This window comes from Pseudoalteromonas sp. M58, from assembly GCF_042604605.1.
GTDB classification, from domain to species: Bacteria; Pseudomonadota; Gammaproteobacteria; order Enterobacterales; family Alteromonadaceae; genus Pseudoalteromonas; species Pseudoalteromonas tetraodonis.
The window spans coordinates 288357-403699 of record NZ_CP152390.1 but is presented as its reverse complement, the minus strand read 5'-3'; the positions used below and the strand labels follow the sequence as shown (position 1 = coordinate 403699).

Annotated in this window: 101 protein-coding genes and 1 riboswitch (2 of these 102 cut by a window edge); of the genes, 39 read left to right on the top strand and 62 right to left on the bottom strand. The window is 40.3% G+C overall.

Annotation, left to right across the window (positions count from 1 at the left end; genetic code table 11):
- From thiC to AAGD16_RS01810, 3 genes are all read right to left on the bottom strand, one after another.
- A protein-coding gene (thiC, locus tag AAGD16_RS01820) for a phosphomethylpyrimidine synthase ThiC (RefSeq protein ID WP_013463957.1) crosses the window boundary here: on the bottom strand, positions 1 to 216 show its 5' portion. 1737 nt of this gene lie to the left of the window's left edge; only the first 216 of its 1953 coding nucleotides appear in the window; it begins with the start codon at positions 214 to 216; its stop codon lies beyond the left edge, outside the window.
- Between the two features lie 142 nt (positions 217 to 358).
- Positions 359 to 465: riboswitch (TPP riboswitch) on the bottom strand.
- 100 nt (positions 466 to 565) lie between these two features.
- Entirely contained in the window at positions 566 to 964 is a 399-nt protein-coding gene (locus AAGD16_RS01815; RefSeq protein WP_013463956.1) for an META domain-containing protein, read from the bottom strand.
- 126 nt (positions 965 to 1090) lie between these two features.
- Positions 1091 to 1489, bottom strand: coding sequence for a thioesterase family protein (locus tag AAGD16_RS01810; protein WP_008465083.1), 399 nt, complete (start codon positions 1487 to 1489; stop codon positions 1091 to 1093).
- Positions 1490 to 1591: 102 nt separating this feature from the next.
- Between AAGD16_RS01810 and AAGD16_RS01805 the strand changes: the two genes are divergently transcribed.
- The gene (locus AAGD16_RS01805; RefSeq protein ID WP_290191421.1) at positions 1592 to 3691 is read left to right on the top strand and encodes a TonB-dependent receptor; all 2100 of its coding nucleotides are present in this window, start codon (positions 1592 to 1594) and stop codon (positions 3689 to 3691) included.
- Positions 3692 to 3792: 101 nt separating this feature from the next.
- On the opposite strand, the gene epmA is transcribed toward AAGD16_RS01805, so the two are convergent.
- Both epmA and efp read right to left on the bottom strand, forming a co-directional pair.
- Positions 3793 to 4767 (bottom strand): elongation factor P--(R)-beta-lysine ligase, encoded by a 975-nt coding sequence (gene epmA, locus AAGD16_RS01800; protein ID WP_215521910.1) that lies wholly within the window; start codon positions 4765 to 4767, stop codon positions 3793 to 3795.
- A gap of 61 nt (positions 4768 to 4828) precedes the next feature.
- On the bottom strand, positions 4829 to 5395 hold the full coding sequence (efp, locus tag AAGD16_RS01795) for an elongation factor P (protein ID WP_010390517.1): 567 nt from the start codon (positions 5393 to 5395) through the stop codon (positions 4829 to 4831).
- A 40-nt stretch (positions 5396 to 5435) separates the two neighbouring features.
- Between efp and epmB the strand changes: the two genes are divergently transcribed.
- A complete protein-coding gene (gene epmB / locus AAGD16_RS01790; RefSeq protein ID WP_058155451.1) occupies positions 5436 to 6449 on the top strand; it encodes an EF-P beta-lysylation protein EpmB in 1014 nt (337 codons plus the stop codon).
- Here epmB and AAGD16_RS01785 read toward each other — a convergent pair.
- Complete coding sequence (locus tag AAGD16_RS01785) at positions 6446 to 6655, bottom strand: hypothetical protein (RefSeq protein WP_024601670.1); 210 nt, start codon at positions 6653 to 6655, stop codon at positions 6446 to 6448. The genes epmB and AAGD16_RS01785 overlap by 4 nt on opposite strands.
- A 116-nt stretch (positions 6656 to 6771) precedes the next feature.
- On the opposite strand from AAGD16_RS01785, the gene AAGD16_RS01780 reads away from it, so the two are divergent.
- Positions 6772 to 7062: a hypothetical protein gene (locus AAGD16_RS01780; protein WP_010390514.1), complete on the top strand. Its 291-nt coding sequence runs from the start codon at positions 6772 to 6774 to the stop codon at positions 7060 to 7062.
- Positions 7063 to 7117: 55 nt separating this feature from the next.
- Here AAGD16_RS01780 and AAGD16_RS01775 read toward each other — a convergent pair whose 3' ends face one another.
- Positions 7118 to 7603, bottom strand: a complete 486-nt coding sequence (locus AAGD16_RS01775) for a DUF3016 domain-containing protein (RefSeq protein ID WP_290191422.1) — start codon at positions 7601 to 7603, stop codon at positions 7118 to 7120.
- Positions 7604 to 7854: 251 nt separating this feature from the next.
- On the opposite strand from AAGD16_RS01775, the gene galE reads away from it, so the two are divergent.
- On the top strand, positions 7855 to 8871 hold the full coding sequence (gene galE, locus AAGD16_RS01770) for a UDP-glucose 4-epimerase GalE (RefSeq protein WP_013463948.1): 1017 nt from the start codon (positions 7855 to 7857) through the stop codon (positions 8869 to 8871).
- Between the two features lie 72 nt (positions 8872 to 8943).
- Here galE and zapE read toward each other — a convergent pair whose 3' ends face one another.
- Positions 8944 to 10053 carry a cell division protein ZapE gene (zapE, locus tag AAGD16_RS01765; protein WP_290191423.1) on the bottom strand — a complete coding sequence of 370 codons (1110 nt, stop codon included), beginning with the start codon at positions 10051 to 10053 and terminating at the stop codon, positions 8944 to 8946.
- A gap of 58 nt (positions 10054 to 10111) precedes the next feature.
- On the opposite strand from zapE, the gene rsuA reads away from it, so the two are divergent.
- A complete protein-coding gene (rsuA, locus tag AAGD16_RS01760; RefSeq protein ID WP_377113263.1) occupies positions 10112 to 10810 on the top strand; it encodes a 16S rRNA pseudouridine(516) synthase RsuA in 699 nt (232 codons plus the stop codon).
- A gap of 75 nt (positions 10811 to 10885) precedes the next feature.
- Here rsuA and AAGD16_RS01755 read toward each other — a convergent pair whose 3' ends face one another.
- Entirely contained in the window at positions 10886 to 11659 is a 774-nt protein-coding gene (locus AAGD16_RS01755; RefSeq protein ID WP_008115461.1) for a YggN family protein, read from the bottom strand.
- 139 nt (positions 11660 to 11798) lie between these two features.
- Positions 11799 to 14228: a zinc-dependent metalloprotease gene (locus tag AAGD16_RS01750; protein ID WP_377113260.1), complete on the bottom strand. Its 2430-nt coding sequence runs from the start codon at positions 14226 to 14228 to the stop codon at positions 11799 to 11801.
- A gap of 154 nt (positions 14229 to 14382) precedes the next feature.
- Here AAGD16_RS01750 and AAGD16_RS01745 point away from each other — a divergent pair, with 154 nt between their 5' ends.
- On the top strand, positions 14383 to 15351 hold the full coding sequence (locus AAGD16_RS01745) for a class 1 fructose-bisphosphatase (RefSeq protein ID WP_008115459.1): 969 nt from the start codon (positions 14383 to 14385) through the stop codon (positions 15349 to 15351).
- Positions 15352 to 15486: 135 nt separating this feature from the next.
- On the opposite strand, the gene AAGD16_RS01740 is transcribed toward AAGD16_RS01745, so the two are convergent.
- Positions 15487 to 15813: a hypothetical protein gene (locus AAGD16_RS01740; protein WP_036955823.1), complete on the bottom strand. Its 327-nt coding sequence runs from the start codon at positions 15811 to 15813 to the stop codon at positions 15487 to 15489.
- Between the two features lie 43 nt (positions 15814 to 15856).
- Between AAGD16_RS01740 and AAGD16_RS01735 the strand changes: the two genes are divergently transcribed.
- The gene (locus tag AAGD16_RS01735; protein ID WP_036955954.1) at positions 15857 to 16207 is read left to right on the top strand and encodes a DUF5522 domain-containing protein; all 351 of its coding nucleotides are present in this window, start codon (positions 15857 to 15859) and stop codon (positions 16205 to 16207) included.
- A 1-nt stretch (position 16208) separates the two neighbouring features.
- On the opposite strand, the gene AAGD16_RS01730 is transcribed toward AAGD16_RS01735, so the two are convergent.
- A complete protein-coding gene (locus tag AAGD16_RS01730; RefSeq protein WP_306287537.1) occupies positions 16209 to 17039 on the bottom strand; it encodes a sulfurtransferase in 831 nt (276 codons plus the stop codon).
- Positions 17040 to 17170: 131 nt separating this feature from the next.
- On the opposite strand from AAGD16_RS01730, the gene AAGD16_RS01725 reads away from it, so the two are divergent.
- A complete protein-coding gene (locus AAGD16_RS01725; RefSeq protein WP_368485279.1) occupies positions 17171 to 17914 on the top strand; it encodes a glycosyltransferase family 25 protein in 744 nt (247 codons plus the stop codon).
- A 40-nt stretch (positions 17915 to 17954) separates the two neighbouring features.
- Here AAGD16_RS01725 and AAGD16_RS01720 read toward each other — a convergent pair whose 3' ends face one another.
- From AAGD16_RS01720 to AAGD16_RS01700, 5 genes are all read right to left on the bottom strand, one after another.
- Complete coding sequence (locus AAGD16_RS01720; protein WP_008468306.1) at positions 17955 to 18374, bottom strand: group 1 truncated hemoglobin; 420 nt, start codon at positions 18372 to 18374, stop codon at positions 17955 to 17957.
- Entirely contained in the window at positions 18374 to 19204 is an 831-nt protein-coding gene (locus AAGD16_RS01715; protein ID WP_377113253.1) for a DUF3034 family protein, read from the bottom strand. The genes AAGD16_RS01720 and AAGD16_RS01715 overlap by 1 nt, the downstream gene beginning before the upstream one ends.
- Positions 19194 to 21509, bottom strand: coding sequence for an EAL domain-containing protein (locus AAGD16_RS01710; protein WP_377113250.1), 2316 nt, complete (start codon positions 21507 to 21509; stop codon positions 19194 to 19196). Before AAGD16_RS01710 ends, AAGD16_RS01715 begins: the two co-directional genes overlap by 11 nt.
- On the bottom strand, positions 21499 to 22164 hold the full coding sequence (locus AAGD16_RS01705; RefSeq protein ID WP_058154101.1) for a methylamine utilization protein: 666 nt from the start codon (positions 22162 to 22164) through the stop codon (positions 21499 to 21501). Before AAGD16_RS01705 ends, AAGD16_RS01710 begins: the two co-directional genes overlap by 11 nt.
- Before the next feature lie 137 nt (positions 22165 to 22301).
- Positions 22302 to 23405, bottom strand: coding sequence for a phosphoribosylaminoimidazolesuccinocarboxamide synthase (locus AAGD16_RS01700; RefSeq protein WP_058155449.1), 1104 nt, complete (start codon positions 23403 to 23405; stop codon positions 22302 to 22304).
- Between the two features lie 217 nt (positions 23406 to 23622).
- Between AAGD16_RS01700 and AAGD16_RS01695 the strand changes: the two genes are divergently transcribed.
- Genes AAGD16_RS01695 through AAGD16_RS01680 form a run of 4 tightly spaced genes read left to right on the top strand, consistent with a single transcriptional unit; the run spans position 23623 to position 27109 of the window.
- The gene (locus tag AAGD16_RS01695; protein WP_013463934.1) at positions 23623 to 24657 is read left to right on the top strand and encodes a CDP-glycerol--glycerophosphate glycerophosphotransferase; all 1035 of its coding nucleotides are present in this window, start codon (positions 23623 to 23625) and stop codon (positions 24655 to 24657) included.
- Between the two features lie 6 nt (positions 24658 to 24663).
- A complete protein-coding gene (locus AAGD16_RS01690) occupies positions 24664 to 25350 on the top strand; it encodes an ABC transporter ATP-binding protein (protein WP_028834508.1) in 687 nt (228 codons plus the stop codon).
- Positions 25347 to 26594 carry an ABC transporter permease gene (locus AAGD16_RS01685; protein ID WP_096038105.1) on the top strand — a complete coding sequence of 416 codons (1248 nt, stop codon included), beginning with the start codon at positions 25347 to 25349 and terminating at the stop codon, positions 26592 to 26594. The genes AAGD16_RS01690 and AAGD16_RS01685 overlap by 4 nt, the downstream gene beginning before the upstream one ends.
- Positions 26595 to 26608: 14 nt before the next feature.
- A complete protein-coding gene (locus tag AAGD16_RS01680) occupies positions 26609 to 27109 on the top strand; it encodes a DUF3299 domain-containing protein (protein WP_377113244.1) in 501 nt (166 codons plus the stop codon).
- 48 nt (positions 27110 to 27157) lie between these two features.
- Here AAGD16_RS01680 and AAGD16_RS01675 read toward each other — a convergent pair whose 3' ends face one another.
- The 11 genes from AAGD16_RS01675 to AAGD16_RS01625 form a co-directional block, all read right to left on the bottom strand.
- Positions 27158 to 27403 (bottom strand): hypothetical protein, encoded by a 246-nt coding sequence (locus tag AAGD16_RS01675; protein WP_232311332.1) that lies wholly within the window; start codon positions 27401 to 27403, stop codon positions 27158 to 27160.
- 30 nt (positions 27404 to 27433) lie between these two features.
- On the bottom strand, positions 27434 to 28003 hold the full coding sequence (locus AAGD16_RS01670; RefSeq protein WP_081844594.1) for a DUF2799 domain-containing protein: 570 nt from the start codon (positions 28001 to 28003) through the stop codon (positions 27434 to 27436).
- 172 nt (positions 28004 to 28175) lie between these two features.
- Entirely contained in the window at positions 28176 to 29615 is a 1440-nt protein-coding gene (gene tldD / locus AAGD16_RS01665) for a metalloprotease TldD (protein ID WP_013463928.1), read from the bottom strand.
- Positions 29612 to 30451 carry a carbon-nitrogen hydrolase family protein gene (locus AAGD16_RS01660; protein WP_058154097.1) on the bottom strand — a complete coding sequence of 280 codons (840 nt, stop codon included), beginning with the start codon at positions 30449 to 30451 and terminating at the stop codon, positions 29612 to 29614. Before AAGD16_RS01660 ends, tldD begins: the two co-directional genes overlap by 4 nt.
- The gene (locus AAGD16_RS01655) at positions 30448 to 34296 is read right to left on the bottom strand and encodes a YhdP family protein (protein ID WP_377113238.1); all 3849 of its coding nucleotides are present in this window, start codon (positions 34294 to 34296) and stop codon (positions 30448 to 30450) included. The genes AAGD16_RS01660 and AAGD16_RS01655 overlap by 4 nt, the downstream gene beginning before the upstream one ends.
- The gene (gene rng / locus AAGD16_RS01650) at positions 34296 to 35768 is read right to left on the bottom strand and encodes a ribonuclease G (protein WP_013463925.1); all 1473 of its coding nucleotides are present in this window, start codon (positions 35766 to 35768) and stop codon (positions 34296 to 34298) included. The genes AAGD16_RS01655 and rng overlap by 1 nt, the downstream gene beginning before the upstream one ends.
- 1 nt (position 35769) lies before the next feature.
- Positions 35770 to 36339 (bottom strand): nucleoside triphosphate pyrophosphatase, encoded by a 570-nt coding sequence (locus AAGD16_RS01645; protein WP_290191433.1) that lies wholly within the window; start codon positions 36337 to 36339, stop codon positions 35770 to 35772.
- Entirely contained in the window at positions 36339 to 36818 is a 480-nt protein-coding gene (mreD, locus tag AAGD16_RS01640; RefSeq protein ID WP_016900308.1) for a rod shape-determining protein MreD, read from the bottom strand. The genes AAGD16_RS01645 and mreD overlap by 1 nt, the downstream gene beginning before the upstream one ends.
- Positions 36811 to 37653, bottom strand: a complete 843-nt coding sequence (gene mreC / locus AAGD16_RS01635) for a rod shape-determining protein MreC (protein WP_016900309.1) — start codon at positions 37651 to 37653, stop codon at positions 36811 to 36813. Before mreC ends, mreD begins: the two co-directional genes overlap by 8 nt.
- Positions 37653 to 38696: a rod shape-determining protein gene (locus AAGD16_RS01630; protein WP_013463921.1), complete on the bottom strand. Its 1044-nt coding sequence runs from the start codon at positions 38694 to 38696 to the stop codon at positions 37653 to 37655. The genes mreC and AAGD16_RS01630 overlap by 1 nt, the downstream gene beginning before the upstream one ends.
- Before the next feature lie 134 nt (positions 38697 to 38830).
- Positions 38831 to 40837: a formylglycine-generating enzyme family protein gene (locus AAGD16_RS01625; RefSeq protein ID WP_013463920.1), complete on the bottom strand. Its 2007-nt coding sequence runs from the start codon at positions 40835 to 40837 to the stop codon at positions 38831 to 38833.
- 335 nt (positions 40838 to 41172) lie between these two features.
- Here AAGD16_RS01625 and AAGD16_RS01620 point away from each other — a divergent pair, with 335 nt between their 5' ends.
- The gene (locus tag AAGD16_RS01620) at positions 41173 to 42081 is read left to right on the top strand and encodes a 1-aminocyclopropane-1-carboxylate deaminase/D-cysteine desulfhydrase (RefSeq protein WP_013463919.1); all 909 of its coding nucleotides are present in this window, start codon (positions 41173 to 41175) and stop codon (positions 42079 to 42081) included.
- 29 nt (positions 42082 to 42110) lie between these two features.
- Here the strand turns inward: AAGD16_RS01620 and AAGD16_RS01615 are convergent, their stop codons facing one another.
- The 3 genes from AAGD16_RS01615 to AAGD16_RS01605 form a co-directional block, all read right to left on the bottom strand.
- Positions 42111 to 43757 carry an EAL domain-containing protein gene (locus AAGD16_RS01615; protein WP_377113229.1) on the bottom strand — a complete coding sequence of 549 codons (1647 nt, stop codon included), beginning with the start codon at positions 43755 to 43757 and terminating at the stop codon, positions 42111 to 42113.
- A gap of 368 nt (positions 43758 to 44125) precedes the next feature.
- Positions 44126 to 44827, bottom strand: coding sequence for a single-stranded DNA-binding protein (ssb, locus tag AAGD16_RS01610; protein WP_024602151.1), 702 nt, complete (start codon positions 44825 to 44827; stop codon positions 44126 to 44128).
- 20 nt (positions 44828 to 44847) lie between these two features.
- On the bottom strand, positions 44848 to 46215 hold the full coding sequence (locus AAGD16_RS01605; protein ID WP_024602150.1) for an MFS transporter: 1368 nt from the start codon (positions 46213 to 46215) through the stop codon (positions 44848 to 44850).
- Positions 46216 to 46378: 163 nt separating this feature from the next.
- On the opposite strand from AAGD16_RS01605, the gene uvrA reads away from it, so the two are divergent.
- Together uvrA and AAGD16_RS01595 are read left to right on the top strand one after the other, a co-directional pair.
- Positions 46379 to 49204, top strand: coding sequence for an excinuclease ABC subunit UvrA (gene uvrA, locus AAGD16_RS01600; protein ID WP_377113225.1), 2826 nt, complete (start codon positions 46379 to 46381; stop codon positions 49202 to 49204).
- A 29-nt stretch (positions 49205 to 49233) separates the two neighbouring features.
- Positions 49234 to 50295: a hypothetical protein gene (locus tag AAGD16_RS01595; RefSeq protein ID WP_377113222.1), complete on the top strand. Its 1062-nt coding sequence runs from the start codon at positions 49234 to 49236 to the stop codon at positions 50293 to 50295.
- Positions 50296 to 50441: 146 nt separating this feature from the next.
- Here AAGD16_RS01595 and AAGD16_RS01590 read toward each other — a convergent pair whose 3' ends face one another.
- Positions 50442 to 52586: a winged helix-turn-helix domain-containing protein gene (locus AAGD16_RS01590; protein WP_377113219.1), complete on the bottom strand. Its 2145-nt coding sequence runs from the start codon at positions 52584 to 52586 to the stop codon at positions 50442 to 50444.
- A 284-nt stretch (positions 52587 to 52870) separates the two neighbouring features.
- On the opposite strand from AAGD16_RS01590, the gene AAGD16_RS01585 reads away from it, so the two are divergent.
- Together AAGD16_RS01585 and AAGD16_RS01580 are read left to right on the top strand one after the other, a co-directional pair.
- Positions 52871 to 53221, top strand: a complete 351-nt coding sequence (locus tag AAGD16_RS01585; protein ID WP_013463912.1) for a hypothetical protein — start codon at positions 52871 to 52873, stop codon at positions 53219 to 53221.
- A 27-nt stretch (positions 53222 to 53248) separates the two neighbouring features.
- The gene (locus AAGD16_RS01580; protein ID WP_013463911.1) at positions 53249 to 54169 is read left to right on the top strand and encodes a TraB/GumN family protein; all 921 of its coding nucleotides are present in this window, start codon (positions 53249 to 53251) and stop codon (positions 54167 to 54169) included.
- Between the two features lie 122 nt (positions 54170 to 54291).
- Here the strand turns inward: AAGD16_RS01580 and trpS are convergent, their stop codons facing one another.
- From trpS to rpe, 3 genes are read right to left on the bottom strand one after another with little or no spacing between them, the layout of a single operon-like run.
- Positions 54292 to 55296, bottom strand: coding sequence for a tryptophan--tRNA ligase (gene trpS, locus AAGD16_RS01575; protein ID WP_008115060.1), 1005 nt, complete (start codon positions 55294 to 55296; stop codon positions 54292 to 54294).
- Between the two features lie 33 nt (positions 55297 to 55329).
- A complete protein-coding gene (locus AAGD16_RS01570) occupies positions 55330 to 55995 on the bottom strand; it encodes a phosphoglycolate phosphatase (protein WP_008115059.1) in 666 nt (221 codons plus the stop codon).
- Positions 55995 to 56678: a ribulose-phosphate 3-epimerase gene (gene rpe / locus AAGD16_RS01565; RefSeq protein ID WP_096038101.1), complete on the bottom strand. Its 684-nt coding sequence runs from the start codon at positions 56676 to 56678 to the stop codon at positions 55995 to 55997. Before rpe ends, AAGD16_RS01570 begins: the two co-directional genes overlap by 1 nt.
- Positions 56679 to 56975: 297 nt before the next feature.
- Between rpe and AAGD16_RS01560 the strand changes: the two genes are divergently transcribed.
- Together AAGD16_RS01560 and AAGD16_RS01555 are read left to right on the top strand one after the other, a co-directional pair.
- Positions 56976 to 57275, top strand: a complete 300-nt coding sequence (locus AAGD16_RS01560; protein WP_008115055.1) for a hypothetical protein — start codon at positions 56976 to 56978, stop codon at positions 57273 to 57275.
- A gap of 4 nt (positions 57276 to 57279) precedes the next feature.
- Positions 57280 to 57465 (top strand): DUF2970 domain-containing protein, encoded by a 186-nt coding sequence (locus tag AAGD16_RS01555; protein WP_096038100.1) that lies wholly within the window; start codon positions 57280 to 57282, stop codon positions 57463 to 57465.
- Here AAGD16_RS01555 and AAGD16_RS01550 read toward each other — a convergent pair.
- From AAGD16_RS01550 to AAGD16_RS01510, 9 genes are all read right to left on the bottom strand, one after another.
- A complete protein-coding gene (locus AAGD16_RS01550; RefSeq protein ID WP_008115051.1) occupies positions 57428 to 58279 on the bottom strand; it encodes a Dam family site-specific DNA-(adenine-N6)-methyltransferase in 852 nt (283 codons plus the stop codon). The genes AAGD16_RS01555 and AAGD16_RS01550 overlap by 38 nt on opposite strands.
- A gap of 53 nt (positions 58280 to 58332) precedes the next feature.
- Positions 58333 to 59649: an SPOR domain-containing protein gene (locus AAGD16_RS01545; RefSeq protein ID WP_096038099.1), complete on the bottom strand. Its 1317-nt coding sequence runs from the start codon at positions 59647 to 59649 to the stop codon at positions 58333 to 58335.
- Positions 59650 to 60720, bottom strand: coding sequence for a 3-dehydroquinate synthase (gene aroB, locus AAGD16_RS01540; protein WP_008115047.1), 1071 nt, complete (start codon positions 60718 to 60720; stop codon positions 59650 to 59652). It abuts the gene before it with no gap.
- Between the two features lie 29 nt (positions 60721 to 60749).
- Positions 60750 to 61268, bottom strand: a complete 519-nt coding sequence (gene aroK / locus AAGD16_RS01535) for a shikimate kinase AroK (RefSeq protein ID WP_008466255.1) — start codon at positions 61266 to 61268, stop codon at positions 60750 to 60752.
- A 447-nt stretch (positions 61269 to 61715) separates the two neighbouring features.
- Positions 61716 to 63806 (bottom strand): type IV pilus secretin PilQ, encoded by a 2091-nt coding sequence (locus tag AAGD16_RS01530; protein WP_036955760.1) that lies wholly within the window; start codon positions 63804 to 63806, stop codon positions 61716 to 61718.
- Positions 63793 to 64329, bottom strand: coding sequence for a pilus assembly protein PilP (locus AAGD16_RS01525; protein ID WP_008115036.1), 537 nt, complete (start codon positions 64327 to 64329; stop codon positions 63793 to 63795). Before AAGD16_RS01525 ends, AAGD16_RS01530 begins: the two co-directional genes overlap by 14 nt.
- Positions 64329 to 64931, bottom strand: coding sequence for a type 4a pilus biogenesis protein PilO (locus AAGD16_RS01520; RefSeq protein ID WP_008115035.1), 603 nt, complete (start codon positions 64929 to 64931; stop codon positions 64329 to 64331). The genes AAGD16_RS01525 and AAGD16_RS01520 overlap by 1 nt, the downstream gene beginning before the upstream one ends.
- Positions 64921 to 65493, bottom strand: coding sequence for a PilN domain-containing protein (locus AAGD16_RS01515; protein WP_008115031.1), 573 nt, complete (start codon positions 65491 to 65493; stop codon positions 64921 to 64923). The genes AAGD16_RS01520 and AAGD16_RS01515 overlap by 11 nt, the downstream gene beginning before the upstream one ends.
- Positions 65481 to 66560, bottom strand: a complete 1080-nt coding sequence (locus AAGD16_RS01510; protein ID WP_013463905.1) for a pilus assembly protein PilM — start codon at positions 66558 to 66560, stop codon at positions 65481 to 65483. Before AAGD16_RS01510 ends, AAGD16_RS01515 begins: the two co-directional genes overlap by 13 nt.
- A gap of 131 nt (positions 66561 to 66691) precedes the next feature.
- Between AAGD16_RS01510 and AAGD16_RS01505 the strand changes: the two genes are divergently transcribed.
- Positions 66692 to 69166: a penicillin-binding protein 1A gene (locus AAGD16_RS01505; protein WP_013463904.1), complete on the top strand. Its 2475-nt coding sequence runs from the start codon at positions 66692 to 66694 to the stop codon at positions 69164 to 69166.
- Positions 69167 to 69214: 48 nt separating this feature from the next.
- Here AAGD16_RS01505 and metL read toward each other — a convergent pair whose 3' ends face one another.
- Together metL and metB are read right to left on the bottom strand one after the other, a co-directional pair.
- On the bottom strand, positions 69215 to 71560 hold the full coding sequence (metL, locus tag AAGD16_RS01500) for a bifunctional aspartate kinase/homoserine dehydrogenase II (RefSeq protein ID WP_377113206.1): 2346 nt from the start codon (positions 71558 to 71560) through the stop codon (positions 69215 to 69217).
- 49 nt (positions 71561 to 71609) lie between these two features.
- On the bottom strand, positions 71610 to 72857 hold the full coding sequence (gene metB / locus AAGD16_RS01495) for a cystathionine gamma-synthase (protein ID WP_033104302.1): 1248 nt from the start codon (positions 72855 to 72857) through the stop codon (positions 71610 to 71612).
- A 198-nt stretch (positions 72858 to 73055) separates the two neighbouring features.
- Here metB and metJ point away from each other — a divergent pair, with 198 nt between their 5' ends.
- Positions 73056 to 73376 carry a met regulon transcriptional regulator MetJ gene (metJ, locus tag AAGD16_RS01490; protein WP_008115021.1) on the top strand — a complete coding sequence of 107 codons (321 nt, stop codon included), beginning with the start codon at positions 73056 to 73058 and terminating at the stop codon, positions 73374 to 73376.
- Between the two features lie 68 nt (positions 73377 to 73444).
- On the opposite strand, the gene AAGD16_RS01485 is transcribed toward metJ, so the two are convergent.
- A complete protein-coding gene (locus AAGD16_RS01485; protein ID WP_013463901.1) occupies positions 73445 to 74686 on the bottom strand; it encodes a malic enzyme-like NAD(P)-binding protein in 1242 nt (413 codons plus the stop codon).
- Between the two features lie 525 nt (positions 74687 to 75211).
- A complete protein-coding gene (gene rpmE / locus AAGD16_RS01480; RefSeq protein WP_008115018.1) occupies positions 75212 to 75427 on the bottom strand; it encodes a 50S ribosomal protein L31 in 216 nt (71 codons plus the stop codon).
- Positions 75428 to 75657: 230 nt separating this feature from the next.
- Here rpmE and priA point away from each other — a divergent pair, with 230 nt between their 5' ends.
- From priA to AAGD16_RS01455, 5 genes are all read left to right on the top strand, one after another.
- Complete coding sequence (priA, locus tag AAGD16_RS01475; RefSeq protein ID WP_377113199.1) at positions 75658 to 77841, top strand: primosomal protein N'; 2184 nt, start codon at positions 75658 to 75660, stop codon at positions 77839 to 77841.
- A gap of 20 nt (positions 77842 to 77861) precedes the next feature.
- Positions 77862 to 78389: an SPOR domain-containing protein gene (locus AAGD16_RS01470; RefSeq protein ID WP_008115014.1), complete on the top strand. Its 528-nt coding sequence runs from the start codon at positions 77862 to 77864 to the stop codon at positions 78387 to 78389.
- Between the two features lie 80 nt (positions 78390 to 78469).
- Positions 78470 to 78988 (top strand): ATP-dependent protease subunit HslV, encoded by a 519-nt coding sequence (gene hslV, locus AAGD16_RS01465; protein ID WP_008115012.1) that lies wholly within the window; start codon positions 78470 to 78472, stop codon positions 78986 to 78988.
- 12 nt (positions 78989 to 79000) lie between these two features.
- Complete coding sequence (hslU, locus tag AAGD16_RS01460) at positions 79001 to 80329, top strand: HslU--HslV peptidase ATPase subunit (protein WP_013463899.1); 1329 nt, start codon at positions 79001 to 79003, stop codon at positions 80327 to 80329.
- Between the two features lie 65 nt (positions 80330 to 80394).
- Positions 80395 to 80769 (top strand): gamma-butyrobetaine hydroxylase-like domain-containing protein, encoded by a 375-nt coding sequence (locus tag AAGD16_RS01455; protein ID WP_008115008.1) that lies wholly within the window; start codon positions 80395 to 80397, stop codon positions 80767 to 80769.
- Between the two features lie 70 nt (positions 80770 to 80839).
- Here the strand turns inward: AAGD16_RS01455 and AAGD16_RS01450 are convergent, their stop codons facing one another.
- A complete protein-coding gene (locus AAGD16_RS01450; RefSeq protein WP_377113193.1) occupies positions 80840 to 82720 on the bottom strand; it encodes a methyl-accepting chemotaxis protein in 1881 nt (626 codons plus the stop codon).
- A 427-nt stretch (positions 82721 to 83147) separates the two neighbouring features.
- Between AAGD16_RS01450 and rraA the strand changes: the two genes are divergently transcribed.
- Together rraA and AAGD16_RS01440 are read left to right on the top strand one after the other, a co-directional pair.
- Positions 83148 to 83645 carry a ribonuclease E activity regulator RraA gene (rraA, locus tag AAGD16_RS01445; RefSeq protein ID WP_008115004.1) on the top strand — a complete coding sequence of 166 codons (498 nt, stop codon included), beginning with the start codon at positions 83148 to 83150 and terminating at the stop codon, positions 83643 to 83645.
- A 1-nt stretch (position 83646) separates the two neighbouring features.
- Positions 83647 to 84696, top strand: coding sequence for a formimidoylglutamase (locus tag AAGD16_RS01440; protein ID WP_013463896.1), 1050 nt, complete (start codon positions 83647 to 83649; stop codon positions 84694 to 84696).
- Positions 84697 to 84702: 6 nt separating this feature from the next.
- Here AAGD16_RS01440 and AAGD16_RS01435 read toward each other — a convergent pair whose 3' ends face one another.
- Together AAGD16_RS01435 and hutI are read right to left on the bottom strand one after the other, a co-directional pair.
- A complete protein-coding gene (locus tag AAGD16_RS01435) occupies positions 84703 to 86427 on the bottom strand; it encodes an EAL domain-containing protein (protein ID WP_377114749.1) in 1725 nt (574 codons plus the stop codon).
- 59 nt (positions 86428 to 86486) lie between these two features.
- Positions 86487 to 87734 carry an imidazolonepropionase gene (hutI, locus tag AAGD16_RS01430; protein WP_377113188.1) on the bottom strand — a complete coding sequence of 416 codons (1248 nt, stop codon included), beginning with the start codon at positions 87732 to 87734 and terminating at the stop codon, positions 86487 to 86489.
- A gap of 110 nt (positions 87735 to 87844) precedes the next feature.
- Here hutI and hutC point away from each other — a divergent pair, with 110 nt between their 5' ends.
- The 3 genes from hutC to hutH are packed head-to-tail and all read left to right on the top strand — an operon-like array spanning position 87845 to position 91804.
- Positions 87845 to 88573 (top strand): histidine utilization repressor, encoded by a 729-nt coding sequence (hutC, locus tag AAGD16_RS01425; protein WP_016899307.1) that lies wholly within the window; start codon positions 87845 to 87847, stop codon positions 88571 to 88573.
- 22 nt (positions 88574 to 88595) lie between these two features.
- A complete protein-coding gene (hutU, locus tag AAGD16_RS01420) occupies positions 88596 to 90275 on the top strand; it encodes a urocanate hydratase (protein ID WP_377113184.1) in 1680 nt (559 codons plus the stop codon).
- Positions 90272 to 91804 (top strand): histidine ammonia-lyase, encoded by a 1533-nt coding sequence (gene hutH / locus AAGD16_RS01415; protein WP_016899309.1) that lies wholly within the window; start codon positions 90272 to 90274, stop codon positions 91802 to 91804. Before hutU ends, hutH begins: the two co-directional genes overlap by 4 nt.
- Here the strand turns inward: hutH and AAGD16_RS01410 are convergent.
- Complete coding sequence (locus tag AAGD16_RS01410) at positions 91801 to 92571, bottom strand: NADP-binding protein (protein WP_016899310.1); 771 nt, start codon at positions 92569 to 92571, stop codon at positions 91801 to 91803. The two genes, hutH and AAGD16_RS01410, sit on opposite strands and share 4 nt — an antisense overlap.
- Before the next feature lie 621 nt (positions 92572 to 93192).
- Here AAGD16_RS01410 and secA point away from each other — a divergent pair.
- The gene (gene secA / locus AAGD16_RS01405; RefSeq protein WP_377113180.1) at positions 93193 to 95901 is read left to right on the top strand and encodes a preprotein translocase subunit SecA; all 2709 of its coding nucleotides are present in this window, start codon (positions 93193 to 93195) and stop codon (positions 95899 to 95901) included.
- A gap of 70 nt (positions 95902 to 95971) precedes the next feature.
- The gene (gene mutT, locus AAGD16_RS01400; protein WP_016899312.1) at positions 95972 to 96370 is read left to right on the top strand and encodes an 8-oxo-dGTP diphosphatase MutT; all 399 of its coding nucleotides are present in this window, start codon (positions 95972 to 95974) and stop codon (positions 96368 to 96370) included.
- Positions 96371 to 96478: 108 nt separating this feature from the next.
- Here mutT and AAGD16_RS01395 read toward each other — a convergent pair whose 3' ends face one another.
- The 3 genes from AAGD16_RS01395 to pmbA form a co-directional block, all read right to left on the bottom strand.
- Complete coding sequence (locus tag AAGD16_RS01395) at positions 96479 to 98551, bottom strand: M13 family metallopeptidase (RefSeq protein WP_016899313.1); 2073 nt, start codon at positions 98549 to 98551, stop codon at positions 96479 to 96481.
- Positions 98552 to 98790: 239 nt separating this feature from the next.
- Positions 98791 to 99270 (bottom strand): DUF721 domain-containing protein, encoded by a 480-nt coding sequence (locus AAGD16_RS01390; protein WP_013463884.1) that lies wholly within the window; start codon positions 99268 to 99270, stop codon positions 98791 to 98793.
- Positions 99271 to 99390: 120 nt separating this feature from the next.
- Positions 99391 to 100740, bottom strand: coding sequence for a metalloprotease PmbA (gene pmbA, locus AAGD16_RS01385; RefSeq protein WP_013463883.1), 1350 nt, complete (start codon positions 100738 to 100740; stop codon positions 99391 to 99393).
- Positions 100741 to 100885: 145 nt separating this feature from the next.
- On the opposite strand from pmbA, the gene yjgA reads away from it, so the two are divergent.
- Both yjgA and hemN read left to right on the top strand, forming a co-directional pair.
- Positions 100886 to 101410 (top strand): ribosome biogenesis factor YjgA, encoded by a 525-nt coding sequence (yjgA, locus tag AAGD16_RS01380; protein ID WP_013463882.1) that lies wholly within the window; start codon positions 100886 to 100888, stop codon positions 101408 to 101410.
- Between the two features lie 116 nt (positions 101411 to 101526).
- Positions 101527 to 102900, top strand: a complete 1374-nt coding sequence (gene hemN, locus AAGD16_RS01375; RefSeq protein ID WP_013463881.1) for an oxygen-independent coproporphyrinogen III oxidase — start codon at positions 101527 to 101529, stop codon at positions 102898 to 102900.
- Positions 102901 to 102972: 72 nt separating this feature from the next.
- On the opposite strand, the gene AAGD16_RS01370 is transcribed toward hemN, so the two are convergent.
- The 3 genes from AAGD16_RS01370 to AAGD16_RS01360 form a co-directional block, all read right to left on the bottom strand.
- Complete coding sequence (locus AAGD16_RS01370; protein ID WP_013463880.1) at positions 102973 to 103488, bottom strand: DUF2489 domain-containing protein; 516 nt, start codon at positions 103486 to 103488, stop codon at positions 102973 to 102975.
- A 12-nt stretch (positions 103489 to 103500) separates the two neighbouring features.
- On the bottom strand, positions 103501 to 104085 hold the full coding sequence (gene yihI / locus AAGD16_RS01365) for a Der GTPase-activating protein YihI (RefSeq protein ID WP_013463879.1): 585 nt from the start codon (positions 104083 to 104085) through the stop codon (positions 103501 to 103503).
- A gap of 732 nt (positions 104086 to 104817) precedes the next feature.
- Entirely contained in the window at positions 104818 to 105450 is a 633-nt protein-coding gene (locus AAGD16_RS01360; RefSeq protein ID WP_013463877.1) for a cytochrome c, read from the bottom strand.
- Between the two features lie 281 nt (positions 105451 to 105731).
- Between AAGD16_RS01360 and yihA the strand changes: the two genes are divergently transcribed.
- Positions 105732 to 106388 carry a ribosome biogenesis GTP-binding protein YihA/YsxC gene (gene yihA, locus AAGD16_RS01355; protein WP_013463876.1) on the top strand — a complete coding sequence of 219 codons (657 nt, stop codon included), beginning with the start codon at positions 105732 to 105734 and terminating at the stop codon, positions 106386 to 106388.
- On the opposite strand, the gene AAGD16_RS01350 is transcribed toward yihA, so the two are convergent.
- From AAGD16_RS01350 to polA, 3 genes are all read right to left on the bottom strand, one after another.
- Positions 106389 to 106907, bottom strand: a complete 519-nt coding sequence (locus tag AAGD16_RS01350; protein WP_013463875.1) for a DUF1285 domain-containing protein — start codon at positions 106905 to 106907, stop codon at positions 106389 to 106391. It abuts the gene before it with no gap.
- Positions 106904 to 107491, bottom strand: coding sequence for a YceI family protein (locus AAGD16_RS01345; RefSeq protein WP_013463874.1), 588 nt, complete (start codon positions 107489 to 107491; stop codon positions 106904 to 106906). The genes AAGD16_RS01350 and AAGD16_RS01345 overlap by 4 nt, the downstream gene beginning before the upstream one ends.
- 500 nt (positions 107492 to 107991) lie before the next feature.
- A complete protein-coding gene (gene polA / locus AAGD16_RS01340; protein ID WP_377113169.1) occupies positions 107992 to 110727 on the bottom strand; it encodes a DNA polymerase I in 2736 nt (911 codons plus the stop codon).
- 509 nt (positions 110728 to 111236) lie between these two features.
- On the opposite strand from polA, the gene elbB reads away from it, so the two are divergent.
- The 3 genes from elbB to AAGD16_RS01325 all read left to right on the top strand — a co-directional run bounded on the left by elbB (position 111237) and on the right by AAGD16_RS01325 (position 115239).
- Complete coding sequence (elbB, locus tag AAGD16_RS01335; protein WP_171040101.1) at positions 111237 to 111884, top strand: isoprenoid biosynthesis glyoxalase ElbB; 648 nt, start codon at positions 111237 to 111239, stop codon at positions 111882 to 111884.
- Positions 111885 to 112107: 223 nt separating this feature from the next.
- On the top strand, positions 112108 to 112500 hold the full coding sequence (locus AAGD16_RS01330) for a cytochrome c5 family protein (RefSeq protein ID WP_024602126.1): 393 nt from the start codon (positions 112108 to 112110) through the stop codon (positions 112498 to 112500).
- A 174-nt stretch (positions 112501 to 112674) separates the two neighbouring features.
- The gene (locus AAGD16_RS01325) at positions 112675 to 115239 is read left to right on the top strand and encodes a diguanylate cyclase domain-containing protein (RefSeq protein WP_013463870.1); all 2565 of its coding nucleotides are present in this window, start codon (positions 112675 to 112677) and stop codon (positions 115237 to 115239) included.
- A gap of 13 nt (positions 115240 to 115252) precedes the next feature.
- On the opposite strand, the gene rep is transcribed toward AAGD16_RS01325, so the two are convergent.
- On the bottom strand, positions 115253 to 115343 hold the 3' end of the coding sequence (gene rep / locus AAGD16_RS01320; protein WP_377113164.1) for a DNA helicase Rep. 1928 nt of this gene lie beyond the right edge of the window; the window shows 91 of its 2019 coding nt (coding positions 1929-2019); the start codon falls outside the window, past its right edge — the gene reads right to left on this strand; the stop codon is at positions 115253 to 115255.

The following is a 115343-nucleotide window of genomic DNA, read 5'->3' as shown; positions in this document are numbered from 1 at the left end:
CGGCTCATTTGACTCATACACAGGGTTTTCATCTGTGCCACCTATGAATGTATCGCTTAATGTTATTTCGCGCATACCCACACGCACGCCTTGCTGGGTTCCTTCAACATACACTTTATGAGAGCTTGGAAATGGTTGACCCGTTAGGTTATAAATATAGTCAGATGCAGCAGCACGAGTTTCTCGGCGCGACGATTTGTTTGTAGTGTTTGACATGACTTACCTCATTGCTTAAGGGTTGTCTTGCCAGATATTCCAATGGAATAGAGAAAGATCGTAAAGTAGCTTTATGCCACTTTGCAGCCTAAATTGACGGGTTTGATTTTGTTGTACGCATAAAAAAAGACGCACAAGCGTCCCGTTTAGGCAGCTTGTTCCCTACGCAGGTATTAACCTGATCAGGTTCACGGATCCCGCTTTCGCGATCTCAGCCTAAATAAAACTTAGGCACTCCGACAAGTAGTTAAATTGTTCGTTGATTTGATAATGTTTTAATCAAATCTGCTATGAGTGTACGCCAGTTGAAAATTCCCTGCAAGGGGCTGTTTTTCAAAATGTGTAAAATTTACTTAGGGATAAACACAAATTTTTGCTCGCCTTGCATCACCAATTTTTGGTCTTGCAGGTTAAGCTCGGCACCTTGCTTAAGCGCTTGTAAAAACTGCTGTTCAAACTCATCCAGTTCAGGGCCGCATGATTTGCGTGTCATACCTAATTTACTTACGCTCAAGCTGCTATCTTCAAGCGAACCTTCACCAAAAAACTTATTGCATCCGGCAAAGCCATTTATTTGTAGCGCTTCTATAAAGCTCATTGATGCTTTAAAAGATGCGGGAATAGCCAAACCATCAACCTTTGATAATTGCCATTGTGTATATTTTAGCTGCTCAGTGGTAACTGTCCCTGTTGATGCGCAACCAACACATAAACCGATTACAAGCATCGGTATTGCTGCTAATTTCATGTTACTACTAACTTATTGTCTAATTAATGTAATAGTATCAATATTTGTCAGGTTTATCCGTTAAAAATGCATGTTTTAAATGTAAATTTTTGTTCTAAGCTAGTTTAAAAGCAGTGCTATTTGGAATTAAGCAATTGCTTGGAATAAGTTATCTATCTGTGGTGGTAAAAATGGACGACCTTTCTCGTTAACCGACGTACCTATTACTAAGGCATTGAGCATCACTTTTTCGTCTAATTTGCGAACTACCGTTTGTTTAAACGCAAATTTAAGGCGACTAATGCGTACTGGCTCTACTGCTACATAAAATTCATCCGCGGGCTTTAAAGACTGCTTGTAATCCATTTCACTGCGAAGTACCACTAAGTTAATTTTATCTTTGGCAAGTTGTGCAAAATCAACACCCTGTGCGTATAAAAACTCATGACGAGCGTGCTCCAGATAATTAAAATAAACACTATTATTTACAATACCTTGTAGGTCACACTCGTAGTCACGCACTTTAAAGTCTACTTTAAAGGTCATATTAGTAATCCAAATTATTTAACGTATAATTGCCGCGTTTATAGCACAAGTGTTGAAATAATTGCTACCATACAAGTCCCTAAAATGGAGTTAAGTAACCTAATGAATTTACGTTTGTCTTTAATTACAGCCACGTTATTACCACTATTCGGTGCCCCAATCTACGCCAATGCAGATGACACCGACCTAGAGAAAATCATTGTTACTGGTGACTTTCAAAAAGAAAGCATTCAAACGTTAAGTGCCAGCGCAAGTTTATTTTCTGAAGATGAAGTAAATCTCAGAGGGGCTACTTATTTAGATGAAATGCTAGCAAGCGCTGCAAATGTGAATTTTGCTTCAGGCGCCTCGCGCGGACGTTATATTCAAATTAGAGGGGTGGGACTTCGTTCACAATTCGTCGACCCAATTAACCCATCTGTCGGTTTAGTGATTGACGGTATAAATTATTCTGGCCTTGGTGGCAGCTCATTATTATTTGATATTGACCAAGTAGAAATTTACCGTGGTCCACAAGGTACACGTTTTGGCGCCGATGGCATGGCGGGTATGATTCAAATGCAATCAGCTAATGCAACCAGCGATCCTAGTTTAAAATTACATTTAGGTGCTGGCACTTATAACAGCCATGAAGCAGGCGTTGCTGCTAGCACAGGTTTAACCGATGATACCAGTGCACGCGTTAGCTACTTTCGCAGAAAATCTGACGGTTACGTAAACAACCTCTATTTAAATGATGAAACGCAAAACCAAGATGAACAAGTTGCCCGCTTTAAATTAAATAGCCAACTCACAGCTCATTTAAATTCAGAGCTAAACCTGCACTATATCGATATCAATAACGGTTATGATGCATTTACCCTTGATAATTCTCGCAACAGTCTTGCTGATCAACCGGGCGAAGATAACCAACAAAGCTATGCTGTTGGCCTTAATAATACTTACACCGGTTTTGACGCCTTTGATGTCAGCTTAAACCTTTCAGCCATTGATACTGAGCTTTTTTATAGTTTTGATGAAGACTGGGTATGTAACGATACAAGTAAGCCGCAATTATGTGCTGCCGGTCTGCACCCAGATGGTTATAGCTCAACAGATATTTATAGCCGCGATCGTGATGATCAAGCGCTCGATCTGCAGTTTAATGGCAAAACAGGTAATTGGGTGGCGGGTATTTACTATCAAAACCGCGATGTTGACCTTGAGCGTCAATATACATGGTTAGCCAATCCATTTGCCTCAACCTATGAAACCAATAACATGGCAGCTTATGGCCAATTAGCCACAGCAATAGGCCCAAAAACTACGCTTATTACCGGTTTACGTGTTGAGCAATATCAAGGTGATTACACAGATAGTAACGGTTTTATTGAAGAAACTGACGATATTATGCTCGGTGGCAAGGTTGCACTTGAATACCAAGTTATTGACCGCACCATGATTTATACCAGTATCACGCGCGGTTACAAAGCCGGTGGGATTAATTCAGAAGCGCTAGCAAAAGCAAAAGATGAAGGGTTAAGTTTGGATGCTGATTTTTTCAAACAGCATACTAGCTTTGATCCAGAGTACTTATGGAGTGGTGAGTTTGGTGTTAAAGGCAGCTCATTGGATGATAAGTTTACCCTGCGCTTAGCGGCGTTTTATATGCACCGCGATAATATTCAATTAAAGTCGTGGCAAGTATCAGAACAACAATTTACCGGTTATGTCGCCAATGCCAGCTCTGGCAGTAACTATGGCCTTGAAATTGAAGGCAGCTATCAACTAACACCAAACTTATTTATTACCGGAAGTGCCGGATACTTAGACACTAAAATTAATGACTTTGTTACTAAATCTGGTTTAAATCAAGACGGTCGTGAGCAAGCACAAGCGCCTAAATATCAATATGCATTTAGTGCACGCTACAATGTTACTGATGAGTTATATGCTATGTTAGGTGTTGAAGGTAAAGATGATTATTACTTCTCCGATAGCCATAATGCACAAGCTCCAAACACAAACTTAGTGAATGTAAGCCTTGGTTACGAAGCCGATATGTGGGCTGTACGCGCATGGGCACGTAATGTGTTTGATGAAACCGTTCCAACTCGCGGTTTTGAATTTGGCAACAACCCGTTAGATGGTTACGCAACCCAAACTTACACACAATTAGGCGAGCCTCGCGTAGCCGGTGTTACGTTTACGCTTAATTTGTAATACTGCGACCAGTTGTCAGTTCGAGAATAAAAAACACCGCGTTTAATGCAAACGCGGTGTTTTTTTATCTGATAGCTGACCGCTTTAAGCTATTAGCTGCTTTAAGCTCTTGCCACATCAAACGCAATCACCTCTTTTATTTTTTGCTTATTGGTTGCTAGCATCACTAATCTATCAATTCCCAATGCAACCCCCGCACATTGCTCTAAACCATGCTCTAATGCGGCAATTAAACGCGTATCCATAGGTACTTGTTTTAAGCCACTAGCAGCGCGGTAGGCGTTATCTTGGTTAAACCTTTTTGCTTGCTCTTTGGCATTGGTGAGTTCATTAAAGCCGTTGGCTAACTCCATATTTTTATAATAAAGCTCAAAGCGCCCTGCAACTCGCTGATCGTGCTCACAGATTTGTGCAAGTGCCGCTTGCGATGCGGGAAAGTGATACACAAAACAGGGGATGTCTTGACCAATAGTCGGCTCTACTTTCATACAAAATAATAATTGCAGTAAGGTATCTTTATGAGTCTCGTTTTTAGCAATATCAGCAAAGCCATGTTCGCATGCGAGTTGTTGTAGCTGCGTGATAGAGGCAGTTAATGGATCAAGCCCTAGCGTGCGTTCAAATGCGTGTTGGTAGGTAATCCGCTCTGCAGGCGCAACCTCAAGAATAAGCTGCATCAACTCATCTATTTCATCCATTAAAGCAAATTCGTCAAACCCAGGACGATACCATTCGAGCATTGTAAATTCAGGGTTGTGATGACTGCCCGCTTCTTCATTTCTAAATGCCTTACAAAGCTGGAAAATAGCGCCTGAGCCGGCCGCTAACAAGCGTTTCATCGCAAACTCTGGAGATGTTTGCAAAAACAGGGAAAGCCCACCAGCATGACCTGGGCCCACAAATGTAGTATCAAAGCTGGCTAAATGCACATCGGTTACACTGGCAGCACTTAAACTTGGTGTTTCGACTTCCATTACATTACGAGCATAAAAGAATTCACGAATGCTGCGCATAATCGCTGCTCGTTGCTTGAGTGTATCTATGCTGGCACTCGGCGCCCAAAGATCTGCTGACATATTTTCTCCAAAAAAAAATCCCAGCTTAAGCCGGGATTTAATTAATAAGGCGTGTTACAGCTTACTTAACACGGCTTACGTATTCACCATTGCGAGTGTCTACTTTAATTACTTCGCCAATTTGTACGAATAATGGAACACGTACTACAGCACCTGTGCTAAGCGTTGCTGGTTTACCACCCGTGCCTGCTGTATCACCTTTAAGGCCAGGGTCGGTTTCAGTGATCTCAAGCTCAACAAAGTTTGGTGGAGTTACAGCAATTGGGCTGCCGTTCCATAATGTAATAGTACATACATCGTTTTCAACTAACCATTTGCCAGCATCGCCCAGTGCTTTTTCATCAGCAGCGATTTGTTCAAATGTTTCGTTGTTCATGAAATGCCAAAATTCACCGTCTGTGTATAGATACGCTAAATCGGTATCCATTACATCAGCACCTTCAACCGATTCACCCGATTTAAAGGTTTTTTCAAGTACCTTGCCAGAGATAAGCTTACGGATACGAACACGGTTAAACGCTTGGCCTTTACCCGGTTTTACCATTTCATTTTCTAAGATACTGCAAGGTTCGCCGTCCATCATAATTTTTAGGCCGCCCTTGAACTCGTTGGTGCTATAATTCGCCATCGTTTCCTCTATTTATATTTTTCGAGTAATCTACGTGCCAATGATACAAAGAAATGAAGCAAATTTGCATAAAAACTGGCAAAAAGAATTAGCAAATGTAGTTACCTGCCCAAAAGTGTTGCTAGAAATGGTTGGTTTATCGAGCCAAGTCCATGAAAACGACATAAAAGCTCGTAGCTTGTTCCCTGTTCGTGTGCCATTGCCTTTTATAAAAAAAATTCGTCACGGCGATGCAAATGACCCTTTATTGCTGCAAGTTATGCCCCGCCATCAAGAGTTTTTAACTAAATCAGGGTTTAATAAAGATCCGTTACTTGAGCAAGATAACAATCAACCGGGTCTGTTGCATAAATATAAATCGCGTGTTTTAGTCATGTTTAAAACCGGTTGTGCCGTAAATTGCCGTTATTGTTTTAGAAGGCACTTCCCCTATCAAGAAAACCAACTGAATAAACGCAGCCTTATTGATGCATTGAGTTATATAAAATCTGATAAAAATATTAACGAAGTGATTTTAAGTGGTGGCGATCCACTAATGGCCAAAGACGATGCTATTAGCTGGTTTTTAGATGAGCTTGAGCAAATACCACAAATTAAACGCATGCGCATACACAGCCGCTTGCCTGTGGTTATTCCTGCACGTATTACTGAACAATTATGTGAAAGATTTGCAAAGTCACCATTAAAAATTATATTCGTTAATCATATTAACCATGCAAACGAAATAGATAATGACTTTAAAAACGCCATGAACATGCTCAAAAAAGCAGATGTGCTACTGTTAAACCAGGCGGTTATTTTAAAAGATGTGAACGATACAGTTGATGCGCAAATAAACTTAAGTGAAGCACTATTTGATGCGGACGTACTGCCTTATTATTTACACTTACTGGATAAGGTAGAAGGCGCAAGTCATTTTGATATTGACGAACAACAAGCAATAAAAATTCAGGCCGAGCTACTAAAAGCCCTGCCTGGATTTTTGGTGCCTAAACTAGTTCGGGAAATAGGAGGTCAAAAAAGTAAAACCCCTATCGACCTCAAATTAGTTTAGACATAAACGTTTACATTATTCCCAAGTGTTGCAGTGACCGACTTAGCCGGTGTTTGCGCACTTGAAGATTGTGTAGCACCTTCAATAAGTGCCAGTGCAGCGGCACCATCAGCTTGCTGTTGCTTTTTAGATAAAGCAGCAGTTAATACTTCTGCGCCTTGGCCTGCACCAGGCATTGTAGGTAGATTTCCACCTGATATATTCATAACTCACACCTGACTTTTAACTGTAATACACGTATTATAGTCGCTGAATTGGTAAATTACTTTACCAACCCACTTAAGTATTTATCGGCAACATTGCACTAAGCTTTAGGAAAACCATGGATTCTATAATTGAACAACTCAACGCCAACTTAAAAATTGTTTACCGTCAGGCACTTGACGCTGACAAAAAACTCGATGAGTTACAACAGCAAGGTCACGGAAAATTTAAAGCCTTATTTGCCGAGGACGCTGGATTTAGTTTCGAAGCTAAACGTTTTAAGCCTTACGTGTTAGACGTTGCCGCTGATGTAGAAAGCTTATCGAGCGACGGTTTGGATGAAGAAAAACTAAAACAAGCGGTTATTAAACTACAAAATTTACTAACGCTGTTAGCGACCTTTAAATAAAAATTAGCGACTTACTTGCAAAGCATCTACCAAAGTAGATGCTTTGCATTATTAGCTAGATACGCGGTAAAATTTGCTCACCAAACCACTCTGTTAATAAGCGTTTTTCATAGTAAAATGCTTCGTCTCGACCCATTTTAATTTTATCCATAAAGCCCATATCTTTTAAGCTCACGTTGTCTTCTTGTGCGACAACACCACTTTCATTACTAAGCACATAGTTAAATTCAATCCGTGGAAAGTGAATGGGTTTAACCACCCGAATTTCGTTAACACCGCCATAGCGCACGTCACCAGCTAAATCTAAATCGGTTACTTCAATTTTTAAACTATAATTTTTAGGAAGCTGCTCACTGAGCTTTGCAAAGTGCTCATCAATATTTTTGGCAATTTGCTTATGGTATGAGCCTTTAGTTTGGTTTGATGGGCGTACATCGCGATAATCATTAAAGTCATGCCATTTAACTTGTGCCTCACCCGCGCAAACAACACTCGGTAGTGCAACAAATATCAACATTGCTATTTTTTTAACTGAGTTCATACGTTTCTCCAACGAGTATGCTGATCATTATAATCAACTAAATATTTTACAAATTGCTATACCTTACTTTAGCAATTACATATGAACTATAACTTAATCTTTCTACTGCGGTGTTATTAAAATTGCACAAAATGCAATCAAAAGTACAGCTTGCGATGTTACGATTGCAAAACAAACAAAATAATACATGTAAAAGCTCAGTATTTATGGTGAAATTAACTTAATTGAACAGAGGTTTCCAAGGAGCATTCATGGCAATTTTAGTAACCGGTGGCGCAGGCTATATTGGCTCACACACCGTTTTAGAACTTTTACAGCAAGGCAGCGACGTTATCGTGATTGATAACTTAAGTAACTCCTCTGAAGAGTCACTTGAGAGAGTGAAAAAAATAACTGACAAAGCAATTACTTTTTATCAAGGTGATATTTTAGATAAACCCTTTTTAGACTCGGTATTTGCCAAGCATACCATTGAAAGTGTGATTCATTTTGCTGGCCTAAAAGCCGTGGGAGAATCGGTCGTAAAACCCATTGAGTATTATCAAAATAATGTACAAGGTACACTAACACTGGTTGATGCTATGCGTGATGCGGGTGTATTCAAACTGGTATTTAGCTCATCCGCCACTGTATACGGCGACCCAGCAAGCTTACCAATACGCGAAGACTTCCCCGTTGGCGGTACAACCAATCCATATGGTACGTCTAAACTAATGGTTGAAATGATGTTGCAAGATATCGCTAAATCAGATGAGCGCTTCGCGTTTGCTATTTTGCGCTACTTTAATCCTGTTGGTGCACATGAGTCAGGTTTGATTGGTGAAGACCCTAATGGTATTCCTAATAATTTATTGCCTTTCATTTCACAAGTTGCGGTTGGCAAATTAAAGCAACTTGCTGTATTTGGCGACGATTATGATACGGTTGATGGTACTGGCGTTCGTGATTACATTCACGTTGTAGATTTAGCCCTAGGGCATTTAAAAGCACTTGATAAAATAGCCGCAGAAACCGGTGCGCTTGTTTATAACCTTGGTACAGGTAACGGCTATTCAGTATTACAAATGGTCAATGCGTTTATTAAGGCTAGCGACCAAGCAATCCCTTATGCGGTGTCACCTCGTCGCCCAGGTGATATTGCAGCCTGTTATGCTGCGCCAGAAAAAGCCCTTAGTGAACTAGGTTGGCAAGCTGAGCGTGGTATTGATGTCATGATGCAAGATACTTGGCGCTGGCAATCAAATAATCCAAATGGATATAAGTCATAAAGGCTTCTTTAAGTTATCAGCTTAAAATTAAAACACCGCATTTAAATTAAATGCGGTGTTTTAATGTTGTACTTACCAATTTTGCATTTCTACAATCCGTGACTGGGTTCGCGCATATTCAAAACTTAACTTTTTACCTTGGTATAACTCGTTTATGTCGGCCTGGGCATTAATTACTAGTAATTTGTGGCAATCGTAAAACTCATCGACTAAGGCAATAAAACGCCGTGCTTCATCATCAAGAGTATGCTCATCCAATTGCTGCTTTTCTCGCTGATAGCTATCTTCTATACCATGCACAATAACCTTACCGGTTGCCTCTTTTCCCATTATTGGCACGTTAGCGATGTAAACCACCGGAAATTGTTCCGCTAAAAACATATAGTCATTAGCGCTGCGAGGACCTGAGCACAGTGCCATAAAATCAATCAGTAGTGCATCGTTAGTTTTTAATAAATAGGGAAGTGCTCGGCCATGCACAGTCATTGTATTATCACGCGTTGCTTGAGGGTGCGCGGATAAAAACCCAGCTTCAAATTCCGGGTGGGGCAAGTTAATAAAATAATGACAACTGCTTCTACCGTACCTGAAGCGGTGGTCTTCCTTCCCCGCTACGTTAATTACATGACAATGCGCATTTATTAAATCGATAGTTGGTAAAAATCGCGCGCGTTGCAAACCGTTGTAATAAAGTTGCTCGGGTTTAGCGTTAGAGGTTGCGACTAGTACCACGCCTTGTTCAAACAAAGCGTTAAATAACCGAGCCATGATCATGGCATCACCAATATCACTAACAAAAAACTCATCAAAGCACAGTACCTTTATCTCTTTGGCCCACTGTTTAGCTATTATTTGTAGCGGATTTTTATCCCCTTGTAACTTGGCCAATTGAGCATGAATTTTTTCAATAAAGTGATGAAAATGCAGGCGCTGCTTTTTTTCTGTGGGTAAATTTTTATAAAATAAATCCATCAGCATAGATTTACCTCGGCCAACAGGACCGTATAAATATACCCCTTTGATTAACCGTGCTTTTTGCCACCAGCTTGTTGGCTGATTTAATTGCTCACTCAAAGACTGTAACGCACTCACGGCTTGGTGCTGCGCCGCATCAAAATCAAGCTCTCCTGATGAAACTTTGCGGTGGTACAGGCTTAAAATTTCTGTGCTGGGCTCTGTCATGGTATTTCACTATCCGCTATACTCGCGGCCATTGTAGCCGACTAAAAATATGAACAACATGAAATTTCCTTGCCGTTTAGATAAATTTATTAGCCATTTAGCAGAATTACCGCGCTCAAAAGCCCGTGCGGCAATAAAAAGTCAGGCGGCAACCGTAAATGGTGAGGTGATCACTGCATTCGACTTTCAAGTGAACCAACAAGATGACGTGCTGTTTTATGACGAGCCATTAGTTTTTTTAGGTAAACGCTACTTTATGCTCAATAAGCCGGTAGGTTATGTGTGCGCTAATTCGGATGAGTTACACAAAACCGTATTTGATTTGCTTGATGAGCCAAACATGGCCGATTTTCACATTGCTGGGCGTTTAGACATAGACACCACTGGCCTAGTGCTTATTACTAACGATGGCGACTGGTCACACAAAATTACCTCGCCTAAAAAGAATAAATTTAAAACCTACTTGGTTGAAACTCAAGAGCCGATTACCGATGATGCACTGCAGCAATTACGCGACGGTGTGCAGCTTCACAATGAAAAAGATTTAACTCGCCCTGCTATTGCTGAGCGCTTGGGGAATTATGGTTTACGCTTGTCTATTTCTGAGGGTAAGTATCACCAAGTAAAACGTATGCTAGCAGCGGTAGATAACAAGGTAGTTGAATTACATCGTGAACAAATTGCGGGTATAAAGCTAGGTGAAGATCTGGCTGCAGGTGAATACCGCCCACTAACCGCCGCAGAGATAAAACTGTAAGGTTGTTTGGGTATTAGGAAAACAGCTTCAAACTGACCGCAGCCCTTTCTGAAACCTGGCGTCTAAAACCTGCTCTTACGATTTAATTTGTACTAAATCAAAGTCTGTCATTCCGGGTACAATCGCTTGCAGACGAGACTCAGTAATATCTAGAGAATTTAAGCATTCACAATATTCAGAGGCTTTAAGTTCTAATTGGTGGGCTTTTTTCTGCAACGACTTATCGATTTCTTTGGTAATGATATCCATGCGTTGCCCCATGTCGTTCATGCGGTCTTCTATATTGCCTTCTCGAGATTTAAACGCATCCCCGAGCGACATTAAAATAGCACCCAAAGAGCCATGTACTGCAGAGTGTATTTTTTGGCTAATTTCTTTAGTAAAAAAATCATCAATTTGGGAAAGCGATTGAGGGGCTATAAAAAAGAAGTCGTCGCCACGCTTAAACTTATCCATAAGTGCACGCTCTACATATTGTAATTGCGTTTTTAGCACTTCGGGTTCTTTATCTGACATGCCCTCAACAACATGCTCAATAGCACTAAGCCCAAGGTTTACACCGTCAGTCGCTAAATCGACTAGCTCAGGAACCGTTTGACGAATACCATTGCTAAATTGTTCTAGCACTTTACTTTCGTCGGTGCTTAAGTCGACCCAGTAGCCTCGAATAAACAGTTGATTATTATTGTTAATTTGCACCCTAGTTTGGCCTTTATCAACAATACGGATCACATCATCGGTAATAATTAAACCATGACGAAGTTCAACATCACATTGCTTTTGTGCGATTGCATTGCAGCTTAAAAGTGCCATTGATAACGCCAATATCGAACGAGATAAAAACGCCATAAACACCTCAAAAAGACTAAAATAGGGGGTGGCTAGATTAACAAAAAACCAACTTTATGCAAGCAAAAGTAACACCCTAAAAACAAGGCACCATGAAACGTAACGTTTATACAGCGCCTTTATCCTCTGGCTTGTACTATTAAATAGGTGAGCCTGGTGGTATGGGTAACGCTTTAAAGTTATCAGGCCACTGGCCTGTTGTTAAAAACTGATTAATTTGCGCCGCTAAATAGTCTTTAAATGCGCTGTCACCTACTTCAGGGTGGCTCAGTAAAGAGTGTTGATTAAACTCATCAGCAAGTTTGCTTAAATAGAAATGCAGTTGCGCTTGCACCTCTGGACTTAGTGTTTGGCTAGCGACAAGATCAGCCATAGTTTTTGCCGTTAAGTACTGTACTCGTTGCGTTACTTTTCCTGTCATGGTGGCAGGCGCTGATACATTAAACACCTGCTTATTTAATTGTTTAAGCAGCTCATCTAAGCCATAAAAGCGGTTATCTCGCACTTGCTGCTGCGCTAAACGATTTAATCGTTGAGCATTAAGTAATAGCGATAAGCTATGCTGCGCGGCGACTTCAGGCAATGCAAGTGCATCCATGGTTAAGCCGGTACGCCCCACTATACTTTCTCGTGATTTAGACTCGCCATAAGCTTTAGGTACGATTAAGGAAAGTATCGACTCTGGAAGCGTTAAGTTGCTTGCTTTTAGGGTCGCTAAAATGGCATTAACCGCTTGTTGTTGAGCCTCTTTAGTTACAACTTGGGCGCCTTTAACGGGTGCATTACTGCGTATCTCATAGTCATAATCAACGCCCGCGATAAGCTTAGCAACCGCTTCAACTTGATAACGATGGAACAAATAAAGCGGTACTAGCTTTTCTTCCAATTGCGATAGCGCAACCCCAGTTTTTATATTATTAATACCAAACTGCCCAAGCGCCTGCTTTCGCACATCAAGCACTCTAAGTAATTCTTCACTTGGATTACTGCCGTTATCCCAAAGGTGCGCTGTAGGGTGCGCCCCACCTTTGGCACGGGCATCACTGTCAGAAATAAACGCCAAACCTTGCGCTTTATTTTGCTGTAAAATAGCAGCGAGTGCTGCGCTTTCATCTTGTCCGGTAAAATCACTGTAGCCATATTTGATCACTTGGGTATCCCATGCCCCCATACCTTTAGCATAACCTTGAGATACATCTAACTGACCATTATCAGCAAAACTTAACAACGGATGCGGATAGTCCATCACCGAAGCACGATTATTTACTGACGCAGCAAAGTTGTGCGCAATACCCAGTGTATGACCAATTTCGTGAGCACTGAGTTGACGAATACGATCAAGTGCCATTGCATGTAAGGTACTTGCTACTTCATTGCCTTTTAAATAAGGCGCTGCCAGTGATTCAGCAATTAAAATATCTTGGCGTACTCGTAGCGATCCTAGTGTGACATGGCCTTTAATAATTTCGCCTGTACGTGGGTCTATAATTGAACTGCCATAAGACCAACCACGAGTTGCGCGATGCACCCATTGAATAACGTTGTAGCGCACATCCATAGGATCAGCATTATCTGGTAGCACTTTAACTTCAAATGCATTTTTATATCCTGCTGCATTAAAGGCGTCATTCCACCATTGCCCGCCTTCTAATAAAGCCGTTTTTACTGGTTCAGGTACGCCAGGGTCTAAGTAATACACAATGGGTTCGACCGGTTCACTTACAGCCAGACTCGGATCTTTTTTTATTAACCGATGGCGTGGAATGTAACGCACATACATAGACTCATCGAGCCCTGCTGCATAATTTTTATGCTCCACACTCCAATAACCCGATTGCGGGCTGAATTTACGTGGCGTGTAATTGTCATCAGGCAATTTGATTAATGAATGGTGCATATGCACGGTTAGCGCGTATGGATCAGCACTCACTTGGCGCACATATTCACCTGGTTTAGACCCTTTAAAGGTGAGAATGGCTTCAAGTTCAGTATTTTTTACAAATGCTTTTGAGCGATTCATAAATACCGCACTGCGTGACTCATCAAGGCTAAACTGCCCTTGCTTGCGCGCAGCTAAAGTACGGCTTACGCCATGTACATCGCTTAGTAAATAGGGGGTGTAATCAATTAATGCAGCATTGTCATCTTGCGCGACAACTTTAAAACCCGCCAAAATACTGGATGCAAACGCTTCTTTAACGCTTTGCTGCTCTGCTAGATTACTTGTGTTTGCACGGTAGTAAGTATTTACAGCGCGCAACATAACCTTATTGCCGAAGCGCTCAAACTGTACCAAATAAGTACCGCCTAATTGGCCTCTATCTAAACCAATATCGTTAGACCCTACTCCATAAGGTAAGCTGTGTTGTAATAAAAATTGTTGTTCAAGTTTATCGACCTTTAAATACACATTGCCGTTTTGCGTATCGTAAAAGAAAGAAAAATAACCCGGGAAATGGTTCATTTTTTCAGTAAATTCGTCAATAGACTTAATTGCTGCGTGCGCTTGGGTTATCATACAGAGCAGCACAGTAAAGAGTATGTAACTTAATCGTGATATTTTTTGCATAATCTTATCTTTGTTATTAGCGTTTTAAATGCGATGTAGGTATCCCATTATAGGGGGTTATTTATACAATACAGTTATTTAAGACGAATTTCAGCGCTCTAAACTAATCTCTCTCACATTATGATTAGTTTTAACACGTTATCAGGAAAAAAGAATGCGTAGACTCCCACCAGTATTACTAGAAGATGGCTGTTCAAGAGAACTTTTGTCGTTAATTCGTACTATTTTAGCGGCATGTAAAGAAATTTCATTTCGCGTCGGTCAAGGTGAATTATCGGGCGTATTAGGCTCAACCCTAGATGAAAACATTCAAGGCGAAACACAAAAGAAACTCGATGTACTGTCTAATCAGTTATTAAAAGATATATTGCTGGAGTCAGGCACAGTTAAAGCGATCGCCTCTGAAGAAGAAGATTATACCGTTGCCGGTAACCCAGATGCTGAGTACATTGTTGCATTTGACCCACTTGATGGCTCGTCAAACACCGATATTAACTCGCTAGTAGGCACTATATTTTCTATTATGAAAGCGCCGGTGGGCTCTGATGCTGCTGATGAAAAGATTTTTATGCAACCTGGGCATCAACAAGTAGCTGCAGGTTACGTACTGTATGGGCCATCGACCATGCTTGCGCTAACAACGGGTAAAGGTACACGCATGTTTACCTTAGATAAAACCCAAGGTAGCTTTTTACTTACCCAAGATTTTGCCGCTATTCCTGCTAAAACCAATGAATTTGCAATTAATGCCTCAAACCAGCGCCACTGGGAACCGGCGATGCAAAACTACATTAATGATTTACTTGCGGGAGATACAGGCCCTCGTGCTCAAAACTTCAATATGCGTTGGATTGCTGCAATGGTTGGCGATGTACACCGTGTACTTAGCCGTGGTGGCTTATTTACTTACCCAACTGATACTAAAGATCCTAATAAGCCTAATAAACTGCGTTTACTTTATGAAGCAAACCCAATGGCAATGCTAGTAGAGCAAGCAGGTGGTATTGCTTCAACAGGCACTGAGCGTATTATGGATATTCAGCCTGATGCCATCCATCAGCGTGTTGCGGTTATTTTAGGCTCTAAAGACGAAGTAGAAACTTGCTTGAGCTATCATAAGTAAACAAGTTGTCAGTTGTCAGTTGTCAGTTGTCAGAAAATACTAAGCCGGATTTAACTTAAATGCGGCTTAGTATTATTTATCCGTTACATAAAACCGCAGTAAGCTCGCATCTAAAAGAGTTGAGTTAGCCTAAATCTAGTCCTTTAATAATGCTAATAATTGTTCAAGCTTTGTATGGCTAAACTCGCCCATTTGTTCGCTATTGCTCAGCGCATAAATAACCCCTTCATGCTCAGCGCTATCTATATCTGCTCTTGATTCAATGACGTTGGCCCAAAGCGCGAGATCATCGAGATCTATTTCATTACTTACACAGCGCTTAAGCACATCAATCAATACGGGTGTCGTTAACTTATAAAGTGGCTTAGCATTGTGCGCAGAGCTTGACACTATTACTGAAATTGCTTCGTCTCTTTGCTCCCCAAATGTAATAAATTCAGCCAATGCTTTTTGTATATTCATAATGTTTGTTATTCTTGCTGCTCTACTGTTAATAAGACCTAAAATGACCCAGATAAACTGCAGCCAATGTAATACAACGCTTAACTGTAATGTTAATGATATAACCGCATGTTGGTGTTATCAGTTACCCGCTATTTTACCACTCGATGATACAGCAACCAGCTGCTTATGCCGTTCATGTTCTCTTGCTAAAATAAATAGCTATTTAGAGACTATATACACCCAACCAATAAAAGCTCAAATCGCTTTTGCTAAACAATTTAGAAGCCATGATAATTTAATTGAAGGGTTAGATTACACCATGCAAAATAGTTACATGGTGTTTAGTAAGTGGTATTTTTTAAAGCGTGGTACTTGCTGCAAAAATGGTTGTAAAAATTGCCCTTATAGCTAAATTAGCCACACACAGCAATAGGCAGTGAGTTATCAGCGCCCCATTCACTCCACGAGCCATCGTACACACTTAAATTACTATAGCCGCATTCATCGGCAAACAGCGCAAGCGCACAGGCAGTAACACCAGAGCCACAGCTAAATTGTAAGTGGGTTGCATTACCGACTAATTCACTAAACTTTGCCTGTATAAAGTCGAGTGATTTTGCTTCACCATTTTCTAATAGACTAGTTAAAGGTAGCGAATAGCTATTAATAATATGGCCGCTGCGCATTCCGGCTCTTGGCTCACTACTTTTGCCGGTAAAGCGCTCATAAGCGCGTGCATCTAAAATAACTGTATTGGCATCCTCAGTAGCACTTAGCACCTGTTTTTTATCAATAAAGTAATCAGGCCGGTATTGAGCAATAAAATCGCCTTTTAATGATGCTTGTGTATAGTTTGATTCAACCGGAAGCCCGAGTTCAAGCCACTTGGCTAAACCGCCACTGAGGACTTTTACGTTATCAAACCCCATAGCTTTAAACATCCACCAAGCTCTAGCTGCACTGAATAACCCTGCATCTTCATAAATCACCACAAGTGAATCGTGATTCACTCCCGCTTTTTGCATCACTTGAGTAAATTGTTCTGCACTACACAAGGTATTAGGCAATGGGTTTGAGGTATCTGCGAGTTCTTTTTTGATATCAAACCGTTGTGCTTTAGGAAGCATGGCAACGGGTGAGTACTCCCCCGCAGCTGAGGGACGTAACATACCCGCATCAAAAATAACCAGGTTAGCTTGCTCTAAGCGAGCATGTAACCATTGTGCACTCACCATGTTTTTCATCGTCTTTCCAAATTTGAGGAAATGAAATAGCTATATATTATTACAGCCTGTTTATAAACAGAATTTAGACTGGTTACAAATTATAATAATGCTAAAATAGCTGCTTTGAGGTTTCTAAATAAAATAAAATTATGCCAATCCCTTTTTACATTATCAATATGCAAGGCTGCGAAGACCGTTGGGAAACAACCCTAAAGCGACTTACCAGTCTACACTTAAATGCTGAACGTTTTGAAGCGACCATTGGCAAAAACCTTAGTGAAGAAGAAACCCTCAAGTGGTATTGCCCGAAAAAAAATAAAAAACGTTACAATCGCAATCTATCTGCAGGTGAAATTGGTTGCTATGTAAGTCATATGCGCCTTTGGCAAAAAATGGTTAATGAAAACATGCCTTTTTGTGTTGTATTAGAGGATGACCTTTTCATTGAGGCTTCGCTTAAAGATGTTGTTGATGCGGCAATTAAATTGAAAAACTGGGATTTAATAAAATTATCTGACAACAGAAATTTTCCATTTATTGACAGTGCCCCATTAGAAAATAATCTAACAGTCGGTAATTATAAAAAAGCACCAAATGGCACTCAAGGCTACATCATTTCATTAAGTGGGGCTAAAAAACTACTGCAAAGAAAACCATTTTTTAGACCCGTAGATGTCGATATGCAATTTCACACAGAAGTAGGGCTAAGTATGATTGGCATAAAACCCTACCCGGTTGCCGAAGATCGAAGCTTTATTAGTGAAATAACAAGCGCTAATGCAGGTTCGCACTCAAACCGCAGTACATTTATCAGAAATTTAATTCATAGATCGAGTATTCATATGCAAAGACGATATAAAACTGCGGATCTTGTCAAAATTACAAGTGAGTAATACCAAGCATATTTTTAAATGTATGCATTTGATTATAAAATTAAATCTTAATAATTTCGCCACGCAATGGCGCCATTTTAGCTAAAATTTTATTTTGCACTGTATGTGGGATATTTTGCTCGTTCATTGCATTTATTAATAAATCGACAACGTGATTGAAGTCTTTTTCGTTTATATTCATGCCAGTATGAATAGCAACCATAGAGTCACCTTTATATTCACAAGGGCCCTCCACCAGCGAACATAAATGGCTAATAAACCCTTGTCGAAAATGACTGATATTACTGTGCTCAAAGTAATGAAACACTTGTTTGTCATTACCTATTTGTGTAATAAAACTATCAGTTAGCCTCTCAAGCCCAGCTTGTTCGCCAAGCTGGTGATACAAAGAGGTGTTGGGTTGGGTTGTACACCCTGCAAGTAAGTTTAAACAACAAAAAATAAATACACTCAGTTTCATTACCAATACCCCGTAACCGATAAATACCAGCCAGTTTGATTATCAACACCAGCAATCCGCCCTAAATCTAAATAGGCCGCAGTCACACTCATATGCTTATTTGGTATCCACGCTATAAATAAATCACGCCAATCTTGTTCGCCTAACCCCAAGTTGTTGGCTTTTTGTCGATATTCAACACCAATGGCAAGTTCACGACTTACAAAAACTGCACTACTTGCTTCTAGCAAAATATGGCTGCCCTCATTAGCCCCGCCATATCCTAACAGTCCTAGCTGATTGGCTTTACTGTAGCGGGTGGTCACATTCCAAAACCAGTTGTACCCAGCAAGTGCGCCCAAATGTAATTTACTGGCGGCTAGGTACACATCTGTACCACTGGTATTTTTTGCGCCAACTAACTTTGCTACTGTGCCATCCTCTAGTGATTTATGCTGTACGCCCACACTTAGCTGTGGCCACTGACTGTAAACTACATCACCATATAAACGAATTTTAGCCCCAGAAATTGACTGCTCTATTTCGGTATTGAGTGCAGGCACATCAAACTGCTGCACTGCATAACTGAGCTCAACTCGATTGAATAGGTTTAGTTGCATGCCGCAGGCATCAAGACGGTAGTCAGTAACATCAGCACGACTACAAAAACCATTAACAGCCCATTCGTCTTCACTGGCATACCCTGCTAATTGTGCCCAAGGAACTAATCCGCCCCCTGCACTGCCTTCAATTTGAGACACCCCAGGTGTTGCTAATAATTTCCCCGTAGCAGCCATACTTAACGCACTACAAAATGAGAGTGCCAAGACGAATAATAACTTAATGTACACGCTGATATTCCTCTAACCATTGTTCTAATTGCTGCGCTTTTAAAGGGCGACTTAAATAGTAACCTTGCGCATGATCGCATTGCATTTCGTGAAGCATTGATAAAGACTCAGCGGTTTCTACCCCTTCAGCCACAACAGAAAATCCCAATTGGTGACCCAATGTGATTGAAGAGCGCACTATGTATTGATCTTTTTGTGATTCGTGCAGAGTTAAAATAAAGCATTTATCTAACTTAAGCTCATCAATAGGTAACATCTTTAAGCGCCCCAATGATGTTTGTCCGACACCGTAATCGTCTAATGAGATTTTAACGCCAATAGTTTTTAAATCTTCTAACGCTTTAATACCTTGGGCTTCATTTTCAATCATATCGCGCTCCGTCAACTCAATAGTGACAGAGCTTGGGTTTACTTGGTATTTATTTAAGGTGGCTACCAACGAAGCGTGAAAACCTGAATGAGCAATATCTTGGGCAGAAACATTAATAGCGGCTTGTAAATGAATATCCTTTTTTGACCAATCGGCTATTTGTGCAATCACAGTCTCGACAACCCAAGCGGTCAGCTCTACTATTAACCCTGACTGCTCGGCTAAATCAATAAAGACCTCAGGCGAGACCCAGCCACCATCTTTTCGTTGCCAACGAATAAGAGACTCTACCTTATCAATTTTCTGACTTTTAATATTCAATTTAGGCTGATAGGTCATAAATAATTGTCCATTATCATCATCAATTGCTTGTTTGAGTTCATCAAGCATAATTAAACGGTCTAAATGCGCCTCATCTTCACCGTCTTGATAATAATGTAAGCTTTGCTGACTCGTTGTAGCTGCATCAACAGCAATGAGTACACGTCGCATTAAATCGTCTGCTTTAGTCCCTTGCTCTGGGTATTGCACAATACCAGCATTAAAACGTAAGCTTATTTTTAAATTTTTAACCTTGTAAGCTAGCTGTAATTGCTTGAGTAAATCAGCCACTGCACATTTTACCTGCTCAACCTCTGCACAAGGGTAAACCGTTAAGAATTCATCGCCACCAATACGGGCATGAAAACCACCTAGCTCATCAGAAAATTGACGAATACGGTTTGCCACTGCAATTAAACATCCATCCCCTACTTGTGGACCAAGCTTATCGTTTATATGCCTTAAGCCTTTTATATCAATAGCAACAAGCGTGTACCGCGCATCATTAGTGAGCCGCTTAGCTAATAAATCTAATATGGCTGAACGGTTATAAAACCCTGTTAAAGTATCGTGATGTGCTTGAAAACTGATTTGCTGCTCACGCTTATTAATATCATTACCCATGTTATTAAAAGCATTCACGAGCGTTTCTATTTCACTGCTTTGCTTTTTACCTTCAAATTTAAAGCGGTAGTCGCCTTTTGCAAACTGTCTGGCAATAACCGCTAACTGTGAAAGTCCTGTCGTTAAATTATTTGCTAACAAACTACTGGTGATCACACCAAATAACATAGTTAAAACAGCGAGTGTGATCAGTGTTAATAATAATTGCTCAATATCGCGATAACTCGAGGTTAAATCTGCGCTAAGCAGTAAGGTTATCGGATGCGATTGTAAAGAGGGTAAAGCTATTTGTTCGTTTTCATAGGCCAAATATTCGGCAAAAAAACGAGCCGTAGTTTTATTGGTAAAGTACGCTATTGGTTGAAAGTTATCTGGTTGGGATACTAGCGAGCTTGTTGCAAAATCATCTAATTGCGCAACAAAACTAACCTCCATTCCGGTTAAGCTTTTTAGCTCAGTAGCCACTGCAGATGTTATTTTAAATCCGACCAAACTGTAAGCTATGGTTCTGGGAGTTTTAACGGGCAATAAAATCACTTGGTACAGCTGGTTATTTAACACCACAAAGCTCGATTGCTCAGAATTATTTAATAACTCATCCATCAAGGGTTGTAGGTTATCGGCAAAATTTTGTGCATTAACATTAGCTGACACTAACCGCCCTGATAAATCGAGCAACAGCATAAGATCCGCATTGATCCGTTGACTGTGGTTGTATAACACACTGCTAATAGTGGCGGCATCACGAGTTGCAACCGCTTGCTTAAAACCAAAATCAGCGGTTAACACCTTTGCGGCTGTTAATAATAAGCTCTCTTTTGATTTTAAATATTGTTTATAAACGCTTTGCGCAACCGTTATATTTTGTTGCACTTTTTCTGCCTGAAATTTACTGGTAGACCACCAAAAGCTCAGTAAACTAACCAAGGTAGTGAGTAATACCAAGCCAACGCAAAGCGTTGTAATACGACTGCGTAAATTATTGGCCATTGCCTTCCCTAAATTGACTGCCAAAGGTATTACGTGGTGCAGGGGTAGATGTATTTATAGTTATTGATAACGGGCTGGTTGAGTCTATATTAAACTGTTTTTTATTATCCAAGGGAGCTGTTTGCAGTGAATGCCAAACACTGGCTTGCACAGGAAAAGTGTCTACTTGCAGCTTTATCAGGCCTTGCTCGTTACTGGTATACACATGACTACTGTTAGCGACATATATATAGCCCACCATGGAGTCATGAATATTGCAGCCTAGAACAACAACACCTTGATTATCAAACTTAATAGGTTCTTCTGGCTGGCCAGAATAGAGCTTTAATTGAAAAGGTTTAGCTTTTGAAAAAGAATAAACATGGTGGCGAATATTATCGCTATTTGGAAAGTCGACGTACTGACCTTGGTGCACAATAAGCAACTCTGGAGAAAACTGTTTATCAACTTGATCCATTACCGCTGTGGGTAAATTGCCCGAAGTTTTTGAAGAAGGTAAATGATTTATTTCTACGACAGCATTAGGCAATACTTGGCCATGCTGATCTTTAATAACCAAATTAATGTTATTACCAAAAGCCGATACATTAAACAATACACCCAGTACTAATAAATAACGACGTTTTGCAATAACTTGCCATGCTCGCTCTAACATAACCACACCCAAAAATTCACCATAGGTTAAGTTAATTAGAGACGAGCACTAATTGCAAGAATTATAGTTCAGTAACTTAAAATAAATACTTTTTCATTAGTTAAAATGAGCTTTGCTATTTCTGTCTACTTACTACGTTATTTAACGATTAAACCGTAATCAGCATCTAAAATAGCAATCACTTCTTGGCGCGGATCATTAGGTATAATAATCTCTTTACCAATAATTTTGCTCGCGATGCCCACATAAGTGTCAGACACTTCAAGCATTACTGACTCAGGTAAAATATAATCTTTTGCTAACTGCTCACGCTCAGCCATACGGTCTTTATTTAATAACACATCACTCTCTGGTACGTTATTAATTAACAGCTGACGAAAACCTTCCTTTGAGTTTTCAACAATCTTGCCATCTCTATAACATGCTTCATCCCAAATACGCGATGAATCGGGTGTCCCTACTTCATCAATATAAATAAGTTGCTGCGCACCATTTAAATCTTCTACGTAACCAAATTCAAATTTAGTATCTACGAAAATTTGCCCGAGCTTAGCTAACTCATTACTAATTAGCTCGAACCCTTCTACCAATAATTTTTCGTATTTGGCGACATCGTCAGCCGATTTAAAATTAAAAACATCTAAGTTGTTTGTAATATTTTCACGAGTGATATTTACATCATCAACGGCAGGAATATCAGCAACCCCTTCTATAATACCCTTAGTAGAGGGAGTTATAAGTACTTGCTCAAGCTTTTGATTCGCTTTTAAGCCTTCGGGAAGCTGCAAACCACAAAAGTGTCTTTCGCCTTTGGCGTAGTCGCGCCACATACTGCCGGTAATATATTGACGAGCAATCGCTTCAACTTTAACCGTACTGGCTTTACGAACAATCCATACGTATGGATGAGGAATATCAACAATATGATTACCCGCCAAACCGGCTTCATTAAACATGTTAAACCAATGAGCAGCCACTGAGTTTAATGCAATCCCTTTACCAGGAACGCCATTTAGGCCATTTTCACCTTGCCATATGCAATCAAAAGCAGAAATTCTGTCTGAAATAACCATAATGGCTAATTCAGTATCGGCAGGAACGTTATAGCCTTTTTCATTTATTAAGCGTTTGCTATCTGCATCGGTTAACCAATAAACTGAACGCACTTTGCCACTATGTACTTTACCTTTGGTACGAATGGGTAAGTCATCGTTTACGTCTAAAACTTTATAGCTAGTCATGCTATCTCCGGGGTTTGGCATGCTCAAAGAGCAAAGTATGGAATTGGGGTTAGGCGCTCTATAATAATCTAGCCAACCACAAAGCTCAATCTTAGGCTAAAAACAAATCATCTCAGTATATTTATCTAGCTGGCGCATTGGGGTAAACTTGCATGATTACTTGCCCTAAGGAGCTAGCTTGAACTATTTAACTGCCACTAAGAATAAGAAATATTTAATGTATATTTCTCAAAATTATTCCTATGCTATTTTAAGGCCTTTGCAAGCAGAAATATTAGCTCAAGGAGGGGAAGTTAAATGGTTTTTAGAAGGTGATAATGTTAATCCTGACTTTTTGAAAAGTGATGAAAAAACACTAAATTCTATTCATGAAATAAATCAATGGGCGCCTGACGCAACCTTTGCACCAGCGAACTCTATCCCTACATTTTTTCCCGGAAAGAAAGTGGCTGTTTTTCACGGCTTTGATGCTGGAAAGCTAAATAAAAAAGGCCAAAACGATCACTTTAAAGTGCGGGGCTGCTTTGATTTATATTGTACACAAGGCCCAAATACAACGGCTCCATTTACGGCGTTACAAAAAAAATTGGGTTATTTTAAGGTAGTAGAAACAGGTTGGCCTCCCCTAGATCAATTTTTTAACGGTAACTCAAAGCCTAGCCACATTGATGAAACAGACTCTCGCCCAACAGTATTGATCTGCTCTACATTCTCAAAACGCTTATCTCTTGCACCTAAACTTTATGAACAAATAAAACACTTTAGTGAAAGCGGTAAATGGCGACTCTTAGTTCAGTTTCATCCTAAAATGGCACAAGAGTGGGTTGATAAATACAAAGCGTTAAGTAATGACAATCTAACCTTTGTTGAAACAGACAATGTTATTCCTTTATTACAATCTGCTGATGTAATGCTGTGCGACACTTCATCCATATTACTGATGTTTTTGGTACAACGAAAACCAGTTGTAACGTTTTGCAATAAAGCACCTGAAAAACACTTACTTGATATTACGGATAAAAATAACGTTGAAGCCGCAATAGACTACGCACTAACTTACCCAAAAGAACTTGTAGATAATATTGAAGCTTTTTGCCAAGAGTTACACCCATACACAGATGGTAAATCAAGCCAACGAGTACTTTGCGCAACCAATGAACTGTTGCATAGTGATGAAAAGCTCAAAGCAAAACCGCTTAATTTTATTAGACAATTTAAAATGCGCAAAAGACTTAACTATTGGAGTTGGTAAGCCGTTATGATCAACCTTGAGAATGTCTCTTTCAAATGGCAAAAAAGCGCAGTCACCCCGACTCTCGCTATTAAGCAGCTTACGATTAATGCTGGGGAACATGTTTTTTTACATGGTCCAAGCGGTAGTGGTAAATCTACCTTACTAGCGCTACTGGCAGGCATTAATGTAACCACTAGCGGCCAACTTTGTGTTTTAAACCAAAACCTAAGTGCGCTCACCAACGCACAGCGCGATGCATTTAGAGCGGATCATATTGGCTATATTTTCCAAAACTTTAATTTACTACCTTATTTAACCCCATTAGAAAACGTGTGTTTAGGGTGCCAATTTTCGAAAAAGCGTCAGCAACACATGCTCAGCCAAGCCGATAATTTAGAGAGTGAAGCAGCCAGATTACTCAATGCACTGGGGTTAGAGGCGCACTTTCATAATCAAAATGTTGCCACTTTAAGTATTGGGCAACAACAGCGTGTTGCTGCAGCACGCGCATTTATAGGCAGCCCTGAACTTATTATTGCCGATGAGCCTACTTCAGCACTTGATACCCAAAATCGTGAAAGCTTTATTAAGCTGCTATTTGAACAAGCAAAAAAAAGTAACAGCACGCTTGTTTTTGTCAGTCACGATGAAACATTAAAGCCACTCTTTAGCCGCACAATCGACTTAGTAAGTTTACAAGGTGATGTATGATTTTATTTAAACTTGCCTATAAAAGTTTGCTCAATAGACGTGCCAGCGTATTACTCACATTGCTCACTATTGCGATTAGCGTCATGTTATTACTCAGTATTGAGCGAGTTCGCGTAGATGCTAAAAGTAGTTTTAGTAATACCATTTCGGGTACCGATTTAATTGTTGGCGCACGCACTGGCGATATTCAATTACTCCTCTCCTCGGTATTTAGAATTGGCCATACCAACAATGGGGTGAGTTGGCAAAGCTATCAATACATAACAAAACAGCGCGGGGTTAAGTGGAGCATTCCTATCAGCCTTGGCGATAGCCATAAAGGTCAAGCTGTCTTAGGCACCACACTCGATTATTTTAAGCACTACCGATTTGCTAAAAAACAGCCCTTAGCATTTGAACAAGGACAGGCTTTTTCTAGCATCAATGAAGTTGTTATAGGTAGTGAGGTTGCAAGTAAACTGGCCTATAAAATTGGTGATGAAATTGTGATTTCTCATGGCATGGGCAATACTAGCTTTCATCATCATGATGATAACCCTTTTAAAGTGGTTGGTATCTTAAAGCCTACCGGTACCCCGGTGGATAAAACCTTGCATGTGCCACTGGCGGCAATTGAGCTGATCCATGGTGGCGGCCATCATGATCATGACGATCATCATGATCACTCGAGCCATGCATTAATTGGGCACCCAAAACAAATTACCGCCTTTTTAATGGGCTTCGACTCACCGCTTTATACGCTACAAATTAGGCGCAACATTAACCAATATAAACAAGAGCCTCTATTAGCGATTATGCCCACAGTCACTTTAAAAGAGCTCTGGGAAATGCTGGCAATAATAGAAAAAATACTGCTGTTATTTTCATTTGTGGTGGTCATTATTAGCTTGCTCGGTATGTTAACCACATTACTTGCTAACCTTAATCAACGCCGCAGAGAACTGGCAATACTGCGTTCTGTGGGTGCCCGCCCTTGGCAATTATTTTCGCTGATCAGTATGGAATCACTGCTTACCACCTTTTTAGGTTGCTTGGTAGGCTGTATTTTATTTTATGCGCTTATGGGTACGACCGCGGGTTACTTACAAAGCCAAGCTGGAGTGAGTATTAATATCAGCATGCTCTCTGACTATGAACTCACTTTGATTGGCGTTATTATGGCTGCGGGATTTATTATTGGCTTGATCCCCGCTACACGCGCTTACTTTTATTCTCTCAGTGATGGTATGAGTATAAAAATATAAACTTTAGGATGATCATGACGTTGTTTAAAGTAACTACACTCTCTTTAATGCTATTAAGCGCAGTGCTAATTAGCTTTGCTAGCATTGCAAATCCACCCAAGGAAATTTTTTGGGAAGACCTCATACCCGAGGGCCATGTACAAATAGATACTCAAGCACAAGCTAATCACGAAGGCAGTGAACAAAACTGGGTGCAACCTGATTTAGACGCGCCAGTTGTTAAAGCACTTGATGGGCAGTCTGTTAGCTTACCTGGTTTTGTTGTACCTCTTGAAGGCGATAGCGAACTTATCACCGAGTTTTTATTAGTCCCTTACTTTGGTGCCTGTATTCATGTGCCCCCGCCGCCGCCAAATCAGCTGGTTCATGTGACCATTAAAGGCGGTGTCCCTATCGATAGCTTATACGATGCGATTGTTGTAACGGGTATTATTAAAACGCAAACTTGGTCTGGCGAAATCGCCCAAGTAGGTTACACAATGCAAGCTGTCGGTGTCGCTCCTTTTGAGCTTTAATTCTTAAAATACAGAGCCCACTCTATAGTGGGTTTTTATTTTGTTCTATCAACCACCCGTTCTTATATCTCGTTCAAGTTCAGACTGCGTCACTGGATGACAAGTCGACTTCACCGTGCTCTTATTGCTTTCATCTTCGTCAGAACTAAAAATTGTGTAGCTATAGTCTGTTTCAACTTCACCACCTAAGCACTCATGCTCTGCAAATACTTCATCTCCATAACCCTCTGGCATTTCTTTTGACGCACACCCACTGAGGATCAGAAATGTTATTAAAATTGACATTACTTTCATATTAATCACATTAAAAGAACACGTTATAAATTATAGTTCGTACTCAAAATGCCATGATGGAAGCTTGTTGAGTAATGGCAGAAGTGCTTTTTCTTTTCTTAAATCACGACGCTCTCTCTCCAACTGTTCTCGCTCTCGGCGTAACTCTTTACTTTGGCTACTTGACGGTTTATCACTCGTTAATTCATCACTAATAGATTGCAGCCGCCAATTAATATTATTAAGTCGATCATCTATCTCGGCTTTCCTTGCTTCAAATTGATAACGCTCATTACCTTCTTGCCATGCTTTTCTAAACTGTGTGTCATTACAAATCCCGTTATACGCATCGCCTCGTAAACCTAGGGTAAAGCCATTTTCAGGCTCACAAAAGGCTGCGAGCCCCTGTTTGTAACCAGCTTGATAATCATCTAATTTTGCAGTGATGCCAAATTCACTACAAGCAGATATGATTTCTCTGCCATGTTCAAATGTATACCCTTGCTCACCATGACTAAAGCCTAAATTTGTCCAATTGGCCTGTATACATTCATCCTGAGACAAAGAAGAGCATCCTGATAGCAATATGAAAAACAGTAAAAACAAGTAACGACTAGACATTATTTTTCCTAAGATAGCCAAACTCAACTAAGTACCTATTCTAGGGCGAGATAAAGGTAAAGTGAATAATAAAAATGTAACAAGCTATTCTAATAAACCTGAAATTTAGAATAAAAAACCTTGAAAGCATGCACTTCCAAGGTTTTATTTGTTGTATTTGGCAGTAATAAAATTAAGCCGTGCCACCCACTGTTAGGTTATCTATTTTCAGGCTTGGCTGGCCTACGCCTACTGGTACACTTTGACCGTCTTTACCACAAACACCTACACCTTTATCAAGCGCTAAATCATTACCTACCATAGAAATTTGTTGCATAACCTCAGGGCCATTACCAATTAAGGTAGCACCTTTAATTGGCTGGGTGATTTTACCATTTTCAATTAAATACGCTTCTGAGGCACTAAATACAAACTTACCCGAGGTGATATCCACTTGGCCGCCACCAAAATTGGGAGCAAACACGCCTTTTTTAACCGTGCTGATAATATCAGCTTGGCTATGCTCACCGCCTAACATGTAAGTGTTGGTCATACGTGGCATAGGTAAATGCGCGTATGATTCACGACGAGCATTACCTGTTGGGTTTACCCCCATTAAACGCGCGTTCATTTTATCTTGCATATAGCCTTTTAAAATACCGTTTTCGATAAGTACGTTATAGGCTGCAGGCGTACCTTCATCATCGACATTAAGTGAACCACGGCGATCGGCCATAGTACCATCATCAACCACAGTACATAGCTCTGAAGCAACTTTTTGACCTACTTTACCGCTAAACGCAGACGCGCCTTTACGGTTAAAGTCTCCCTCTAGGCCATGACCTACGGCCTCGTGCAACAACACGCCTGGCCAGCCATTACCTAATACCACTTCCATAGTACCCGCTGGGGCATCAATAGCTTCTAAGTTTACTTTAGCTTGACGAACGGCTTCTTCTGCAAAACCCATCCAACGCGGCTTACCATCTACCAGCTCTTTAAAGTAACCATAATCTAGGCGCGCACCGCCACCAGCACCGCCACGTTCACGACGACCATTTTTTTCAAGTAATACAGAGCAGTTTAAACGGATCAGTGGGCGAATATCGGTAGCAAAGGTGCCATCGCTGGCTGCAATTAATACTTCTTCGTATACCGCAGACATTGAGCTAATAACTTGCTCAGCATCAGGGGCTAATTCGCGAATATAATTTTCAAGCTCACGTAACAAATTAACTTTATCGGTATCGCTCATACTAGAAATTGGTTGATGCGGTGCAAACTGCTGCTTTGCAGCCACGTCACTAAATACTTTAACCGCTTTATCTTCACCGGCATCGGCAATACTACGAGCAGCGGTGGCTGCTTTGTTTAACGCTTCAAGATTAATTGCGTCTGAATATGAAAAACCGGTTTTTTCACCGCTTACAGCCCGCACCCCCACGCCACGCTCAACGTTATAAGAGCCTTCTTTCACTAAGCCGTCTTCTAATACCCAAGACTCATGATGGCTCGATTGAAAATAAAGATCGGCATAATCAACTTTGTGCTGGTGAATATAAGCTAATGTTTTTTCGAGTTCTTCTCGATTTAGCTGGCTGTCGTGTAATAAATGCTGTTCAACCGAATTCATAATAATGGCTCTCTAAATCGTTGGTGAGATTGCAGCGGCATATCTCGTCTAATTTTGTGTAACTGGTTTAAATCTACGGTGCAACTAATAAAACCAAGCCCTGTTGATTTTTCACTTAATGTTTCACCCCAAGGCGATAACATGAGGCTGTGACCATAAGTTTGCCTACTGTTTTCATGCACTCCATATTGCGCTGCAGCAATAACATAGCACTGCGTTTCTATTGCACGTGCTGCAAGTAGCGGCTGCCAATGCGCTTTACCTGTTGGAACAGTAAACGCACTGGGTACTAATATAATTTCGGCGCCTTTGCGAACTAAGGCATTAAATAAACCAGCAAAACGCAAATCATAACATACTGTTAAACCAATTTTACCAAAGGGCGAATCAACAACCACAACCTCATCGCCGGCTTGAGTAAAATCGGATTCTCGGTAGCTGCCGGTCTGGTCATCTACCTCAACATCAAACAAGTGTATTTTGTTATAGCTTGCAACAATATCGCCTTGGTTATTAAACAAGTGTGAGGCAGCGTAATACTTATGTTGGTTATAGGGCTCTGGCATGGTGCCAGCATTTAACCAAATGTTGTGTTTACGGCACAATTCACTGAGTTGCTGTTTGTACTGTTCAATACGCTGTGACACTAACAACGTATCACCAGCGTGTTTACTAAACACTAAAAACGCTTCTGGTAGACACACTAGCAGCGGGCGAGCTGTCGGTAAGTTTTGCAATGCCTGTTTTAATTTTGCAATATTCTCATCAGGATTTAAGCCTGAGCACATTTGCAATGCAATAATCTTAGGAGCTGAATTTATACCTTGTTTATTCATTGTGTGGCGCTAACCTCGGCATCTTTAAGTTTTAACTCTGAGGATGCTTGTGGCTGACTTTGTGCTGCTTGCGGTAAAGTCACCTCTCGACTCTTACGATCTAACTCTTGTACCTGAGGATCGTTCATTTTGCCTGTTACTTTAAAGTTGATCTCTGAGATCACTCGGGCAGAATGAATCACTTTATCAATTGCTAAAGCTGCAAGCCCCGTTACTGGATTAACCATCCAAGCCACAATCACCGGAATGCTCGAGGTTACTTGTGGTGCCACGGCTAAGTCGTAGTCAATTTCGAGAGTATTTAAATTTGCATACCCTTTTATAGAGAGATCGGCAGGTACCCCATCCATTTTAGTATCTTGGGTATAGGCAATGCCTTTATCTATCTGCATGGTGCCTTGCATGCTGTTATAAAAAAAACCTTTAGAAAATACATCTCTAAAATCAAGCTTTAGCTTACGCACTAATGAATCAAGGCTCAGTAATGAGAATACGCGTGCACCTCCATCACTGATTTCAGTTAAATGGCCTTCGCCTAAATCCCAGCTAATTTCGCCATCCAAACTGGCAATGTCTAAATCATAAGGTGCCGCTTGCCAATTTAGCTGATAATTTAGATTGGCGTTTGAGTCTTTAATAGTGGTGGTAATATCAAACTCATTAAATAAGGCGCCAATATCATCACTTTTAAGTTCACCGCTCATCGCCGTTAGGCCATTCTGCCATTGCCCTTTAGTCCGTAATATATGGTCGCCCTTATCAACCACTAGCTCAGAAATAAGCAGCTTTTTACCATCGCCTAACAATGAGGCGCTTACCTTATCAAGCTTATAATGACTTACTTTACAATCGGCACATTCAAATTCAATAGCCGGTAATTTTGTAAGCCATGCAAGTTGTTCTGGGGTTGATTTTTCGCTCGGTTGCTCTGATTGTTTATCTAAAAAATTAAGCCTTAAATAATCGCTATTAATTCGAATCGGCTGATTTGATTGCCCGCTAGGTATAAATACTTCGGCTCTTAACTCTTTGGCATTGAGCTTTAATTGCAAATTATTATTTAGGGGCGATAAACGCATATCAAAATCATTAAACTGCATGCCACTCACGTTAAAAGAGTTAATATTCGCAACCACTTCATGTAAAGGCGGCATCACGCCCGTCGAGGCACTGTCAGGCTGCGCTTTAGCCACATTAATAATTTGATCAATTAAATCAATCCAAGGTAATAACTCACTCTGCGCTAAATTAATACTCACCGCTAAATTTTGTGAGTTAAGCCCTAAGTCTTTTTCACCGATAATAAAATGAGCGTTGGTAAACTGCGATTGAGTATTGTCTAGAATGGCATTGAAATAAAATAACTCATTAATATTTGCAGTGATCAGATTAGAGATATCATCACCTTGAATAACCGCACTCAGAGGCCAAATTTGCTCACTGCTTTTTGTATATACTCCTGGCAAGGAACTATTTAAGCCAATAAGTGGCGATTCAACTTCGGCACGATAGTTAAACCCTTGCTCTGTAAAATTAAGCTCTAAAGCAATATCAACGTCACTTTGCCCGCTTAAGTAACCATCTAAAATACCTTGACCATGGTTTATGAGTGTTTGCGCATCAAGCTGAGCATTTATATTTATATTAGCGCGATAATCCTCTGCGTTTGCGTCACTAGTGTAGTTAATCGTTAATGGCATACCAAGCCATGTAGCCGTAGCATCGGTGAGGTTTATTTGTTGATTATTAAAGCTAAGCTCACCCTTTAAATGCTCAAGCGAAATACCGGGAGCAGAAATATAAAGAGGTGAGTCGAGTAAATTAACCTTACCAGTTACACTCGCTCCGCCCTCAAATTGTGAGCCGATTAGCAATTCAATGTTTGCGCTGGCAAGCCCCTGTCCTTGCACAACATTAAAAATATCAGCTAATGGATTTGCTAAAGGCGTGGCGACAAAAAAATCGTGCATTTTTTCAAGCTCAGCTTGCTTATCAATACTAACCACCAATGGCGCATCGCCCATTAAGTCATCAATACTCACATGCACACTACTGCCAACGTCAAGGTTTACCAGTTGGCCTTGCTGGCTATAAATATCCATTCGCTCATTTGCAAAATGCAGCTTTACACTGGCATTTGTGACTGCTGGCCAAGCCGGATCGAATTGATAGGTAGCATTATCTATTTGCGCTAAAACATCAAACTGCCCAGAACCATTGTCAAATGGAAAGCCTGATAATGGACCAGAAAATAACACCTGAGCATTTGTTACTTCACCTGATTTTATTGCGCCATTTAAATAACTAACTAACTCAGGGCTCATTAATGTTAAAGGAAAATAATGACCGGCAATACTGGCATCGGGGGCAAATGCTTCGGCATATAAATCTAAGCGAGGCGTCTTACCTAAACTTAATTGCATCTGCGCGCTTAAGGTCACTTCATTGTTATCAAACCACAGGTTATCACTGCTAATATGCCAATCGCCTGAACGCTTAGCTAAATCTAATTCGATGTTTAGCTGGTTATAGTCAATATTATTACTAAAACTAGCACCTGTAATTAAGTGGCTGTTTTCACCAAAAATAGTGATCCGGCCATATTGCTGATTAACTAATCCATCAATCCTTAAAGATTGAGCGGCGGGTACGGCGTTTTTTTCTTGCCAGCTAATTTCATCGGCTTCAAACCACAACTGCCATTGCTTTGCATCGGCAAACTCTAGATACGCGTTTTTTATTTCACCACTGGGTTGGCGAGCTAAAAAAGGAGTTAAATCAGTAAAATTAGTTAATTCTGCTAAATCATTTAATAGGGCTAAATCGAGTTGTTGTAGCCATATTTTATTTTGCTTGCCTAATAAAGCTTCAAATTCGAGGCTAGGCCACGTTATTTCGTTGGTACTAAACGCTAAGCCGGTACTTTTTAACCGCCAGCTATTTTGCTCAGGGTATAAATGAAATCCCCCTTCACTTAGGCTGACCTTTTGTGTTTGCTCATTGAGTTGCCAATTTACCGCACTCGGTAACCACTGTACTTTTACGTCACTTACTAAGCCTTGCTCTAGCCTAAGCCATGCTTGTAAGTTTAAATCACTATGCAGTTGCTGCTTTTGAGTATTTATATACTGGGCCAACCAATTTGACACATCAACCTGATTAGCCTGCACATATAAATCGCCCACCATTTGCTCTAAGGTTTCACCTTTGAGCGCAATACGGGCATCAAAATTACCCACAGAAATACCCGGTAGCGCTAGGCTACCGCTACCAAGATGCTGTTTATCTTGGTTTTGCCATACAATGTTTTCTAATAACAGTTTACGTTCTTTGTTATCTTCTAGTACAAAGCTGATGCTCGAGTTTTCTATTGCAAAGTGACCCGTTTCACCTAAAAACAGTCCTTCTATTAGTTCTTTTTGCTCAAATGAAACTTCATCTTGATTACCAGCAAATAAATTAGCGACATTAACCTTGGTATGAAAACCATTGATCACAAAGTAATTTGATTTAAGCTGCAGCGACTTTAAACTTTCCCACAGGTTTAGCTCTAAACTGGTTTTAGCTATGGTTAAAGAGATAGGGGCTGTTTGGTTGTCTTTAAATGATAATTCTTCGAGTACTAAAGCGGGACCACTACCTTGCCAACTTGCTGATATAGCACCTATAGATAAACTAATATCAAACTTATTATCAAGGTAGCTTTCTATATCTCCTTTATAATCTTTCGCGTAGGGTAAGGTGTATTTTAAAATAGAAACCATCACGGCCAGTAGTACTAAAATTACAGCACTTATTTGCCATAATTTTCGCACACAATAAAAACAGGCCGCTTTAAATTTCATTACATCATTACCACATCAAACTGCTCTTGGCTGTATAAACTTTCAGTTTGAATATTGACCTGCTTTCCAATAAATAGTTCTAATTCGGCGAGGTTATGATACTCATCATTTAATAGCGCTTCACATACTGCAGGCGAAGCATACACTACAAACTTATCCGCATCGTAAGCGCGATTAACACGTACTATTTCACGAAGAATTTCATAGCAGACTGTCTCGACTGTTTTTTGTGAGCCACGCCCTGAACATGCTGGGCATACATCACACAATACATGCTCTAGGCTTTCGCGGGTACGTTTGCGGGTCATTTCAACTAAGCCTAATGCCGACAAACCATTGATATTAGATTTGGCACGATCTTTATCGAGTGCAGATTCTAATGAGTGCATTACACGGCGTTTATGCTCATCGCTTACCATATCAATAAAGTCGATAATAATAATACCGCCCAAATTGCGCAGCCTTAGTTGACGGGCAATAGCTGAGGTTGCTTCTACGTTGGTATTAAAAATAGTTTCTTCAAGGTTACGGTGACCAACAAAAGCGCCTGTATTTACATCAACAGTGGTCATCGCTTCAGTTTGATCTATGATCAAGTAACCACCCGATTTTAAAGTAACTTTACGATGCAGTGCTTTTTGAATTTCACTTTCTACATCAAATAAATCAAAAATGGGGCGCTCACCTGGGTAATACTCAAGCACTTGTGATAACAAAGGCACAAACTCTTCAGTGAACAGCTTAAGCTCTTGGTAGGTAAGCTTAGAGTCAACACGGATGCGCTCCATATCTTCACCTACATAATCACGTAACGTTCTAAAGGCAAGTGTAAGATCTTCATGCAAGATACTGGCTTTGCTGGTTTTTCTGCGTCTAGAGACAATTTTATCCCAGAGCTTTTTTAAAAAAGCTGCATCGTGTCTCAGCTCCGCTTCACTTGCGCCTTCAGCAGCTGTTCTGACAATAAAACTACCGTTTTCATCGCCGTATTCGGCTACAATTTTTTTCAGCCTTGCACGCTCTTCTTCCGTTTCGATACGCTGACTCACCCCAACATGTGTCGCATCAGGCATAAACACTAAATACCGTGAAGGTATCGTGATATCAGTGGTTAAACGTGCCCCTTTGCTACCCAAAGGGTCTTTAACCACTTGCACCATAATGTACTGACCTTGGCGAACAAGCTCACGAATATCTTGGACTTTTTTAATCGGCTCGTCGTCAACGCCCTCAACAATAGAGGCACTATTAACGATATCTGAAGCGTGTAAAAAGGCGGCTTTCTCTAGGCCTATATCAACAAAAGCGGCTTGCATACCTGGTAACACGCGGCTTATTTTACCTAAGTAAATATTACCCACGATACCTAAGTTACCAATACGTTCTAGCTGAATTTCTTGTAATACACCGTTTTCGATTAGGGCAACGCGACTTTCACTTGGCGTGACATTGATCAGTAGTTCTGTACTCATGCTACCCTCTTAAGAATGTATTTAATAATTGTTCTGTCTCATATAAAGGTAAGCCGACAACGGCAAAATAGCTACCCGAAATATGCGTTACAAAGCGCCCACCTACCCCTTGGATACCGTAACCACCGGCTTTATCTTGAGGCTCGCCCGTTTGCCAATAAGCATGTATTTCTTCATCACTGAGCGTTTTAAAGGTGACATCTGTACTGACCACACAACTGAGTACTTTATCTGATGTAGCAAAAGCGATGGCAGTTAACACTTGGTGCGTGTTCCCTGATAAGCGCTTTAAGATTTGAGTAAAATCGTCTTTATCTCGAGGCTTACATAATGATTGGTTATCCATCACCACCACAGTATCACTACCTAGCACTGGCCGGTCAGTATAACCTTGCTCTACGCCCATTTGCGCCTTTAAACGCGCTAAACGCTCTACATAGTCATGCGGGAGTTCATTAGCAAGCTGACTTTCATCGGCATCAACACTAAACTGTGAAAATTCAATACCCAATTGGGTTAGAAGCTCTTTACGACGGGGAGACGCGGAGGCTAAATATACTGCGCAAGTCATTATCTGATCCTAAAATGTCTACGGTATTTTCGAAGTAATAAAAATACCCATATCCAGCTCAACATGCCTGTTAATACAGGCCATAAGTAATGTGGGCTAAAATAAACGCCAAGTAAAAAGTGATTTAACCAAAACTGCATTAAGTGGTAAAGCGTTAAGAACAAGCCTATAAGTAGGCTTTGTTGCCACAATGAAAAATTGCGAATTTTTTGGAAGTTACTTGCAGTAACAAAAATACACACTGAATAAGTTAAGGAATTAACACCCAATGAGGAGCCTGTTGCTAAGTCAATTAATAACCCAACAACCCAAGCAGTCCCTATATTTAGTCTATGCGGTAAAGCTAAAGACCAGTACATAAGCACCAACAGCACCCAATCAGGACGAAATGGTTCAAGTGAAAAAGGTAACGGCATTAGCGCCATTACTAATGCAAAGAAAATACTTAATGCGATTAAGAGCATATGACGGTTAATCATCACCCATCAACTCCTGCTGATTTAGCCATAACACCACTAATAACCGAATTCGATCTAATTGAGCTATCGGCTCAGCAAATACTTGCGCAAAAGGTTGGCCTTCATCACGAGTTATTTCGGTGATCACCGCAACTGGATAACCTTCAGGAAAGGTCCCTCCTAGGCCAGAGGTCACCAGCACATCACCAATACGCACATCTAAGCTATGCGGCACATGTGATAGCTTTAGCACGTTAATTTTACCGATACCTTCAACCACTGTGCGCACATCGTTTCGTAATATACGCACCGGTGTTGCATGGGTGGTATCTGTAATTAACAGCACCCGCGAGGTTGTTGAACCAACTTTAGTCAACTGCCCGACTAACCCCATATCATCAATCACCGCTTGGCTTTCGCTTAAACCATCGGTGGTTCCCCGATTTATCACCACTTGGTGACTATAAGGATTTGAATGAACAGAAAGTACTTGAGCAATAATTTTACGATTGGTGTGTTTAGAGGAAGAGCCAAGTAATGCACGAAGTTTTTGATTCTCTTTTGCTAAAAACTCATACTGCTGGATTTGCTCACTTTGCAATACTTGCTTCTTTTTGAGTGCTTCGTTTTCGGTTAGTAACTGCTCACGGGTATGCAAACTTTTGGCGCTAAAGCTAAATACTTCGTAAGGTAGGTTAGCAACATAAATAAGTGGACTGACCAACGTATTCAAACTAGTACGAATGTTCTCGCCACCTTGCGTGTACTTGTCTCCAAGGATCAATACGATACTCAAAAGCACTGCGACAAAAAGTCGCAGTTGCAAAGAAACCGTTTTTTCAAACATTGATTTCATTAATCGTAACTAAAAACGTCACCACCGTGCACATCAATCATTTCAAGGGCCTTGCCGCCGCCACGTGCAACACACGTAAGTGGATCATCAGCAACAACCACTGGAATGCCCGTTTCTTCCATTAGCAGGCGATCTAAATCCTTAAGTAATGCGCCGCCGCCAGTTAACACCATACCATGCGCTGAAATATCAGATGCCAGCTCAGGTGGAGACTGCTCAAGCGCCACCATGACAGCGCTTACAATTCCCATTAGTGGCTCTTGTAATGCTTCTAAGATTTCATGCGAGTTAAGCGTAAACGAACGAGGAACGCCTTCTGCAAGGTTACGACCACGCACTTCTATCTCTACTGGTTCGTCTGTTTTAAATGCCGATCCAATTTGGTGTTTAATATTCTCAGCGGTGGCTTCACCGATTAAGCTACCAAAGTTACGACGCACATAATTAATAATGGCTTCATCGAACTTATCACCACCAATGCGTACTGAAGATGAATACACAACACCATTAAGTGAAATAATAGCGACTTCTGTTGTACCGCCACCAATATCAACCACCATAGAACCCGTTGCTTCAGACACCGGTAAACCGGCACCAATTGCAGCTGCCATTGGCTCTTCGATTAAGTAGACTTCGCGAGCACCTGCACCCATCGCTGATTCACGAATTGCACGCTTTTCAACTTGAGTAGCTCCACAAGGAACACAAATAAGCACGCGTGGGCTTGGGCGCATAAAATTATTATTGTGCACTTGTTTGATGAAGTGCTGTAACATTTTTTCAGTAACATAAAAATCAGCAATCACACCGTCTTTCATTGGACGTATAGCTTTAATATTACCAGGCGTACGGCCCAACATTTGCTTAGCTTCTGTACCTACAGATGCAACACTTTTAGGTCCACCAGCACGCTCTTGACGAATAGCAACAACTGAAGGTTCGTTTAATACAATACCTTCTTCTTTTACATAAATTAGTGTGTTGGCTGTACCTAAATCGATCGATAGATCGTTTGAAAAAATACCACGGAGTTTTTTAAACATGAGGCTGGATGACCTTTGAAATTCGTTCTTATTGTAGTTGCGCTTACTTTAACATTCTCAACACAATGAGCAATGTAAAGCGCAGCCGTCTTTGTAATCATTAAAAAGAGGAAGCACCGCTTCCCCATTAAATATTATCGTTCGCTCATTAAGCGAAAGCCAATATAATTAGCTCTAAAATCTGGCGCTAAAATTAAACGCGTTGATGCACGAGCAAGGCTAGGGGCAAAATTCCATGCACCTCCGCGAACAACGGCATCTTTTTTATTCCCTGTGCTACTAGTCCATTCCCATACATTGCCTACAGTATCGTATAAGCCAAATGCATTTGCAGAGAAAGACCCTACCGGAGCCGTGCGTTTATTAGACCACTCGCTACCACACCAACCACAGTTAGCTAGATTTTTACCAATTTCGTTACCCCATGGGTACTCTGTCTCAGTGCCTGCACGCGCCGCATATTCCCACTCAACCTCAGTAGGTAAACGATACGTTTGCGCTGTTTTATCAGAAAACCATTCAGCGTAAGCAATAGCATCATTTTTTGTCAAACACACAGCAGGAAACTCATTGGTTTGCTCAAATCCTGGAGCACGCCAATTTAAGCTTGCTTCCCAAACAGGTTCGCCGTTGAGGTAATATGCGCAACCTTTGCCTTTTTCAGCTTCGGTTTTATATTGCGTTTCGTTTACAAACGCTTCAAATGCGCCAACAGTCACTTCTTTGCTCTGCATAGCAAAAGATTCACTAATCGTTTTTTCAACCACGGGGCGTTCATTTTCAAGCCCATTGCCGTTTATATCACCCATTTTAAATTTGCCAACGGGGATCATCACTGCTGATGGGTCCACCATAGGTGGGCGTGTATCAACTTCCATTCCTTTTGGGCAATCTGCTTGTATTATTTGCTCTCGCTTTTTAGTCGGTGCAGCAATCGACTCTGACTTTTTTTCCAACTGAGCAAAAAGCGTTCGCGTTTTCTTTAAGTCAATTCGCGCTTTATAAGGGATGTAACCCTCTTTGCGTATTTCTAATTTATGCAAACCACGTGGTAAGTTCGTCACCAAACGAGTAGAACCTACTCGAATATCATTAATAAATACTTCATCGCCGTGTACATTAGAGCGTAAGGTTAACTGAACTAATTGATCTTTCTTGTTCTCAGCGACCACTTTAGGCTTTTTATTAACTGTTTTAGCGACAACGGCAGCGGCTTTATTATCCCCATTATCGCTGAATGTTAACTGACTATCAGAGAAAGTAGTGCTATAAGCTGGCTGATAAGTATTTGCCAGCGGGGTACCATACTCTAAACAAAAACTATTATTCACACTAAGTAAGTGACATAAACGACTGCTGTTTACATCTCCGCGCATAGTAACGCTTAAATTGACGTTGTAATCACCTTGCCCGCTAAATGCGCTCTTAATCACGTGACTACTTAAAATTTGTACTTGTGCCCCAGCCATGTCTCGCTTAGGTTCAACAAGACGTTTTTCTGTAAGATTTTCAAATATTTGATCTAAAAAACGTTTAGTTGCCTTTTTCAGCCCTATTTGCTGACCGCTCTGCTCACATGCCGCCAGTGTTTCAGTGCGCTTACAGTTAATGGTATGGTCAACTTCAAGCGTACCCTCTCGGGTAAATTCATTGCGTAATCGCTCTACACGCGCCGTAGTATATTGCACTTTTAAGCTTTCAATCGTGTTTTGAAGTGCATGTTTATCAGCGCGAATTTGCTCAATATCTTTTAGATGGGATGCAATTGCCGCCAATTGCATAGAAATATCATTTTTATTTTGTTCTTGATCAACAACGGCTTTTTGATAACGCGATTGTGCAGAGGTAATGTCTAGCGACGGATTATCAATTAAACGCCGATACATATCATTCATCGCCTCCAACGCTTGGTTTTTTTCTTTATCAAGCTGTGTGGAACGCGTTCTCAGCAATTCAAGTTGTGTTTGAAGTTGGTTCTCTTCTTTTAAATATTTGTCGAGCATCGTCGTTGAACGAGTGTATTCTGTTTGTTTCGTATTAATCTCTGATTCAATTCTGTTTACAGTAGTTGTATCTTGTGCAAATACTGTGCTTGCAAAAAAGCTAGCAGAAATTAACAGAGATAAAGGAGCAATTCGCATATATTCCAGTCCCAAAAAAGCGGCAATTATTTGGTTATTATTATTTTTTATAATAAAACCTTATGCTATGTACTTGAAGCACAAAACACAAGCTTTGTTCATTTATTATCTCAGTTTACAACTATTATCCCGTTTCATGCCAGTAAATAACCGTTTCATTTGTACTAAATAGCTAATTTATTTAACAACACCGAGATTTATCTGCATTTTACGCTATTAAGATGCCAATTTAGCCGCGTATTCATATTTTTTAGTTTGCTTAAGTAATAAAAACTGAGTCAAAATAACGCTATTACACAGCACATTCATCATGTAACTAATGAAAAAGAGCGATAATGCCAATACCATTCAGTATTAATGAACATAGCTATTTACAAACAATTACCAGTGAATTACTAACAGACAAGAAAATAACTTTAACTATTAAGCGCGATGATTTATTGCATCCACTTATCAGCGGTAATAAATGGCGAAAGCTCAAATACAATTTAGTTCGTATGCAACAACTGGGTAAATCTGAATTACTTACATTTGGTGGTGCTTTTTCAAATCACATTCATGCGTGCGCCGCTGCTGGTAAAGAGTTTAACTTAACAACCCACGCAATTGTGCGCGGCCCACAGCTTGATCTAAATAATCCTACTCTAAAATTTGCACAGCAATGTGGTATGCAGTTACATGCAGTCAATCGTATAGAGTACAAACAACGACATGATGAAGCCTATTTAGCCGCATTACAGGCACGCTTTCCAAACGCATACATTCTACCTGAAGGAGGCACTAACGAGTTTGCTATAGAGGGATGTAAAGAGCTTGCTCAGAGTTTACCTGAGCACGACTACTTAGTCTGTCCAACTGGCAGTGGCGGCACCTTGGCTGGATTGATAGAGGGCAGCTCAAATAAAATCAACCTACTAGGGATTGCTGTTTTAAAGCAAGCCGACTACCTGCGGGACGAAATACGCGCTCTTAGCCCTAAAGCAAAATCACAAAATAACTGGCAACTACTTACGCAATTTCACGGTGGTGGATATGGTCGTTTTACAGCTGAGTTATGGCAGTTTTGCCAACACATGCAGCATCAACATCAATTACCCTTGGAGCCTATTTACAGTGGTAAAATGATGTACGCACTTTGGCAGCTCATCAATAATGATTACTTTGCCCCTAACAGCAAAATTATTGCAATACATACTGGTGGGTTGCAAGGTTTAGAAGGGCTAAAATATCGCAAATTAGTGTAGAGTATATTTAACTTGTTAATTGCTTAGCATTAGTGAAATGCGACTTGAGTATAATTGGGGAGTAATTTAGAAAAATATCCTCCTTGCGCGCCGCTAATGCCTATTACTTTTAAAAGTTGTAGCTCCTGAGGCGTCTCTACATCAAGTGCAAATACTGACAAGCTCAATAATCTACTTATATGCACAATCCCCCTAACGTATTTTTGTTGTGAATTACTGCGCTCTATCCCATGGACAAGTTCAGAAGCTAAGTTAAGCCCTGATATTTGTTTATTAAGCGTAAACTTAAAAATATTTTTACTGCTTCTCACATCATCAATTACAATATTGCAGTTTAGTGCCGCTATTGCTGCAAAAGCGCCTTGCAAACGTAATTGATTATTTAAGAATTCTGATTCATTTATAGAAAATTGCAGTGTATGTTGGTTTTTTAAGTCATTGATATAAGCAGTTAACCAGCTCCAAAACTCGTTATTAAACCAGTTTTTAGGATGTAACTTAATACTGATAACTGACGATGAGTTATCTATAAGCAATAGTTTTTTTACTTGCATAACTACCGCTTGATCGTGCAATAGCGCCTCACCTTCGTTATAAAATTGACTGATACTTTCTTGATTAAGTAATTGTTTATTTCCCCTGTCATTACTTTTAATTGATACGTAATGCTTAATAATAGCGCCGCTATCGAGCTCGTATACTGGTTGAAATAAAATAGCCAATTTTTGCTTTTTAATTCGTTGTGATATTGAGTGTCTATCGAGCTTTTGAACATGACCATAATTTAACGCTAATTGGTGATAATGCTTAACTCGATTTTGCTGCGAGAGAGTAAGTGCCGACTTTGCCAACTGATACACCATAACCTGATCAGCCTCGGAATAATAAGTACATAAACCTACTTTTACATGCCTCTGTGCAGTTCTTGGCGCCAATACATGAGCGGCACTTACAATGCATTGATGTAAATATTTAGCGCAATTGAGTTTATCAATTGCATCAATCCCTTTGAGAGTAAAAGCGAAATTGCCTGCAGTTAATAACTTAACGGATATTTCAGTCGTATTAATAAAGTCTTTTGCCAATAAGACTTTAAGAGTCGCTTGTAAGTCAGTGTTTGCATCAAAATGGCATTCACACTGAATAAGTGCAAATACATTATATTTAATTGCTTCCTGCACATTAGTTGTCGCTATGGGAGCGAGCTGTAAAGAACTCACTTTGGGTGCATAACGTACTTTCTTATTATTAAAGTGCTGCTGACGTTTAGAGGTCATTGTGCTGTTTTTTATTGTTTTAGGCTTTTTAAAACGTCGAATACAAAGCATAGCGAGCAAAAGAACCGCGTTTATTATTAAAAACAAATAGCTATAGCTATACCAAACTGGCCATGAGTAGAGCAAAATTCCTTTTGAGTTAGCGCTAAAATAATGTTTTTGTTTTTCTATATAAATAGAGTTTTTATTAGGGGCGAGCGTAAAAGGCGTATTTGCAATAAGTTGTTTTTCATTGGCCAATGGCTGTTGCAATTGCTTCGCTAGCTTTAAACCAACTTGCTCGTTTTGATGCTGTAAAACCAAACTTAAACCGCTATTAATAATCACTAGCAAGGCGATACACAGAGCATAAAACAAAGCATTTGAATAATTGGTAAAGTGAAATTTACTGACTTTCATAACCCACCGGCACATCAAATAAGTTATTAAAGTGTTGTCTACTATTTGCAATTGTACAAGCCAACAATAAAAGTTTAGCGAAGGTTTAAAAGTTAGTACTTAATGTTTATAAACATTATATTTAGCCTTCAATTAGTTAACTAAACAGCTGTCATTATTTATATATTAGTTTGAACAAAGGAGGGCTTGGCTTAAAAAATAAAAACACCAGTATCACAGTGCTTTTTACACATTCATATGTTTACTTTAGGAAGTGTTTATTCAGATTTAAAAACTGTAGAAATGGAATACGGTCATTTTTTTAATAAAAAAGCCGCTTAATAGCGGCTTTCTAGAAAACTTTTAAACATTTTGCTTTTTGTCTTAGGTCAAAACGGGATATCGTCATCAAAGTCGATTGTTGGTTCCATAGGGTTTGATGCGCCACCTTGCGGTGCATTTTGTGGCTTAGGTGCAAACCCGCCTTGCTGTTGTGGTGCACTATTTTGTTGTGGTGCAAAACCACCTTGCTGCTGTGGCTGGTATTGGTTGTTTTGCTGCGGTGCTGGCTGCTGAGCAGGTGCAGATTGCTGCTGTGGAGCATAACTGCCTTGCTGGCTATTTTGGCCTTGGTTATTTTGACCATAACCACCGCTTTGTTGCCCGCCTTGGTTGCCTTGATAGCCACTACTTTGTTGACCACCTTGGTTACCTTGATAGCCACCACTTTGTTGATCGCCACCGCGTGCACCTAGCATTTGCATTTGACCCGTAAAGCCATCGACAACGATTTCTGTGGTGTATTTTTCTTGGCCTTGTTGATCAGTCCATTTACGGGTTTGAAGTTTACCTTCTACGTAAATTTGTGATCCCTTGCGGCAGTATTCACCCACAATTTCAGCTAACTTGCCAAAAAATACCACACGGTGCCACTCAGTTTTATCAACCATTTGGCCAGTGTTTTTATCTTTATAGCTATCTGAAGTTGCTAAGGTAATATTTGCTACACCATTACCATTAGGCATGTAACGAACTTCAGGATCTTGCCCTAAATTACCAACCAAAATTACTTTGTTCACACCGCGTGCCATGGAACCATCTCCTATAAACGTTAGATTAAACCAGCCACTCTTCGGGCTTGGTCTAGGTCAAATTCTTTATCATTAATCTTTAAGTAGCTACGACTTTCATCGCGAACTACGGTTGCTTCTATTACGCCGGGTAAAGCAACTAACTGAGAAGCCAGTGTTTGTGCCTGCTCTTCAGAATCTAATTGGGTCATTAAACTAATAACTTTGCTTTTCGGTGGGACTTGCATTTTCCACGCAATAATAAGCCATATTACCCCAACAAGTGCCGCCGCCGCAAACACAGCTTGCGTACTAGTTGTTTGTGCTACATACCCGCCAAGCATGCCGCCTAAAAAAGCGCCTAAAAACTGGCTCGATGAATACCCCCCCATGGCTGAGCCTTTTTGGCTTGCTGGAGCAATACGCGACACAAGAGCCGGCATAGTGGCTTCTAAAAAGTTAAACGCAACAAAATATAACAGCATACAAACCGCAATACCAACAACGCTGTTTGCCCACATAGACATACTTAACATGCTGACTATTAAAACCATAACAGAACCAATAAAGGCTTGTTTTTCTTTCTCTTTTTTAATCGCCACTATCATTACTGGCACCATTAAAAAAAACGCCAAAAATAAAACCGGAATATAAAGCTGCCAATGGTTTTCGGCCACTAAGCCATCTTTAATTAATTGGCTTGGTAATACTACAAAAATAGTCGTTAATGTTAGATGCAGCAATAATACGCCTGCATTTAAACGTGCCAGCTGTGGGTGTTTAATCAATTTTTTGATGTCACTAAAACTGGCAAGCGTATCGCCTTTAGGGGCTTTATTTATTGCACTGGGAACGAGCATAGTGACTATAAAAATACCACACACAGCCAAAATAGCCGTTAGCCAAAATACGCCTGCAATGCCCCATGAAGCTGCCACTATCGGCCCTAATAACATCGCAAACGCAAAGCTCATGCCGATGCTCATGCCAATCACCGCCATAACTTTGGGGCGCTGTTCATCTCGGCTTAAATCTGATGCAAACGCTAATAATGCGCTGGCGATAGCTCCCATGCCTTGTAACGCACGCCCTACCGTCACCATTTGAATAGACTCTGCCAAAGCGGCAATTACCGAACCTAAAGCAAACACCGCCAAACCACCGACTATGACTTTTTTACGACCTATTTTATCGGAAAGTCTCCCCATTGGGATTTGTAATACGGCCTGAGTTAAACCATACGCACCAATTGCAAAACCAATCCAGATAGGTGAGAAGCCTTCAAGCTCTTGACCATAAATAGCTAAAACAGGCATCAGCATAAACAAGCCGAGCATTCTAAATGCAAACACACTCGCTAACGATACGGCGGCGCGTTTTTCTCGTGAATTAAGTGAAGATGCGGTCATTATTTGCGTGATCTTACTGTGTTAAAAAATTAGGCAAGGATTCTATCACAAGCTTGGCAATAATTAATCGTCTATAACTAAGGATTTTTTCGATGATCAAGGATTAATATTGCAGCGTATTATGCGATACTGAGCAAATAATTTTGGCAATAAACGAGATAGCATGGAAAACATTGAAGTCCGAGGCGCCCGCACGCACAATTTAAAAGACATCAGCCTAACCATCCCACGTGATAAACTAATTGTTATTACTGGCTTATCTGGTTCAGGAAAGTCATCACTTGCATTTGATACGCTGTATGCAGAAGGGCAACGCCGGTATGTTGAATCACTCTCTGCTTATGCAAGGCAGTTTTTGTCATTAATGGAAAAGCCCGATGTAGATCATATTGAAGGCCTTTCTCCTGCTATTTCCATAGAACAAAAATCAACCTCGCATAACCCACGTTCAACCGTGGGAACTATTACTGAAATCTACGATTATTTACGCTTGATGTTTGCACGCGTTGGCGAACCTCGCTGTCCGACTCATGATTTACCGCTCGCGGCGCAAACAATCAGCCAAATGGTCGATACTGCGCTGGCACTGCCTGAGGGCACAAAGCTAATGCTCTTGGCGCCTGTTGTTAAAGACCGTAAAGGCGAACATGTAAAGCTATTAGAGCAGCTTGCAAGCCAAGGCTACATTCGCGCACGTATTGATGGCGAAGTGTGCGACCTATCTGATCCACCACCACTAGATCTACATAAAAAGCACACAATTGAAGTCGTGGTTGATCGCTTTAAAGTCAAAGACGGCCAGCAACAACGTCTCGCGGAATCATTCGAAACAGCACTTGAAATGTCAGGCGGCGTTGCCAACATTGCGTTTATGGACGATAGCAATGCTGAAGAAATGTTGTTTTCAGCAAATTTTGCCTGTCCAACCTGTGGCTATGCGATGACAGAGCTTGAACCGCGTCTATTTTCGTTCAACAACCCAGCCGGCGCTTGTCAAAGCTGTGACGGTTTAGGTGTAAGGCAATACTTTGACCCTAATCGCGTGGTTCATAACCCTGAGATAAGTTTAGCTGGCGGTGCAATTAAAGGTTGGGACAAACGCAGCTTTTACTACTATCAAATGTTGCAAGCAGTTGCACAACATTACGACTTTGATTTAGATGTGCCTTATCAGGAACTAGCTAAAGAACATAAGAAAATTATTCTAGATGGCTCGGGTGATACTAAAATTGCATTTAATTACCGTAATGACCGCGGTGATTTAATTACACGTAATCATGTATTTGAAGGCGTGTTAAATAATATGAACCGCCGCTACCGCGAAACTGAATCAAACTCTGTGCGTGAAGAGCTAGCTAAGTATCAAACTAGTCAAGCGTGCCCTAGTTGTAAAGGTTCGCGCCTTCGCCAAGAAGCACGTAACGTATTTATTGGTCAAACTAACTTACCAACCATCACACATATGAGTATTGGTGAGGCAATGAGCTTTTTTGAAGGCTTGCATTTGACTGGGCAAAAAGGCCAAATTGCGGAGAAGATTTTAAAAGAAATTCGCGATCGTTTATCTTTCTTAATAAATGTTGGCCTAAATTACTTATCACTTGAGCGCAGCGCCGACACGCTCTCTGGCGGTGAAGCACAGCGTATTCGTTTAGCGAGTCAAATTGGCGCTGGATTAGTAGGTGTAATGTATGTTTTAGATGAACCATCTATTGGTTTACACCAACGTGATAACGACCGTTTATTAAAAACCTTAGTGCATTTACGTGATTTAGGTAACACCGTTATTGTTGTAGAGCATGATGAAGACGCGATCCGCGCGGCAGATCATATTATTGATATTGGTCCGGGTGCTGGTGTCCATGGCGGCCATGTTATTGCTCAAGGTACACGCGATGATATTTTAGCGAGCAAAGACTCGGTTACCGGTCAGTTTTTATCGGGGGTGCGTAAAATTGAAGTACCTAAAGAGCGCCATGCTACTAACGATAAATGGTTAGAGCTGTTTGGCGCTACCGGTAATAACTTAAAAAATGTTGATTTAAAAATACCCTTTGGCTTAATGACCTGTATTACCGGTGTATCGGGCTCAGGTAAATCTACACTCATTAACGACACCTTATTTAAACTCGCTCACACTGAGCTTAATGGTGCCACAACCGCAGAAGCGGCCCCTTACAAGTCAATTGAAGGCCTTGAGCACTTTGATAAAGTGATTGATATTGACCAAAGTCCTATTGGCCGCACACCGCGTTCAAATCCTGCAACTTATACCGGTATTTTCACCGGTATTCGTGAACTGTTTGCGGGTACTCAAGAAGCCCGTTCACGTGGTTACAAAGTAGGTCGCTTTAGCTTTAATGTTAAAGGTGGGCGTTGTGAGGCATGCCAAGGTGATGGCGTTATTAAAGTAGAAATGCACTTTTTACCTGACGTATATGTGCCGTGTGATGTATGTAAAGGTAAACGTTATAACCGCGAAACCTTAGAAGTACAATATAAAGGCAAAAACATCAACCAAGTGCTCGATATGACCGTTGAAGATGCCCATGACTACTTTGATAAAATACCGGCTATAGCACGCAAACTTAAAACCCTAATGGATGTTGGACTTTCTTATATCCGCTTAGGCCAAGCCGCTACAACACTTTCGGGTGGTGAAGCACAGCGAATTAAGTTAGCACGTGAGCTTTCTAAGCGTGATACCGGTAAAACGCTATACATATTAGATGAGCCAACAACAGGCCTGCATTTTGCAGATATAGAGCAGTTATTAGTAGTACTGCATCGTCTGCGCGATCATGGCAATACCATTGTAGTGATTGAGCACAATTTAGATGTCATCAAAACAGCCGACTGGATCGTTGATTTAGGCCCTGAAGGTGGTGCTGGCGGCGGTGAAATACTGATTGCAGGTACACCAGAAGAAGTGGCTGAATGCCAGCGCTCTCATACTGGGCACTACTTAAAACCGTTATTAAATAAATAACGGTAATACGCTTTAGATAAGGAAAGTCGGTGTTAAGGTATTTAAAAATTGCAAAATGGCGTGCTAATAAGCAGTTTAAGCAACAGCAAAAAAGCTGGCAGCCACACCAAGTTAAACTGCTTAGCCATATAAAAAGCATATGGTTTAACCTTAACACCGCGCAAAAACTTTATCTGCTTGCGTTTATAACCCTAGCCATTTTTAAGTTAACGTGGCTATGTGCCACTATTACTATTATTGCGCTAATCATAGAATTTTGGCCTAAGTTTAATCAACTATGGAATTCACTCGCCGGTAAAGCACTTATTTTGGTATTTTATGCCAGTATTGCTAACTTTGTTTTAGCAAGTGCTAGTGGCATTGTAAATGAAGTCACTCAGGTATCAGCTAATCACTTTAATTACACTCATAACTTTGCCACTTTATTATATTTACCGCCTTGGACACTAGGAATAACTCTGGCAACACTGCTCGGCTTACAACTTATTTTGCCTTTTTACATCATAGTGTTATTACTAATCAAGCCATTTGGATCTGATCGCATAAAGTTTATTAGCCAAAGCTACTCACCACTTCTAACTGCATTAACCCGCTTTTTTTTAGCGACGGTAGTGTTTGTAAGTCTGATTGCATTTATTGATGAAAAACCGCCTGAAAAAGTATTAAACGATATAGTAAATAGCTTTGAAAATAGTCAATCGCTCGCAAATAAATCCCCCGCTGAGCAAGAGCAAGCCATAGAAAAATTGAGTGAGCAAATAGAGAAAAAACTCCCCTCTTCAGACAATGACAGCGCTCAGACAAAAACATTTGGTATTCGCTTAGAAGGCGAAGATGAGAACACTCAAACGGTTAGGCAGTTTTTAGATACTAAAGGCTACTTTGAACGTAGTAAGCGCTTAATTGCCATGTTTGCCTATAGTTATGAAGCAGACAGTTATTCACGTTGTAAGAAATCAACAGAGAGTAAGTCAATCGAGCTCAATGATTACGAAATTATTGAAATAACGCCTGATCAAAGCATGCCTTACGGTTATCAATTTATAGTTAGAGCCTGTGAGTCTGCCGGTATTTCTGCTACAAAACATTAAAATATAAAAAATGCCGCTAAATTAGCGGCATTTTTGTATCTGCAAATAAACGCGCTTATGGGCGTGGAATAAACCCAACCGCATCATAAACTGCTTTTAATGTAGTTTCTGCACGCGCGCTGGCTTTCTCGGCATAATGAATAGCGCTATTCGCCCCAACTAATTTGTACTATTTGCATATCTTTATACTTAGATCCCGTAAACAATATTTCATTGCTTTCGTTTACCTCAAAACCAATAGGTCGAAAGTCCACGTGTGTATCTTGTATGGTTTGATCTTGTAAATTTAGCCTCGCGATTCTAGAAATAGAATCTGAATAATAGAAATAGTTTTTGCTAATGCCATATGCAACTGACTTTTTGGCATTTTTAGGTAATTCCCAGCTTTGCCTATCTGAAAGGCGAATTAATTGATTATCATTGGTTACGTATCCGTTACCTTTACTATCTGAAATGAGTTTATTCGCTTTTATTCCTTCTATCACGCGTGTATCGCGGGTGAGTAAATTAAATTCTGCCAATATATTTTTTGAACCAAGTCGCTTAATATAAATAATGCTTTCGTTATTTTTTGACCAAATATAGCTTATTATTTTATGCTTATTAAATTCTTCTAACGGATAAAATTTTTGAGCGTTTACGTCATAAAGTGAATAGCTTTTATTTTTTATGAACATTATGCGCTGCTTATTGGGAGAAGCTCTGAGCATTCCTAATGCAAAAATCGAAGGGGCATCATCATAATTAAAAAAGCTAAGTTGCTTTGTAAAACCATTTTGAGAGAGCCATAATTGACTGCTGCCAGAACGCTCAGATACGAAAACATGCGCAGGCCCTTCTTTATTAACTATTTCAATAATGTTGTAGTCGTCTTTATCACTTTTATAGAGCGTTTCATACTTAGGTGTATCGCCAAAAGGGTCTGTTGCTTTAATTAGCGAGTATGATTGGGTTTTATTCTCTGAATAAAAAAGACTATTGGCAGAGTGAACCGCTATATAATAAGGATTTATCTTTGGGGTTACTGTTAGCGTATGTTTAACAATGTTTTTTTCATCAAACATAATGGTTGAAAGCTCAGAACCTTCAAATACAATCACGCCTTTATCGTCAGCAAGCCAATCAAATGCAAAGCTAATCGTGGTTTTTTCTGCTTTAAATAACCGCTTGGTTTCATGCGTCTCAAAGTTATAACTAAATACAGAAAAAGGCTTACCCTTTTGACTAAGTATATATGCTATTTTATTACCAGAATGAGATAAACGCGGCATGATTACGCCATACATTACCCCTGGTGGTGGGATCACTATGAATTCTTTTTTAAGTTCTAAATCAAATTTATATAAACCTGAACCTTCATGCTCATTTTTATATTCGGTGTAATAAATATGTTCACCACTTTCGTCTACTTGCGCATAACCTGTATATCTAAGGTCACACTTTTTAATAGAGGTAGCCTCCCCTATAACAGGAAACTGGCTTAAATCAACAAGTACCATTTCGCACTTTTGCTGCTTTAAATTGGTAGCTTGTAATAGCACTGATTGCTGGTTTAACTGCCACGATAAAACTGACACTTGAAAGCCAGGATAGGTAATTTCAACTTCCCTTTGATCAGATAGTCGCTTAACAAATGCATGCATTACGTCATTTTCAGGTTCTATATTAGTGTAAGCTAAAAACTGTTTATCAGAAGATACCTCGGGGTGAACCTCGCTGCCAATATTCCACGTGCTTGCTACCTTATTAACCGTGATCTGTTTAATCTTTTCGCTAGAAGGTGCATTAATAAAAAACAACCCAAACCATACTAAAAAGCATATAAAAATAATGACGACTAAAGAATAGATCAAAAGCTTTTTACTATTCGTTCTTTGAACCGGTTGAGAAGTAGTTGCAGTCACTACCTCTTCATTTTTTGCAGAAATATCCGGTGAGTCAGGCAAAAAGTTTGCAGGCTTTTCAGAAGCGTTTGCTTGCGTTAAGCGCTCTGGTATGACTGTTAGGCTATATCCTTTACGGTAATGCGTTTTCAAAAGCGGCGCTTTTTCAATGGGGTGAGCAAGCTGCTTTCTTAACTCTGAAATAGCACGATTAATCGCATTGTCGTCTACAAAGCTTTGCTGCCACACACTCTCTATTAGCGCTTGACGGGAAACGATTTGTTGAGGCTTATCTATAAAATACAGTAACAGCTTTACTAAAAGTGGGTCTAATTCCCTTTCCATGTTGTTTGAAGTAATCACACAGCGATTACTAATAAATTGCCAAGGTCCGATTTGATAATTCATAGTGTTTACGTATTTTTATTTTTCACTAACCCTATCACAGGTACACTTTTTAATATAGTTAGGTGAATTAGAAACCTTATTTCTGCAGATAAGGTTTAAGGCTAACACTTTAATTTAAAACAATAAAAACAATAAAAATTCTTATAAATAAATCACTCACATCTAGATAAGCGACTCTCGGTAAATTCAGCGATATTCTTTAAAACGTCATCAACAAGCAGCTTACTGAACACGACTTTTAAATGTTAATTAAGCTGACTTTTAAACATAAAAAAGGTTTCATTATGAATAACGCAACTAAAAAAGTATTACCCGTAATTATATTAGCAACAGTATTTAGTACAGCCTCTGCAGTCGCTACAGAAAGCAAAAGCAACACGCTATTAGCTAATTCAGGGCAATGTGCAGCCGGTGAAATAGTTATCAATAGCAATCAAATAATTTATGCTACAAACACCGATTCACTCATTAAGCATGAAGTAAACACTGAAACATTATTTACTAGTATAGAGAATCAAATAACGGCCGACTTTGAATCTTCTATAAACAAGATGAACGCAAAAATTGATAGCAACCTTTCGAAAATAACGTCATCACTAACAACTTATATAAGCACTATTTTAACCAATCAATAATAAATAAAATTTCATTAAGGAAGTGTTATGAACGCATTTACTAAAAAAGTATTTTCAGCAACTGTATTATTGAGCAGCTGTTTATTAGCAACGACTGTGCAAGCACAAAGCTCAGTGTGGCAGGTAAGCAAAGGAAATGACTCATTATTTATTGGCGGCACAGTACACATTTTACCGAAATCAGAAATGCCTCTACCAGTGGAGTTTAACCACGCCTATAAACAAGCAGATACTATTGTATTAGAAGCACCAATACCTGATCCTAGCGATGCACAAGCACAAATGAAAATGTTGAGCGCACTATCCTATAAAAATAATGAAACATTGAGCCAAAAGCTAACTCCAGAGGTAAAGCTCGCATTAGAAAACAAGCTGGCTGAATTTGGTGCAAATCTGAATAAATTAGATAACTTTCGCCCAGCAATGGTTAGTATTGTGCTGATGTCGATGGAGTTGCAAAAACAAAATTTAATGGGTGAAGGCGTTGACGCTTACTTTACTAAAAAAGCGACATTAGATAATAAAGAACAACAATACTTAGAGACGATGGCATTTCAGTTAGAGTTATTTAAGACTATGGGTGAACATAACGAAAATGACTTTATCAAAAATAATTTAGCTGGGTTTGACAATTACGGTGTGATGTTTAAAAAATTACTCTCAGCTTGGCGTGAGGGTGATACACAATCGCTCTATACAGTAGCACTTGAACCGATGCAAAAAAATGATCCTGCAACTTATAAACAATTAATGACCGATAGAAACAATAACTGGCTAGTTAAACTAGAACAAATGTTTAAAAACGATAAAAGTGAATTTGTACTTGTGGGCGCAGGACACCTCGCCGGAGAAGATAGCTTACTGACATTACTTGAGAATAAAGGCTACCAAGTATCTTTAGTTGATATTAACAATACAACTTCCAAAACAACTGCTAAGGCCGATTGATGGATAAAACAGACAAGCAAGCAATGTCACTTCTATTTATATTTGGCTTTTTAATGTTAATCAGCGTGATATAAAAAATGCCGCTAAATTAGCGGCATTTTTGTATCTGCAAATAAACGCGCTTATGGGCGTGGAATAAACCCAACCGCATCATAAACTGCTTTTAATGTAGTTTCTGCACGCGCGCTTGCTTTTTCAGCCCCTGTTCTCATGATGTCATTGAGAAGTGTTTGATCTTCACGAATTTCTTTAAAACGTGTTTGAATTGGCTCAATCATGCTGACAACAGCTGCTGCGGTGTCTTTTTTCAAATGGCCATACATTTTGTCTTCGTATTCAGGGACTAACTCTTCAATTGAGCGCTTAGTTGCCACACTTAGTAGCGTAAGTAAATTAGATACACCTGGCTTTTCTTTGCGATCAAAGTAAATACGCGCTTGCTCGTCAGAATCGGTAACTGCTTTTTTAAGCTTTTTCTCAATCTTTTTCGGCTCGTCTAACATCATAATAAAGCCATTTGGATTTTCATCTGACTTAGACATTTTCTTCAGTGGATCTTGCAGGCTCATGACTCGCGCACCAAATTCTGGAATATACGGTTCTGGCAGCGTAAAAATATCGCCGTAAACATTATTAAAGCGAGTTGCAATATCACGCGTTAGTTCAAGATGCTGTTTTTGATCTTCACCTACAGGTACTTTGTCTGCTTGGTACAGTAAAATATCAGCCGCTTGCAAAGCCGGATAAGCAAATAACCCCACATTAATATTATTAGCATGCGTTGCCGACTTATCTTTAAACTGGGTCATGCGATTAAGCTCACCCATTTGCGCATAACAGTTTAATACCCAGCCAAGTTGCGCATGCTCAGGTACCTGAGATTGTACAAATAACGCCGCTTTTTCTGGGTTAATACCGCATGCCGTATATAACGCAACGCCATCGAGTACACGAGCACGCAATAATTCAGGGTCTTGGCGTACGGTAATTGCATGCAAGTCTGCAAGCATAAAGTAGCTATCATATTCTTCCTGTAGCTTAACCCACTGGTTAATAGCGCCAACATAGTTGCCTATTGTCATACCACCGGTTGGCTGCATGCCACTTAATACTACTGGTTTACTCATGATTTTCCTTTATTTTTACTTAATTAAAAATGCTTAACGCTGTGTTAGTGTCGGTATTATAGCTAAGAAGTTATCGCATAGGTACTGCGGATTATAATCCGCTAACTGCTCTCCCTGGTGATACCCATAAGTGAGCGCTATCACGTCAATGTTAGCGGCTTGCGCTGCGAGTATGTCACTCTTTGAATCACCAATCATAATCGCTTTATCAGGCGTTATATTTAATGCATCGCAAGCAAATAATAGCGGCTCAGGTGACGGTTTTTTTGCCATGTCGTCACCGCAAACAATCACTTCAAAATGACTGCGAATAGCGAGCTTATCTAAAAGCATTTCAGTAAAGCGGCGTGCTTTATTAGTAATAAGTGCTTTAGGCATACCACTGAGAGCAGCAAGACCAGTTTCAACATGCTGATATAACACACTGTATTCACCGACCTGCTCACTGTAATGTTGATAAAACAGATTGATAGCTCGTTCGCTTAAAGCCTCATCGAGGTGCTCACTAATTTGCATATCGCCGCAAAGGGCTCGTTTCACTAACACCTCAATGCCATTACCTACCCAGCTTTCAACTAATCGCTGACTGACAATTGGAAACGCTAAATCGCTAAGTGTTAAATTTAAAGCCATATACAAGTCGTACACGCTATCAACTAGGGTGCCGTCTAAGTCAAAAAACGCTGCATCATATTTCATTATTCAACACTTTCTAATTGCTGACGCATCTCATCAATCACCGTTTTATAATCAGCCTGATTAAAAATAGCTGAGCCTGCAACAAACATATCTGCACCCGCTTCAGCCGCCGCTGCTATGTTATCTACTTTAATACCGCCATCTACTTCTAAACGAATATCACGTCCAGATTCAACAATGCGTTGTTTTGCCTCTCGCAGTTTCTCGAGTGTTTGTGGAATAAAACTTTGCCCACCAAACCCAGGATTTACTGACATTAATAAGATCACATCTACTTTATCCATTACGTGATCGAGGTAACTTAAACTCGTTGCAGGGTTGAACACTAAGCCTGCTTGGCAACCTTCATCTTTTATCAATTGCAAAGTACGGTCAATATGCTCGCTCGCCTCTGGGTGAAAGGTAATAATTGATGCACCCGCCTTGGCAAATTGTGGGATTAAACTATCTACCGGTTTTACCATTAAATGCACATCAATCGGGGCTTTAATCCCGTAGTCGCGAAGTGCTTTACATACCATTGGGCCAATCGTTAAGTTAGGTACATAATGGTTATCCATTACATCAAAATGAACGACATCAGCACCTGCGGCTAACACTTTGTCGACATCTTCGCCTAATCGTGCAAAGTCTGCAGATAATATTGAGGGCGCTATTAAGTATTTTTGTTCACAGTTGAGCATCGCTAATCCGTTAATGAATAATTTATGCCGTTAATGTAACTTAATTAGCGAAGTTACCCAAGTAGCACCTTTAAAAATAGCGCCAAATAAGTAATGTTAAAGCCTTATTGTGGCTATTCATGAAAAAGAATAACCTGCTGAGGATGTAGGCTTTATAATTAAAAAAAGAATCAGTTTTTAAGCGGGGGCCACTCAGTATTTAAAACACAATACAAATAAACAATAACAAAAATAAAGTGTATTATTTAAGCAGTTTTTGTTATGCTGGGCAAAGAACTAAATTATTAGGTTTATATTATGCGTGCTTTTAAAATTGGATTATTAATCACGTCGGTAAGTGTTATTATTGGAGCAACATCGCTTTGCTCAAATACTGAGCAAGATTTAGGCTCAGCCAACATTTGTCTTCATAAAGAGCAAACCAACGCTATTAATAATAGCGCAACCCGTTGCATTCAAATTGAAGAAGATTCGTCTTGGGCCTCTTGGTTAACAGGCGATAGTCGTAGCGCTCAGTTTCATTACTTAGACTTGCTAGAGTTGTTAACGGGTACTGATGACAAACACAAGCCCTCTTCAATCAAGCCATTATTTTAATTAAATGCAGCACTTTTTTAGCGCGTTACAAAGCGTACTGGCTGCATTTTTTGGTGTTCAATCTGAAGATAAGCGCAAAACAGACTTTAAGCAACACTCTCCAATTACGCTAATAGCTATTGCCGTAGTACTGTTTGTATTATTTGTACTGGCTATTTATGCAACCGTGACTTCGGTGCTAAATACATAGCCATTAGCTCATCCACTTTATTTCGTGAACCGCCCTTTGGACTAATCGTACGTTTAACCTGAATTTTATCCAGTGATGCTTGACTGTAAATTTTGCGTGTCCACACGGTATCGTGGTTTGAAATAAGGACTGGCGTGTTATTCTCAAATGCCGCTTGCTCAGCCAAGTTAGCTAAATTAGCCTGATCATCTAAATTAAATCCGCCTTTAGCGTAAGAGGTAAACGATGCGGTTTTACTTAATGGCACATAGGGCGGATCGCAGTATATCACCGCATTTTTAGGGACCAGTTTAAATACATCATCGTAGCCTAAGCAGGTAAATGTTGCTTTTTGTGCTTTGTTGGCAAAAAAGTACATTTCTTTTTCAGGAAAATAAGGCTTTTTATATTTACCAAAAGGCACATTAAAAATGCCCTTTAAGTTATATCGACATAATCCGTTATAACCATGGCGGTTCATATATAAAAATAAAATAGCTCGCTCATACACATCGCTGCTTTGGTTAAACTGCACACGATAATCGTAATACGCATCTGGATGGTTATTTAAATCAACAAATAGTTTTTTTGCATCGCTAATAAACTCATCCGGCGAACGTTTAAGCTCTTTATATAAATTGATTAAATCAGCATTTATATCGTTAAGTACATAGTGTTTAAAATTACTATTTAAAAACACTGAGCCCGCACCAACAAAAGGTTCAACCAAGGTATCTGCATGTTTACTTGCTTGATTTAGTCGCGCGTTAATATCTTCAACGAGGCTGTATTTTCCGCCAGCCCATTTAAGGAAGGCTCTACTCTTTTGCTGCATTGGCTCTTTACTTCAATTCGGTGTTGCGCGATTTTACACTAAAGTCACTGAGTTTACTGATCAACTCGTGCAATTTCTTGTTTTATTTTGCTAATTTTTTTATAGAAAGGTTTATTTTTTCTTACTCCAGCAGGGAGTGCTTGCAGTGCTTGTTTTGCCTCATTTAAGTTAGCAAAACTGCCTGTTGTTACCACCCACCACATTTTACCATTTCGTTTAGTTTGGTATGTATTAGTAATACTTTCTAGCTTATGTTCAGCAATAAACTCATTGCCTACCTGCTGCTGAGTTACGGCTAATAGCTGAATAACAAAATTATCTTCAGGTTGTTCTAGGTACCAGTTACTGGGTATTTTTACTATTTGGCTTTGCTGCTTTACCACCTCAGGTACGCTAATCGCTTCTTCAACCGGCGGCGGTGCTGGCTTTTCTTGTTCAGTTAAAGTCGATGGCTCAGTTAAACTTCCTACAATTGCTGGCACGTCATTGTGGGCACTCTCATCTGTAGTTGGCTCTTTAGTTATAGGCTGTGGCGAAGTAAACAGGGTTGGTGATTTAACCGGTTGTTGTTTATTTTGAATAGCTTGCTCGGTTGTAATAGCGGTTGTGAGGACTTGCTCATCGCTTTGACTATTAGCATTTTTCCACCATTGGGTCATATCAGCTTTGTATACAACGCCAATAATCAATAACATAATTATGAGTAATAGTGTGAGCAACTGTAAGCGCCAAGATACTTTGTCTTTTACGATAATATCAGCAACTTGTTCGCTAGGCTGCCAGGCTAATAAAAGACTTGGGTTACCTTGGGCTTCAACTAAAAAGGTTTTAAATACAGGGTCTTCATAATAAGGTAGCGCCGTGAAGTACCATCCCATTAGCTGCTTACTTTCAACCAAGTTTAATGGCTCTAAATGAATATTAACTGCCTCTTTAAACGGCAATTTAGATTGCGATGCAATCATAATGTAAAGCACATTGGGCGCACTTTTTGATAACAGCTCGAGCTCTGCAATTAGTTCTTCAGATAGGTGCCTGCCGCCATCGATAACCCATAAACACGCGCCGCATTGTTGTTGCTTCGCTAATTGATAATAGTTTTGTGATAAGCTCAGGTTGTGATCAATTAAAGGGGCATTAAAGCTTTGCTCTAATAATTGAGTCATCAATTGCACATCAGTCATTTGAGCGCCAACTTGCACAAACGCTTTATTAAAATCGTTATATTTATCAGTGATGAAGGTTTCAAGCAAATAGCTTTTACCTAAACCAGAAGTGCCCAACAAAACAATTAGGTTTTGACCATATTCAAATTGCAATGCGATTCTATCCACCAAAGCCGCACGGCTCGGTAAAATTTGTGACTGCATTTATTGCTCGATCAATGCTCTGACTTGATCATCAGACACATCATCAACTAATGCACATTGACCAAATTCGGTGGGTAAAATGAATCGGATAGTCCCTTTTTTATTCTTTTTATCTTTTCGCATATGCAGTAAAAAGTGCTCACTGGTCATATCGCTAGGTATCTCGATTGGTAAGCTATATTGCGCTATTAATGCAGCAATACGCTCTACATCTTCTCGTGTTAAATCTTGGCGAGTATAAGCAAGCTTTGCAGCAAGCACCATACCTGTTGCGACTGCTTCTCCATGTAACCAAACACCGTAACCCATTTGTGCTTCAATAGCATGCGCAAACGTGTGCCCTAAATTTAACAACGCACGAAGGCCCTGCTCTTTTTCATCTTGTGCAACAATGAGCGCTTTAATTTCACAGCATCTGAAGATGATGTGCTGTAAACACGTCTCGTCTAATTGTTGTAATTTAGCGATGTTATGCTCTAGATAAGCAAACAGTTCAGTATCGTAAATCAAGCCATACTTAATAACTTCAGCCATGCCTGCAGCAAACTCGCGTGTTGGTAAGGTATGCAACGAACGTGTGTCAATAAATACAGCTTGGGGTTGATAAAAAGCCCCAATCATATTTTTACCTAGCGGGTGATTAACCGCTGTTTTGCCGCCAACTGAAGAATCAACTTGAGATAATAAAGTGGTTGGTATTTGGATAAAAGGGACGCCACGCTGATAACAAGCAGCAACAAATCCAGTTAAATCACCTACAACGCCACCACCTAATGCAATTAAGCAGGTGTCACGGCCGCAATTATTCTCAAGTAGGAATGCCGAAATTTTTTCAAACCAAGTGAGTGATTTATATTGCTCACCATCTGGAATAATAAAATGCAGTGGGTTTAGCTGTGCTAATGAATCAAGCAACTGTTGAAGGTACAGCGGTGCAATCGTTTCATTAGTAATGATGATAGGCCGACAATCACCAATGTGATGGATTAGACGGCCTGTATCTTGAAGTGCAGATTGACCAATATAAATAGGATAACTTCGCTCGTCTAAATTAACAGTTAATTCAAGCATGCTGGGTTAGTCCTTTTTAATACTGGCTTTTAAAAATCCAATTTCTCGATGATTTGGTTAGCAACAACTTTCGCGCTCTGCTCATCAGTGCGTACAACAAAATCAGCTACTTCTTTATATAATGGTTCACGCTCTTCTGCTAAGCGCTCAAGTACATCACGAGGTGCTTCTTCTGTTTGCAGTAATGGGCGACGCTTGTCGCGTTGCGTACGTGCAACTTGCTTTTCAATCGGTGTCTCTAAGTATACAACAATACCGCGAGCCGAAAGCTTGTTTCGAACTTCTTTACTCATTACTGAGCCACCACCGGTTGCAAGTACAATACCTTGCATTTCGGTTAAGTCACCAATAACAGATTCTTCACGAAGTCTAAAGCCTTCTTCACCTTCAAGATCGAATACCCAGGCAATATCTGCGCCCGTGCGACGTTCGATTTCTTGATCAGAATCAACAAATTCAAGGTGTAATTGGTCAGCGATGTGACGACCAATCGTGCTTTTGCCAGCCCCCATGGGGCCAACTAGAAATATATTACGTTTCTCAGCCATATCTTTTAGTACAAACGAACTCTAAAATTTGAAATAAAACCCCGCCTAACGACCTGGCCCCAAAATTAAGAAAGGGATTATCTCAGTAATCGGTCGGGTATTTCAAGTCAATTAGGATAAAAAGCCATATAACGAGCAATTAAACTAAATAATTACCCACTGGTTAACAAAAAAGCACCTTATTATAGGCAAGTTTATCTTCTAGGGTTAAAATTTATGCAATTAAGGTTACTACATTGTTGCTTCATGAAAGCTTTTGCATGGTAACTTTACAAGAGCCTGAATTACAAACAACATAAACGCAGCCTTAAATACATCCGCAGTACAGTACATGATCAAAATTATATACTGTCTTATTGTACATTTATAGGGAGTGTTCACACCACGATAACTAAATTACATACCCATACTATCTAGGCTGGTATTCAACCTAGATAGCTTAAATATTTAGTCTATTTGGATTTTAGGTGTGACAAAAATCAGCAGTTCGCGCTTTTCATTGAACTCGCTTGTGCTTTTAAATAGTCTTCCTACGTAAGGAAGGTCGCCCAATAAAGGTACTTTTTTGGTCGAATTAATAATTTGCTGTTGGAAAATACCACCCAACACTACCGTTTGTCCATTCTCAACGAGTACTTGAGTCTCAATTTGTTGCGTATCAATGGCAACCGCTGGGCCTGTACCTGTTTGAACCGTATCCCCTCGGGTATCTTGAGTAATGATTAAATTTAAAATAACTTTGTTATCGGGTGTGATATGAGGTGTCACTTCTAGGCTTAGTACCGCCTTTTTAAAACTTACGGTTGTTGCACCACTTGAAGCTGACTCCACATAAGGGATCTCAGTACCTTGCTCAATACGCGCTTTTTGCTGATTAGCAGCAGTAATGCGTGGGCTTGCAATGATTTCACCTTTGTTTTCTTCTTCAAGGGCGGTTAATTCTAAATCAATTAATGTTCCGTTAGCCAATTTAGCAATGTGCATACCTATACTCGCCGATGGATTCGCCACTGGTAAATTAACGTTAAGTCGATCAGAAAGACTAGGAATATTACCATTAGAAATCGTTTCAGCTCCTTCTAATGTGCCAGAAACACCGTCTGAGCCTTGCTGATCACTAAACCCCCAACGAACCCCCAAGTCTTCAGTTACGTTGTCACGTACGGTTACCATACGCGCTTCAATAACCACTTGTTTAACCGGTATATCTAAAGTTTCGACCATACGACGAACACTTTCAATACTTTTTGCAGTGTCTTTCATTAATAACGTATTAGTACGTTGATCAACAGACACGCTCCCTCTGGCTGTAATAATACTGTTGGTATCTGTTTTTAATAAGTCGGCAAAATCTTCTGCTTTTGCATAATTTAAGCGGATGTATTCACTGTAAAGTGGCTCTAAATCCTCAACTTGCTGTTTAGCTTTTAACTCTTTTGCTTCACGGGCAGCCAGCTCTTCAGATGGTGCAACCATTAAAATAGAACCGTCCATGCGTTTGTCTAAGCCTTTTATTCTAAGCACGACATCTAACGCCTGATCCCACGGAACCCCATCAAGGCGAAGAGTGATATTGCCTGTCACTGAGTCGCTTGTTACCAAGTTAAAATCATTGTAACCGGCAATAATCTGTAACACAGCACGAACAGAGATATCTTGAAAATTAAGCGTCATAGGACGACCCAAGTACTCTTTACCACCATCTAAGTAGGCATTTTGCGTTTCATCTTTCTCAACCGTTAAGGTAAAAATATTCTCAATTTGCTGATAGGTATAGGCAAATGCAGTGTTTGGTTCAATCACTAAACGTGTAAGGTTATCTTCTTTAAACGTTTCAATACTGCTCACCACAGTGCCAAAATCAAGTACATCTAATTCATACAATAAATCATCTAAAATATCGGTATGATGAAACTCGGCAATGATTTTTCCGCCGCTTTCATGCACCTCTACAGCTGCCTGAGTATCTTGTAGATAAACAAGTACTTTCGCTTCACCTTTTTCTCCACGTCGAAAGTCAATTGCTTGAATACCGTTAATATAATTAGACGTGTAAGCAGGCTTATCTTCGCTGGTTGCTAAAATTTGCTCTGTGAGTGGGTTATCAGAAATTCTAATAGAAACTAAATTATTGTTTACTTCAGTCTCATAAATTTTTAATCGGTCCAAGTTAATGGTCACTTTTAAACCCGCACTGGTCATCATACTCGTGATGTTACTGATACCAGCTTGGTTGATAGCGATATTCGTCAACCCTTCATCTAATTCTACCCCATCAAATAGTAGCTCTATTCTTGCAGGGCTATTAAAAACTTGTACTGCTGGTTGCTGCTGCAACTCTTCATCAAAAACTAGCTGTAATTCGGTTTCACCTTTAAGCAATGGATTATATCGAACGTCATAGAGTAAAGGGGCTGCACTTACGGCTTTTGTCATTAGTAGTAAAAAAACAAACAATAAAGCAGATAAAATACGATGATGCGAACACTCACCTTTGTGCATATAGGGTATACCTTTTTTCTTATTAATTTGCGCCATTGGTTGCCGCCTCTAACATTTCTAATTTGGTCAAACGTTCTTTCCAACAACCTGACCCATCAGGGATTAATTCTACTAATTCAATATAGTCACTATTAACACTGCTTACTTTTCCGTCATAGGTGCCTAAATAGCTTCCTATTGTTACTCGGTGCAAGGTGTCATCAGCAGCTGTAATGAGCGCCCATGTTTTGCCGTTCGATCCTATTGTGCCCCTCATTGCTAAATTATCTAATGGGTACTTCTCCAGTGGCTGACGAACACGCTCTGGATCTGGGTGAAGACAGTTTTTAACTTGTGTTAGCTTGTTTTGAATAATTTCTGGTTCTGGCGCTACAAAAGGACTACGTAAGTCTTTGGCGTTATACTCAAAGTGCTCAAACTTAACTAGCTCAGGTATTTTTTCAATACGTGCCGTGGTATTTGCCTTAACCTGATCAATAAATTCTTTTTGCTCCGATGTATCCTCGTTACAGCCACTGAGCAAAAACATCGCAGTGGTTAAAAAGAGAAGCTGCTTCATCATCTCACCCCCTCTTCATAACGGTAAGTTTTTGCTACTACACTGAATGTTAGCTGCTTTTCGCCAGATGATAAAATAGAAAAGTCATGTAAACTGACAATTCTTGGTAGTTGAGCCACTTTCCCTACAAATTCGCCAAACTCATGATAAGTACCTACCACTTCAATTTTAATTGGCAACTCGGTATAAAACTCTTTTTCAACTTCTGGCAACCAACCAATTTTTAAAAATGTTAACCCGCTGGTTGTACCCACATAAGAAAGGTCGTCCAATAATCCTGGCGTCTCATTTGAAGTAGGTAGGCGTTTTAATAATTGAGAGAATTTATCTTCCATCTCAACCATTTGCTCACGATAAATATCAAGCTTACTGGCAACTGCATATTTAGTTCGGTAGGTTGTGCGTAACTCAATTTCCTTAGCAACGGCATTGTGGTAGCTGTCTATTTCATCCGACACTAATAAGCTGTAGCTAAAAAACAACACCAAACAAGCTACAAAAGTTCCGCATATTGCTTTTACAATAACGGGCCACTCACCGATGTTATCGAGCTCGATTTCATTCCAATCGATTTCTGTAAACGATTTAAAATCAAGGTTCATTACGTACCTCACCTATTTTGCCAAATGGTTTTACGTAAAACTCCATATTAAAATCGCTGAGTAAACGTGAAGATTGATCGCCGGCAACAATACCTTGCATAGTCGGGCGCTCTAATAAGTAAGAGCTTTGTACCTGTCTGAGCATAGTAGATAAACGATTATTAGACTCACTTTTGCCTAACACATGAATTTGATTACCTTTGCGCTCCAGCTTGGTTAAATAAACCCCTGCAGGCACTATTTTTGCCACTTCATCCATTATTTGGGTGCCTAAATTACGGCTACTTTGTAACTCTTCAATTAAACGCATACGTTGTTGTAAGTTTTCTTTTTTCTTGTCTAGATCACGTATGTCGCGAATTTTATTGTCGAGCGTTGTAATTTCTGAACTAAGATAATTATTTTTTAACGTTTGCCCTTCTTTTAGAGCACCATAAAACACACTCAGCATATACATACCAGCAAAACAGACGATAACCACAGCCATAAGAAGTGTTATAAATTTCTTTTTAGACTGCTCACGCTGTAGCTCACGCCAAGGTAATAAATTTATATGTGGCATGATGAAAAGCTCCTCAACGCCAGGCCAGTCGCAATTGCAAATTGAGTGCGGTGGCGCTGTATTATATTACGATCAACTCTAGGGGATATTTCCATCTTATCAAATGGTTCAACAACAACTGTGTGTATTCCTAATTCTTCAATCAGCAATCTATCAATGCCTTTAATCATCGCTGAGCCGCCCGTCAATACAATATAGTCCAATTGTTCTTTACCTGTGGTGGTTAAAAACATTTGAACAGCACGACGAACCTGCTGGAGTAACGATGTTTGAAAAGGTGCTAACACTTCAAATGTATAGTTTGGAGGTAAATCACCGGTTGTTTTGCCAATTTCAGCTTCATCAAAGCCTTTGTTGTAGTAAGCAACGATACTATTTGTGTATTGGTCGCCACCAAATACTTGGTCACGGGTATAAATTGTCTCACCAGATTGCACTACACTCACCAAGGTGAGTACAGCACCAATATCAACCACTGCAACCGTTTTGTCATATGCATCTGATGGTAACTGTTGGTAGTAAACATCCATAGCGCGACTTAGCGCATAGCTTTCAACGTCCACTACTTTTGCGGTTAAATTCGCAGCACTTAACGCACCGACTCTGGCTTCAACGCTTTCGGTTCTAGCGGCAGAGAGCAGTACATTTATTTTGCTCGGGTCAGCACTATTTGTAGAGAGCTTTTCAAAATCAAGACTCACTTCATCTAGTGGGTAAGGAATTAAGCTGTCGGCTTCAATTTCAATCTGCGACTCTAATTCAGCGTCGCTTAAGGAAACATCCATGAAAATAACTTTGGTAATCACGGTTTGCCCAGAGACGGCAACAGACGCGAATTTTAGCGACTTTGGTAGCTTTCGTTTTAACTTGATTATCACATTACCAATTGCTTCAATATCTTGAATATTACGCTCGCTCATAGCGCCTTTTGGCATAGGTTCAATTGCAAGTGCTTCTAGTCGAAGCCCAGTTTCCGTTTCACTTAAAAGTACGGCCTTGATAGAGTGCGATCCAATATCAATACCTACCATCATTGGTGATGGTTTTTTTATTAGTTGACTTAGCATGTTTGCAACTTTGCCTTTGTTTTAATAATAAACAAGTTATAATTTATATCTTAAAAAATATTATTCAATTTTTAATCAATATATACTAGCAGTCTCAACCTGTAATTGGGAGTCCGTTTAGGGAAATATCAGTGATTTTATTAAAAAGAACTTTACAATTTTTGATCATTTGTGCATTACTTGCACTAATTACATTGCTCAGCCTTTATTACTACGTTAAATCCGATATTCCCAGCGTGCAAGTTTTAAAAAACGTGCAATTACAAACGCCTATGCAAGTATTTACTAAAGATGGGCTTTTAATCAACCAATTTGGTGAAAAAAGACGGATCCCTGTAACTATAGACCAAATTCCCCAGCCTTTATTGCAGGCTTTTTTGGCAACTGAAGATAACCGCTTTTACGATCATATCGGTATTGATCCAATTGGTATTGTGCGCTCAGCGCTAGTACTTATTTCTACTGGTGAGAAAAAGCAAGGTGCCAGTACTATTACCATGCAATTAGCTCGTAACTTCTTTTTAACACGAGAAAAAGCCTACATTCGTAAAGTAAAAGAAATATTTATTGCCATTCATATCGAAAACCTCCTCTCAAAAGATGAAATATTTGAGCTTTACCTGAATAAAATAGAATTAGGAAATCGTGCCTTTGGTATTGGTGCTGCGGCGCAAGTTTATTATGGTAAAGAACTAAAAGAGTTAACTCTTGCGCAAATGGCAATGATTGCTGGTTTACCAAAAGCCCCTTCGGCACTTAATCCTATTCGTAATCCAGAACGTGCTAAAGCAAGAAGAAATGTGGTGTTAGGAAGAATGCTTGAAGAGAAGTATATTTCAAGAGCGCAGTATAACGAAGCCACTAACCAACCAATTACCGCGTATTTTCATGGAGCTGAAATTGACTTATACGCGCCGTACATTTCAGAAATGGTACGAGCAGAAATGGTGTCACGCTACGGTATAGATAAAGCCTATAACTCAGGGTTTAAAGTGTACACTTCTGTTGAATCAGATGTTCAAAAAGCAGCACAAACAGCTCTAGTTAATAACCTGCATGCCTACGATATGCGCCATGGTTTTAGAGGCCCTGAAGCCATTTTATGGGATCCACAAACAGAGCCCACACCTTCTGATTCTGAGTTATTAAACACTTTAAAAGAGGCCAATGAACTAGGCCCTCTAAAAGCCGCTGCAGTTTTAAATGTATCCGACAAAAGCGCGGAAGTTATACTTAAAAGCGGCGAGCGCACAACCCTTACTTGGGATAACCTAAAATGGGCACGTAAGTTTATTACACGCTATCGCCAAAGCTTTGCGCCTGAAACAGCAAGCGATATACTAACGCCAGGCATGCAAATATGGCTGCGCAAAAATGATGACAACAGCTATATTTTAAGTCAAATACCTGAAGCGGCGAGCGCCATTGTTTCTTTAGACCCACAAGACGGGCGCATAAAAGCCATTGTTGGTGGATATAGTTTTGAACAAAGCCAATATAACCGAGCTGTACAAGCTAAACGCCAAGTAGGCTCAAATATTAAGCCGTTTATATATTCAGCTGCGCTTGAAAAAGGCTACACACTAGCGTCAATTTTAAATGATGCTCCTATAAATCAATGGGATAAGAGCCAAGGCGTTGCATGGCGACCAAAAAACAGCCCAGCTATTTATAATGGTCCAATTCGCATTCGTCGTGCTTTAGCCCAATCTAAGAATGTAATTTCCGTACGCTTATTAAGGGGCGTTGGACTGCAAAGAACAGCCGATCATTTATTAAAATTTGGTTTTGACGATAAAGATATAAATCGTAGTGAGTCACTGGCATTAGGCAGTGCATCCATTACGCCGCTTGAATTAGCTCGTGGGATGAGTGCTTTTGCTAATGGCGGTCACCTAATTGAGCCGTACTTTATTTCACAAATCCAAGATGCAATGGGTAATACGTTATTTAAAACCAATCCCACCATTATTTGTGATGATGAAACGACAACACCTAGCTCGCTAATGCTAGGTGAGCAAGTAGCACCAAATTGTGCGCCGCAGATCATCTCTAAACAAAATGCATTTTTAATTGCCAGCGCAATGAATAGTGCTATTTGGGGTGGCGGTAGCTGGTCACATAAAACCGGTTGGAGTGGAACAGGCTGGCGTGCACAAGCGCTAAAACGTCGCGATCTTTCTGGTAAAACAGGCACGACAAATGATTCTGTAGATACTTGGTTTAGTGGCTTTAACCGCGATGTGATGACATCAGTTTGGGTTGGCTTTGATAACCCAGGTAATACACTGGGACGCTCAACCTACAATAACAACTTAGGAAGTGGTCAAATATCAGGTGCTGAGTCAGGCGCAAAAACAGCTCAGCCTGCATGGGTTGATTTTATGCGCGCCGCACTGGATGGTAAACCTGCTGCGCCCATCGAACCACCTGAAGGCTTAGTTTCTATTCGTATTGATTTAGAAACCGGATTATTAAGTCATAAAAACGATTACACCAGCCGTTTTGAATACTTTGAAAAAGGCACCGCTCCTACCAAATATGTGTTATCACAACCAAATGATATATTTGAAGAAAACACTAAAACTGAAGAAGAGCTATTTTAAATATAGCGAACAGTAAAAAGGCCGCAAATTAGCGGCCTTTTTGATGATCTAACTAATATTTTGTACCAACCAGTATAAGTCAGAGTGAACGCCAGCAGCAGTCACTTCTTTACCCGCACCGGGGCCTTGTATCACTAATGCGTTTTGGTTATACCACTGGGTATTAATCACAAAAATATTATCGCCAGGGGTCAAATTCGCAACCGCTTCGCTTTTTGGTACATAGGTAATCCCTACCTTAGCGTTTAGCGTGTTGTTTTCAAACTCTAATAACCCAGTGTAGCACAGTGCAGCATTTTGTTGCTGAGCCGCTTGCGTATGCTGCTCAATAAATGCATCTAAACGAGCCTTATTATCAATAAAGTCATTCCAGCTGCCTGCATTTAACTCATCAGGCATCAAAGCGGATAAAGAAATGCCATCAAGTTCCAATTCAATACCTAATTCACGCGCTAAAATAAGCAACTTACGTTGCATATCTCGTCCAGATAAGTCTTCTCGCGGATCAGGTTCGGTGAACCCCAAAGCTTGCGCTTCTAGAACTAAATCTGAAAACGCTTTACTGCCATCATACATACTGCATAACCATGACAGCGTGCCTGAAAACACGCCTTCTATTCGCGTTATTTTATCGCCACTATTTTGTAAATCAGCCAAGGCAAAATTAATCGGTAGTCCGGCCCCTACACTTGCATTATAACGCCAATGTAAGCCACGTTGAGCAAGGCTTTCACGTAGTGTTTGATACCACGAAAGCGACGCGGTTCCCGCGTATTTATTAGCACTAATTAGATGGCAGTTTAATTCAGCTAACTTACTATAAAGCTGACTAAAATGTTCACTGGCGGTAATGTCGATCACTATTTTATGTTCATACTCAAGAGTATCTATGTATGACAATAAATCGGCTTGTCTATAGGAGCTTGCATGGTTTTCCCATTGAAGTTGCCAGCTTTCACAGTCTAATCCATTAGCATTCACCAGCATCTGCTCTGAGCGTAAAAGCGCTACTAACTTGACGTTAAAATCAGTTGATAAGCGTGCTAGTTGAGCAGGTAATTGGCGCATAAACTCAGCACCTACATTACCAAGTCCTGCAATAATTAAAGCTATTTCTTGTGCTTTATTAATGAGCTTGTCATGTAACAGGCTCAGCACATCACTTTCAAGTACTTGATCGGTTAATAGTAACGTATATCCCTCACCGTAATGGGTAAACCGAGGCTGGATAGATTGTGTTTGTAATAAGGCTTCACTTTGCTTACCAAGCGGCGCTACCTCTTGATCAGGTGCAATAATCGCCACCCCATTTAAGTTTGACTCACTAATATTGGCGCGGCCAGCAAAATAATTAGCCACCTGATGTGTCGCTGACGCAGGGACTAGTAAGTAGATTTCGCCTTCGTGTTCAAAGTGATGCAAACTATGCTGAATAAGTTGGCTAACATGTGCTACTTCGCCTTCACTCAGATCATCAACAATGAGTAAATCCACATTATTTACTGTGGTTAAAAAGCGTTTTTGTTTACTCATTCCTAGTTTAACTATTTCGGTATGACTGCCTTGAGGATCGTAACTACTGCGAACAACTAATTCTATATCGGTATCTTTTAATGGCGATAATGTTTTAGCGTGTAATACTGGATTACCTAACCTCGCTAATAAATTAGCTTGATCACGGCACACTCGCGCATACTTAACCGCATTAGCAACCTTACGCGGATCAGTACTAAAAACACCTTGAGTGTCAGTCCAAATAGAGACTTTTTTAGCATTGCAATACCGCGCTAATAAAGTGGCACTGTAATCACTGCCATTTCGCCCTAAGGTCACTGTTTCACCATGTAAATCAGCCGCAATAAACCCCGTAACTACATTAATTTTACTCGTCTGTATGGCTTTTAAGCACTGCTGCTGATTATTAGCATGCTGCAGCTGTCCGGCATCTAACGTAAATAACTGCCTAGCGTCATGGGCACAAGCGCTAACGTTAAGCTGTTCTAAGTAAGCGCTTAGTAACCTTGCAGACCACAATTCACCATGTGCTAATAACGCAGCTTCAGCTAATGTTCCTTGCTTAGCCTGCTTGGTAATAATACTGAGCTCAGTTTCAAGTAAATCAAGCGCATGGTGCTTAGCGTTAGCTATTAATAATTGCTCAATCAGAGCTATTTGATGGTTACTCAATAGCAATACAATATCAGCAATAGCTTGAGTGTCTTGCTGTTGATAGCTTTGCCACAGTTTAACTAAGGTATCGGTGGTTTTACCGGCAGCCGATACCACCACACAATCCCCAGCTTGAGCATGAGTTAAAATAATATTTGCGACACTTTTAAAGCGATCCGCTGAGCTTAAACTCGAACCACCAAATTTATGAACCTGATTTACCATATTAATACCGACTCGCATTTATGTTTTGTATTTTGAAGATTGGTATGCACTACCATAACGCCGGATGCGCCGCGTTTAACTTTGCTGAACCAAATGATTCACTAGCACCACTTTTTGCCGATAGGCCGGGATCGGCTTGTCCTGGGCGCACCAAATTAAATACCCTGTCTAAGTCAGCGAGTAAATCATTTACATCTTCAATACCCACCGAAATACGAATAAGCGTGTCGCCTACTCCGGCTTCTGCACGCGCGGTTGCGTCCATGCCGGCGTGGGTCATAGTCGCAGGGTGACAAATCAAACTTTCTACTCCACCTAATGATTCCGCTAAGCTAAATTCATTTAAGCGCGTTAAAAACGCTGCAGCATCGTTTATATCGCCTTTTATATCAAAGCTAACCATAGCACCAAAGCCAAGCTGCTGCGCCTTAGCTAGCGCATGTTGAGGGTGTGATTCAAGACCTGGGTAGTAAACTTGGGCAACAAACTGGGAGCGTTCTAAATACTGTGCAATGGCGAGTGCACTTTCTTGGTGTTGCCTTAAACGCACGTTTAAAGTACGTAAGCCTCTGAGCGTTAAATAGCTATCAAATGGCGCGCCGGTGATGCCAATGTTATTTGCCCACCACGCTAACTCTTCACCTAACTCAGCAGTCGCTGCGATAACCGCGCCACCAACAACGTCTGAATGGCCATTGATATATTTTGTGGTTGAGTGCACCACAATATCAGCGCCAAACTTAATCGGGTTTTGTAATGCTGGCGATAAAAATGTGTTGTCGGCGGCAACCAGTGCACCACACTGTTTAGCTGTATCAGTTACCGCTTTAATATCTGTTAAGCGTAAAATAGGATTGCTAGGTGTTTCAATCCAAATCAGCTTAGGTTTAATAGCAAGGATGCGTGTCAAACTGTCGCTTTTGGTAAAATCGACCACTTCTAGTTTTAATAAGCCGCGCTTTTCTAGCGAAGTAAATAAGCGATAGCTGCCACCATAACAGTCATGAGGGATCACTAACGTATCGTCACTATTAAGTAATTGTGTTGTTAGGTGAACGGCTGCCATGCCTGTTGCGGTAATAATGCCTTTAGCGCCACCTTCAAGCTCCGTGAGCGCCTCAGCCAAAATGTCACGATTAGGGTTACCACTGCGGCCATAATCATATTGACGCTTTGTATCAAAGTCAGCAAATGAGTAAGTTGTTGATAAATAAAGCGGTGGAACAACCGCACCATGCTGTTTGTCGGCTTCTATTCCACTACGAACAGCAATTGTTGCCTTATTTTTTTCACTCATTTTCGCTACCTTTACTAATTTGGATGTTTAGACGTCTAAAAGGTAGCGCATGCAATTTAAGATGTCAAAACATTTAAATGTCTAGATAGCTAAATAACTAGTATTTGACTATCTTTTTTAAACCGATAGAATTTCACGCATATTTACACGCTTTGATGCTGTGTGAGCAATTTATAATCTGAGGCAACGATACATCTTATGGCTAAATGGAATGGTGAATATATTCACCCATACGCAGAACACGGGAAAAAATCCGAACAAGTAAAGAAGATCACCGTTTCGATCCCGCTAAATGTATTAAAAGTATTAACTGATGAACGTACTCGTCGTCAAATAAACAACTTACGTCATGCAACAAATAGCGAGCTTTTATGCGAAGCGTTTTTGCATGCGTTTACCGGGCAACCGCTGCCTAATGATGATGATTTGCGTAAAGATAACGCAGAAAAAGTACCTGAAGAAGTGAAGAAAATAATGCAAGAAATGGGACTAGAAGTGCCTATTTTAAATGAAGACTAGAAGGGTCTTTATACAAAAAAACCTCAGCAAATGCTGAGGTTTTTTTTGCGCTAATTTATACTTAACAATTACGCCATGTAGTTTTCTGGCATATCAATTTGTGCAACGCCAGAGTCTACCGCCGCCTGCGCAACCGCTTTAGCTATACGTGGTAACAAACGTGGATCCATTGGTTTTGGTATAATATATTTAGCACCAAACTCTAATTTGTCGATACCTGCGGCAGTAAGCACTTCAGTCGGTACGGGCTCTTTAGCAATACTACGAATTGCTTCTACAGCAGCAATTTTCATCTCGTCGTTTATTTCACTGGCACGTACATCTAACGCACCACGGAAAATAAACGGAAAACACAATACGTTATTAACTTGATTCGGATAATCAGAGCGACCTGTAGCCATAATTAAATCGTTACGTGCAGCGTGTGCTAATTGCGGATCGATTTCAGGATCGGGGTTTGAACAAGCAAATACCACGGGTCTATCAGCCATTAATTTTAAATCTTCAGGGGCTAATAAATTAGGGCCCGATACACCCACAAACACATCGGCATCTTCAATTACATCTTGTAAAGTACGTTTATCGGTATTGTTTGCAAATAATTGCTTATATTCATTCAAGTCATCACGACGCGTATGAATAACTCCTTTGCGATCTAACATATAAATATGTTCACGCAACGCGCCACATTTAATTAAAAGCTCCATACAGGCAACAGCTGCAGCGCCGGCACCTAAACATACAATAATTGCATCTTCAATTGCTTTGCCCTGTACTTCCAGCGCGTTTAGCATACCCGCAGCCGTTACAATAGCCGTACCATGCTGATCATCATGAAAAACAGGAATGCTACAACGCTCTATAAGCGCTTTTTCTATTTCAAAACACTCGGGCGCTTTAATATCTTCTAAATTAATTCCACCAAAAGTGTCGGCAATATTAGCCACCGTGTTAATAAAGTCTTCGGTAGTACGGTGCTTAACTTCAATATCTATAGAGTCTAACCCTGCAAAACGCTTAAATAGTAGCGCTTTACCTTCCATAACGGGTTTTGAAGCCAGTGGACCTAAATTACCTAAGCCTAAAATTGCGGTGCCGTTAGTAATAACCGCAACCATATTTCCTTTACCAGTATATTTGTAGGCATTTGCTGGATCAGCGGCAATTTCACGAACAGGTTCTGCGACACCGGGGCTGTATGCGAGCGCGAGGTCTTTAACCGTCTCAGCGGGCTTGGTCAGCTCAATACTGATTTTACCTGGAACGGGATGGGCATGGTAATGTAGTGCTTGTTCACGAAAATCTGACATAACGCGATTATATCCTGCAATTTAAGTTAAAGTGAGAGGTAGTTTTAATCTACGATACCTTTATTATTTTTAAATTCCAAGCAATATCAGGTCTATCCTGTTATATGCTAGAACTGTTAATTTTAAGTGATTTATCAGCAACTTCCCTAGATTATCCTGACATTTTTAAAATATAAATTCGTCATAAAAATGAAAAACACAGGTACTTTTTGCCCTTGTTCTATTTTTATAAAGCGTATTTTTTAGTCTTAAATTAAAATAGTGAAATACCGAATTTTATTTAACTTTAAACACAAATAACCTCACGTTACCTGCATTTGAGTACCATCTTTAAAGTTTAACAAATAAAAATATAGAGAATATTGGCTGTTTTGTCTGCAAATGTTTATGCATACTCAGAATAAGAACAGGAAATAGTTATGCAAAAAAAATAAATACAAAATTGCTAAGAAAGCAGGTAGGAAAGTAAATCTTGGCCACAAAAAAAGCACCCTAAGGTGCTTTTTTTTACATAGAAACAAAAAATTATTTTTTGCTGCTAAGTGCACCGAAGCGCTTGTTGAAGCGATCAACACGGCCGCCAGTGTCTAAAATCTTTTGCTTACCAGTGTAAAACGGGTGACACGCAGAACATACGTCTAAGTGAATGTCTTTACACAGAGTAGAACGAGTTTCGAATTTGTTTCCGCATGAACAAGTTGCAGAAATTACTTCGTACTTAGGGTGAATACCTTCTTTCATAGGAACCTCTAGTTAAGGCCGCATCGCTCTCCAAACCCGAAGTCTGGCACCATACGTCGTTAAAACAAATTTATTGGTCGCGAATTTTATCCAACAACCCGCACGCACACAAGCTTTAATTACCCTTTTTGCTAAAAAGTCGGCAAACACCTATCCATTACTGATTTGTCGGTAGGCTTTTAATGCTATTTTTAGTACATTAAACCATTACGTTAATTGGTTGAGTTGTTATGCGTTTTGCTGAAGTTGCAATAAAAGTCCCCTTGCCTCGCACCTTTGATTATAAAGTGGATGAGCAATTAGTACCGCTGACTCAATTACAGCCTGGTATGCGCGTGTTAGTCCCTTTTGGTAATCAACGTAAAGTAGCGGTTATTCTTAGCTTAAAAGCGGAAACAGCAGTCCCCGAAGGCAAAATAAAATCTATTATTGAAGTTATTGACGACTCACCGGTGTTATCTGCGCAGCATTTAGAGCTACTGAAATTTACAGCGCGTTATTATTGCTATCCACTCGGTGAAACTATTCATATTGCATTGCCCAGTGCACTGCGCCAAGGTGAGTGCCCTGATAAAACCAGTATAAACATGGTGACATTAAGCGAAAAGGGGGCACTTTTACCGTCTTTAAAAGCTAAAACACAGCTTAATTTGCTTAAGCAATTATCAGCATCCGGTAAATCATCATTAACCGAACTCAAAGCCCTCGGGTTTAATAAAAAAACCATTGATACCCTTTTAGATAAAGAGCTAATAGTTCAAACCATTGAGCACGACAATCAATGGCAACATACCTCGCCAACGGTTGGCAGCAAGCCTCGTTTAAATAAAGAGCAAGCCATTGCCTGCACTGCAATTAATCAAAGTACGGGGTTTAATAGCTTTTTGCTAGAAGGTGTCACTGGCAGCGGAAAAACCGAAGTTTACCTGCAATGCCTAGAAGAAGTATTAAAACGTGGCGAACAGGCGTTAGTGCTCGTTCCTGAAATCGGGCTAACGCCTCAAACGGTCAATCGTTTTAGACGTCGCTTTCCTGACACTCCTATTATGTTATGGCACTCGGCATTAACCGATAACGAACGTCTACAAACATGGCGTTTTTGCGAAAAAGGCAGTTGTGCCATTGTTATAGGCACCCGTTCGAGTATTTTTCTGCCATTTTTAAAGCTTGGGATGATTGTGGTTGATGAGGAGCATGATGCCTCATTTAAACAACAAGACACTTTACGCTACCATGCCCGTGATTTAGCTGCGTATCGTGCCTATCAGCATCAAATTCCACTTATTTTGGGTAGCGCCACGCCGGCATTAGAAACACTGCATAAAGCAATTAATAACAAATACCAGTTACTCACATTAAGTGAGCGCGCACAAACCGCCACCGATAATCAGTTTAAGCTGCTCGACATGAAAGGTCAGCCTGATCGAGCCGGTATTGCGCATGCCAGTCTTGCAATAATGCGCCAGCACCTGAATAGAGGAAAGCAGGTGATGGTATTTTTAAATCGCCGTGGGTTTTCTCCTACTTTGATTTGTCATGAATGTGGTTGGTTGAGTGAATGTAACCGCTGCAGCACCAGTGCGACTTTTCATAAGGCAATAGGCCAAATGATTTGCCACCATTGTGGCGATCAATATCATGTACCACATCAATGCCCTGACTGTGGTAGTACGCAAATATTTCCTAACGGCAAGGGCACCGAGCAAATAGAAGAGTTTTTGAGTAGTGAATTTGCAGACACCCCGATCAGCCGTATCGACCGTGATTCAACTCGGCGTAAAGGTAGCCTTGAAAAAGCACTGGATGAAATAAACCAAGGCGGCGCACGTATTTTAGTTGGTACGCAAATGCTGGCAAAAGGTCACCATTTTGCTGATGTTAGCTTAGTACTTATTTTAGATGTCGATAGTGGTTTGTATTCGTGTGACTTTAGGGCTACTGAGCATTTAGCACAATTAGTAACACAAGTTGCAGGACGCGCGGGACGTTCTGGCGAACCCGGTGAAGTATTATTACAAACGCACTTTCCTGAGCACCCGTTATTACAAGACTTAGTTAATAATGGCTATCAAGATTTTGCCCGCTTTGCACTCACTGAGCGAAGTGATGCACAGTTACCACCTATTACGAGTATGGCAATTGTTCGCGCACAAGGGCATAACATAAAGCAAGTCGTCGACTTTCTCACGGATTTGGTTCCTGTCAATGGGGTATCTGGTATACAATTGCTCGGACCGATCCCCGCGCCTTTAGAAAAAATTGCGGGAATGTATCGTTTTCAATTACATATTCAAGCGCAAGATCGACGCATACTACATCAGTATCTCGCGCAAATGGTTGATTATCTCAGCACTAGCAAACTTGCACAAAAAGTTCGCTGGAGTTTAGACGTAGACCCTACAGACATGATTTAGGTAAGGCCACATATAACACCATGGCACAGCACGATTATATTAATAAAAAACCAAAAAATAGAAAAAACACTAAACAAGAGCCGGCTAAAAAACCCTTCCCGTTTTTGTTAATCATTATTGCCTTGTTACTAATCGGTGGTTTTGCATACGGACTCTGGTTTGTTAAAAACAATGCCGATCCAGAGCTTGTTGAAAAGCAAGCAAATCCAACACCCGAAAAACAAGTAGAAATAGCTAAACCGCGGCCACCTAAATTTATTAAAGAAATTAAAGAGCATGAGATTCAGGTTGAAGTAAAAGAACTTGAACAAAAAGGCCCTTATGTCATGCAATGTGGTTCATTTAGAACCCATCAGCAAGCTGAAACCTTAAAAGCTAAAATAGCCTTTGCCGGATTAATTTCAGAAATCAAAAAAACCACAGGCAGCAATGGTATTTGGTACAAAGTGCGTTTAGGGCCTTATGAAACCAAGCGTCATGCAGAAAGTGACAAGAACAAACTTAAACGAATTAATATTGTCGGCTGCGGAATTTGGGGCTGGACTTGAATTTAAACCATTCACCCATATAACCTCTTCATAATCGTTTTTTACGCGCTGCCTCTTGCAGCGCGATGATGAGGAATAACATGACTACAATCGTAAGTGTACGCCGTGATGACAAAGTTGTTATTGGTGGTGACGGCCAAGTATCTCTTGGTAACACAGTAATGAAGGGCAATGCCCGAAAAGTTCGACGCCTTTATAATGGCAAAGTTATCGCTGGGTTTGCTGGCGGCACTGCTGATGCCTTTACTCTTTTCGAACGTTTTGAAAGCAAACTAGAAATGCACCAAGGTAACCTCACTAAAGCTGCTGTAGAAATGGCTAAAGATTGGCGTAGCGATCGTGCCCTGCGTAAACTTGAAGCTTTACTTGCTGTTGCTGATGAAACAGCTTCGCTAATTATCACCGGCAACGGTGACGTGGTGCAACCAGAAAACGACCTAATCGCAATTGGCAGCGGCGGTAACTTTGCGCAATCAGCTGCAACCGCCTTATTAGAAAATACCGACTTAAGTGCTCGTGAAATTGTAGAGAAAAGTCTAACAATTGCTGGCAACATCTGTGTATTTACGAATAACTTCCAAACTATCGAAGAATTGTAATAGGAACTCGCTATGTCTGATATGACCCCAAGAGAAATTGTTCATGAGCTAGACCAACATATTATTGGCCAAGCTAAAGCGAAAAAAGCGGTTGCTATTGCCCTTCGTAATCGCTGGCGCCGTATGCAGTTAAACGAAGACTTACGCGCAGAAGTAACGCCAAAAAATATCTTAATGATTGGCCCTACGGGTGTAGGTAAAACTGAGATTGCTCGTCGTTTAGCAAAGCTTGCCAACGCACCTTTTATTAAAGTTGAAGCCACTAAATTTACAGAAGTAGGTTATGTCGGTAAAGAAGTTGAAACTATCATCCGTGATTTAGTTGATGTTTCAATTAAAATGACACGAGAGCAACAAACTAAAAAGTTCAAACATCGCGCTGAAGAAGCGGCTGAAGAACGTATATTAGATGTATTACTGCCTCCAGCGAAAGATCAATACGGTGAAGTTCAGCGCGATGAAAATTCATCGACACGCCAATCGTTTCGTAAAAAGTTACGCGAAGGCCAATTAGATGACAAAGAAATTGATATTGATTTAGCCCAAGCTCAACCTAATATTGAAATTATGGCTCCTCCTGGTATGGAAGAAATGACCAACCAGTTACAGGGAATGTTTCAAAACATGGGTGGTGATAAACGCACTAAGCGTAAGCTTAAAATTAAAGAAGCGTTTAAGTTACTTACTGAAGAAGAAGCCGGTAAACTGGTTAATCCTGAAGAATTAAAAGAACAGGCCATTTTTGCAGTAGAGCAAAACGGCATTGTGTTTATTGATGAAATAGACAAAATTTGTAAACGTGGTGAAGCCTCAGGCCCAGATGTAAGTCGTGAAGGTGTACAACGTGATTTACTTCCGCTTATTGAAGGCTCTACCGTTAATACTAAGCACGGCATGGTAAAAACTGACCACATGTTGTTTATTGCCTCAGGCGCATTCCAAATGTCTAAACCATCAGACATGATCCCTGAGTTACAAGGCCGTTTACCTATTCGTGTTGAACTTGAAGCACTCACAGCCGATGACTTTAAACGTATATTAACTGAGCCACACGCGTCACTTACTGAGCAACAACGCGAGCTACTCAAAACAGAGCAAGTCGCTATTGAATTTAGCGACGACGCAATTGAGCGTATTGCTAAGGCAGCATGGCAAGTAAACGAAAAAACCGAAAATATCGGTGCGCGTCGCCTTCATACAGTTATGGAAAGGCTAATGGAAGAGATTTCATATGACGCTTCTGAAAAAGCGGGTTCAAGCCTTGTTATCGATGCCGCCTACGTTGAAAAACACTTAGGTGCGCTAGTTGAAGATGAAGACTTAAGTCGTTTTATTCTTTAATTGAAAACACAAACAGTTATACTAAAAGCCTCCAATATGGAGGCTTTTTTGTAAGCGAGATGACGATGAAACAAGTTACAAAAGTGCACTATCATAGTGTGAGTAAAAATTTAGATGTTTATTTTGATGATAACTCTGAAGTTATATTTAGCGCTGAGTTTTTACGGGTACACTCTCCCTCAGCAGAGGTTCAAGGCCATGGATCTGAGCCTATGAAGTTAGTACTAAATAAACAAGCAGTGGGCATTAAAACCATTACGCCGGTAGGGCATTACGCGTTACGTTTAGAGTTTGACGATGGCCATAACAGCGGGCTGTTCAGCTGGCAATATTTTGCTAAATTACAAGCTGAACAAACAAGCTTATGGGATACGTATTTAGAGCGTGTTAAACAACATGAAAACAACAAAGACAGCGTACCCATAAAGTTTGTCCCCTAGTATTTAGTCTGAACTTATACTCTGTGAATGAGAAAAAAGCGGCAATTAAGCCACTTTTTTCTATGGAAAGTTATACTTTATATTTTGAGATTGCTTGATGAAGCACCCTTGCTTGCTCAGATACCTCTTCACTGGTTTGCGCATTAGTTTGTGAGTGAGCGGCAGCTCCTTCAGCAATATCTCGAATACGGACTACATTTTTATTAACCTCTGATGCTACCTGACTCTGTTCATCAATAGCAGTGGCTATATGTGTACTCATTTCCATAATCGTTTGCACATCAACAGTGATTGCTCCTAGCAATTCACCCGCTTTTGTTGCTTGTGTAGCACTTTCGCCACCTTGAGTACGACATTGGTGCATGATACTCACAACTTCTTGAGTACGCTGTTGTAGGGTGTTAATAATGCCTTCTATTTCGCTGGTTGACTCCTGCGTACGCTGTGCAAGTGAGCGCACTTCATCTGCAACAACCGCAAAGCCACGACCTTGTTCACCCGCTCTCGCCGCTTCAATGGCAGCATTTAAAGCAAGTAAATTAGTTTGCTCTGCAATCGCACGAATTACATCAAGTACAGAACCTATGGTTTCACCATCTTTTTCTAGCTGAGACACCACGCTGGAAGCTTTACCAAGTGAATCAGATAAGGCATTAATATGCTTAATGGTTGACTCTACTTCAACCTGACCTTGCTGGGCGCTTACATTGGTCGATTCAGCTTTTTTAGCCGCAGCTTCAGTATTGTGTGAAATATCTTGAATCGTTGCCTGCATTTCTGTAGCAGCGGTTGCTACCATATCCGCTTCATGTAATTGCTCTTGCATACCAGAGCTAGTCGCTGAGGTTGTTTCAGATAGATTCCCTGTTGCTATATTAAGCGTTGTTAGAGCCGTATTTACTTCATAGATGAGATCTTTAAAGTCACTAATTAAACTATTAAAGTCTATGGTCATCCTCGTTACTTCATCTTTCCCTTTATGCTCTATAAACAAGCTTAAGTCATTGCTTTGTCTGATCTTACCTATTGCTTGATAAACTTTTTCTATAGGTTGGATAATTGAACGACTGGTTAAGTACACAAGTAGCATAACGATGATACTTGCAATTATAAAAATGACTATTGCTAATAATTGCGCCTGCTGCGCCGTTTCAGTTACTTGCTCTTTAGTCGCATTAGTGATCAAAGTGACCACTTCATCACTTTTCTTAACACTTATTCTCATTTTCCCTAGGGCACCCGAATTTAAATCGACGCCTAGTTCCACCTGCGCCTCTACCAATGCAGTAAATTTATTTTGGTAGTTGGTCATTAACGAGACCAATTGATTGCGTAAATTATTAGGTAGCTCTGCAGCATTTACTTGTTGTTTTAACTCGCTTGCTAATTTATTAAATCGATCTAAATACTTGGTATCTAAACGTAACATAAAATCTTTTTCAGCTCGGCGTAGCTGTAGCATAGTGGTGAGTAATTGGTAATTATTATGCTCACTAAGCAATGTTTCTATTTTATGAACTGCTTCTCGCAGCTCGCCATATAAAGCGTCTTTTGGGTGCAACCCGATTTTACGCTGTAGTTTTACAACATTTTGAAAGTCGTCATAGTACTGTTGGGCTAACGTAGAAAATTGATTGACCTGAGCCGTAGCAATATTTAAATCTGCAGATAAAACAGATAGCTTTTCTAGTTTAAATTGTAGTTTTTTATATTCTTGTGCAAATAGCTCTAAACTAGACTCATCTTTGTAAAACAAAAAGTCTTTTTCGTATTTACGCATCGAAAGCTCATGCACTTCTAGCTCTTCAGCGTACTGAATAGTTTCATTTAATTTAAGCATAATACGTGCTTCATAAATGATGATGCACAGCATAACAATCATGGCTAAGCCAACGATTAATGCGTTAAATTGTAAACGACGTTTAATCGTTAGATTCTGTAAAAAGTTCATTGTAAATACCTATATTAAATTTGCCAGTTCAGTATAACGTGATGCTTTCTTGTATTAACATAATTTTGTTACATGAAATAAACAATAATGCCTATCATTAAAAACCATAAAAAAGGGCTACCAGTAAAATTTAACCATTAACAAACTCCCTTTATACAAATGGACAATATAATCATCGGCCTAATCACAGTATTGTTTAATTTTTACAGTCTCGCCAATCAGAACTTAAATCTCTCGCTCTTATAAGCGCTCAGTCCATAGCTTTAAAATATTTATTTATAAAGATGACAATTTTATTAAAAAATTATGAGTCGTGTTATTGATTTAGTTCTATTTCTGGCTAAATTTACTGCAATTAAGTCGTTGTTATTGAATATAAGGAGGGTATACTAAGTTACTAACTTATGTATCTTTTGAGGATAAAATAATGGATTACAGCACTTCTGATTTATGTGACCATTTCGCTGATGTGGTTGACGTGCTTGAACCTATGTTCATCAACTTTGGTGGTCGACACAGTTTTGGTGGCCGCATTAAAACGGTAAAATGTTTTGAAAATAATGAACTGATCCGCCAATTGCTTTCTCAAGATGGTACAGATCAGATTTTACTTATTGATGGTGGAGGCTCCACTCGTAGAGCCTTAATTGATATTGAACTGGCTGAGCTGGCACTTGAAAACAATTGGCAAGGTATTATTGTATATGGTGCACTGCGCCATGTTGATGAACTTGAAGAACTGGATTTAGGAATTCAAGCCATTGGATCAATTCCGGTTGCAGCTGACAGTGAAGGCGCGGGTGAAAGCGGCATAGGCGTTAACTTTGCGGGTGTATCATTTTTCGATGATGATTTTGTTTATGCCGACAGTACAGGTATTGTACTTTCTGCTGAAGAATTAGAGCTAGAAATAATAGAACTGTAGCGTGACAGCACACCTTAAAGTATATAACGAAAGCACGCTAAAGCGCATTTGTTCTAACCGTGCAGGTGAACAAAAAGCGTGGCAGTCAATGGCATTACTTGACGCAAACGTTAATATACAACAAGCGCTTACTGATGCTGCACAATTTGGTATGCGCTTTGTTTTACTGGGCGTTTGCGAAGACATTGGACCTAGAGCCAATTTAGGTAAAGGCGGAGCACAACATGCTTGGCCCGCTTTTTTACAACACTTTTTAAACCAACCTCACAATCATGCTATTGCCATGCAAAAAGTGTTACTGCTTGGCGAAGTAAACCTCGATGATTTAATGGAACAAGCACACCCGCTTGATAACCAAAATCCTCTCGATTTAGACCAATTACGTCAGTTGTGCGCTGAGATTGATGTGCGGGTTGAAGCAATTTTAAGCATGATTTTTAAAGCCGGTCTTGAACCCATCATTATTGGTGGCGGACATAACAACTGCTTAGGTATTATTCGCTCGCTTGCAAAATATAAAAACAGCGCAATTAACGCCATTAATTTAGACCCCCATGCCGACTTTAGAGAGTGTGAAGGCAGACACAGTGGCAATGGTTTTCACTACGCCTATCAAGAGCAGCACCTTAACAGTTACCATGTAATTGGCTTACATGAGCTTAAAAATAATCAACAAATTTTTAATGCGATGCAAAGTGCAAAATTTAGTTTCACCAGCTATCAAGCGATTAATGTTAGGCGAGAAATAAGTTTAACGGAAGCAACTAACAATGCACTAAACGCATTTGATAACGCACCGTTAGGAATAGAAGTTGATTTAGATAGCCTAACCAACATGCCTGCAAGCGCATTTAATTATTGCGGTTTTGATGTTAGCGATGGCGAGCATTATGTTTATTTAGCTGCAAGTAATCATCACAGTGCTTATTTACATTTATGCGAAGCAGCACCGTCACAACATCCTCACTCTCTTGCTGCAGGTAAATTACAATGTGGTCAAGTTATCAGCGCCTTAGTAAATACCTACCTACAAACAAAGCAAAAAATCTAATCTTCCCTAGTCTTCTTGTGCCTGTAACCACTGTTTAAACCAACTCATTAACCCTAAGCTACTTAAAGGGTGTCCGAAGTAGTAGCCTTGTGAGGCATAAGCTTTCAAACTTTTCACAAATTTAAGTTGGTCCAGTGTTTCAACACCTTCAAAAATCACTTTTGTTTGTTGCTGATTATGCATTTCTACCATACCGCTTACTAAGCTGCGTATATTATTTTGATTACTAAAGTCAGCAGTTAAGGCAGGAGATACCTTAATATACTCCACCGCTAAACTTGGTAATTTAGACAGTAATACGGGGTTATCTCCCAAGCCATCAACGCATACTTTTAAACCTAAACTGTTAAGCCTTGCGATCATGGCTCTGCCTTTATCATCTAGGCTGGTAAAAACATGAAGCGGACATTCAATAATTAAATCGCCTGGCCTTAGTTGATGCTCACCAATGACTCCGTAAACAAAATCAACAAACTCTTCATTGAGCATTTCTGGGCCAAATAAATTAACACTCAAAGGTACCGATATCCCTTCCATACGAAGTGCCATGGCTAATTCGCCAGCACGCTCTATAACAAAGGTAGCCAGTGAATAACCAAGCCCTGCAATTCTAATATCATTTATAAATCGGCTTGCCGATAAGGTGCCTTGCGTGGGGTGTTGCCAACGTAATAACAATTCTAAAAATTCAATTTGGCCATCGCCGTTGCGAATAACGGGTTGAAAAAACAGCTCAAACTCATCAGCAAAGCTGATATTCGCAAGCTCTGTTAATCGCGCTTGTTGCTCTAAATGCTCAACCGTCATTTGTTGATGATAAGCCACTATTTGTTTACTTGGCTGACTATCAAGTGCCAAGTAAGCATGACTAATTAAATCATCAAAGTTCGTACTTTGTTGATCGCAATGAACATAACTGGCTCTTACCTTTACTTCAATAGTGCAATTTGCCACGTTAAAGGGCTTTAATGTAGCGCCAATAATTTGCTTGATAAGCTGTTGATGTAAATGATTATGGCTTTGTAGATCACAAATAAACGCAAAATTTAACCCGCCTAAATGCGCTAATTTAGCATGCGGAGCAAGGAACAACACTTCATCACTGTCTAGTAAGTCTTTTATTCGATTTGCCGACTGCGACAACAATAAGTCACCAAAATCTCGTCCAATATGCTGATTTACCTGCGCAAACCCCTCTAGCCTTAATACAATAAGTGCGGCTCTGAATGAACCTTCATTGGTAAGCTCATTATACTTTTGACGTAACTGTTGTTTATCGGGGAAGCTGGCTAAGGGTGAGTTTTCAACATACACCTCAGGCTCGGTTTGTGGCTTTAAAGGCGTAGTAGCTTTAGGCTCATTATCAGCTAAAAAACCACTGACTGAGAGCAGTAAAATAGCCATGAGCAACCACGCTAAATGCAGCGTAAAAAAGAGATACCCTATTAACAATAAAGCAAGTAATGCGCTTGCACAGGCACTGATAAGAAATGGTTTTTTTTGCTTTTGTAACTTCGCTTGATATAAATTAAAACCAAAACCTAGCGCTAGTAAAATAGCGAGCCAAGGTATTGCGCTACTCACCATAGCTAAGCCAATGAGCCCAGTACATAAAAAGCTGAGTCTCATTACGTTACTTTTAACGGTTAATAGCGTGGCAACCATTGCCATTAAAAGTGCACCACTTAAAAAAATAGCTAAATTGCTGTAGCTCAATAACGTTCCATCCATAGCTGACGTACTCACTGACATTAAATAAAACATAGGTTTAAGAGTTAATTTTATACAAACTAACTAAGTTTACCCAATATCCATAGATTTAACAGTTTATTTACCCCAAACTGATAACTTAATTGTGCAGGATGGTCAATTTGCCAATGAGCGATATCTGCGCGAGCGCCAACTTTTAATACCCCTCTATCAGTAAAACCTAAAGCACGAGCCGCATGTGCTGTTACGCCAGTTAATGCCTGCTCTGGGGTGAAATTAAATAAGGTGCAGGCCATATTCATCATTAATTGCAACGAACACAAGGGTGATGTGCCGGGATTAAAGTCACTGGCGATCGCTATGGGTACTTTGTATTTATTTAACAGCTCAATTGGTGGGTATTTCGTTTCTTTTAAAAAATAAAAAGCCCCAGGCAGTAATACCGCCACAGTGCCTGCGTTTGCCATAGCTTTAACGCCTGCTTCATCAAGGTATTCTAAATGATCAGCCGACAGGCCATTGTATTGTGCTACCAGCCCTGCACCGTGTTGATTTGATAATTGCTCGGCATGACACTTGATTGCCAAACCCTGTTTTTTAGCTGCATCAAATACCCGTTGAGTTTGTGCGTAGCTAAAGCCAATGTCTTCACAAAATACGTCAACTGCATCTACTAGGTCATTTTCAACAAGCGTGCTTAGCATTTCATTGCATACCAAATCTATGTAATCATCACTGCGGTTTTTAAACTCCAAAGGTAGCGCATGTGCCCCTAAAAAGGTGTTAACTACTTCAATGGGGTGATGTTGATTTAACAGCCTAGCCACCTCCAATATTTTTTTCTCATTGTCTATATCAAGCCCATACCCTGACTTAATTTCAACCGTCGTCACCCCTTCAGCTAACAATGCATTTAAACGCTCTTTTGCTGCTACAAATAACTGTTCGTGGTCAGCCTCTCGGGTTGCTTTAACTGTACTTGCTATTCCCCCTCCCTGCGCTGCTATTTGCTGATAGCTCACGCCCTGCAAACGCTGCTCAAACTCTTGCGCACGAGAACCGGAAAACACTAAATGTGTATGGCAATCAATTAAGCCTGGGGTTAACCATTGTCCTTTTACACTTAATATCGGGGTGGCTAACACATCAAAATTAGGTAAATCAGCTTGTTTACCTAGCCACACTATTTTGCCATTTTTAATAGCTAGCGCCGCATTTTCTATCGCCCCATAAGGCGCATCAATATTGCTATCCATGGTCGCAATGTTGGCATCTGTGAGCAATAAATCGATATCATTTAACTGTTCTGTAGATTCTGTGGCTTGCATAAGTTTCTCCGCGATAATGTTCAAACGAGTTTAACAACACATCTTGTATATACAAGGTAATTATGCCATCTTATTAAGTATTGTTTATTTTTAATACACCAAAAGCGTTTATGCCAACACCTAAATTTACACAAATAAAACAGTTTATTGTGGACAAAATACGCAGTGGGCTTTGGCTTGAAAACCAACGCGTGCCCTCAGAAAATGAACTGGCAAAGCAGTTTGCGGTAAGCAGAATGACCGCACGTCGAGCGTTAAGTGAGCTAACTGATACAGGCATTTTAACCCGTAGCCAAGGGCTAGGTACTTTTGTCGCAAGCTTTAAGTCGCAGTCATCATTACTCGAAATAAAAAACATTGCACATGAAGTCAAAGAGCGAAACGGAAACTACAGCTGCACAGTACAGGTGCTGGAATCAATCAATGCCGTGGCGCCAATTGCTATTGCTTTAGGTGTTGAGGTAGATAGTGTGGTGTATAGAAGTGTCATTATTCATAACGAAAATGACAGTCCCTTGCAAGTTGAAGAACGCTTTGTAAACCCGTTACTTGCCAAGGATTATTTACAACAAAATTTTACCGCTCTCACCCCACACGAATACCTATCAACGGTTGCCCCTTTAACACAAGCAAGGCACACGGTAGAGGCTATTACACCAAGCAGTGAAATGTGCCAATGGCTTAACCTATATAACGAAGAGCCATGCTTACAAGTAATACGCCGCACTTGGTCGATAAACGGAATTGTAAGCTTTGCAAGACTTATATCGCCGGGTAGTAAGTACCGCTTGGGCGGGCAATTAACATTTAAAAATAATAATAAAGCGCATAACGCTTAATACTATTTAACAGGAGTGAACAATGAATCATCGACTGGACACACAACGCGAAATACGCGCGCAACATGGCAATAAAATAACCACCAAAAGCTGGCAAACCGAAGCGGCTAAACGCATGCTAATGAATAATTTAGACCCTGATGTTGCAGAGCACCCTCAAGCTCTGGTGGTTTATGGTGGTATTGGCCGTGCTGCACGTGATTGGCCAAGTTATGACAAAATAATTGCTACACTTGAACGCCTTGAAAATGACGAAACCTTATTAGTGCAATCAGGCAAACCTGTGGGTGTATTTAAAACTCATAGCAATGCACCACGGGTATTAATTGCAAATTCAAACCTAGTACCGCACTGGGCAAATTGGGAGCACTTTAACGAGCTAGATAAAAAAGGCTTGATGATGTATGGCCAAATGACCGCAGGGTCTTGGATTTACATTGGCTCTCAAGGCATAGTGCAAGGCACTTACGAAACGTTTGTGGCTATGGCAAAACAGCATTTTGCTGGTAATGCTAAAGGTAAGTGGGTATTAACGGGTGGCCTTGGAGGTATGGGGGGCGCGCAACCATTAGCGGCTACTATGGCAGGCTTTAGTGCCTTGGTGGTGGAATGTGATGAAAGCCGTATCGATTTTCGGATAAAAACAGGATATGTCGATGTAAAAGCCACAGTTCTTGAGCATGCACTAAAATTAATAACAGATGCTTGCATAAAAGGAGAAGCGCTTTCTGTGGGGTTACTAGGTAACGCCGCCGATGTGTTTAGTACCTTGGTAAAAAGTGGGGTGACCCCCGATATAGTTACCGATCAAACCTCAGCTCATGATCCACTTAACGGTTACCTGCCACAAGATTGGAGTATGGAATACGCAGCTAAAATGCGAATCGATAACCCACAAGCAGTTGTAAAAGCGGCTAAACAGTCAATGGCAGTCCAAGTAAAGGCGATGCTGGCACTACAAAAAGCGGGCGCAGCAACAACCGACTATGGCAATAATATTCGTCAAATGGCCCTAGAAGAAGGCGTGAGTAATGCATTTGATTTCCCTGGGTTTGTGCCTGCGTATATTCGTCCATTATTTTGTGAAGGTATTGGTCCATTTAGGTGGGTAGCGCTATCTGGCGATCCTGAAGATATTTATAAAACCGATGCAAAAGTAAAAGAGCTCATTCCAGATGATAAACACCTGCATAATTGGCTTGATATGGCGCGTGAGCGAATTCAATTTCAAGGCTTGCCTGCACGTATTTGTTGGGTCGGTTTAAAAGATAGAGCGCGCCTTGCTGTTGCCTTTAACGATATGGTTAAAAGCGGTGAGCTTAAAGCGCCGGTAGTTATTGGACGAGATCATCTCGACTCAGGTTCAGTTGCCAGCCCTAACCGTGAAACTGAAAGTATGAAAGATGGCTCCGACGCGGTCTCCGATTGGCCACTATTAAATGCTCTGCTTAATACCGCAGGCGGTGCTACTTGGGTATCGCTTCACCATGGCGGCGGTGTAGGTATGGGTTTTAGCCAGCACTCAGGCGTAGTGATTGTTGCCGATGGTACCGATGAAGCAGAGCAGCGTCTAGCTCGAGTATTATGGAACGATCCCGCCACCGGTGTAATGCGCCATGCTGATGCGGGTTATGAAATTGCAAAAAACTGTGCGCAACAGCAGCAGCTAGACCTACCAATGCTTAATGAGGACAAGTCATGATTTCATATACACTCAAACCGGGTCAGCTTGACTTAAACACGCTAAGAAAAATTAACAAATCAGCCATACACTTAACTCTGGCCAATAATGCACAGGCGCAAATAGCTGCCAGTGCTCAAACAGTCCAAAACGTGATAAACGAACATCGCACTGTATATGGTATTAATACTGGCTTTGGGTTATTGGCCAATACTAAAATCGCTGACGATGAACTCGAACTATTACAACGCAGTATTGTGCTTTCACACGCCGCAGGTATTGGTGAGTTAATGGATGACAGCACCGTTAGATTGATGATCACACTAAAAATAAACTCTTTATCGCGCGGTTATTCTGGTATTCGCTTAGCTGTGCTTGAGTTTTTTATGCAGCTGCTTAAAAGTGAAGTTTACCCTTGCGTGCCTAAAAAGGGCTCAGTGGGTGCATCGGGCGATTTAGCACCGCTTGCGCATATGTGTTTGCCTTTATTAGGTGAGGGTAAAATGCGTTATCAAGGTGAGCTGATAAGCGCTACACAAGGGCTAAAAATTGCAGGTCTTGAGCCACTAACATTAGCTGCAAAAGAAGGGTTAGCCTTATTGAATGGCACCCAAGCATCCACTGCATTTGCACTACAAGGCTTATTTAGAGCCGAAGACTTGTACGCACAAAGCTGTGTTATTGGCTCTATCAGTATAGAAGCGGCCATGGGCAGTCGCGCGCCATTTGATGCGCGTATTCATGACATTCGTGGTCAGCAAGGGCAAATAGATACGGCTCACGTATTTAGAGAATTACTCGATAGCCACTCACAAATTAGTGACTCACATATTAATTGTGAAAAAGTACAAGACCCATATTGCCTGCGCTGCCAGCCGCAAGTTCTTGGTGCATGTTTAACCCAAATACGTCAAGCCGCCGAAGTACTACTGTGTGAATCAAACGGAGTAACCGATAACCCTCTCGTATTTGCCGATGTAGGGGATATTATTTCAGGCGGAAACTTTCATGCTGAGCCCGTTGCTATGGCCGCTGATAACCTGGCGATTGCTATTGCTGAAATTGGCGCCTTAGCTGAGCGACGTATTGCTCTATTGATTGACTCTAATTTATCTAAATTACCGCCATTTTTAGTAAAAAACGGTGGGGTAAATTCAGGATTTATGATTGCTCAAGTCACCGCAGCTGCACTGGCCTCTGAAAACAAATCCTTAGCACACCCTGCTTCGGTAGATAGCTTACCGACTTCAGCAAATCAGGAAGACCATGTTTCTATGGCAACGTTTGCAGCACGACGACTAGTTGATATGGCTAATAATACGCAAGGCGTACTGGCCATAGAATGGCTCAGTGCTGCCCAAGGGCTTGAGTTTAGAGCACCACTACGCGCGTGTGATAAAGTAGAAAGTGCCAAAGCACTGCTACGCCAACATGTTAGCTATTACGACAAAGACCGGTATTTTGCTCCCGATATTGAAGCGGCCAACACGCTACTAAGTGAAGGTAAGTTGTGTGACTTCATAAGCCACTCCCCCTTACCTTCTTATTAAATACCATACTGATAACTAAAACCCAGTGCTTCTATCGCTGAGCCAATAACTTTGCGCTCAGCGACCTCATTACTACTAAAGCTCGGCATTTGTGTGCCATACAGCTCACACTTTTGTGCATAATAATCTGCTTTGGTCGGGTGCGCTGGGTTCACCACGTTATAAATGCTCTGTCCTTGCGACCAGTTATTAAGGACCGCATAAATAGCATTGATCACATCTTGTTGATGCACCATATTCACCACTTGCTGACTAGAGGTATTGAGTTCTTTACCCGCCACAAAACGACCAGGCTCTCTATTTGGCCCCAACAATCCGGCTAAGCGAAGCACTTTACCTTGCTGTTCAAGCACTTGCTCTTCAGCGTCATACAGCTTTATTTGTCGCTCGTTAGTGCCTGATATATCGCTGCTTTCACTATAAACGCCAGGTTCTTGATCATACACCCCAGTCGATGAGCACAATAAAAAGCCTTTGCAATTAAGCTCAGTTGCCAGCTTTAACGCCTGCTCAAGCACTTGCGGATAATCACTTTCGCTATCTCGACTGCGAGGCGGGATTGCACAGACCCAATACGCATTTTGTAAATCTACTTGGTGCTGCAACTCACCGTTTTGTAAAACAAACTGACGTTCAAAATCAAATTGATGAGTGTCACTACGATGAGTTCCTTGCACTTGCCAACCTTGTTTTTGTGCATCAATACATAAGGCTTGGCCAAGCCAGCCAGCGCCAAGAACGACTAAATTATCTTTGTTGGTTTGCACTTTATTTACCCTTATTAAAACTCAATCAACGCGTTTTATAGCGATAAAAAATATAATTAACTTTATGCGACTAAAAATAATATTAGCAAACGCTGGTTGCAGAAGATATTAACACACGCTTTTTTTGCAATTAGTAATCTCTTTAATGATACCGCAACCATTCATTACATACCTGCAGATAAAGCGTATGACTTAAGTGACTTATCGAGAGTAATATATAAAACGATTGCTCAATTTAAGCTTTAAAAAACGATGGCTGCTAACAAGGTGTTTAAGGGTGAAATTTAAGCGCTTTGCTCTTGTTTTTAATTTATTCAGCACCATATCTTTAGGGTCTGTTTATCTGCAGTTTTAATCAAGTTTCGTTACATAACGCTATTTTTATGAGCGAGATCTCATTTTTCTGTTTTAAATGAAGATCTTTTTATTGAGGTAGTTTGATGTTTAGCAGAGTCTGGTATAGTAGCGCAGGTAATAAACAGTGCTTTTTAAGCAGCTTAATACAAAATTGCTAATTAATGTGTCCTAAAGGTTAATTTAAAGAATACATTAATTATCAATTGTAAAAAATGGGTTAGCCGATGCACGGCTAGCAAAAAAACACATTGTAACGGTTTTATCATGATATCTAATTTATTTACCAAGATTTTTGGTAGTCGCAATGACCGCACTATTAAAAACCTAAGAAAGACGGTCGCACTGATCAATGCACTTGAAACGCAGCTAGAAGCGCTTTCAGATGAAGATTTAAAAGCTAAAACAGCCGAGTTTAGAGAGCGTTACGATAACGGACAAAGCTTAGGCGATATTCTACCAGAAGCATTTGCAGTGGTACGTGAAGCATCAAAACGTGTAAACGGTATGCGTCATTTCGACGTGCAGTTATTAGGTGGTATGGTTTTACACCAAGGTCGTATCGCAGAAATGCGTACCGGTGAAGGTAAAACACTCACAGCGACACTGCCGGCTTATTTAAATGGTCTAACAGGTAAAGGTGTTCATGTCATTACCGTGAATGACTACTTGGCCAAACGTGATGCTGAAACCAATCGCCCATTATTTGAATTTTTAGGGTTAACCGTAGGCTGTAATGTTCCGGGCATGATGCCACAACAGAAAAAACAAGCTTATGCAGCTGACATCACTTACGGTACCAATAACGAATTTGGTTTTGATTACCTGCGTGACAACATGGCATTTAGTATTGATGAGCGCGTACAACGCCCATTATTTTATGCTGTAGTGGATGAAGTGGATTCAATCCTTATTGATGAAGCACGTACGCCACTGATTATTTCTGGTCCCGCTGAAGATAGCTCTGAGCTATACACTGAAATAAATACCATCGTTCCTCTACTTGAATTACAAGAAAAAGAAGACGAGGAAGGAATTGAAGGTGATGGCGATTTCACCATCGATGAAAAATCTAAGCAAGTTCATCTTACTGAGCGTGGGCAAATAAAAGTTGAAGAGTTACTTACCGAGCGCGGCCTAATTGAAGAAGGTGACTCACTATATTCAGCAGCGAGCATTACCCTACTTAGCCATGTTTATGCAGCTCTTCGTGCGCACAAGCTTTATCAAAAAGATGTTGACTACGTTATTAAAGAAAACGAAGTCATCATTATTGATGAGCACACAGGTCGCTCTATGGAAGGACGTCGTTGGTCAGAAGGTTTACACCAAGCTGTAGAGGCAAAAGAAGGTGTGAAAATTCAAAACGAGAACCAAACATTAGCCTCTATTACGTTCCAAAATTACTTCCGCTTGTACGAAACGCTAGCAGGTATGACAGGCACAGCCGACACAGAAGCGTTTGAGTTTCAGTCTATCTACGGTTTAGACACTGTGGTTATGCCAACCAATAAACCAATGATCCGCGATGATCGCGCTGATTTAGTTTACTTAACTCAAGAAGAAAAGTACGAAGCGATTTTAGCAGACATTAAAGACTGTCAAGAACGTGGTCAGCCGGTACTTGTAGGTACTATCTCAATTGAAAGCTCTGAGTACTTATCGCAGTTTTTACGCAAAGAAAAAATTAAGCACAACGTACTTAATGCTAAATTCCACGCACAAGAAGCAGACATTGTTTCTGATGCGGGCTTACCAGGCACAGTCACCATTGCCACCAACATGGCCGGTCGTGGTACCGATATTGTACTTGGTGGTAATTGGAACAGCGAAGTTGAAAAACTTGAGAACCCAACTGACGAACAAATTGCTGAAATAAAAGCAGCATGGAAAATTCGCCATGATGCGGTAATTGATGCTGGCGGCTTACACATTATTGGTACTGAGCGTCATGAATCACGTCGTATTGATAACCAGTTACGTGGTCGTTCTGGCCGTCAAGGTGATGCCGGTTCAAGCCGTTTCTACCTATCGATGGATGATGCGTTAATGCGTATTTTTGCCGGTGAGCGCATGACTAACATGATGCGTAAACTAGGTATGCAACGTGGTGAAGCCATTGAACATCCATGGGTAAACCGCGCAATCGAAAACGCCCAGCGTAAAGTAGAAGCACGTAACTTTGATGTGCGTAAACAGCTACTTGAGTACGATGATGTAGCAAACGATCAACGTCGTGTTGTTTATTCTCAACGTAACGAATTGCTTGAAGAAGGTGATATTTCAGAAACGATTACCGCTATCCGTGGTGATGTGCTCGCGGGTGTGATTGATCAATACATTGCCCCACAAAGCTTGGCTGAAATGTGGGATATCCCAGGGCTTGAAGAACGCTTAAAACAAGACTTCTTGATTGAGTTACCACTTTCGCAGTGGTTAGCTGATGACAATAAACTGTACGAAGAAAAACTGCGTGAGCGTATTGAAGAAGCGGTTGAACAAGCTTACAAGCAAAAAGAAGAAATGGTCGGCGATTCTGTACTGCGCCAGTTTGAAAAAGCCATTATGCTTCAAAGTCTTGACCAACATTGGAAAGACCATCTTGCTGCAATGGATCACTTACGCCAAGGTATTCACTTACGTGGTTATGCACAAAAGAATCCTAAGCAAGAGTACAAACGTGAGTCGTTTGAATTGTTCTCTGAAATGCTAGAAAACTTAAAAGTCGATGTCGTCGGTATTTTAAGTAAAGTGCAAGTTCGCGCCGAAGAAGATGTTGAAAAAGTAGAAGAGCAACACCGTAAAAGTGAAAATGCCCCTCGCGAATATCAACATGAAGAAGCAGAGCATGTAGGTGGTGAAGCACCACAAAGCGCTCAGGTTATGGCGCGTAGCGAGCCAAAAGTGGGTCGTAACGATCCATGTCCATGTGATTCAGGTCAAAAATACAAACAATGTTGTGGTAAATTAAAATAACACCACTTTGTTACGTTAGATAAAAAGCGACGCTTGCGTCGCTTTTTTTATGCTATTTAAGGGAGAGGTAATGACTAAAGTAATCATCAATGTTGCTGTGGGTGTAATTAAAAAAAATAACAATGTGTTTATTTGTAAACGTGCAGATGAACAGCACCAAGGTGGCTTATGGGAATTTCCAGGCGGAAAAGTTGAAGCCGGAGAAAGTGTTTTTCAAGCACTGAAGCGTGAATTATTTGAAGAAGTAGGACTGACTATTCATAGCTCAAGCGAACTTGTCACTATAGAGCACGACTATGGCGATAAATGCGTACGACTTAATGTACACGTGGTCAGTAACTTTAATGGTCAAGCTCATGGCGCAGAAGGGCAACCAAGCGAATGGGTAAGTATAGACGAACTTGATAACTATGATTTTCCTGCAGCCAATGTCGAGATTATCAGCGCCATAAAAACGAAATATAGCTAGTTTTATCATCAGGTATAAAAGTAACTAAAAAGCCAGTGGGCATCATGCTCACTGGCTTTTTATTTTGCGATTAGTGGGGCTAACCGCTTAAGCTAATTTCAGCTTAAATTACCAAATTTTTACGCGATCTTCAGGCTTGATATACATTTTATCGCCCTCTTTAACATCAAACGCTTGGTAAAATTCCGGCATGTTCGACAAAATACCAATCACGCGATAATGACTCGGTGAATGTGAATCGGTCATTAAACGATTGCGCAATGCTTCATCACGGTATTTACGACGCCAAATTTGCGACCAGCCCATAAAGAAGCGTTGGTCGCCCGTATAGCCTTCAATAATGGGCGCTTTAGAATCACCCAGCGATAATTGATACGCTTTATAAGCGACGGTTAAGCCGCCTAAATCACCAATGTTTTCACCCAGTGTCAGCTCACCATTAACGCTGGCATCTTCAAACGGTTTATATTGATTATACTGCGCAACTAAGGCAGCACTTCGCTCTTCAAACTGCTTAAGGTCTGACTCGCTCCACCAATTACGTAAATTGCCATCACCGTCGTATTTTGCACCTTGGTCATCAAAGCCATGGCCTAACTCATGGCCAATAACCGCACCAATAGCACCATAGTTAACCGCATCATCTGCTTCTAAATTAAAGAATGGAGGCTGCAAAATCGCCGCAGGGAATACTATTTCGTTATTCACTGGGTTGTAGTAAGCATTCACTGTTTGTGGCGTCATATGCCACTCAGAGCGATCAACTGGCTTACCTAATTTAGCAATCATATCTGCATAAGCCCACTCACTGTAGCGAATATAGTTACCTACTAGTTCATCAGGATTAATTACTAAATCTGAATAATCTTTCCATTTATCTGGGTAACCAATTTTAGGCGTAAACTTATCCAGCTTTTCTTGCGCCGCAACTTTTGTTTCAGGGCTCATCCACTCAAGGTTTTCAATTGCCACTGAATAGCCTTTAATCACGTTATCAACTAATTCTTCCATGCGCGCTTTCGCTTCTGGCGGGAAGTTCTCTTTAACGTAGACTTTACCTAAAATTTCACCCAGTACACTGTTTGATGCATCAACGGCTTGCTTCCAAAGTGGCGCTTGCTCTTCAACACCGCGCAATGTGGTGCTGTAAAAATTAAATTTCAAATCCACTAAGTCTTTATTTAGCAACTGCGCGTAATTACTAACGAAATGGAATTTTAAGTAGTTTTGCCAAACCGATAAGTCTGTATTTTTGAAAATGTCTGCAAATTTTTCAAAGTAACTTGGTTGGCGCACAATCAACTCTTGGGCATCAACACCAACGGCTTCAAAGTAAGCACTTAAATCAAAATCTCCCATTAACGTGTTAGCTTCAGCTACTGACATTTTATTATATGATTTTGTTGCATCACGACTTTGTACCCGACTCCACTGTGCATCAGCAAGTGTCGTTTCAAGGGCAAGTATCGCTTTGGCTGCATCAGCGGCATTATTAACGCCAGCTTTAGCTAAAATATCGGTAATATAGGTTTGATATGCCGCGCGAATTTTTGTGAATTTTTCATCATCTTTTAAATAATAATCACGGTCAGGTAAACCAAGTCCCGCTTGATAGGCATAAAGCGCATTTTCACTTGAGTTTTTAGCGTCATTATTAACATACCAGCCAAAAGGAAGATCTCCGCCTTTAACTTGTAGCTGTGCCATCAGTGTGACCAACGCGGCTTTATCTTTTACTGTATCAATGCTTTTAATAGCTGGCTCAAGTGGTAACATCCCTAACTCTTCACGAGCATTTTCAGCCATGTAGCTAGTATAAAATGCGCCGATCTTATATTCATCTGAACCTGGCTTTGCGCTGCTATTGGTACTGGCATTTTCTAGTACTGTTTTCATTGCTTTTTGCGATTCATCATATAACTGTGAGAACGACCCATAGTTTGACTTATCGCCAGGGATTTCAGTTTTTTCTAACCATTTACCGTTTACGTGGTAGTAAAAATCATCCTGTGCACGAACACTTTTATCGATATTTTGTAAATCAACACCTAAGGCACCAGGGGTTGCTACCGGTGCGGTTACTGTTGTTGCTTCTGCTTGCATTTCTTGTGGCTTTTCGCCGCAACCAACCAAACCTAACGCCAATGCAATACTGGCGGCAGTCATTGTTATTTTTTTCATAAGAATTCCGTATATTAATTAGAATAAATACGCATTTCATTAAGATTTGATAACTCAAAAAAACAACAATAGGATGCAGTCTATTATCTGCTTAATGAAATACGCATCAGCTACAACCTAATTTAGGAAGTACTAACTAGGCATCATAAACCTGATTTAAATAACAATAAAATCGAATATGTAACAAAGTATTTTAAAGCCAGCAAAACAAACCGAGCAAGGTGTTAAATGGTATTTAATTAAGGTTTATTTTTACCATGTAAAGCTAAGCGTTGAAGCTTTTCTTTTAATGACGGTGGAGCAGAATCGGCGATCGCATTTAAATAATCAGCCGTTTGTTCACTCATTTTAAGGGAGTTCGTTGGTTTGCCATCAGCCACTTTAAGTCGAGTGCTTAACCGTTGAGTTGCCTGTGGATTGGCAGTAATTTTTATTTGCCCAAGCTCGGCCATACCCGCGGCTCTAAAATGCGATTGCATGTCCATTTTTAAATAATTAAGCCTAAGGGCAATAGGTGCAGAAACGGCTTCTATCATTAAGGTGCCGTCACGGTAATTACTTACTCGGCACTTTTCACCTAACTTAGGGCCTAAGAAATCGCGCAACAATTGTTGCTGTGTATCCAGTGCTTGGCTTTTTCCCGCATAGGCTGCTAAGCGGTTGTTCAGCCCAGCCATAATATCGGTTAACGGTTTTGGCGCATATCTATCTTTAGCCATATCACACCTTAGAAACATCAAAAGAAAGCTTGCTTAAATTAAGCTTAAATTAAGCTTAATTTAAGCAAGCAAAGTGGGTTTATACCAATTCACTGAAATAAATATTATTGCGGATGGGTATTAAGCACCTGCTACTTGCATTTGTTCAATCAGTACTGAACCAGTCTGAATCCCGCCGCGACGCTCTATATCGCCACCTATAGCGGAAATACCTTTGAACATATCTTTTAAATTACCAGCAATCGTAATTTCGCTTACTGGGTATTGTATTTCCCCATTTTCAACCCAAAAACCAGCCGCACCGCGAGAGTAGTCACCGGTTACGGTATTCACGCCCTGCCCCATCAATTCTGTAACTAATAAGCCCGTACCCATGGTTTTTAATAATGCAGTTAAATCTTGATGCGTCTGTTCTACTAACCAATTATGAATACCGCCAGCGTGCCCTGTTGGGGTCATATTCATTTTACGTGCAGCATAGCTTGCTAATAAATACGTTTGTAACTCGCCACCGTGAATTATTTCTCTGTCGAGAGTTTTAACCCCTTCGCTATCAAATGGCGATGATGCTAAGCCTTTAAGTAAGTGCGGACGCTCTGAAATATTAACGGTTTTGCTAAATACCTGCGTGCCTAAGCTATCCAATAAAAAGCTGGATTTACGATACAGTGCGCCACCACCAATTGCTGATACCAAATGGCCAAACAATGAATTAGCAATATCGGCTCTAAAAATAACCGGCACTTTCATGGTGCCTAGTTTTTGGCTGTTTAGTTTTGCTAGGGTTTCTGCTGCAGCTTCAAGTCCAACACTTGCAGCATCTTTTAACCCCGCTTGATCGCGAGAAATCGTGTAGGCTGAGTCGCGCTGCATATGCTCGCCCTCTTTACCTATCACCATAGTGCTTATGCTGTGGCGAGTACGTGGAAAGCCGGCAATTAAACCATGGCTGTTACCATATACTCGCAAACCTTGATGCGATGAAAAGCTAGCGCCATCTGAATTCACAATTCGCTCATCGGCGTTTAATGCGGCTTGCTCTGCGGCATGACATAAATCAATCCCTTGCTCTGGGCTTACATCCCAAGGATGAAACAAGTCTAGATCTTTAGGGGCAAACTCAAGCAGTTCTTTATCAGCAATGCCATTACATGGATCGTCTGAAGTGAATTTAGCAATATCGATGGCTTTTTCGACCACAGCACGTAATGTTTTAGGATTTAAATCAGCCGTTGATGCCGAGCCTTTGTTATTGCCAACATACACGCTAATACCTAAACCACCGTCTTGATTAAACTCAATGGTTTCTACCTCCCCCATGCGCGTACTTACCGACAGCCCCGAAGTGCTAGACATAGCAGCTTCTGCAGCGGTAGCACCTAGTTTTTTAGCATGTTCAAGTACTTCTGATACAGCGTCTTTTACTTGAGAGATTTGCGAATAAATTGGATCTTGGTGTTGGCTTTTCATAAATTCTGTCCTGAGCCCTGAAGGCCATATTGCACACATTTTTTATATTTAAATGCTAACACACTCACTGCACCACATCAGCTAATATTAATCACTAAAAGAATCGCGTATAATAGATGAAGTTATTTTTATTTAAGAGCACCCCATGGCGAAGAAAAAAGGCAAGCCTGCTGAAATTGAAGAAGAAATTATATATGTATCAAAAAGTGAACTTAAGCGCGAAGCGCAAGAGTTTCATCAGTTAGGATCTGAAATTGCCAAAATGGGTAAAAAGCAGCGTGAACGCCTGCCGCTCAATGATGACTTAAAAGAAGCAATGGTGGTTGCTGATAAAATAAGTAATAAAAGTGATGCTTACCGCCGACATTTAAATTACATCGCAAAAACCCTTCGTACAGTAGAAAATATTGAAGAAATTAAAGCGATCATTGATGTCATGCTTAATAAAAATAACCAAGCTGAGGTTATGATCAAAAAAATTGAGCAACTGCGCAGTGATTTAATTGAACAAGGCGATGACTTAATCAACGAAACAATTGAACAATATCCAGCTCTTGAGCGCCAAAAAATGCGCCAAATGGTGCGTAATGCTGCCAAAGAAGTAAAAGCCGAAAAACCAGCGAGAAGCTACAAAGAGTTATTTCAGTACTTAAAAGACGCCATAATGTAACGCAGCCGCGTTATATATTAAAAAGGTGCTGCGGCACCTTTTTTTGTTGTAGATCAAAACCTCCTCCTCTTTGCTTTTTTACAATACGCAGCAACTTAAAAGATAAGGTGCGCGTGATGATTAAACTTCCTCAATGGGATCAAACTTTAATAAACAAATACAATGTATCGGGCCCGCGTTATACGTCTTACCCGACCGCACTTTCGTTAGCTGATGGTTATCAGCAACAAGATTTGATTAGCGCTATTGAATCATCGCAAACCCGTTCGTTGTCTTTATATATTCATATTCCTTTTTGTAGTCAGCTTTGTTATTACTGTGGCTGTAATAAAGTCATTACTCGCCACCAATCTAAAGCCGATACCTACCTAGACTTTTTAGCTAAAGAAATTGCAGCACAAGCGCCGCTGTTTCAAGATTATCGGGTTGAGCAATTACATTTGGGGGGCGGCACACCAACTTTTTTAACCGCAGCGCAAATGACGCGCTTAGTAACGCTACTAGAGCAACACTTTAACTTTAGCGATACCTGCGAGCGCGGTATCGAAATCGACCCTCGCTCACTGGCTGACAATATGCTGGTTGATTTAAGCGAGTTGGGGTTTAATCGTGTGTCATTTGGTATTCAAGATTTTAATGATCAGGTTCAGCTGGCTGTTAATCGCCCTCAGCATGTTGATGAGGTAAAGCAATTAATTACCCAAGCAAAACAGTTGGGCTTTAAATCAATTAATGCTGATATGATTTATGGCCTGCCACTACAAACACCTGAGAGCTTTACACAAACGATTGAGCAACTTATTGCCTTAAACCCTGACCGCGTTTCAGTATTTAACTACGCTCATTTACCAGAACGTTTTGCCGCCCAACGTAAAATTAAAGACGCCGATTTACCTAGTGCGCATAATAAGCTCACCATGTTTAAAAATACCCTAGAGCAAATGACGCAGGCGGGCTATCAATTTATAGGTATGGATCACTTTGCAAAAGTTGATAATGAGCTAGCCATTGCACAAAATACGAATCAGCTGCATCGTAATTTTCAAGGCTACACCACTCATGGCGAGTGCGACTTATTGGGCTTAGGTGTCTCGTCTATTTCACAAATAGGCACAGCGATATTACAAAATAAAAAAGAGTTAAAACATTATTATCAAGCAGTTGATGAGCAAGCAGGCAGTGCCATTAATAAAGGCATGCATTTAACCCAAGATGATCTTATTCGCGCCGATGCGATTAAGCAGCTTATTTGCCAGTTTGAGCTTGATATGAGCGTATTCGCTAACAGACATAAAATCAGCTTTAATGACTACTTTCAAGATGCTTTAGAGGCACTCGCACCATTAATTGCCGATGAAATGGTAACAATAGAAAACAACCTAATTAGCGTAACACCAAAAGGGAATTTATTTATTCGTATTATTTGTATGTGCTTTGATGCGCATTTACAAAAACAGATAAATGCCACTCGCTTCTCACGCGTTATATAATTTAAAACTAGCACGCATAAAAAAAAGCAGACCAAGGTCTGCTTTTTTTATATATGCCGTAAAATCTAAGCGCTAGTTAAAAACCACGTTTTCGCTGCCTTGGGCTGCTTTAAACTCAACAATAATTTTTTTACAGTCAGCTTCAATTTCATCACTCAGTGATTCTTCTGCGCGCCAGCGCGCCGTGTCTTGCTTAAAAATTTCTTTTTTAGCGTACTTTTTGCGCGAATCATGGGTTGGCATTTCTTTTACCACGTCGTACATTTTATAAATACCCGGGTATGCACTCGTTAGGTCGCGCTCAGTATCAAAACTATATTGCGACATAAGCACCCAAATACGTAAGCACCCCTCAGAGTAATCACATTGCTTTTCATTCATAGCACGTGCAATTAAATGAATACTATCGGCTAACTTCGCATTACGCTTTAAACGCGACTGTTTTAGCTTTTGCTGTTGCTCTGTCTGTTTTTTGCTAATTAGCTTTTTTTGCACATTTAGCTTATAGAGCAACTGACCCGCATAAAATGCCAAGCCCGCTATAATAGCAGCACCTACAACTAAGGCTAAGATCACTGCTGTACTCATTGCGTGTCCTTATTACTTATCTTCGTCGTCATCTAGCCATTCATTCGCTAGATCGTTTGATAGGTATTGATCAAAGTCTGAATTACTGTCTTCATCGCTGAAGTCATCTTCAAACTCTTCTTCATCTTCAATGCCTAATAATTTACAAAGCACTTGGTGACGCGCTATGCGGCTATTAAAGTATTTTGCATCTTTACCCGTTAGCATTTCACCTTGCTCATGACGCTCAACTAATTTAAGTAAGCGCTCATCATTTTCAAGGGCTTCTAACTCTTGTTCAGGCGTTAATTCTGGTTCAACAGCCTTTTTAAGCTCTGCTACAGGTTTAAGGTTACGTTTCATTTCGATTTTTGGTTCAGCAGCAGGTGCAACCAATGGCACTGCTTTTTTACTACCAACGCGTTTATCTTTAGCAGCCGAACCTGCTTTTTGAGTGTCATTACTCAATGCATCCGGTGCATTACGTGAACCAGGCTTAGCGCCCTTAGTTTTTTTAACACGTTGCTCTTTCAATGCGCGCATTTCTTTAAGCTTATCTTGACTTAAACGAACGGGACCATTTGATGGAATTTTACGTGACTTTTTCTTTCTACTCATATCTTGATCGTCTCACTTAAGAGGTTTTGAGCGAGGCGCAACTCAATGGGCATCGCGGTGCTGGCCTAGCCAGGAGAATTCAGTTTGGGCGTTTTGCGCGCCAAAGCACAGTTAAGGTGCTTTTTTTAAACGGGGGGTATTGTAACAGGACAAATAAAAAGGCGGTAGAGAAAACATCTCTACCGCCTACTAATCTGAGCGCCATTATATGGACACTTCTCCCTTCGACTTTTTAGTCTTTATTGTTTTTATTATTATTTTCTATCCGTATTTTTATTATTTATCTTCCGTGTAGCATTCCATTTTGTTTTTATTATTAAACTTCCATGAGTATTTTATTATTTTCGGTCTTCCTAACACTTTTTTGATATTTCCTTTGGTAGCACACTCTATGTGCTATTCAGTCGTGCCGCGCTACTATCCTTATAACGTTTTCCTATTTGTTATTGTTTTTGCGACAGGGGTTAATTTACTCGTTAATAATTTTGTTACAACTAATTTATATCTTTTTTCTTGTACTACATATGACAAAAAACACTAAAAAATATAAATTACAATAAGTTACATTAAAAAATAAAAATAAAATGAGATTTTTCTTACACCAAAGTATGGTCAATGTCTTACAAGAGAAGGAGCTTTATCGGTCACGGCAGGCACAAAAAAAGCAGCTAAAGCTGCCTTTTTCACTAATTAACATTATATTATGTTAACAACATCTAAATAAATACGACTTTAGTGTAGACCACCAAGGTATTTAGAGAGTGTTTCAATGTCTTTATCTGTTAGTTTCTTTGCAATGTCCTGCATAACACCATTTAGGTCGTTATTACGAACACCATCTCTGAACTGTTCAAGTTGTGACTTGATGTATTCTGGATGTTGGAAAGAAATCTTTGGGAATTTAGCAAGTGAAGAGCCATTACCACGTGGACCATGACAAGCCGCACATGATGGGATACCGCGCTCAGCATCACCTGCTTTATATAACATTGCGCCTGTTTCTTGAACATCTTTCGGTGTAGCACCTTCAGACATGTTCAAAGAAGCAAAGTAAGCAGCCAAGTCTTTCATATCTTGATCACTTAATGGCATTGCCATACCGCTCATTACTGGATTCATACGACCTTCTTTACCGCCCGAAGTCATACCTAATTTAAATTCAGTAAGTTGCTTGTATATGTAATCTGCGTGTTGGCCTGCAATTTTTGGGTAGATGTTAACCGGCGCATTACCGTCTGGGCCGTGACAAGCCGCACACGTTGCTGATTTTTCTTTACCTGCGTTTACATCGCCATCAAATGCTGTTGCGTTGCTTGCTGACAACGCACCAAGCAATATAGTTAAAGATAGTGCTATTTTTTTCATGGTGAATTCTCTGTTTCCGACCCTGTATCATCTACAATATGGATGTTGTGATTTTTATATTCTACACGATATTAAATTCTCTGGCACGTTTTCTACACACATTAAACCTATAAATTATAGGGTTTTGAGTAAAATTAAACGCTAAGCCAGTTAAAATGTACTGTCAGCAATGATCTTACATGCTCAAATACACTTTTTAATAGCTACTTTATAGTATAAAATACGCGCCACGGGTGAATTTGGTTTACCCAATGTTATTTTTTTAAGTTTTAGGAGAGCCTGTGCTCAAATCTCGTATCAAGTATAACACTGCGTCTTTTGTTACAAGCGCGCCAGACATCACTAAATTACCTGCTGATACGGGAATTGAAGTCGCGTTTGCCGGTCGCTCTAATGCAGGTAAATCAAGTGCGCTAAATGCCCTAACCGATCAAAAGTTAGCACGAACCAGTAAAACACCCGGCCGTACTCAGCTGATCAACACCTTTGAACTTGCCGATGTAGATAATATGCGCCTAATTGACCTACCTGGCTATGGGTTTGCAAAAGTGCCGATTGAAATGAAAAAGAAATGGCAAAAATCGCTAGGCGAATACCTGCAAAAACGTCAAAGTTTAAAAGGTATTGTGGTATTAATGGATATTCGTCATCCATTAAAAGATTTAGACCGCGACTTAATTAATTGGGCTGTAGGCAGTGAAATTCCGGTATTGGCACTATTAACTAAAGCCGATAAGCTAAAGCAAGGTCCGCGTAAATCACAAGTTCTTAGCGTACGTCGTGAGTTAAGTGAATTAGATGGCGATATTACGGTTCATGCATTTTCATCACTTAAAGGCACCGGCTTACCAGAAGTCGCTAAAAAGCTAGATGAGTGGTATTTAGGCCCAATCGTGGCCGTTCCACCTGCTGATTTAGTAGCGCCAGATAGCGAATAATTACTGTAAGTAAAATTTCTGCTGTGCGGAGGTAATAAAATAGCCGAGCTCATCTGTTTCGGCTATTTCAGCCCACTGATAAAACACATTTCGCGCAACTCGCGCAAAGCAGCCGTAGGGTAACTGCATATAAGGCACAGCCGCACCTTTGTAGTCATTGATATAAAGTGACTCAGAACGACTTAATAGCCATGTGCGGTTTAAGTTATCAATACAACAAATAACACTTCCCTCTGATGTCTTTTCACTATGCCAATTTACAATAATAAAAGGCGCATCCTTCACCTCAATCGCGATTTTTTCTACGGGTGTTTTTAAGTAAAACTGCCCATCTTCGTTGCATAATACACTGGCAAAAAGTTTCACCATTGATTGACGGGTAATTTCACTACCTGCGTAAAACCATTTACCTTGCTCATCAATCAATAATGGTAACTGCCCGCAGTGAGCGGGCTGCCATTGTTCAAAAGGTTTGCTTGGCTCGCTGAGTTGCTTGCTAAGCTCGTTAAGTGAAATCACTGTTTTTTAAATGTCAGTGCAAAAGTAACTGGCACGGCAGTAGCAATTGAAGGTAATCCGGCTAATTTTTGTAACTGCATTACCCCTTCGGTGATCTTAAAGTCATCACTGTTGATAATGATAGGAGTGAATGATGCCACACTTAAATCTCCATTGGCCGCACTGCTTACGAGTACATCAACAGCAAGTGGCTTTTTATGACCATGAAAGTCTAGCTCAGCGCTAATACCTTTTAATACGTACTGCCCTGGTTGCTTAATAAGTGACAACTTATCAGATAAGTCAGCGGTTAATACTGCGTTTGCAAACGTGTCAGACTCAAACAATATCTTACTTAAACGTTCGTTACGGATAGGGATAAAGGTTTCGGCTGAGGTTAAATCAACGTTTACGCTAAATTGACCCTGATCGCTCAGCTGCCCAGCTAACTGAGTAAAGTGACTTGCTTCAGCAATGCTATTTTTTTTAATTGATACAAAACTTAATTGGCTTTTATCGTTCAATAGTTGCCAGTTTGCCGATGCAGCACCTGAAACTAGTAAACATGATAAAGATAAACCTGCGATAGCTAACGTTTTAAACATAATGCACTCCTAAAATAAAAAGACTTATACCGGTAAAAATAATACTTTGATCAGCCCAGCTGAAAATCATTAGTTACTGTGTGGTAAATCGAAAATGCTAAGTAGACTGATGGTATCACTTGAAACGCTAAGTGCAATTAGAGAATAAATTTAACGCTTGGATGCAAGGCAATAAAAAAACGGCCCATCAAATATATGATAGGCCGATATAGCAAACTGGGGAGAAGCTATTAATACGTTGCATCTTACGATGCATCATCAACAGGATGTCCTACAGGATGAGGACGGGCGGCACTTTACCAAAAGCAAGTGTAAAAATACAAGCATATTATTGATAATCGTAGCGAATTGACGAACCTCTAACGATTTAATACAAACTGCTGTTTAATTTAACTTTTTTTTAACCTGCAAGATAAAGAAAAAGCGCCTAGCGGCGCTTTATGATTCTCTTTTTGGACTCTGTATTTGGCCTATATTAAAACCAGTACAGTAGCGCTAAATTAGTGTGCTTGTTCCCAGTTATCACCTTCGTCAGCTTCAACAATAAGTGGTACATCTAACTGCGCCGCTTGTGACATCAGCTCACAAATCTGTTTGGTATATTGCTCAGTACATTCTGTTTTAATCTCAAATACCAATTCATCGTGTACCTGCATGAGCAGCTTAACTGTATTAGGTGCTTGCTGATTAACCCAAGTATGCACGCTTAACATCGCTTTTTTAATAATATCAGCCGCAGTGCCTTGCATCGGCGCATTAATTGCTGCGCGCTCAGCGCCTTTGCGACGAGCACCATTACGCGCATTTATTTCTGGTAAATGTAAGCGACGGCCAAAAATTGTTTCTACATAGCCATTTTCGGCCGCTTTTTCACGCGTTGTTTCCATGTACTCTAAAACACCTGGAAAACGCTCAAAATATTTATCGATATAATGCTGCGCTTCATGGCGTGGTACATCAAGTTGACGTGCTAAGCCAAATGCCGACATGCCATAAATTAAGCCAAAGTTTACCGCTTTAGCTTTACGGCGCATATCTGATGTTACATCTTCAAGCTCAACCCCAAATACTTCAGCAGCCGTGGCACTGTGAACATCTAAGCCATTAGCAAATGCGCTTAGTAATCCCTTATCTTGCGAGAGATGCGCCATAATACGCAGTTCTATTTGGCTGTAATCGGCAGCCACAATTTTATATCCATCTGCGGCAATAAACGCTTCACGAATACGACGTCCTTCCTCTGAACGAATAGGAATATTTTGTAAATTAGGATCGCTTGAGCTTAATCGACCCGTTGCTGTTACCGCTTGGTGATAAGAAGTATGCACTCGCTGCGTGCGTTCATTGACTATCAAGGGTAACTTATCGGTGTAGGTTGATTTGAGCTTAGATAAACCACGATGCTCAATAATCACTTTAGGCAGCGGGTAATCGTGTGCTAACTCTTGCAGTACTTCTTCTGCTGTAGAAGGCGCGCCTTTGGGTGTTTTTTTGATAACGGGCAATTCGAGCTTTTCAAATAACAGCACCTGTAATTGCTTTGGCGAGCTTAAGTTAAACGGTTCGCCCGCGATTTCAAACGCTTCTTTTTCAAGCTCAAGTAATCGCTCACCTAAACGTTGGCTATGCGTGGCCAACATGTTGCTGTCGATAGCAACACCGGTGCGTTCAATATCAGAAATAACACTTACTAGTGGCATTTCTATATCTTCAAACACCGATTTTAGTTTTTCATCCGCTTCAAGTTTCGGCCATAACACTTGGTGCAAACGCAAAGTAATATCGGCATCTTCAGCGGCATAAGGCGCTGCTTTTTCAAGTTCTATTTGATTAAATGTAAGCTGCTTTTTACCTTTACCAGCAATATCTTCAAAGCTAATATTTTTGTGGCCTAAGTATTTAAGCGCCAACGAGTCCATATCATGACGGGTGCCTACGCTATTAAATACATAAGACTCCAGCATAGTGTCGAACTTAATACCATTTAATTCGTAGCCTGCATTGGCAAGCACGCTTTTATCGTATTTTAGATTTTGACCTACTTTAGCTTTATTTTCGTCTGCTAATATTGGCCCCAACTTTTGCATCACAAATTCAAGGCTTAACTGATCGGGCGCATCGGGGTAATCGTGTGCTATTGGTAAATAAGCCGCTTCCCCTGCTTTAACCGCAAAGCTCATACCGACCAATTGCGCTTTCATATACTCTAAACTGGTTGTTTCTGTATCAAAAGCAAATAGCTCAGCTTCATTAAGCTGTTCTATTAATGTCTCAAATTGGGCCTCAGTTAAAATAGTTTCATAGTGCGCATCTTCAACTTTTGGCAGCTCATTCTCTTGCGTTGGTACTGCTAAATGTGTGTCGGCATCTTTTGGGTTGTCTAGCAATTCAGCTAGCCAACGACGAAACTCACATTCACCGTATAAGGCAATTAATTCGTCTTTATTCGGTGTTTGTAATTTAAAAGTATCAAGATCAGATTCAACCTCAACATCACATTTAATAGTGGCAAGCTCATAGCTTAACGGTAAATGATCAATCGCTTTTGCCAGTTTCTCGCCTATTTTACCTTTTATATCAGAAGCATTATCAATTACGCCCTGAAGCGATCCGTACTTTTGTAACCATTTAACTGCTGTTTTAGGTCCACAACCCTCAACGCCAGGAATATTATCTACTTTGTCGCCCATTAAAGCTAAATAATCGATAATAAGTTCAGGTCCAACACCAAACTTTTCAACCACAGTTTCGGGATCTGAAATACTGTCGGTCATGGTATTAATCAAGGTTACATGCTCATTGACCAACTGCGCCATATCTTTATCACCAGTCGATACCAGTACATGACGTTGTTGCTCAGAGGCAATCCGTGCAAAAGTACCGATTACGTCATCGGCTTCCACGCCCTCAATACTAATTAACGGAAAACCCATTGCTTTGATAATACTGTGCAGCGGCGCTATTTGAGTACGCAGTTCATCAGGCATTGGCGGACGGTTCGCTTTATACTCACTGTACATATCATTTCTGAAGGTTTTACCTTTGGCGTCAAATACCACCACCATATGTGAGGGATCATATTGTTTGATCAAACTTTTAAGCATGTTTACCACGCCATAAATGGCACCGGTGGCCTCACCCTTAGAGTTCGTTAGATGTGGTGGTGAATGATAAGCACGAAACAAATATGAAGAGCCATCAACTAAAATAAGCGGGTTTTCGGGGATCTGAGCCATGGTAAAATTGGATCCTAAATACAAAAAAGTAATATGAGTGTAAGCATGCCATAAGGCAGTAAATAAAACGACTGTGAATTAATGTGAGTAATCGCGCTACATTTTTAGTAAGTTGTGGATAACTATGTAGATAACACCCACAGGCAATTCATCCGAAGCATCTTGAAATGCCTAGATAATTTGTAATTTATTGTTTTGTTTAAAAAAAGATAATTCGAGGTTCTTTTTTATTATTTTTTTATTAATGTGGAAAAAGCATTTATACCGTCACTGGTTTTATAACCCACCTTAATTATTTACGTCCATTTAAATAACTGGATGAGCATTCTAGCATAATGGATCAAAGATCATAGCGATCCTTTATAATTTTTTTCATGGCTACTAATCACTAAATGGCATATAGCGCATAACAACGTGCTTTGCGCCTAAAAAACGAGCAAATAAATTTTTAAATCGGCTGATTCATCGTGTTAAACTTTATTTAAGAGACTTTAATGGAGCGAAATGATATGAAAAATATAGCTGTAATTTTAGCAGGTTGTGGTGTGTTTGATGGTAGTGAAATTAATGAGGTGGTACTGACTTTATTACACATTGAAAAAAATAATGCTCAGTATCAGTGCTTTGCACCTGATATAGAGCAGTACCACACCATTAATCACATCACTGGTGAAGAAATAGCACAGCCGCGAAATGTATTAGTTGAATCAGCTCGCATCACCCGTGGCAATATAAAGTCACTCGCTGAATTAGACGTTACACAATTTGATGCACTCATTATCCCTGGGGGCTTCGGGGTAGCTAAAAATCTATCTGACTTTGCTATTAATGGCACTAACGCTAAAGTAAACGAGGCAGTACTTAGCGCTTGTAAAGCGTTTGCGGATGCAAAAAAAGCCACGGGTTACATGTGTATTGCACCGGCTCTATTGCCTTTTATTTATCATAAACCTCAGCTTACTATTGGTAATGATAGCGACACAGCCGAGGCTCTTAGCACATTAGGCGCTGAACACGTAGAGTGTAAAGTGGATGATATTGTTATTGATAAAAGCAATAAACTCGTTACGACACCGGCCTATATGTTGGCACAGTCTATTATGGATGCAGATGCAGGAATCGATAAGTTAGTGCGTAACGTATTAGCTATGAGTTAGTCGTAAGGGCTTTGATCGCATTAAAGGCGTGATGATCCCGTTTTATAATTTAACTATGCGCTAAACCATGTAATTTTATTGAGTTAAGACAATCATTAGTCGTATTTCTAAATAAAATCGACTCTGAGCATTTTATAAATGACTTAGTGGAGTTATAATTGGTTTAAATTCCGTCATTTAAAATCGTGATTGATCACGTTCAAATTGAAGTGGGCAAGGCAAAATGAAAAAACTATCAGCTGCAGCATTACTTGTGCTAGCAACCACCGCATACGCACAGCCATATGATAACTCTATGACTGAAGATGCAATTAAAAAACGTTTAGCGCCTATCGGTGCTGTTTACCTTGAAGGTGAAAAAGTAGAGGTTGCTGCACCAACAGGGCCTCGTTCAGGCGAGCAAGTATATCAAGCGGCCTGTTTTGCTTGTCATGGTACAGGTGCTTTAGGCGCTCCTAAATCAGCTGACGATTGGGCTCCTCGTATTGCTAAAGGAAAAGATACCTTATTAGATCATGCAATCAACGGCTTCAATGCAATGCCGCCACGTGGTACATGTATGGATTGTTCTGATGATGAAATAAGCGCAGCAATCGACTTTATGACTGCTAAATAAAATCAGTCAGGCTAAAACTATAAATGAAAGGCTTACTCACAGTAAGCCTTTTTTGTTTCTAATTATCGATTTTTCGCAGCATAATTAAGATAAATATCTACTTGACGCAAAATGTTAAAAGTGGAACTATAATGATTAATAACTATACAAAAAATTATAACTGGTTAAACATCATTGGAAGATAAACTCATTGTACCGAGTAGCGTAGTGCGCCAAAATAAACGACTAAAAGCACTATTGAAAAAGTACAAACATGCCTACCACCTCCACAATGCCCTGATACAGCTATCAGAGCAAGCAAGTACTGTTGCCGAATTAACCTTACTTTACCCAGCTATTCATGACATTTTACAAAAGTATGTCCCGAGTAAAAGCTTTTATGTGGTGCTTGTTGAGCCGCAATCACAACAGTTGGAACTGTCTTATTTTTCTGATGAAAAAGATGGAATTTCTGTACCACTTAATCGGGAGAATAATTTTGAAGAAGGCGCAACGGGTTATGTGTTTAAGCAAGGAAAGACCACTTATTTCACTAAGCAACAAATGCATGATGCTGCACAGCAAGGCTTATTCAAAGCATTAGGTACACCTGCAGAACACTGGGTAGGCGTTCCAGTTTATCAAGAAAAAAATATTATTGGCGTATTAGCAGCGCAAAGTTACGACACTGAGCAAGGTTATAGTTCGCAACAAATAAACCTACTTGAAGCAATGTCACTTTATTTAGCGACAGCTATTGAACGCGTTAAGAAACGAGAGTTGCTCGAATCAGAAGTAAAACTAAGAACCCGTGCATTAACGCAAAGCAATGATGCTTTAAATGTTGAAATACAACAGCGAAAAAGCGCCCTGCAACGCCAGCAAATATTATTTAAAATTTCAGAGCTGACAACTCAAGCTAAAAACCTAGATGATGCTTATTTTCAAATACACGAAATAATAAAAACCATCACTTACGCAAAAAATCTTTATATTGCCTTGTATGATAAAGAAACGGGCTGGATTAGTTTTCCTTACAGTGTTGACGAATTTCAAGGCAGCACCCAACCAAGGCGCTTTGCAAAAGGGTACAGTGAGCTGGTGATCAGCACCGAAGAAACACAAATAATTCACCCGCAAAGAGCACAAGAGTTATTAGATAGTGGCATTGTAGAGCGTGAAAAACCAATTGATGAATCTAGAAGAGCCACCAGCTGGCTTGGCGCTCCGCTAAAAACATCGCAAGGAGTTATAGGTTTAATTGTTTGCCAAGCTTATAATAATGAACACCTTTTCACACAAGATGATGCAGAACTCATAACCTTTGTATCGCATCAAATTGCCACGGTATTACAAACAAAATTAGCCTCACAGGCGCTGAAAAAGAGCCACCAAGAGCTCGCTTCTCGAGTAAACGAAAAAACCAAAGAGCTAAGCCAAGCAAATTTGCATTTACAGATGCAAATTGATGAGCGTAAAAAAATAGAGCAGCAGCTGTATCACGATGCGCACCATGACTCATTAACAAGCTTGCCTAATCGTAATTTATTTTTAACGCAGCTAGAAAAAACGCTACAGTTTTACCAACGTCACCCTGATGAGCACTTTGCGGTACTGTTTATTGATCTTGATAAATTTAAAGATATAAACGACCAGCTTGGGCACCATGCCGGAGACGAATTTTTAATTAGCGTGGGTCAGTTGTTCTCTCAATGTATCCGTGAGCATGATTTATTAGCACGCTTAGGGGGAGATGAATTTGTAATTTTACTCACTCATTTAACCGAGCCAAACCAAGCTGAAGATGTTGCAAATCGAATCATCAACATCATGCGAAAACCTTTTTGTACAAAAGGTATTTGTGTGCAAAGCGGCGCGAGTATTGGTATCACTTATTCAAAACAAAGCTATAAACATACAGATGAAATTATTAGAGATGCTGATGCCGCAATGTATTACGCTAAAAACTCTGGTAAAAATCGCTTCGAATTATTTCACCCGTTACTCACAGAGCCAATGCTGCAACATGAGTCACAAACATTGCACCATCTTGATGTATTACCTATGACGTTTCGTAGCTCAGATATTATTTCTATGGATGAGCATTATCAATATGCCTCATTATTTGAAGCGTTTGGTGAACACCCTGTACTTGGCTTTACTAGTTTTGATATTTTAAAGAAATTTGCAAGTGATAAAGAACAGCATATAAAAGTAGAACTCCAACTGATTTTACAAGCGTATCAACAAGCGAAAGACTCTGAAATAAGCGTTGCTCTTCTGCCTTGCTCAAGTCTGCTTTTAGAAAAGCATGAGTTCTCTTTATTAACTGCTGCACTAAAGCAGCCATTAAACATTGATCCACTTTGTTTGTTGTTTGATGATCAAGAATTACGTTACGCCAGTGCGCTGCAACTAGAAAACTTAAAACAGCTTAAAGCGCTGGGCTACTCTATTGGTCTAAATAATTTCGCAAAGGATAAATGCGAGCTTAATTTAGTGACCGAGATAGAATTTGATTACTTACTATTAAGCTCCACTTTCAGTAAACGAATATTGCAGCAGGAATGCTATGACTTGCAGCTACAAGGTTTGCTGGCTATCACTAAACTTAAACACATTAAAGTGATTGCTAAAGGCCCGTCAATATTAAACTTCAGAGCCCTTTTAGATAAGCATGGCTTGAACTTGTTTGTTGCCAAACAGCACCCACTTAAAAGCGCGATACGTTCAACACTTATAAGCTCAGAATCAAAATAACGCTAAACACATGCTATTGTGGTTTTTTTAGCATTGCCCTTAAATTTGCAACCCGAGCTTGGCCTTTTTCCATGCGTTCAGCTTGAGTATTAGGCGCTTTTTTG

Excerpts from the sequence above, each read along its gene's own strand:
- mutT (WP_016899312.1), top strand. The coding sequence starts at position 95,972 with ATGACTAAAGTAATCATCAATGTTGCTGTGGGTGTAATTAAAAAAAAT.
- AAGD16_RS01700 (WP_058155449.1), bottom strand. The coding sequence starts at position 23,405 with ATGACTAGCTATAAAGTTTTAGACGTAAACGATGACTTACCCATTCGT.
- AAGD16_RS01655 (WP_377113238.1), bottom strand. The coding sequence starts at position 34,296 with ATGAAATTTAAAGCGGCCTGTTTTTATTGTGTGCGAAAATTATGGCAA.
- AAGD16_RS01455 (WP_008115008.1), top strand. The coding sequence starts at position 80,395 with ATGAAACAAGTTACAAAAGTGCACTATCATAGTGTGAGTAAAAATTTA.
- AAGD16_RS01695 (WP_013463934.1), top strand. The coding sequence starts at position 23,623 with ATGTATATTTCTCAAAATTATTCCTATGCTATTTTAAGGCCTTTGCAA.
- AAGD16_RS01370 (WP_013463880.1), bottom strand. The coding sequence starts at position 103,488 with ATGAGTACAGCAGTGATCTTAGCCTTAGTTGTAGGTGCTGCTATTATA.
- AAGD16_RS01740 (WP_036955823.1), bottom strand. The coding sequence starts at position 15,813 with ATGAATATACAAAAAGCATTGGCTGAATTTATTACATTTGGGGAGCAA.
- AAGD16_RS01585 (WP_013463912.1), top strand. The coding sequence starts at position 52,871 with ATGAATAACGCAACTAAAAAAGTATTACCCGTAATTATATTAGCAACA.
- AAGD16_RS01735 (WP_036955954.1), top strand. The coding sequence starts at position 15,857 with ATGACCCAGATAAACTGCAGCCAATGTAATACAACGCTTAACTGTAAT.
- efp (WP_010390517.1), bottom strand. The coding sequence starts at position 5,395 with ATGGCGAATTATAGCACCAACGAGTTCAAGGGCGGCCTAAAAATTATG.
- AAGD16_RS01395 (WP_016899313.1), bottom strand. The coding sequence starts at position 98,551 with ATGAAAAAAATAACAATGACTGCCGCCAGTATTGCATTGGCGTTAGGT.
- AAGD16_RS01360 (WP_013463877.1), bottom strand. The coding sequence starts at position 105,450 with ATGAAAAAAATAGCACTATCTTTAACTATATTGCTTGGTGCGTTGTCA.
- AAGD16_RS01620 (WP_013463919.1), top strand. The coding sequence starts at position 41,173 with ATGCCAATACCATTCAGTATTAATGAACATAGCTATTTACAAACAATT.
- AAGD16_RS01450 (WP_377113193.1), bottom strand. The coding sequence starts at position 82,720 with ATGAACTTTTTACAGAATCTAACGATTAAACGTCGTTTACAATTTAAC.
- yihI (WP_013463879.1), bottom strand. The coding sequence starts at position 104,085 with ATGAGTAGAAAGAAAAAGTCACGTAAAATTCCATCAAATGGTCCCGTT.
- rraA (WP_008115004.1), top strand. The coding sequence starts at position 83,148 with ATGGATTACAGCACTTCTGATTTATGTGACCATTTCGCTGATGTGGTT.
- AAGD16_RS01570 (WP_008115059.1), bottom strand. The coding sequence starts at position 55,995 with ATGAAATATGATGCAGCGTTTTTTGACTTAGACGGCACCCTAGTTGAT.
- AAGD16_RS01630 (WP_013463921.1), bottom strand. The coding sequence starts at position 38,696 with ATGTTTAAAAAACTCCGTGGTATTTTTTCAAACGATCTATCGATCGAT.
- ssb (WP_024602151.1), bottom strand. The coding sequence starts at position 44,827 with ATGGCACGCGGTGTGAACAAAGTAATTTTGGTTGGTAATTTAGGGCAA.
- polA (WP_377113169.1), bottom strand. The coding sequence starts at position 110,727 with ATGGCTCAGATCCCCGAAAACCCGCTTATTTTAGTTGATGGCTCTTCA.
- AAGD16_RS01710 (WP_377113250.1), bottom strand. The coding sequence starts at position 21,509 with ATGGCCAATAATTTACGCAGTCGTATTACAACGCTTTGCGTTGGCTTG.
- hslV (WP_008115012.1), top strand. The coding sequence starts at position 78,470 with ATGACTACAATCGTAAGTGTACGCCGTGATGACAAAGTTGTTATTGGT.
- uvrA (WP_377113225.1), top strand. The coding sequence starts at position 46,379 with ATGGAAAACATTGAAGTCCGAGGCGCCCGCACGCACAATTTAAAAGAC.
- AAGD16_RS01390 (WP_013463884.1), bottom strand. The coding sequence starts at position 99,270 with ATGGCTAAAGATAGATATGCGCCAAAACCGTTAACCGATATTATGGCT.
- hemN (WP_013463881.1), top strand. The coding sequence starts at position 101,527 with ATGATTAAACTTCCTCAATGGGATCAAACTTTAATAAACAAATACAAT.
- AAGD16_RS01435 (WP_377114749.1), bottom strand. The coding sequence starts at position 86,427 with ATGGATGGAACGTTATTGAGCTACAGCAATTTAGCTATTTTTTTAAGT.
- AAGD16_RS01660 (WP_058154097.1), bottom strand. The coding sequence starts at position 30,451 with ATGAATAAACAAGGTATAAATTCAGCTCCTAAGATTATTGCATTGCAA.
- metB (WP_033104302.1), bottom strand. The coding sequence starts at position 72,857 with ATGAGTGAAAAAAATAAGGCAACAATTGCTGTTCGTAGTGGAATAGAA.
- AAGD16_RS01530 (WP_036955760.1), bottom strand. The coding sequence starts at position 63,806 with ATGGCGCAAATTAATAAGAAAAAAGGTATACCCTATATGCACAAAGGT.
- rsuA (WP_377113263.1), top strand. The coding sequence starts at position 10,112 with ATGAAATTTCCTTGCCGTTTAGATAAATTTATTAGCCATTTAGCAGAA.
- AAGD16_RS01690 (WP_028834508.1), top strand. The coding sequence starts at position 24,664 with ATGATCAACCTTGAGAATGTCTCTTTCAAATGGCAAAAAAGCGCAGTC.
- AAGD16_RS01755 (WP_008115461.1), bottom strand. The coding sequence starts at position 11,659 with ATGGCGTTTTTATCTCGTTCGATATTGGCGTTATCAATGGCACTTTTA.
- epmB (WP_058155451.1), top strand. The coding sequence starts at position 5,436 with ATGATACAAAGAAATGAAGCAAATTTGCATAAAAACTGGCAAAAAGAA.
- hutH (WP_016899309.1), top strand. The coding sequence starts at position 90,272 with ATGATTTCATATACACTCAAACCGGGTCAGCTTGACTTAAACACGCTA.
- AAGD16_RS01670 (WP_081844594.1), bottom strand. The coding sequence starts at position 28,003 with ATGTCTAGTCGTTACTTGTTTTTACTGTTTTTCATATTGCTATCAGGA.
- elbB (WP_171040101.1), top strand. The coding sequence starts at position 111,237 with ATGAAAAATATAGCTGTAATTTTAGCAGGTTGTGGTGTGTTTGATGGT.
- hutI (WP_377113188.1), bottom strand. The coding sequence starts at position 87,734 with ATGCAAGCCACAGAATCTACAGAACAGTTAAATGATATCGATTTATTG.
- rpmE (WP_008115018.1), bottom strand. The coding sequence starts at position 75,427 with ATGAAAGAAGGTATTCACCCTAAGTACGAAGTAATTTCTGCAACTTGT.
- AAGD16_RS01625 (WP_013463920.1), bottom strand. The coding sequence starts at position 40,837 with ATGCGAATTGCTCCTTTATCTCTGTTAATTTCTGCTAGCTTTTTTGCA.
- AAGD16_RS01520 (WP_008115035.1), bottom strand. The coding sequence starts at position 64,931 with ATGAACCTTGATTTTAAATCGTTTACAGAAATCGATTGGAATGAAATC.
- AAGD16_RS01345 (WP_013463874.1), bottom strand. The coding sequence starts at position 107,491 with ATGTTTAAAACGTTAGCTATCGCAGGTTTATCTTTATCATGTTTACTA.
- AAGD16_RS01705 (WP_058154101.1), bottom strand. The coding sequence starts at position 22,164 with ATGTTAGAGCGAGCATGGCAAGTTATTGCAAAACGTCGTTATTTATTA.
- AAGD16_RS01590 (WP_377113219.1), bottom strand. The coding sequence starts at position 52,586 with ATGAATTATCAAATCGGACCTTGGCAATTTATTAGTAATCGCTGTGTG.
- zapE (WP_290191423.1), bottom strand. The coding sequence starts at position 10,053 with ATGACAGAGCCCAGCACAGAAATTTTAAGCCTGTACCACCGCAAAGTT.
- galE (WP_013463948.1), top strand. The coding sequence starts at position 7,855 with ATGGCAATTTTAGTAACCGGTGGCGCAGGCTATATTGGCTCACACACC.
- AAGD16_RS01720 (WP_008468306.1), bottom strand. The coding sequence starts at position 18,374 with ATGAAACTGAGTGTATTTATTTTTTGTTGTTTAAACTTACTTGCAGGG.
- hslU (WP_013463899.1), top strand. The coding sequence starts at position 79,001 with ATGTCTGATATGACCCCAAGAGAAATTGTTCATGAGCTAGACCAACAT.
- epmA (WP_215521910.1), bottom strand. The coding sequence starts at position 4,767 with ATGTCAGCAGATCTTTGGGCGCCGAGTGCCAGCATAGATACACTCAAG.
- AAGD16_RS01805 (WP_290191421.1), top strand. The coding sequence starts at position 1,592 with ATGAATTTACGTTTGTCTTTAATTACAGCCACGTTATTACCACTATTC.
- rng (WP_013463925.1), bottom strand. The coding sequence starts at position 35,768 with ATGAGTACAGAACTACTGATCAATGTCACGCCAAGTGAAAGTCGCGTT.
- aroK (WP_008466255.1), bottom strand. The coding sequence starts at position 61,268 with ATGGCTGAGAAACGTAATATATTTCTAGTTGGCCCCATGGGGGCTGGC.
- aroB (WP_008115047.1), bottom strand. The coding sequence starts at position 60,720 with ATGCTTGAATTAACTGTTAATTTAGACGAGCGAAGTTATCCTATTTAT.
- hutU (WP_377113184.1), top strand. The coding sequence starts at position 88,596 with ATGAATCATCGACTGGACACACAACGCGAAATACGCGCGCAACATGGC.
- AAGD16_RS01470 (WP_008115014.1), top strand. The coding sequence starts at position 77,862 with ATGGCACAGCACGATTATATTAATAAAAAACCAAAAAATAGAAAAAAC.
- AAGD16_RS01550 (WP_008115051.1), bottom strand. The coding sequence starts at position 58,279 with ATGCAGCAAAAGAGTAGAGCCTTCCTTAAATGGGCTGGCGGAAAATAC.
- AAGD16_RS01580 (WP_013463911.1), top strand. The coding sequence starts at position 53,249 with ATGAACGCATTTACTAAAAAAGTATTTTCAGCAACTGTATTATTGAGC.
- AAGD16_RS01750 (WP_377113260.1), bottom strand. The coding sequence starts at position 14,228 with ATGCAAAAAATATCACGATTAAGTTACATACTCTTTACTGTGCTGCTC.
- AAGD16_RS01675 (WP_232311332.1), bottom strand. The coding sequence starts at position 27,403 with ATGAAAGTAATGTCAATTTTAATAACATTTCTGATCCTCAGTGGGTGT.
- AAGD16_RS01545 (WP_096038099.1), bottom strand. The coding sequence starts at position 59,649 with ATGCAGTCACAAATTTTACCGAGCCGTGCGGCTTTGGTGGATAGAATC.
- AAGD16_RS01330 (WP_024602126.1), top strand. The coding sequence starts at position 112,108 with ATGAAAAAACTATCAGCTGCAGCATTACTTGTGCTAGCAACCACCGCA.
- AAGD16_RS01510 (WP_013463905.1), bottom strand. The coding sequence starts at position 66,560 with ATGCTAAGTCAACTAATAAAAAAACCATCACCAATGATGGTAGGTATT.
- AAGD16_RS01780 (WP_010390514.1), top strand. The coding sequence starts at position 6,772 with ATGGATTCTATAATTGAACAACTCAACGCCAACTTAAAAATTGTTTAC.
- AAGD16_RS01525 (WP_008115036.1), bottom strand. The coding sequence starts at position 64,329 with ATGAAGCAGCTTCTCTTTTTAACCACTGCGATGTTTTTGCTCAGTGGC.
- AAGD16_RS01515 (WP_008115031.1), bottom strand. The coding sequence starts at position 65,493 with ATGCCACATATAAATTTATTACCTTGGCGTGAGCTACAGCGTGAGCAG.
- AAGD16_RS01785 (WP_024601670.1), bottom strand. The coding sequence starts at position 6,655 with ATGAATATATCAGGTGGAAATCTACCTACAATGCCTGGTGCAGGCCAA.
- AAGD16_RS01605 (WP_024602150.1), bottom strand. The coding sequence starts at position 46,215 with ATGACCGCATCTTCACTTAATTCACGAGAAAAACGCGCCGCCGTATCG.
- AAGD16_RS01685 (WP_096038105.1), top strand. The coding sequence starts at position 25,347 with ATGATTTTATTTAAACTTGCCTATAAAAGTTTGCTCAATAGACGTGCC.
- AAGD16_RS01560 (WP_008115055.1), top strand. The coding sequence starts at position 56,976 with ATGCGTGCTTTTAAAATTGGATTATTAATCACGTCGGTAAGTGTTATT.
- tldD (WP_013463928.1), bottom strand. The coding sequence starts at position 29,615 with ATGAATTCGGTTGAACAGCATTTATTACACGACAGCCAGCTAAATCGA.
- AAGD16_RS01775 (WP_290191422.1), bottom strand. The coding sequence starts at position 7,603 with ATGAACTCAGTTAAAAAAATAGCAATGTTGATATTTGTTGCACTACCG.
- AAGD16_RS01815 (WP_013463956.1), bottom strand. The coding sequence starts at position 964 with ATGAAATTAGCAGCAATACCGATGCTTGTAATCGGTTTATGTGTTGGT.
- AAGD16_RS01680 (WP_377113244.1), top strand. The coding sequence starts at position 26,609 with ATGACGTTGTTTAAAGTAACTACACTCTCTTTAATGCTATTAAGCGCA.
- AAGD16_RS01745 (WP_008115459.1), top strand. The coding sequence starts at position 14,383 with ATGCGTAGACTCCCACCAGTATTACTAGAAGATGGCTGTTCAAGAGAA.
- mreC (WP_016900309.1), bottom strand. The coding sequence starts at position 37,653 with ATGAAATCAATGTTTGAAAAAACGGTTTCTTTGCAACTGCGACTTTTT.
- trpS (WP_008115060.1), bottom strand. The coding sequence starts at position 55,296 with ATGAGTAAACCAGTAGTATTAAGTGGCATGCAGCCAACCGGTGGTATG.
- metJ (WP_008115021.1), top strand. The coding sequence starts at position 73,056 with ATGGCTAAATGGAATGGTGAATATATTCACCCATACGCAGAACACGGG.
- AAGD16_RS01555 (WP_096038100.1), top strand. The coding sequence starts at position 57,280 with ATGCAGCACTTTTTTAGCGCGTTACAAAGCGTACTGGCTGCATTTTTT.
- yjgA (WP_013463882.1), top strand. The coding sequence starts at position 100,886 with ATGGCGAAGAAAAAAGGCAAGCCTGCTGAAATTGAAGAAGAAATTATA.
- hutC (WP_016899307.1), top strand. The coding sequence starts at position 87,845 with ATGCCAACACCTAAATTTACACAAATAAAACAGTTTATTGTGGACAAA.
- pmbA (WP_013463883.1), bottom strand. The coding sequence starts at position 100,740 with ATGAAAAGCCAACACCAAGATCCAATTTATTCGCAAATCTCTCAAGTA.
- mreD (WP_016900308.1), bottom strand. The coding sequence starts at position 36,818 with ATGATTAACCGTCATATGCTCTTAATCGCATTAAGTATTTTCTTTGCA.
- metL (WP_377113206.1), bottom strand. The coding sequence starts at position 71,560 with ATGGTAAATCAGGTTCATAAATTTGGTGGTTCGAGTTTAAGCTCAGCG.
- rpe (WP_096038101.1), bottom strand. The coding sequence starts at position 56,678 with ATGCTCAACTGTGAACAAAAATACTTAATAGCGCCCTCAATATTATCT.
- AAGD16_RS01645 (WP_290191433.1), bottom strand. The coding sequence starts at position 36,339 with ATGACTTGCGCAGTATATTTAGCCTCCGCGTCTCCCCGTCGTAAAGAG.
- secA (WP_377113180.1), top strand. The coding sequence starts at position 93,193 with ATGATATCTAATTTATTTACCAAGATTTTTGGTAGTCGCAATGACCGC.
- AAGD16_RS01730 (WP_306287537.1), bottom strand. The coding sequence starts at position 17,039 with ATGAAAAACATGGTGAGTGCACAATGGTTACATGCTCGCTTAGAGCAA.
- AAGD16_RS01725 (WP_368485279.1), top strand. The coding sequence starts at position 17,171 with ATGCCAATCCCTTTTTACATTATCAATATGCAAGGCTGCGAAGACCGT.
- AAGD16_RS01615 (WP_377113229.1), bottom strand. The coding sequence starts at position 43,757 with ATGAAAGTCAGTAAATTTCACTTTACCAATTATTCAAATGCTTTGTTT.
- AAGD16_RS01485 (WP_013463901.1), bottom strand. The coding sequence starts at position 74,686 with ATGTCAGATTTTCGTGAACAAGCACTACATTACCATGCCCATCCCGTT.
- priA (WP_377113199.1), top strand. The coding sequence starts at position 75,658 with ATGCGTTTTGCTGAAGTTGCAATAAAAGTCCCCTTGCCTCGCACCTTT.
- AAGD16_RS01810 (WP_008465083.1), bottom strand. The coding sequence starts at position 1,489 with ATGACCTTTAAAGTAGACTTTAAAGTGCGTGACTACGAGTGTGACCTA.